This window comes from Ignavibacteria bacterium, from assembly GCA_041649015.1.
Lineage (GTDB): Bacteria > Bacteroidota > Ignavibacteria > Tepidaquicellales > Tepidaquicellaceae > CAIKZJ01.
This window is the reverse complement of the sequence record JBAZNU010000002.1, coordinates 346,029-461,371: the sequence shown is the minus strand read 5'-3', so window position 1 is coordinate 461,371 and position 115,343 is coordinate 346,029. Positions and strand designations below refer to the sequence as shown.

Here is a 115,343-nt window from a genome sequence, read left to right as displayed (position 1 = left end):
TCTTAAAGAGAATAAAATGGAGTTTCAAAAGCAGGAGATTGCAACCGACGCCGTTGCATTTATCGTCAATCAGAGTAATCCCGTACTCAGAGTTACCTCAGATGACCTAAAAAATATATTTACAGGAAAATATGAACTATGGTCACAGATAAAAGCACCTGATGATGAACAAAATAAAGAGGTCTTGGCAAATTTGAAGGGTAATGATAACAAAATAAAGGTTTTTATTCAAAGACCAAATTCAGCTATTTATTCCTACATTAAAGATACTCTCCTTGCAGGAATGGAATACATTAAGACTGCGGTTATATGTTCAACCAGTGTTCAGATGCTTGATATGATTAGAAGCACTAAGAATAGTATTGGTATCTCAAACCTTGCTTGGCTATCGATGGGTAATCAGGATTCTCTGGATACTTCTGTTAAAACACTCAGGGTATCGAGAATATACCCGAGCGGAAGACAGGATGACTATGCACAACTTCACCAGGGACTTGTATTCACTAAAAAATATCCATACACTCGAAAGATTTGGGCTTATACTACAGTTCTTGATATACAGCTTTCGACTGGTTGGATTACGTTCCTAAGGAACAAAGACGGACAAAAAGTGTTTCTAGAGAGAGGACTGGTTCCGGTTTCACAACCGGTTAAGGTTATACAATTAGATTAATAGATTAAATTTAAAGTATAAAAGACATGATTAAGATTAAAGTTTCAATTCTATCGATTTGCTTATTAGTGCTGTTTGCATTGACTGCACAGGCACAGAATGATTTACAAAAAGGCAGAGATGCGATTAACAGAGGTGATTACCTTAAAGCTGTTGATATTCTCAGCAAAGTAGTTGTCAATGATAAAGATTACGATGCTTATTATCTTTATGGTCTCGCTCTCTACAGAACAGGTTCTTTGGTTAAAGCCGAAGAGAATCTTAAAAAAGCATTGAGTGAGGATGATGAGGGTATAGGTGCTATGATAACTCTTGGAAATCTGTATAGTTCCCAGAAGAAATATTCAGAAGCTAATAACTTATTCAAGAGGGGATTGAAAATCGAACCGGATAATATCGACCTTATGATTGCACAGTCTGATAATTTTTCCGCACAGGAAAAAATCGATGACGCAATAAAGGTATTGACTCTTGCTACTACAATCAGCAAAGAGAATCCTAAAGTTTACGTAGGTCTTGGCGATGCTTACAGAATAAGAGGTTCTTTCAAGCTTGCCGCTGATTATTACAAGAAGGCTATTGCATTGAAAAAAATTCCTGAGGCTTATACAGGTCTCGGTGAGTCATTTGCAAGACAAAGAAAGTACAATGAAGCTATTGTCGAATTTAATAATGCTATTAGCGTTGACCCCAATTATGCACCAGCTTATTTTGGAAAAGGTAGAATCCTTTATTTTGGTGGTCAGTTCGGCGATGCTCTCGAAGCCTTTAAGAAGTACAGTGAATTAATGCCAGGTTCTCAGGAAGGAAACTCATACTACGCAAAAGTTCTATATGCTCAGGGTGTTTATTATTCAGACAGAAATCAGAACGAACCGGCAAACGAAAAATTCAATGAAGCCCTAAAGATTCTTGATGGGGTTTTGAAGACTGACCCGAAATCCTCAACCGGTAATCTTTACACTGCTTATATCTACGCTGAAAAAGCTGAGATAGATGATGTAAATAAAACGGACTTTCTGAATAAAGCTGTTGAATACTTCTCTAAAGTGGAAATTAAATACTATGACGAAGAAGACCTGCAGGTTCTTGCTAAGGTAAATTCGAACCTTCAGAAATTCGATGAAGCAGAGAAATACTTCAAGATGGCTCTTCAAAAGGACAGCTTAGATTATGATACTTATTATGAATGGGGTAAATCGCTATACAAAGAGGAAAAGTATGAGGCAGCTATTGAAAAGTTTCAGAAAAGTATTGATCTGGGAAATCCAAACCCATTCTCAACACTTTATAAGGGATTCTGCTATTACTCTATGAAACAATATCTTGATGCAGTACCTTTTTTCCAGAAAGTTATTGAATCAGACCCTAAATTTGTCCTTGCACTTGAGTTTCTTGCACGGTCATACAGGTTTGGAAACAAAGATATGGAATCAATCGAAACCTACGAGAAAATCCTTCAACTTGAACCTGAGAATAAAGAAGCGATTGAAATGATTAAAGCTCTTAAAGCTAAACTTGGAAAACAATAACATTTATTTTTATTAAACTTTTAATTATACTATGCGGTTAGTATCTTTATTAACCGCATAATTTTTGGTATATGGAGAAAATAATAAAATACATTGAATCGAATAAAGATAGGTATCTTGAAGAATTAAAAGATTTCTTAAGCATTCCTTCAATTAGCAATGAGGAAGAACATAAAGATGACGTCAAGAAAGCATGTTCCTGGCTCGAAAATCATCTGAAGGGTATCGGACTTGATAATGTGACAGTATATCAGACTGATGGGCATCCCATTGTTTATGCAGATTGTTTAAATGCAGGAAAAAACAAGCCTACTGTTCTTGTTTATGGTCATTATGATGTTCAACCCGTTGACCCGATTGATCTTTGGACAAATCATCCTTTCAAACCGACTGTAAAAGGAAGTAAGATATATGCAAGAGGCTCAGCAGACGATAAAGGACAAATCTTAATACATATAAAGAGTATTGAAGCTCATCTTAAGAATAATGGTAAGCTGCCTATAAACCTGAAAGTTATTTTTGAAGGTGAAGAAGAAATCGGGAGCACAAATCTATATAAGTTTCTCGCAAAGCAAAAGGAACTTCTCAAAGCTGACTATGTAGTTATTTCTGATACTTCAATGTATAAGGACAATATGCCGTCAATTTGTTACGGTCTCAGAGGACTATGTTTTATGCAGATTGATATAACAGGCCCAAACAGAGACCTTCATTCAGGTACGTTCGGAGGCGGTGTTCACAATCCTATAAATGCACTTGCTGAGACAATAACTAAACTAAAAGATGATAAGAATAGAATATTAATAGATGGATTTTATGACGATGTAGTCGCTCTTTCGCAAAAAGAAAGAGATGAGTTTAACAGACTTCCTTTTGATGAGAAAAAATACAAAATGGACCTGGAGGTTGAAGAACTGTGTGGAGAAGACGGGTACACCACAATTGAAAGAGTTTCTGCAAGACCTACGCTGGATTGTAACGGTATCTGGGGCGGTTATCAGGGGCATGGTGCAAAAACAGTGCTGCCTTCGGTTGCAGGTGCAAAAGTTTCAATGAGGCTTGTCCCTAATCAAGATCCGGAAAAAGTAGCTAAACTTTTTGAAAAGTATGTAATGAAGATTGTACCAAAATCTGTAAAGGTGAAGGTTACTTATCTTCATGGAGGTAAACCTTCTGTCACTGCTATAGATACTCCTGCAATAAAGGCTGCTGTAAAAGCTCTGAAAGATGCCTTTGGAGTTGACCCGGTTTTCTTTAAAGAAGGAGGTTCAATTCCCATCGTTAATTCTTTTAATGAAGTACTCGGAGCGGATGCTATTCTTCTTGGATTTGGTCTACCGGATGATAATATACATTCACCAAATGAGAAATTTGACCTTAACAATTTTTATAAAGGAATAAGCACTGTTGCTTATTATTACGATGAACTTTCTAAAATATAATTGATATGGCAAAAGTTGTAAAATCGAAAAAATCAAAACAAGCTGATACATTTCACTTGTCACTCACAAACAGGAATTATGCAATAATCGGAACCGGAATACTTCTGATTATTCTTGGCTATATTTTCATGTCAGAGAATTCAGTTGACGGTTTTCTGCCGACTGTAATTGCTCCGATCCTTCTGGTGTTAGGATACATTGTGATAGTTCCTTTCGGTATTTTATTCAAGGATAAATCTTCCAAAATAGAAGACGTGAAAACATCCGGCGGTGGAACAAGTAATATAAAAACGAAGTAATAGAATTATAGGGAATGCAACGGCTTCGACGGAATGCACAGATGGTTGAAACAGCAATCAGTGTTCCCGGCAGACACTTTAAACGGCTGGAAAAAAATAAACGCAGAAAATAACTACGCTTTAGCCGCTTAATTGCAGCTAAACATCATCATCTCCCGCTTCCTGTCCGGGAATGAATGATGCCGACTGATGGGATGGACATGAATAATGCCTGATAGTTTGTGTCGAGATTAATCGGGATAGGGATGAGTGGTTTGTTTGTTTAGACATGATTCCTGAAAACTAAAAACAAACTAAGTTTGTAGATGTTTCAATGGTCTGCTTTTCGGACCCGGGTTCGACTCCCGGCATTTCCACAAAAACTAAAAAGGGGATTTACATCCCCTTTTTTTATTGAATTTATTATCTCTTCCTTCGTTTGTTCATTTCCTTTTGCTGCTGCTGCATTCTTTCCATGAATCTTGCCATCATACCTGGTTTTACAGGCTTCTTTATTTCTTCTTCTTTTGGAGGACGTATTTTAGTCGTGTAATACTGTTGACCGATTGAAAGCAGGTTAAACATGAAATAATACAGGTTTAATCCTGATGGGAAACTAAAGAATAAAAGGGTCATCATTATTGGCATAATATAAACCAGACTTTTCTGTTTAGGATCAGTAACTGTCATTTTCTGTTGTATGAACATCGTTATGCCCATGAGGGTTGCAAGTCCCGATACTTGATCTATACCAAACAAGGGTATCTTGAAAGGTAAGTGGAATAGAACATCCGGAGCCGAAAGGTCTGTAATCCACCAAATAAATGAAGCTTGTCTTAATTCAATCGTAGATTGAAACACTCCGAATAATGCGTAAAGAATAGGCAACTGGAGAAGCATAGGCAGACAACCACCCATCGGATTTATTCCTTCTTCCTTATAGAGTTTCATTATCATAGAGTTCATCTTCTGAGGGTCATCTTTATACTTTTCACGTATTTCAGTCATCTTTGGATTTAGAGTTGACATTTTTCTCATTGATGACATCTGCTTCTTTGTAAGCGGATTAAGAACAATTTTAAGAACTATAGCAAAAACTATTATGACAACACCCCAATTAGGAATGAATAAATGCAGGAAGTTAAAGAAGGGGATAATTGCATACTGCGCAATCGGCCTGACAAGCCAATCAAGAGAGAAACGCATGGTTTTCTCAAGTTCCATATTATATGACTTAAGAATCTTATAATCGACAGGTGATAGAAGAATCTTGAAAGCTGATTTTTCATAAGAATCGTTCTTGATATCCATTTTTACAGCGATAGAAAATAGATTCTTTTGTCCTTCATCCGGCAGATGCATCTTGTTAGCCGTAAGATAAGCACCGTCACCTTTTCTCGAAATCGGAATTATGAAAACCCCGAAATACTTATTCCTTGTTGCAACATAGTCGGTATTGCCGTTTGCATCAAATTTTTCTTCTTTGTTAAAGTCTGATGGCATCATTTCTTCAAGCTCGCCGCCCATGTACGAGTAAGCACCTGAAAATCTTGCCTCTTCGTCGCTTCTGTATTCAGTTAGATTAAGTGATGATCCCCAAACTATTTGATATTTATTATCTGCAATAAATTTTGAGGGATTGCTGAATTCATAATCTACTGTGAATTCGTAAGAGTCTGGAATAAATGTATAGGTCTTTACTATTTTTTGCGATGAATCGTTATTGAGAATCAGACTGTATTTTAACGTAAAATCTTTAGATTCCGTAAGGTTAACATTTTGATGAGGATAATCTGACTGAATAAACAATAGATCCCTTGTGTTGATAGTTACACCCTCTTTAGAAGTGAACATCAGGTTGAGTTCTCTTTCTTTTTTCCAGTCTACAAGCTGAACTTCTTTGCCGTCCCATGTGGTAAAATTTTTCAGATAAGCTTTAAGAAGCGCCCCTCCGAAGTTTGAGAATTCAAACCGATATTTATCATTCTCAACCGTAAATATTTTTTCTGATGCTGATAAAGAATCCTTTGAATATTGTATAGAGCTTCGTGTGAATGTGTTTCCAAAATTAGTGGAATACTCATTAACAACCGTAGTATCCTTCTTTATGATTTTGACAGAATCGGTGCTTACCTTTGATTTGCCCGAATCCTGAACAGTCGTAACATTTTGATTTGGCGGAGTTTGAGGCTTTTGGTTTTTCGAAGTCCACATCATCCATGCGATAAGTATGATACCAATTACAACAAAACCGATTATAGATTTTTTATCCATTAATTATTTTACTTATTATATTTATCTAATTTAAAAATATTGCTGCCTTTCTCAGGGACATTATCTATTCCTCCTTCAAACAAAGGGTTGCATTTTACAATTCGCTTTATTCCCAGAAAGTTACCTTTAAAAAATCCGTGCAGCTTTAAAGCCTCAATGTAATAATTTGAACAGGTTGGATAAAATCTGCAGGACGGCGGAAACAAGGGAGAAATAATGTACTGATAAAGCTTTATTATTCCTATCATAATGTATTTCATGATCGAGCGTATGTTATGTTGATAGTCTCAAACAAACTTCTCATGTTTTCCGTGAAAAGAATGAAACCGGATTTGTAAAGCAGATTAATCGAATTGCTGCCTGAATCACTTAAAGTAAATATAATCCTTATATTTTGTTTCATCAATAATCTGTGTTTTTCATTTCTGTATGCTTCTTTTAAAAGCCTTTTGATCCTATTCCTTACGAATGCTTTCCTGACTTTCCTTTTTGAAACAGTAAAGCCCACTTTAAGAGATTGTGGGCTTGTTAAATCATTATCAAACTGTAAATAGCATTTCAAATATCCGTTTACTAAAACTTTTGAACTCGCGAAGACTTTCTTAAACGATTCGTAACCTCTTATAATTTCATTTTTTCCTAAACTACGATCAATTTCTTTGTCGTAAGACATTCAATAAATCTAAAATACTATCTGGTGTACTCGTCGCTGACAGTAAGTTTCTTTCTGCCTTTAGCTCTTCTGCTGGCGAGTACTTTTCTCCCGTTTTTAGTCGCCATTCTCTCACGAAAACCGTGTTTATTCTTTCTCTTTGTGTTGCTTGGTTGATAAGTTCTCTTCATTATATTTAAATGTATTTATTAAAAATTCAAAAGTTGTAAAATAGACTTATTTTTTAGTATATTCAAGGTAATATTCATACAGAATTCCGCTTGATAAACGCAATCAGTTTCTTTGCAAACCTTTACAGCCCGAATCATCTTTGCATGACGCAAATACTTGAATTGAGTGATCAAAAAGCACCATATTTCTTGAATTGCACAATTTTGTAAGCGTTTTTTCGATTGAACTGTTTTCAAATTCAATTATTTTATTACACTTAAGGCATATAATATGGTAATGATTCTTTCTGCCATATTTTTTCTCGTATCGTGCTCTATCACCTTTGAAATTATGTTTAGTCAGAATCTTGCATTTATTCATAAGTTCGAGTGTATTGTAAACAGTAGCTCTCGAAACTTTTATGTATTCAAGCTTCATTTTATTGTACAATTCATCGGCATCAAAATGTTTCTCCATAGAAAGTGCTGAATCAAGAATAAGAAATCTCTCGTTAGTGATTCTGTGATTGTTTTTCTTTAAATATTCTATGAAACTATTTTTAATTCTGTCGTTCAATGTATTCCTGATGCAATAAGGTTCGAAATCGATTTATAAAGTTAATTAAGTATTGCTAATAACTTTATCAAGAATTACGAATGCTTCATCAATATGCTCTTTTGTAATCGTAACAGGAGGTCTGAATCTTATACTGCGGACGCCGCATCCAAGAATCATAAGACCATTCTTTAACGATTCCGCTGTTATCTTATTCCTTAAATCAGTACTGGCAATATCAAATGCAGCAAACAAACCAAGTCCTCGCGGAGCACTAATTTTATCCGGATACTTATTGCAAAGTGATTCCATTTTAGTCTTTAAATAATCTCCGTTGATTTTGCAATTCTCGACAAGGTTTTCTTCATCTATAACTTCAAGAATTTTCTTAAACCTGTACATGTCAACAATATTTCCGCCCCATGTAGAGTTTATTCTGCTTGATTTACGAAATACATTTTCTTCCACTTCATCCATTCTGTCTGTTGCGAGAACACCGCATACTTGCGTCTTCTTTCCAAAAGAAATCAAGTCCGGTTTTACAAAATGTTGATGTGCCCACCATTTTCCTGTAAGGGCAATTCCTGTTTGGACTTCATCAAATATAAGAAGTATTTCGTTCTCATTGCATATCTGTCTTAACTGCATGAAGAATTCTCTCCTGAAATGATTATCACCGCCTTCTCCCTGAATAGGCTCTAATATGATTGCAGCGATATCGTCTTTGTTTTCCGCTATGGCTTTATTTATTTCTGCGATAGATTGCTTTTCAGCTTCAATAACTTTAGCAAGATTTTCATCGTTAAGAGGGAACAATACTTTTGGATTTGATATTCTGGGCCATTTGAATTTCGGGAAATAAGCGATTTTCACCGGGTCAGTGTTAGTCAAAGATAGCGTGTATCCAGAGCGGCCGTGAAATGCTTCCTTGAAGTGGATTATCTGCTGACCTTTTTCTTCTTTGTAACCCTTAGCAAAATTCTTCTGAACTTTCCAGTCTATAGCAGCTTTTATCGCATTTTCAACTGCAAGCGTACCTCCTTCTATATAGAATGAATATTTAAAATATGAAGGTACAGCAATGTTGAAAAAAGTTTCAACAAACTCTGCTTGTTCCTGAGCGTAAACATCCGATAGAGAGGGTTTATTAAGTGCAAGTTTTCCGATTTTGTTAATAAACTCGGGATTGTTGAGCTTCGGATGGTTCATACCAAGCGGATTTGAAGCAACAAACGTGAAAAAATCGAGAAAATATTTTTTACTCTTTGAGTCGTATAGATACCCGTGATTTGACTTATCAAGGTCAAGCGTCATGTCAAAACCATCGACCAGCATGTGTTTTCTTAATGAATCCTGAACTTTTTCGGGCTGAATAGAAACGACTTTTTGCATATTACTCCTAATTTAAAATATGAATGAATTATTATAATTTAATGAATGCTTCCGATGATGAAGCACTTCTCTTTTTTGCTATTCCAGAAATCGCAGTATTTATCCGCAATGCTTGAGGGAAGAATTGCAATTAGACCTATACCAAGATTGAGTGTTTCTCGCATAATGTTTTCAGAAACGCAGCCTTTCCTCTGAATCAGATTAAAAATTGGGGGACGCTCCCACGAAGACCAATCTACCTCCAGTTTCAGGCTCTTGGGTATAACTCTTTTTGTATTACCTTCAATTCCGCCGCCTGTAATATGGGAAAATGAGTTTACTTCGAATTTCTTTAATGAGATCTGTATAATATCCAAATAAGATTTATGAACTTTAAGAAGCTCTTTCCCAAGTGTATTTTTTAATTCCGGAAAATATTTTTTATAATCATTAGTGCTGAAAATCTTTCTAACGAGTGAATATCCGTTAGTATGAAGTCCCGTTGATTTAAAACCAACAAGAACATCTCCTTTCCTTACATTCCCGGAACTGACAATCTTCTTTTTATCAACAACTCCTACTATTGTTCCCGCAAGGTCAAAATCGTTTTCAGAATACACTCCGGGCATTTCGGCAGTCTCACCGCCAATTAAGGACATTGAATTACGCAAGCATCCTCTTACAAGTCCTTTAACAACATCCACTGAATTGTTAACGTTCAGCTTACCCATCGCATAGTAATCGAGAAAATAAAGGGGAATTGCACCGCATACGGCAATATCGTTTACACAATGATTAATTAAATCCTCTCCGATATTATCATATTTGTTAAGCATAGCTGCAATCTTAACCTTGGTACCGACTCCGTCAGTACTCGAAACGAATACAGGTTTTGTATAGTTTTTCATGTTTAGCTCATAGAAAGCACCAAAATTTCCTATACCCGATAATACATTTTTGCTAAAAGTTTGCTTAACGAGCGGTTTTATCCGTTCTACAAATTTTTCTGCTTTATGAATATTTACTCCTGAGGATTTATAAGAAGTCATGCTACAAATTAGCGATTATAAACCCCTTTTTCAATTCATTTTGATAGTATTTTGGCGAGGAATTGTACTATTTGAAGTATTGTTTTTTGGGTTCTTTAAGAATAAGTAACGTATGCATATGGGATGCTAATCGGATGTTTATGCGATGTTGAAATAATGAAATGTTATTATATAAGTTAAGCGTAAATTATTTTTTTAAAAGCAATTTATTAACGAACAATAGCTGATTATGTAATTATAAAATAATAATTAAGTATGTTAAATATTATGTAATAAGTAAAGAAAAAATTAAAATAGGAATTTAAGAGGGATTCTGTTTTACAGGTATATGTTTTGGAAGTTTATCTAGTACGACAATAAACTCAGCTTTCGGTTTACTTTCACCAAAGTATGCAGAAAGTTGTGATTTAATGTCACATGGTTTTCCCCGTAAATGCTTTTCTTCTTTTGTTGAGAGGTTTAATGCAAGAAATATATTCCTGTCGGGAAAGATAGCTAAGAGGTCATTAATGAGATTAGACATCCTGTAGGGCGTATCCATTAAAATAACGGGATGGGGGAGTGATGAAATGTTCTTTAGTTCTTTAATCCTTATTTCATTTTTTGGTGACAAGAATCCGTAGAAATAGAAACGGCTTATATCAAAGCCGGAAATTGTAATTGCGGATATAACCGAATTTGCTCCGTGTACAAAGTCAATCTTAATATCATTTTGAATACATTCATTAACGAGTTTAAGTCCCGGGTCTGCAAATGCGGGTGTACCGCAATCAGAAATTAAAGTCACATTTACACCGCTTAGAAGTAATTTTAGTATTTCGGGAACAACCACAGATTCGTTATGTTCATTAAGAAGGTTCAAATCCTTTTTAATGCCGAATGCCCTTAAGAGTTTTGAGGACTCTTTTGTATCTTCGCACAAGAGATATTCTGAATCTTTGATTGAATACAAGGCACGATAAGTTATATCATGAAAATCACCGATGGGGGTTGTAACGAGTATCAGTCTTCCTTTAACAGAATCAGAGGATTTATTGTTAATATCAGAATTTAAAAGTTTATCAATATTGAAAAGTTGAATTTCTTTGAATGTTTTGTTAAATATTTTGCTCTTTGACTTTTTATTTCCCTGTGCTGCCATAACCTCCTGTACCTCTATCGGTCTTTGAAATATTATTATCGAATTCCAGAATTGCTTTTTCATGTTTTGCAATTACTAACTGAGCAATTCTATCTCCGAAATTTATTTCAAAATCATCATCTCCATGATTTATAAGAAGAACTTTTACTTCGCCTCTGTAATCTGCATCAACTGTACCTGGAGAATTAAGAACAGTTATACCATGTTTGAGAGCAAGACCGCTGCGAGGTCTTACCTGTCCTTCGTAACCGGATGGAATTTCGACTATAAGGTTTGTTGGAATGAGACAGTACTTACCGCGTTTAATAATAATTGGCTCTAATGATGAAGAAGAGAGATCCATACCTGCGGAGTCTGTTGTGGCATATTTTGGTAATTCACAATCTATGGCTTGATTAAATTTTGATATTTTAATTTTCATAAATAAAAAGGCTGTCAATTTTCTAACTGACAGCCATATTTAAAAATAGTTTAACTTTCCATCAATGCTGCAAATCCACCAAGCATCAATATGATTAATATTACTATTAAAGCGATAATAGCTACTATAACCTGAATTATTCCAAGCCACATACCGATTTGTGCCATGGTCTTACCGGCAGAATCAGACTGACCAGCTTTTATAGCCGCAATTTCCTTTTTTCCAATTATCCAGGCAGGAATAGCTGCAAATATACCACAAGCTACCCATGATAATATGCCAAGTATAAGAGCCCAGATTGCACTGCTGCTTGCTTTTCCCGTTGAATAATTACCACTTCCGCCCATAGTCGGTTGCGGTGGTGGAGGTGGTGGCGGAGGAGGCGGTGGTGTAAATGTCGAACCGCTGTCCTGAAAGTGTAAGTTATTGTCCATGATACTATAATTTTAGTTAAGTAATGTTCAACAAATATATATGTTTTTGTTAAGTTAATCAAGATTTATTATTTAGCACATATTTTATGAGATGTTTATGAATATGTAGTTGTTAAATTTATATAAACATATGAATACAAAAGAACTACATGAGGAATTAAGGAATTCTAAATTATCAGAAAGAATGCCCGTTGTTTTTGTGGGACATGGTAATCCAATGAATGCTATCACCGACAATGAATACAGGATAACTTGGTGTGAATTAGGAAGCAGATTAGTTCGTCCGTCAGCAGTACTATGCATTTCTGCCCATTGGTTGACTAAGGGCACTTTTGTTTCTGTTACTGATAAACCGCAAACCATACATGATTTTTATGGTTTTCCTGACGAACTATTTAAGGTGAATTATCCAGTTTCGGGAGCGAGAAATTATGCCGAGGAAACAATTTCTAAAGTGACATGGCTAAAATATTGAAGGATTCAGATTACGGTCTCGATCACGGAGCATGGTCAGTTTTAATGAACATGTATCCCAATGCTAATATCCCGGTATATCAAATGAGTGTTGATATTACAAAATCTGCTGATTATCATTTTAATCTTGCGAAAGAACTTTCATTTCTCAGAAATAGGGGAGTAATTGTGATTGGAAGCGGGAATGTGGTTCACAATTTAAGAAAGGTTAAATTGAGAGGCGAACAGCAGCCTTACGACTGGGCTCTGGAGTTTGACGAAATAGTAAAGAAAAGTATTGAGAATGATACACCTTCGACTTTAACTGAATACGAAAAACTTGGAGAGATTGGATATTCAGCACATCCGACTAATGACCACTTCTTACCGTTATTTTATACATTGGGACTGAGAGAAAAGTCTGACAAATATGAATTCTTCAATGATAAGATTGATATGGGGTCGATAAGTATGCGGAGTGTAATATTTTATTGAAATGCTTTTTTGAACAATCTGCGTGTATTTGCTTCAAGATTGTCCTCGAGAATATTTAAATCAATATTTCTTATTTCAGCAATCTTTTTGATAGTATTTAAAATAAAAGCAGGTTGATTTTTCTTACCTCGGTGAGGAACAGGAGTAAGAAAAGGAGAATCAGTTTCCGCAAGAAGTATATCAAGCGGTGCATCATGTACGGCATCGAGTGAATTAAAATTCTTGTAGGTTATGTTTCCGCAGAAAGATAAGAAATAGGTTTTGAAGTTTAAAATATTCTTAAGGTCTTCTTTATCCCCAGGGAAGCAATGGAACTGACCGCTGCATTCGTGTTTCGATTCTTCTATAATCTTTATTGCATCTTTTATGGAATCACGGGTGTGGATTACAATCGGTAGATCGTATTTTTCAGACAACTCAAGATGACGTTTAAAGAAATCTTTCTGCTTATCCTTATATGTTTTGTCCCAGTAATAATCAAGTCCGGTTTCACCAATTCCAACAACTTTTTTCTCAGTCAGATAATTTTCGAGAGACTGAAAATCTTTTTCATTTAATTTTTGTATATCGCAGGGATGGAATCCGATTACGGCATAGATAATTTCATGAGTTGCCGAAAGGTTCAGTATTTTATCCGTGGTTTCTAAATCAATTGCGGGAACAATAATCTTCTCGACACCGGCTCTAAGTGCTTTATCAATTATTTCATTTATATTGTCAGATAATTCCGGATAATACAAATGGGCATGAGTATCAATAATCATTAATAATAACTTTTAAGAAATTTGAAAAAACCTTGTATGCTTTATTACCGGCTGAAACTACTTCATCGTGGGTTATTGTATTATTAACCCCGAAATACAACTTGTTCGTTATGCAGGAAATTCCAAGTGTCTTAATCCCGAGTTCATTTGCTTTTATAATATCAGGAATTGTTGACATACCAACACAATCAGCACCTGCGTTTCTTATGAAATTTATTTCAGACTGCGTTTCATAAACAGGACCGAATGACGCATAGTAATTACCCTCATGAATGCGGATTTTATTCGATTCGGCTTTTTCTTTTGCCCAGTTAAACAGTTCGTTATCGAAATACAGGTTTTGCTTATCAACAAGCGGGATATTAAAAAAGTTAATATATGACTTAATCAGCATAAGGTCAGATACTTTAAAATTAGGATTTAACCCGCCGGCAGCATTAGTTACTACCATGAAATCAACATTCATGTCTTTAGCAATCAAAATATTTCTGAAAACTTTTTCTCTTGAATGTGTCTCATAAAAATGATTTCTGCCTGTAAATAAAACAATATTTTTGTCTCCAATCTTTCCCTCAATAACCTGCTTTTCATGAATCCCGCCGAGTTCGGAATACACTACATTCGCCGACGAAATTTCGTTTTTAAACTTCGCAAGACCTGAACCTAATATTACAGCAATTTTTGACATTTAAGAAATATATATATTTTATTTTTGAAAGTTAATTCATATATTTTTATTTTCGATAAAAATGAGGGAATTATTGTAAAGAGGATAATTAGAATTAATTGGAAAACCGGTAATTATTTTTAATTATTTTTAGCTTGCTATTTATCTTTATTAAACACATATTGTGCCAAGTATAAATAGTTATTTGTAATAAGTTTGTTTAACCGCTACGAAGAAATCTTCTTAGTTCTGCAGGTCTACTCTTTAATAGATACCCCTCAGATAGATGGAAATAAACACAATCACACATAGTATTTATATGAAAATGTAAATTCCGGATTATCCGGAAGTAAAAAATTAATAATTTCTTGAAAGGAAACACAATGGAAAAAGGTACTGTAAAATGGTTCAACTCCTCAAAAGGTTTTGGATTTATCACCGTAGCCGGTAAAAAAGATGTATTCGTACATTTTAATGCAATTTTAGGCGAAGGCTATAAAACTCTTAACGAAGGCGACACAGTCGAATTCGAAATTGAAGACGGACCAAAGGGACCTCAAGCAGCAAATGTTACAAAACTTTAAAACTAAACTAATTTAGAACATATAGTAATTGTTACAATTTGTATGGAAGGGTTGCTGGAAACGGCAACCCTTTTTTATTTATCTAAATTTGTATCTGCTTTCAAAAAAGCACTTTTAAGCCAAAAATAGAGGTTATTGAATTTTTAAAGAACGAAACTTTTGGTATATTTGTTGAGTTGGATATATTAATAAATACTGATTAAATGGATGCAAAATATTTAATTGAAATATCTAAGGACTTTTTTGAAAAAGCTTATAAGCTTCAGATGTCAGGTGATACCGAGCAAGCTATTGAGCATTACAAGAAATCTCTTGATTATTATCCTACAGCTGAAGCATATACTTTTTTAGGTTGGGCTTTAAGTTCACAGGGAGACCTTGAAAATGCAATTGAGGAATGCAAGAATGCTATTGAATTAGATCCTGATTTCGGTAATCCCTATAATGATATTGGCGCATACCTGATAAGACTCGGGAGGTATGAAGAAGCTATTGCATGGCTGGAGCTCGCTATAAAAGCAGAGAAATACGAAAACAGGGAATTTGCTCATTACAATCTTGGTGTCGTTTATGAAAAGCTTGGATTATGGTTTGAATCAATATCAAAATACAAGAAAGCATTTTCTATTAATCCCGGTTATAAAGTAGCAGAAAAAAATTATTACAGATTATTATCTCGAACTAATTAAATATAAAATGAAAAAATTATTACACCTTTTGTTGTTATTATTTGTAATAACAAGTTTCACCAAATCTCAGACATTTACTTTCCAAAGGTTTACTCCTGCAATTGTATACGGCGATACATCGTTTATGGTCGCTACTAAAACGAAAGCAGTTTTCAAGAATACAGGAAGTATTAACCTTGATTTTTCCTTTTTCAGAATTCTTAACGACCTTCCTGCACCGGACTGGACAACCAGTATGTGCCTTAGGGGGTTCTGTTATGCTCCTTTCCTTGATTCCGTTCCTCCAAGTTCAAGCCCTTTGACCATATTACCCGGGCAGCAAGACACTTTAGATATCTATTTCAACGGTATCACAGTAGGCATGGGTACAGTTATTATCAAAGCATGGGTGAATAATAATCCAAGTAATTTTTTAACTGATACTTTTAAGGTTCACTTAGGTCCTGTTGGGATAAGACAAATCTCAAGTGTTGTCGATGGATACAAATTGGAACAGAATTATCCTAATCCGTTTAATCCGACAACTAAGATTAATTTTTCTCTTGGGAAAAGGGAGAATGTATCACTCAAAGTATTCGACATTTTGGGTAATGAAGTAGCAAACCTGATAAACAATGAAACAATAGCAGCAGGTAAATATACTTTCGATTTTAATGCTTCAAAATATAATCTTACCTCTGGAGTATATTATTATTCGTTGAAATCAGAATCGTTTTCTTCAGTGAAGAAAATGCTTTTGATAAAATAAATTTGAAATGTCTTAACAACCGGTGTTCTTAATCAAACTATGATTAAAATTTGATATAATACATGAAATATATAAAGAATAAAGATTTAACATTTTTTGATAAAACTTATTTGCCGCAGATAGCGAAGGGAATGGCTTTGACATTCAAGCAGATGTTCAAGCCTAAATTCACAAGACAATATCCTGAACAAAAATGGAGTACGCCTTCGAGTTTCAGGGGAAGACCGGTTTTAGTACTCGAAAAAAATGGAGTTGAAAGATGCGTTGCTTGCGGATTGTGTTCAAGAGTATGCCCGGCTCTCGCAATAGAAGTACAGGCAAATGAGACTGACCTTGATAAAGAAAGATATCCGGAAAAATTCGAAATAAACATGGTACGTTGTATATTTTGCGGATTCTGTGAGGAGGTTTGTCCGGAGGAAGCAATTATTATGAGCGATGAATATGAGTTAGTTTTCAAATCACAGGAGGAGGCAATTTTCGGTAAAGGTAAACTATTAATTCCGAGAGAAAAACTTGAAAAACGCCTGAAATTCCTGAAGGAAAACAGATAGGACATCTAATAAGTTTGAAATCAATATTGTTCGACATATTCTTGGTTGCAGTACTTGTGATGATAAACGGACTGTTTGTTGCACTGGAATATGCGATTATTAAAGTAAGAAAATCGGAGATAGAAACAGACTCCAATGAAAAGGATTCTCTTCGTAAAAGATATCTTAGAAATGTAAAGGACAATTTAGATAAATACATTTCTGCTGCACAAGTCGGAATTACTCTTGTTAATGTGTTACTCGGATGGATTGGTGAAGATTCTTTTGGTAGATTATTCGGAAGTTTATTCAGTCTGATTGGTCTGGGAAACGTTATACCGGGTTCAGTATCTTCAATTGTAGGTATTTTACTTATTACTTTCATAACAGTTGCTTTCGGAGAGCTTGCACCTAAAATGATTGCAATTCAATATCCGCTTCAGATATCAATGTGGTTATCATTCCCTTTGAAGATTATCTACACAATCTTTAAACCCATGATAATTGTACTTAATATCTCTGCAAACGGATTTATCAGGTTAATAGGTTTGAAACCAATAACAAAAGAGGATATTCATCATTCGGAAAGGGAAATTAGGTATCTTATTTCTGAGGGCAGGAAAACAGGTGTAATTGATTCAACGGAGCATCAGTTGATCGAAAAGATATTTGATTTCAACGATAAGCTGGCTCGTGATATTATGGTTTCAAGAAATAATATCGTTGCAATAAATATCGACGACACCAGGGATGCAATAATTCAAAAGGTAATTGACGAAGGATATTCAAGAGTACCTGTATTCAAGGACTCAATAGATAATATTATAGGGATTATATATTCAAAAGACCTTATCAGTGCCGCGGAATTCAGAGATCTGATTGTTCTGACAGATATTTTACGTCCGGTATATTTTGTCCCGGAAACAAAGCAGATAGGGGAGATTCTTAAAGATTTTCAGAAGAAAAGAATTCATCTGGGAATCGTGGTTAATGAGCATGGAAACGTTGAAGGTCTGATTACTCTTGAGGATATCATCGAAGAGATTGTCGGAGAGATAGAGGACGAATATGATATTGATACGCGTAATGTACAAAAAGATAAACTTGGGATATTTCTTGTCAATCCGATAATCAGTATTGAAGAATTTAATCAGAAGTTCAAATCAGATATTCCTATTGACAACGATGATTATCATACGCTCAGCGGTTTTCTTCAAAAGGTAACCGGTCATGTTCCTGAAATTTATGAAAGAGTGGATTACAAAGAGTTTGTTTTTACGATTATGAAGAAATCAGGAAACAGGCTTCTTCAGGTAAAAGTACAAAGAATGATAAATAAATAAACATAATAATTGATTGAATTAATTTATAGAAAAGTTTTTACTTTCTTCAAGGACGTTGAAGGCTATTTTACACTTCAGTCTCAGGTTGTAAAGTATTTGCCAAGAGTATTTATCGACAGAAAATTAATTCTTGACCAAATGGTTCATATTGGTGTTAATTCTCTTATCCTTGTATCTATTATCGGTTTATTTACTGGTGCAGTTTCTGCCTGGCAGGCAGCGTATCAAATGAGGGGAATGGTACCTTTGAGCATACTTGGGTCTGCTACTCCGAAAGCAATCATAATTGAACTTGGTCCTGTCTTGTCGGCTATTGTGCTCGCGGGCAGAGTCGGAGCATCAATAAGTGCTGAGATAGGAACGATGAAGGTGACTGAGCAAATAGATGCTCTGGAAGCTATGGCGATAAATCCTATTAGATATCTCGCAACACCGAGAATAGTTGCCACAACAATAATGCTGCCAGTTCTGATTATTTACTCGAGTGCAATTGCAATTCTTGGTTCATATATAGTTTCCACAACTTTTCTGGATGTATCAGGAGGAGTATTTATTTCGGGATTCAGAAAATCATTTGAAATAGGTGATGTGAATGCTGCTTTTATAAAAGGAACAGTATTTGGTCTCGCGATATCATCAATTGGTTGTTATGTTGGTTTTCAAACGTCAGGTGGTGCGGAAGGTGTTGGACTTTCGACAATCAAATCATTTGTAATATGTGCTGCAATGATACTTATACTTGATGCGATTTTATGGAATTTTCTTATTGGCTAATAGTTTGTAAATTAAAAGAATATAGGGCAATTGGCACAGCTGGTTAGCGCGCTTCCTTCACACGGAAGAGGTCACTGGTTCGAATCCAGTATTGCCCACTCAAAATAAATATTTTTGAACATTCTTTTTAAAAATATCAGCATAATATCTCCTTCAGATAATTTAAAAGGTAAATTTGATTTATCTATAAGAAATGGTATTATTGAAAACATTGTTATTCCGGGAAATAATTCTGTAACTGACTACGATGAAATAATTTGCGATGAAAACTTAACGGTTGTTCCGGGATTTTATGATATGCATGTTCATTTTAGAGATCCGGGTCAGACGGAGAAGGAAGATATAGAATCAGGGGTCAAATCGGCGGCTAACGGCGGTTTTACTGGTGTCCTTTGTATGCCGAATACAAAACCCCCGATAGACAGCAGAGAAATCATTTCCTTCATTCTTCAAAAAGCTCGAGGTATGATTGTTGATGTAAATGTTTCTGCGTGTGCTTCTAAGAATAGAAAAGGAAATGAATTATCGGATTTAAATGAATTACGGAAGGCTGGAGCATTAGCGTTTACTGATGACGGCAGTCCTTTGCTCAATAGAAACGTGTTAATTGAGACTTTTAAATACACTTCTGAATATTCAATACCATTTTTACAGCATGCTGAGAATTATAAGTTAAGTGGTAAGGGCGTAGTTCATAAAGGTAAAGTATCAGAGGAATTGAAAGTCGAAGGGATTCCCTATGAAAGTGAAACCCTGACGGTTAAGAATGATATAGAACTGGCAAATAGTATAAGAGGCACAAAATACCATGTTCAGCATATTTCATGCGGAGAGACTGTTGATTTAATAAGAAATGCAAGAACTACTAATGAAAGTATTACTTGCGAGGCTTGTCCTCATCACTTCATACTTACTGATGAAATGGTTATTCGAGAGGGAAGTAATGCAAAAATGAATCCTCCTTTAAGGGAAATAACAGATGTAGATAGAATATTAGCTGGAATAAAGGATGATACTATTCAGGTAATTTGTACAGATCATGCTCCCCATACCAGTGAGGAAAAACATGCTGGACTGACAAAAGCGCCTTTTGGTATCGTTGGTCTTGAAAGCTGCATAGGATTAAGCTATACATATTTAGTTAGCACTGGTTTAATATCTTTAGAAAGTCTGATAATGAAAATGTCTGATAATCCAAGACGACTTCTGAATTTGCCAAGAATTACTGTGCGAGTGGGAGAAAAAGCAAATCTGACGATTCTTGATACGAATACGAATTGGGTAATAGACACGAAAAAGTTTAAATCAAAAAGTAAAAATACCCCTTTTAATGGTTTTGAGGTTAAATGTAAACCATATGGAATTTATAACAATAGCAAATTTTTAAAATCCGAATTGTAAATTGAACAGAATTTTAAATATATCAGGAAGCAATGAGAAGTTCAGAGTAAACAATATATTTTGCATTGGAAAAAACTATTTTGACCATATAAAAGAGTTTGGTGATGAAAAGGCACCGATATCTCCCGTCATATTTTTTAAACCAAGTACTTCAATAGTACAAAATAACGGTATTATAAATATTCCTGAGTTTAACGGTAAGAAAATATCGAACAATGTACACTACGAAACGGAAGTAGTTGTTGCTATTGATAATGATTGCAGAAATGTGAAGGAATCAGATGCAACGGAAAATATATTTGGATATGGTATAGGAATTGATTTAACTCTCCGTGATGTACAATCTGATGCAAAAAAATTAGGTTTACCGTGGGGGACTTCAAAAGGTTTCTTTAATTCTGCACCTGTTAGTGACCTTTTGACAAAGTTGAATATTACTGATCCAATGAATTTAGATTTTTCACTGGAAATTAATAATACTATAAAACAGTTTAGTAATACGAGTTTAATGATTATAAATATATATAAGTTAATATCATATTTATCAACAATTTTCGGACTATCAAAAGGAGATTTGATTTTTACGGGAACACCTGAAGGTGTTGGTCAGTTGAAGCAAGGTGATGAGTTACGAGCTAGTTTAAGTGGTATGTTAGAACTGAAAGTGAGATTCAATGGCTAAGATTATAAGTGTATGTATTGCTAAAGGTGGTGTCGGCAAAACAACAACGGCCGTTAATTTAGCTGCATCATTGGCATTAGCAGAAAAATCAACATTACTAATTGATATAGATCCCTATGGTTCTTCGGCAGTAGCTATGGGATTTACACCCGACCGAATAAAAGCAGGTATTTCGGAAATATTTAATTTTGCAAAAGCAATTGAGTATACTATTCACAAAACAGACCTGCCATATTTAGATTTCGTTCCTGCGAATATTAATTCGATTCAGAATGATGAAAGATTTGCTAAAATGACAGAGAACAGAGTAATTTTAAGAAATGCACTTAAAGACGTAAAAAGCAGATACGATTTTATTATTATAGACTGTCCACCAACACTGAGAGGTATTACTCTGAACGCTCTAACAGCGTCTGATTCGGTTTTAATTCCGGTTAAATGCGGACATTTTTCGCTCGATGCTGTTGATAAACTTTTTGATTACATAAGCTGGGTCAGGGAAGTTTCAAATCCATATTTAGATATAGAAGGTATATTATTAACGATGTATGAGAAAAACTCAAAGGTTACGGAAATATCTGAACGGGAACTTCGATTAAAGTATTCGGGATATATGCTCGAGACAACAATTCCTGTGACTAATCTGCTGAACGAAGCCACGTTTTATGGTAAACCTCTATGTTTGTACAGAATAAATTCAGACGGTTCATTAGCATATATAAATTTATCTTATGAATTAATAACGAAAAATCAGGAATTAATAAACAAAGACCAATAATGAAAGAAATACCTGCAAAATACGATCCCAGAAAAGTTGAAGAAAAATGGCAAAGATATTGGGAAGGAAATGAGATTTATAAATCAGAAGTCTCAGAAAAGCCTAAGTTTTCAGTTGTTATACCTCCGCCTAACGTAACAGGCATGCTGCATATTGGTCACGTTTTAAACCTTACAATACAGGACATCTATTGCCGCTGGAAAAGGATGTCAGGCTTTGAAGTATGCTGGGTCCCGGGAATGGATCATGCAGGAATAGCAACTCAGATAAAAGTCGAAGAACAGTTAAGGAAAGAAAATATAAGTAAATATGATCTGGGTAGGGATGAATTTATTAAAAAAGTGTGGGAATGGAAGGAAAAATATGGCGGTATAATTCTTCAGCAAGTAAGAAAATTGGGATATTCGGTTGACTGGTCTAAAGAAAGGTTTACACTCGATGAGGGATTGTCAAAAGCTGTAAAGGAAGTCTTTGTCGATTTGTATAAAAAGGGATATATATACAAAGGAAAAAGAATTATAAACTGGGATAGTATTACACAAACAGCATTAAGTGATGATGAAATAAGTTATAAAGAAAGCAGAGATAAGCTATATTATATAAAGTATTTTATACATAATAATAATGATTTCTTAGTTATAGCAACGACAAGACCTGAAACTATGCTGGGGGATACTGCTGTTGCAGTAAATCCGAAAGATAAGCGTTATTTGAAGTATAAAGGGAAGAGTGTAATATTACCGATTTTAAATAAATCTATACCCATTATTTTCGATGAATATGTCGACATGTCATTCGGTACAGGTGCTTTAAAAGTAACACCTGCACATGATATGAATGATTTTGAGCTAGGTAAAAGACATAACCTTGAGACTATAAACATTCTTACAAAAGACGGAAAGCTCAATGAAAATGGATATGATTTCGAAGGACAATCTGTTAATGAAGCTCGTAAAAACATACTTAAAAAGCTTCATACAGAAGGTTATTTTGTTAAAGACGAAGATTATATTCATAACGTTTCTGTTTCTGAGCGTTCTGGAGCTGTAATTGAACCATTCTTATCGGATCAATGGTTTGTGTCTATGCAAAAGCTTTCTAAACCTGCAATTCAGGTAGTTAAAGAAGGAAAAATCAAGTTTCATCCCGAAAAATGGACTAAGACTTATTTTCATTGGTTGGATAATGTGAAAGACTGGTGCATTTCGAGGCAGCTATGGTGGGGACATCAGATTCCAATTTGGTATCATAAGCAAACCGGGGAAATATATAGCGAAACAACACCCCCTGCAGATATTGAAAACTGGGAACAAGATAATGATGTACTGGACACCTGGTTTTCGTCCTGGTTATGGCCATTCAGTGTTTTTAATTGGAAAAATAACTCCGATGATAAGCAGAATAAGGAATTGAATTATTATTATCCTACAGATTTTCTTTCAACTGCTCCTGAGATTATTTTCTTATGGGTGGCAAGAATGATAATTTCCGGTCTTGAGTACATGCATGATATTCCTTTTAAAGATGTGTATTTCCATTCAACTGTCAGAGATGGTAAGGGTAGAAAAATGTCAAAATCACTTGGTAATTCACCTGATCCTCTTGTTCTAATTGACAACTATGGCGCGGATGCACTAAGGTTTACTATTGTATATCTTGCTCCGCTTGGAAGCGATGTTTTGTTTGATGAAAAGAACACTGAAATAGGTAGAAACTTCATTACAAAATTGTGGAATGCTGGCCGTTTTCTTATGATGATGCGTGACAAAGTTTACAATTCTAATGAATACGGTAATGAATTCTTGGAGAATGACATTGCAGAAAAATGGATAGAAAGCAGGTTTAATACAACAATAAAAGAAATTAATTTCTTTCTTGAAGCGTACAGGCTTAACGATTATACAAAATCTTTGTACGGATTTATATGGAATGATTTCTGTGATTGGTACATAGAACTTATTAAGAACAAGGTTAATTCCAATCCAGAATCCGGTAGATTACTTATAGATGAAGCTCTTGTGATGTATGAAAAAGTACTTGTGCTTCTACACCCTGTTATACCCTACGTAACAGAAGAAATATGGCACATACTTAAAGATGACAGAAACGGAAAAACAATCTCATTTGAGAATTTCCCGCAGATTGAGGAAGGAAAGATTAACGAAAACATAGAGGTTTCTTTCGAGTATTTGAAAGATTTAGTTACTGTGACCCGAAATGTAAGGTCTTTATATTCAGGAATAAATAATTATTCGTACGACATTTATATTAAACCTTTGAACTCAACTTCAGAATGTATATTACCTTCTATAACCGGATTATTACAACTTCTTGTTAACCACAAAAATAAAGTTGTGGAAATTAAAGATGATAAAGAGTTTAATGGAATTTCCGGTAATTATTTTGCGGTTAGATTTGAATTTCTAAACGAAATACCTCAAATAAAGGACTCAGGAAATTCAAAAAATAAAAATAAAGATCTGGAATCACTTATATCATACATAAATAGTCTCAAGAAAAAACTCGGAAACAAGAATTTTCTTGAAAAAGCGGCACCCGATATAATAGAAAAAGAACAAATGAAGCTGAAAGAATCTGAGGAAAAACTCAAGAAATTAAAAAATATATCCTGATTAATACAAAAAGGCTGATAAGTTATTATCAGCCTTTTTTAATAGATTACGCTTGTTTTATCTATTTCTTTTTAAACATCTTCTTTAAAATATCTGTAATATCTGGTTTCCCGATTTCCTGTAAATCATATGATACCCTGGCACATGGTTTCTTAATTTTGACTATTCGTCTTAAATCTATTGGGGTTCCTATTATTACTGAATCGCAAGGTACTTTATTAATTGTGGATTCCAGATCTTTTACCTGCTTATCTCCATAACCCATAGCCGGCAGTAATACTCCGATATTAGGATATTTCTTGTAAGTTTCGCTTATACTTTTAACAGCGTACTTTCTTGGATCTACCAGAGATTTTGCACCGAATTTCTGAGAAGCAATTGTTCCTGCTCCGAACTTCATTTCACCATGCGTAAGTGTTGGTCCGTCTTCCACTACAAGAACTTTTTTACCGTCTATATTTTTTATCTCATCTATTTTTTCAAGAGATACTGGAGAAGCTGCTTCGATTATAACAGCCTTTGGATTAATCTTTAACACATTGTCTCTGACTTCATTAACTTTTTCAGGTGTTGCTGAATCAATTTTATTAATAACCACTACGTCTGAAATCAACAGATTTGTTACACTCGGGAAATAAGTAAGTTCATGACCGGGTCTGTGAGGATCAACTACGGTAATAACAAGGTCGGCTTTGTAAAATGGATTATCGTTGTTACCTCCGTCCCAGAGAATTACGTCGGCTTCCTTTTCTGCCTCTCTTAAAATGGCTTCGTAGTCAACTCCTGAATAAATTACATTACCTCTGGCAACGTGTGGTTCATATTCTTCCATTTCCTCAATTGTGCATTTATGCTTTTTAAGGTCTGCTATAGTTGCAAATCTTTGTACTTTTTGTTTTACAAGATCGCCGTAAGGCATCGGATGTCTGACAGCAACAACTTTCTTACCCATTGCCATTAATACTTCGATCACTTTTCTCGATGTCTGGCTTTTTCCTGCTCCCGTTCTCGCTGCGACAACCGCTATAACAGGTTTTTTAGATTTAATGGATGTCGCATCATAACTAAGCATTTTGAATGAAGCACCTACGCTGTTTACAATAGCTGCTTTTGTCATAACATAATTGAATGTAACATCAGAATATGCAAAGACCACTTCATCGACTTTATACTTTTTGATGAGGTTTACTAATTCTGATTCCGGATAGATCGGTATTCCTTTAGGATACAATTTTCCGCATAAAGCAGCAGGATATTTCCTGTCGTCAATGTAGGGGATTTGAGTTGCAGTAAAAGCTACAACTTCATATCTCGGATTATCACGATAAACTGTATTAAAATTGTGAAAATCTCTGCCTGCGGCACCCATAATAAGAACTTTAATCTTGTCCATAAAAATTAAGTTTGTTTGTGAAAAATATTTAGAAATTTGATATAGAATTGTAAATATACTAATTTTATTCTTATTTTTTAAGTGATTTAGTAGTATCTTTATGCAATTTTTAAATAAAAACGAAAATACAAATTTGAAAAAAGAAGATATATTGCTGTTCAAACATAAAGTCCAGGTGCGTGTTAGAACTTGGGAAGTGGATTGGCAGGGGATAGTCCACAATTCTTATTATCTTAGATATATGGAAATCGGGAGACTCGAATACAGAAGAGCTTTCGGGTATAACCTCAGTCCTGACGGTACTTTCACTGACGGACTAAAAGTGTTTGTTGTGCACAATTCCGTAGACTATCATAACGTTGCTAAATTGGATGATGTTCTTGATGTATTTACAAGGGTTTCATGGATAAAGAACTCAAGCTTTTGCTTTGAACACGTTATTGTCAATCATAAGGAAAATATAATACTATCTACCGGTAAAGGAATTCTTGTGAATGTTGATTTTGTATCAAACCGCCCGGTTCCTTTTCCGGAAACTTTTGTAGATGAAATTAAACAATACGAAATTGAATGTAACATAATGAGAGAATAAAAAAAGGCATCTAATCGATGCCCTATTTTATTGATTTATACAGAAATTATTTAGCAAGAATCATTTTGCGAACCTCAGTCCTGGAGTCAGTCTTAATTCTGTAAAAATAAATACCACTTGGAAGTCCTGATGCATTAAATTCAGTCGTGTGTGTACCTGCATTTCTGTTCTCATCTATTAGCGTTTTTACTTCTCTCCCTAACCTGTCATAAACTGTAAGTTTAACATAAGAACTTTCCTGAAGTGTAAAACTAATCGTTGTTGTTGGATTAAACGGATTCGGATAGTTTTTAGCATTAAAATAAGATTCCTTGTCATTAATAGAAGTGTTTGATTCTTTTTCATTCTGCGTAAAGCTGTCCTTATTCTGAATTTCTGATATGAGTGCGATACCGGTTACAAATTTCGAATCTTTAAAGTTTTTTCCTGTTTCATATTCAAACTGAATACCAATGGCTTCTTCTTCAGTAACAGTAAAATCATCGTTAAACTTTGATACAATGCTGAAATTATCTTCATCAAGTTTTATCTTTACTTCTTTCCAACCTCTGAAATTCAGAGAGACTGGTTTCGATTGAAGTATTATATCTTTATCTTCATTGTACTTTCCGTTATTATCTATGTCGTATAATATTTGTATTTTAACCGTTGCTTCATCGTTAACACCCTGAAGCATAAAATTCAAATAATTGCCCGCAGAAAGAAGCATGGGAAAGTATTTTGTAACCTTACCTACGTAAGAACTTGATTTCATTATTTGTGTCGAAAATATTTCGACAAAACCGTTTTCTCTATTATCTTCTTCATGAGAATACTTCATTTCAATTCCGCCCCATATCCACGCGCTTAGGTCTTTTTTAGAAAAATCATCGTACGTTTTAACCTGTGAATATAAAGTAGAAGTGAATATGATTAAAGAAATTAAGAATAGAACAATTTTCTTCATTTGTAAAATCCTATTTAATTAATAAAAATTATTTAATAACAGTCATTCTCTTAACGGAAGTGAATCCGTTAATTTGAAGCTTGTAAAGATAAACACCTGAAGTTAAATCAGTAGCATTAAATTCTACTTCATAGTTACCAGGGGATTGTTTTTCGTAAACAAGCATCGCGACTTCCTGTCCGACCAGGTTAAAGACCGTAAGAGAAACCGTTCCTTCTTTCTTAATCTTGTAACTTATTTTGGTCGTAGGATTAAACGGGTTTGGAAAATTCTGATAAAGTTTATAGTCATCCGACTGCAAGGAAGTATATTTTCCAGCACTTATTGGATCAGAGTTGTAGTGTTCGTTATTATCGGCATAAATTTTTGTGCCGGTAAGAAAGATCACTAACAAAAGTAATATGTTTAATCCTCTTTTCATACTTTCCAATTTATATATTCCGAACTTAAAATTCAATATATTAACAAATTTTATTTTACTGTTAATTATTTTACACCTGATATCATGAATTGTTTCAAAAAATATATATTTATTAAGAAAAAGGCTCATTTCTGAGCCTTTTTTCAATTATTCTAATCATTGAATTTCAATCGCTACTAACCTGATATCTTTCATCTGGGTTGCAACCTTAAATACTACCACATCTCCCTTACTTTTTCCGCTGAGTACATCTTCAAGATCAGATATACTTCTAACCGGCTTTTTGTCTGCTTCTACTATTACATAACCTGAACGTAAACCTCTGTTAAATGCTTCTGAAAAATGGGCAACATCCTTAACTAAGACACCATATTCAACTTCATTCAATTTTCTCGCAGCTTCAGTCAGGTCTGTTACAATTAATCCCAGGCTTTCAAATTTTTTAATTGTACTTGCAGTTTCTTCTTTGTTCTCATTCTGAGGATTATTATTCACGGACAAATCATCAGTACGGGGCTTTAATTTCACGGAGAAATCCATTGTCTTTCCGTCTCTGTACACAACGAGTAAAGCTGTTTCTCCCGGTCTCTTTGAACCAATTATCGTCTGAAGTTCATTCGCTGCATTAACATCTTTCCCGTCTACGCTAAACACAATGTCTCCGGTTTTTAACCCAGCATCATCGCCCGCACCACCTTTAATAACATTCTGAATCAACACGCCTCTTGCTTTCTCAAGTCCTAATCCTTTTGCTTCTTTTGAATCAACGTCCTTTATTGATACTCCAATGTATCCTCTTTCAATTTTTCCGTTTTTGATAAGCTCAGAAGCTACATTCTTTGCTATGTTAATCGGAATTGCAAAACCATATCCCTGATAGTATCCTGTTGTTGTTTTAATAGCTGCATTAATTCCAACGACTAATCCGTTTATATCCACAAGTGCACCGCCGCTGTTTCCGGGATTAATAACAGCATCCGTTTGTATGAAATTATTAATTGCGTAACTGTTACCGTCAATATTGATATTCCTGCCCAATGCAGATACAATACCTGCTGTAACTGTATTGTTAAGTCCCATAGGATTACCTATGGCAAGAACCCATTGCCCTACCTGAACATTATCAGAATTACCAACAGAGCTTACGGTAAGATTGTCTGCATCAATTTTGATAACTGCTATGTCCGTATTCGGGTCTGTACCTACTAATTTAGCAGTATATTCTCTTTTGTCGCTTAGTATTACTTTTATTCCACTCTCGTCAGCTTTCGATACAACATGGTTATTCGTTATTATGTAACCATCTTTGCTGATTATAACACCTGAGCCGGAACCATGCTGGGGCATGTTATCAGGCATTTGCATATCGGGTCCGAAAAAGAACTGGAAGTTCTTATCCATCTCCTCGTTGTTCTGCTTTGCTTTTCCAGTTACATCAATAAAGACAACAGAAGGCGTCACAATTTTTGAAATTTCCACGAATGCATCGTTAAGCCCCTTAAGGTCAGTGCTTGTCTGTACCGGGGGAGATGTCTGAAAATCAATCTGTGAATTTGCTACAAGTGATTTAACGTTGCTGAAATTAACAACCATAGCTGCGCCGAATGCGAGTGCAAATACAAATAAAAACGCACTCACAAATATTGCTTTTTTTGACATGATTTTTTCTCTCCTTTACTTTATAATTTTAATTTCAAATAAAAAGTAAATTATTTACATATTTAATGTTTTTTTGATAATTCTTCTATTATTTGCCTGTTTCTGCTTAAACCATATTTTCCTGTATTAATCATAAAATGGAAATCATATGCATTCTGTAGTCTGTCCAGTAATTTCCCGTCCATTTTAACTCTTTCGTATTCAAAAGGTTCCGTCCTATTCAGTTCATTTATGGCATCATTTATTTCCTTGCTATCGAATAAATTTTTACTTGAAAAAGAATCCTTATCTCTTAAAACAAATTTATTGTCCAGAAAATTTCTTGTTTCTTCTGTCCTTCCCGGATTTATACCTTGAATAAAAGAAAACTTAACTTGATATAATACAAATAGCAGATTAAAGTTTCTTCCTGATAATTCAAGTGTTTCAAGAACATCCCGCAGCAGTGTAAATACTTCCTTGCTTACATCATAATCAAACATCATGCTCGAAGTCAGCTCCGAAATTTTGTAAGCTGTCATTAGTTTCTCGAAATTCTCTTTAACATTTGGATATGCGGATATACAATCAGCGTTCGATATCATCTGAAGGTCTCTGTTGTCTTTCTTGTTAAAAATAACGCTAACGTGATTCAGTGTTTCAAAGATACCGCTCAATTTCGATTTAGAATTTCGTACACCTTTCACGATTGCAGAAAATTTACCTGCATCTGCGGAGAATAGAGTAATAATCTTACTCGAGTCTCCGTATTTAAATCCTTTGAGAATTATTGCTTCTGTTTTTATATTACTCATACGGATAACCGGTTCATAATGTTACATCTAAAGCGATACAGTTTCGAAATGAGTAAGGTCTCTGAATTCCGTAAACCTCTTCATTATTCTTTCCTTTGTGAGATGTCTTATGCCGTCGAGTGAAAACTGTTCTACCGCAAGAGATGCCATAACACTGCCGTAAACTATAGCCAGCTTTAAATTGGCAGGGGAGACGTCTTTTGTCTTTGTAAGCCATCCCATAAATCCGCCCGCAAATGTGTCACCTGCTCCCGTTGGGTCAAAAACTTGTTCCAGTAGAAAAGCAGGAACGCTGAATAAAAAGTTCTTTGTTATCAGTAGTGCGCCGTGTTCACCTTTTTTAATAATCATCATCTTTGGACCCATAGAGAAAATTTTCTTTGCCGCGAGCAGAAGATTATTTTCTTCAGCAAGCATCTTTACTTCAGAGTCGTTTATAACCATCATGTCAACGAGTTTCATAGTTTCTTTCAATGCATCAAGCTTACCCTCAATCCAGAAGTTCATAGTATCTATCATTATGAATTTCGGATTTATTAACTGCCTAATTACTTTTTTCTGAATTTCAGGATTTACATTTCCGAGACATACAAACTCACTGTCTTTGAAGCTTTCCGGAATTGTCGGATTAAAATCTTCAAATGCGTTTAGCTCTGTCGTAATTGAATCTCTGTTATTCATGTCAGTATGGTATCTGCCGTGCCAGTGAAATGTCTTCTTGGTTTTGGAAATCTCAAGACCGGATGTATTTATACCCTTCGATTTCAGAAATTCAATCTCTTCAGCAGGGAAGTCAGTTCCAACTATTCCTACAAGTCTAACTCCGTCAACAAAGTAGCTCGCTGTTGTAGAAATGAATGTCGCTGAACCACCAAGCGTGTATTCAGCTTTTCCAAAAGGTGTTTCAATTGTATCTAAGGCCAGTGATCCGATTACGAGTAAGCTCATTATGTATGTTTTGATGTTATTAAATTTGTCCAAAATTAATTCTTAATTTCGTAAAGCGAAATGAAATTATAAATTTATTTTTGATTTATTTATAGTTAAATTGTTAAAAAACAAAAATATCATATGGATGACGTAAAACAGCAAGGCCAAATAAATATTGAACTAGGAGAAAAGGAAGCAGAAGGAAATTACTCTAATTTAGCGATTATTTCACATTCCGGAGCTGAATTCATAATCGATTTTACAAGAATTCTTCCGGGAGTTCCCAAAGCAAAAGTTCACTCTCGGATTATTATGACCCCTCAGCATTGTAAAATGTTCTTAAACGCATTACGGGACAATATTGAGAGATTTGAAGCACAATACGGTGATATAAAATTAGTCGGTATGTCAAATGATAACGCATTTGGATTTCAACTGCCTGTTAAACCCTCAAATGAAAAGGTAAATTAGTAACGATTTAGTCTGTAAAAATTAAAGAGAGATACAGCAAGAAAAGTTATATTTGCTGACCATGCTGTCAATATGGGGTTAACATCTCCATTATAACCAAAGACTTGAGATATTTTTACAAAACCAAGATATAAGAAACTTACTATTAGGCTTATTCCGAAATGTAGAGCCGCACCTCCTTTTCGTCTGTTTGAAGTAATGGATACTCCGAATATTATTGTTATGAGATTCGCAAAAGGGAATGAGATTGTTGAATAATAATCAACCTTTTCTTTTGCTGCATCCTGACCATTGGCTTCGAGATTTTCAATAAATTTTTTGAATTCTGTCAAATCTAGCTCTTCGGGTCGTAATCTTTGTTTCTCAATCAAGTCAGGTTCAAGATTTATTTTTCCGAAGCTTTGAAGTTCCGAAAGTAGTGTATCCTTTATTATTTCAAGTGTCTCATTATCTGGCTTACTGAATGAACGTATATATCCTTCATTTATGAACCAGTCTTTTCTTTGTGAATCCCACTTCATACTCACTATATCAAGTCGTTGTTCAGTAATGTAAAGTGTATCTTTATTAAACACTTTAATTAAAGTATTACCGCATGTCTGCTCGGTTTTATTATAATAATTTATGATAATTATGCGGTTTATATTATCCTGAATATATATATTTTCCGTCACATCAGATATTAGATTTCTTCCAAGAATCTTCCTTTCGAAATCGTATTTCAACCGGTTTGCACCTGGTACTAACCATCCGTTAAAGTATATTAAGAACAGTGTTATAACTGATCCAAATATCATAATAGGTAATAAATACCTGTAAATCGAAATTCCGGCAGACTTCATTGCCGTTAACTCAGAGTAATTTACAAACCGGCTTATAGTAAATAAAGACGCCAATAACATACCGATAGGTGTTATTAACTTCAGTATATCAGGTATAAAATACATGTAATACAGGGTAAGCATTCCTATAGATAGGTTCTTATCTATAAATCTATCTAGATTCTCAAATAAGTCAACTAAAATGAAAATAATTACAAAACAGAATATTCCAAACAATAAATTCTGTATGAAGCTGCGTAAAATGTATTTGTCAAGAAGTCTCATCAATAAAACAAAAATAATCTTAAAAATAATAACATACAATTTAATAAATATTGTAATGGAATTGAAATAGGGAAGTCAAATAGCAATATATTTTTTCAGCTATTGTATGGTTATTAACAAAATACATAATTATGACTTTACATAATACATATTATAATACAATATTATTAACATTTAGTTATTGTAATTTGATGTCAAACAACATTTTTATAGTCGATTTCTTATTGCATTAAGTCTTATAAACGTATTGAGAGATTCACTTAAATATCGTTCAAGAAATTCAATACAAATTATTTTCCCTGGTCTATTATTTTGATTTTATACTTTTTAAAAATTAATTTTAGAATTTGTTAAACCTGCCGATTTAAATTTATTTTCACCTAATAAATGCCTAAATTTGCAAAATTAATTAATCAAAATTGGAATTAAATTTAAACTTATTCCTTGTCTTAAGTGCTGTGCTTTTCAGCATAGGTGTTGTTGGCGTTCTGGTTCGCAGAAATGCAATAGTAATTTTTATGTGTATAGAGTTAATGCTAAACTCTATAAACCTTTCTCTTGTGTCGTTTTCGAGCTTTCTTGGTAATGACAGCGGACAGGTCTTTGTTTTCTTTGTTCTTACTGTAGCGGCTGCTGAAGCAGCTGTCGGACTTGCTATTGTTATTTCACTGTACAGAAACAAGGAAACTCTTGATATCAATAAAATTAACATCTTAAAATGGTAGGTTGATGCAGAATTACTTTATTTTAATCGTTGTTTTACCCCTACTCGGTTTTTTAGTAAATTCACTTCTTGGTAAAAAACTAAATTCTGAGAAATTATCAGGCTGGCTGTCTTCAATTCTGGTTTTTATACCATTCTTAATTGGAGTTTATTACTTAATTGAATTACTTAAACTTCCTCCTGAATCTCGGACTATTGTCTATAAATATTTCTCGTGGATAAGCGCTGGTAGTTTTAATCTTGACTATTCTTTTCTCATTGACCCATTGTCACTCGTTATGATACTCGTGGTTACCGGTATCGGATTTCTTATCCATGTGTATTCAATCGGGTATATGCACGGAGATAAAGGCTATCCGAGCTTCTTCGCTAACCTGAATCTCTTTATTTTTGCCATGCTTCACCTTATTCTTGCTGATAATTTTCTCTTAGTATTCCTTGGATGGGAAGGTGTTGGACTTTGTTCGTATCTTCTGATTGGATTCTGGTATGAAAAGAAGTTTACAGGAGATGCTGCCAAAAAAGCTTTCGTTGTAAACAGAATAGGTGACTTTGGATTCATGATAGCGATGTTCTTAATTTTTGAATATTTTGGTACTCTAAATATTTCAACATTCTCTGGAAGTATCGCAGGTTTTCCTGTCAATAGTCCCCTGCTCGTTGCAATAGCTTTGCTTTTCTTTCTCGGTGCTACAGGTAAATCTGCTCAGATTCCTTTGTTTGTCTGGCTACCGGACGCTATGGCAGGTCCTACTCCTGTTTCTGCCCTAATTCATGCCGCAACAATGGTCACTGCGGGTGTTTATCTTATTGCACGTACGTCTTTGCTTTATGCACTGGCACCAATAGCAAGCAATGTTATTCTTATTATCGGTATCGCAACCGCAATATTGTCTGCTACAATAGCTCTTAAACAAAATGATATAAAAAAGATTCTTGCATATTCAACCGTATCTCAGCTTGGATTCATGTTTATCGCGCTAGGAACACAGTCTTATGTTGCCGCAGTATTCCATCTCGTAACACATGCTTTTTTCAAAGCTCTTATGTTTCTCGGAAGCGGTTCCGTCATACATGGAATGCATGAGGAACAAGATATACGGAAAATGGGAGGCCTGAAAAGCAAGATGAAAATTACATACATTACATTTTTAATGGGTGCAATCGCAATTTCAGGCATTCCCCCGTTCTCAGGATTTTTCAGTAAGGATGAAATTCTTTATAAAACATTTATTAATGCGGGAATACTCCCCTATCTTCTCGTTCTTATTACTGCTGCGTTTACAGCTTTCTATATGTTCAGGCTGGTAGGACTAACATTCTTCGGAAAATCGCGTTATGATTCTAATGTTCATCCTCACGAATCACCTTCAACTATGACTATACCGCTTATTATTCTTGCTGTGTTGTCAGTTTTTGGAGGATTTATCGGTCTGCCGCATATTTTTGGATATAACGTTCTTGAACACTGGCTTGAACCGGTTTTTGCAAATTCATATTCAGTAATACAAACATGGCGTCCTGATTCAATTCATGCTGTTTCTACAGAAATAATTTTAATTATTGTTTCAGTCATCGTTGCAGCTGCGTCAATTTTAATTTCGTTCAGAAAGTATTCTAAACAAGAATCTTTCGAAGAAGAAAGAGGTCTTGGCAAAGTTTTGGAGAATAAGTACTACCTTGATGAAGTATACGATAAGACGGTTGTAGAACCTATCTTTAAAACATCGGATCGTCTTCTCTGGAAAATTTTTGACGTTAAAATTATTGACGGAATTGTTAATGGTGCTGCGAATTTTGCATCACGTACAAGTCTTGACTGGAAGAAATTACAAACTGGAGTTATTCAAGACTACGGGACATTTGCTGTAGCAGGAGTTATAATAATAATTCTTTATTTCCTGTTCGTTTAAACTTGATTTTAAAAAACAAAACCCGTTTGGTCTTTTCAAACGGGTTTTTCTTATATCAATTTTGTCCTGTATTAAGTTTCATTTAAAACTCATACTTCTATTTCTTCTGATTCTTCATTATGTATTCCGCAATATCAGCAACATCTTGATCAGTAAGCTTTTCATACGAATAGAACGGCATAAACTTAGCTCCGAATCTTACATGATAAACTATGCTCTTTAAATTTCCCTCAAAATCTTCATCAAATAGGGATGGTACACGTTTTACTGTTTTTCCGCCGTGGCAGAATCCGCATGTTTCTTTAAATAACTTTTCGCCATGCTGAATATCAGGCGTAAGACCCGCAATCTTTATCTGGTCTGCTTTTAACTTTGCTTTGTCCGGCTTTGGCAGCGCAATCGTAGTGTACTTGCTTTCTTTTACTTCACCTTTTAGAGATTCATAATATGCATTTAAGGAATTGATTTCTTCTTCAGTAATCGGTCTTCCCATCTTTGAAAAAGTTTCCCAGCAAAACGTAGCTCCGCCACCATTCTTTTTAACATTCTCACCTATAATCGTTCCGGCAAAAACAGATTCCCTTTTGTTTGCCTGAATTACGTCAGAAAAATACTTCGTGTTTGTTTGGTCTGTGTTTGTGCCGTCGCTGTGACAGTCCGCACATTTTAGTCCGGTCAAGTTTGATGCTTGATAAAATATCGTTTTTCCTTTTGCGGATAAATCATTAGAAGTACTTTCTGTATTATCTTTTTTCTTTTCGCTGTTTACTGATTGCTCTTCCTTCTTTCCGCAGGAAGAAATAAATATGCTTAATATTATTACAGCTAATAATATTTTTCTCATTTATCTATATTATAAATTTACTTTTTTGTAGTTCCGGTTCCTGTAATATTGGGATAGAAGTTAACACCTATGTAAAATGTTGCCCAGTTAATTGCCTTTTGCTGGGATTTTATATTATCCCGTACAGGTGTTCCGGGCGGGTCGTAAATATTCGCCGAGTATGTTCCTTCAGCATCGTTGATTGATGCATTGGTTCTGCCCCATTCAATCCTTCCCGACCTGTCTGTATTCTGCAGCAGAAGATTTGCAAAATCGTACTTTGCACCAACAAGTATTCCCCATTGAGGTGTAACCTTAAACTCTACACCTGCTCCTAATGATACTCCCATACGAAAATCACTAAACTCTATCTTTGTCGAGTCACTCGGTCCTGTTGTCTTACTTAGTTTTGCAGACATAAAGTTAAAGTTAAACTGCCCGTTCACGAACGGTGATATTAACTTTGTAAAAGAAAGTGGAGCAACTTCAATTCCAAGTCCAAGGCCGAAATTAGTAAAACTGTAATCATAGCTTATTGGTGTCTGTTGTATGTATGTCTGAGTGAAAACGGGTATGTATCCTGACTTTGAACCCTCAAATGTATTGAAAGTACTTAAGTTTAAAGAACCGATAAGGCGTGCTGTTTCATACTTGTCTATGTTAATTTTTGCAGTGCCTGCGAAGAATAATCCTGTTTTCGCTCCGTAGTTCTGACTTATTAAACTCTGATCTACGCTTGCAATTTCCCACGGAAATACAAACGTCGTATCAATATTTAAAGGTTGGCTTACGTACCTGTAACTGTTTGAGTAACTTATGTAGCTGCTTCCTCCCCGTAGTCCCATATCGGGATTCGTTAATCCCATTGAAAATTGCAGTACAAGCTTGTCAAACTGCGCGAATGATGTTCCTGTTATCATTACGCTTATTAAAATTACAAATAGAATTTTTGTTTTCATAATTAATCCTTTTATAGGTTTTTTAAATTTTCAAACACACTTATAATTGCAGCGGTCTCAGCTCTCAGTTTTCTTTCACCGAGACTTCGGACCTGCCAGTTGTTTTCTATTAGTTGTTGTATTTCGCTTTTGTCGAATCCTCCCTCTGGTCCCGTAAAGATACAAATATTTTCCTCATTATCCAATTTCGTAATTATTCCCTTTTTGTTTTCTGCATATTCGTAATAAACGTATTTATTCTTGTATACTTCGGCGCTTATAATCATTTCTTTCAAAGACATCGTATTATGAAGAACGGGTAAATAACATCTTTGCGACTGACCCATAGCACTTATCATAATTTTATGCAGTCTTTCCATTTTTGCCTTTGAAAAAGATGTTTGCAGTATCGAGTGTTTAGAAATAACAGGCTGTATCTCATACACACCCAGTTCCACTGCTTTCTCTACAAGAAATTCAAACCTGTCGCTTTTCCTTAATGGTGATAAGAATAGTCTTAGATTAATTTTCGGTTCATTTAAGTTATACTTCGTTTCGGTTATTTCACATTGTATCGAATCCTTTTGAATATTTACTATTTTGGTTACGTAAATGTTCCTAAGTCCGTCTGTAATACTTATAATATCATCCTTTTTCTTTCGTAATACTTTAACGAGGTGCTTGTACTCATAACCTTTAATTAAAAGAAGTTTGCTTTCTTTGTCAATATTTTCTGGTTCTGTGTAATAATATTCCATAATTAAAATGATGCGTCTAATGCTATTATTAATTGTCCCTTATAATCTGTCTTATATGGGATTTTTCTAAATCCAAGGTCAAGCCTTGCAACAAAATCGAACGGCAGTAAAAAGTTTATTCCCGCTCCGAATCCGTTCTTAAACTGTACGTCATATATGGATTCTTTTCTCGTCCAGACACCTCCTATATCGAAAAAAAGCGTAGCATACGCACCGTATCTGTATGAAAAACTATTTGCTATCGGAAGTTTGCTGATTATAAAATGGTCTGAACCCTTTACGTAAAATGGTTTCACAAGCGGTATCCTGAGCTCTAATGATGAAAATAACTTATCCTCTCCTTGTAATACAAAGTTATCCCATCCTCTTATTAAATTGTCATATCCCATAGATTCCTGCAGATAAACCGGTATCTCACCGCCTCCGAATGATAGCACTGAGTTAAACCTTCCGGCAAGAACGAGTGCATAGTCTTTTGTGATTTTTATCGGAATAAAACGTCTCAGGTCAGTTTGAAATTTGTTTACATCAATTACCCCTGTAAACATGCCGCTCCTCGACAACCTTGTAAAATAAAAACTCCCGTAAGTTGCAAACTTCTTGTAATCTCGTGTATCAAACGTGAAATCTATTCCCATCGTCGGGAAAAAATCATTGCCGTCTTTTGATACAGTTCTTCCGGGCTCATATTGAGATGTCCAGATTTTGTTTACTTGAATGTCTGCTGAAATTGAAGAATTCTGACCTATGTATTTGCCAACTTTTAAATCTGCTCTGAAATCATCCTGAGTGTAGGTTGGTACTTCGTTCTTATCAAATATAACTCCTATAGAATCTGATTTACCAACACTGCGTGGATAATTCCTCGAATATCTGATGCCGGTCTTGAAAAAGTAATGACTTTTTCCAAATATCCAAGGATTCAAATAGGAAGCAGAAATAAATGGTTCGTATCCAACACCGAAACTTAAATTCACTGCTTCGTTCATACCCCTGAAATTCTTCCACAAGAAATTTAATCCGCCCCATATCTTCTTAAGCGAACCTTCCTTGAACCCTCCCTGAGGTATAGGTAAAAAATAAAAGCCTTCCTCAAATTCGAAAACAAGATTAATTTTCGTTGAACTTAAAGGTGCCGGTATAACGTCAACTCGGTTAAAAAGTCCGAGATTATAAAGTCTTTTTACATCATTCTCAAGATACTCAAGATTAAACTTACTACCTTCTTTTAACATCATTTCCCTAAGTATTACTTCATCTTTAGTCTTCGTATTACCGATTAAAATAATACGCTCAACTATCATTTCTTGCATCATTTTAATATATGTCGAATCAACTTTAAGAGTATCGTTTAATTCAAATGAATATATATTAGTTACTGCAACTAATATGAATAATATTATAGGTATGTATTTTCTCAATCTATGGGTTTAATCCGCGCATTTCATTTAATCTCTTCTGCATTCCTATCGCGGTTCTATCGTTAGGTTTTATCTCTAAAGCCCTCTTTATAAGTTCTTCAGCTCTGTCAAGTTTGTTGAAATTCATCAGGAAACTTGCTCTGTTCAAAAACATAAAATAATATGCGTTCATCAAAAAAGTGTGATAGTAGTCGGTTTCAGTTGTTTTTGTGAAAACAATCTCAGGTTCTGCATAAGTTGAATCAAATTCCATTTTCGGTTCATACCGGAATAACAAACCCTCAGGTATTCTTGCATAATCTTTCATCATTCTTTCATTTTTTTCTTCTTCTATTTCAGAGGTCGTGTAAAATGCGTATTCCGGATTTCTGGTTATTATGCTGTTAAGAAGGTTCATGAATGCATTTTGTATAAGAATCAAATTCTGTTTGTCAGTTTCGTTCTTTGGTTTCGTATAATTTTCCGTAAATTTCTCAAATTTATACAACTCTTTTGCGTAAGTATAAAATTCCGCATTACTTCGTGAATACAATTCTGGATAGTGATCTTTCAAATGCTTTAAATACCACGATTTTCTCATCAGTTCCTTGTCAATCACAATAACGTCTGGTCTAATATTATGTACATATTGTTCGTAAAATGATGCTGAGACCCAGAAATCCCACTGCGTTGACATTATAATAGACTTTTCTCTTGCTGACCTAAAAACATTATTCGTGTATTCTTTAACGAAGTGGCTGTTTTTCAGATTGTTCTCATCATAATTTCCGTATATCGAAAATGCGGGTATAATCAGTGATAATGATACTGCAGCTAATCCGCTGATTTTCATTTTTGCAAACAAAAATTTCAGTCCCAACGCAAACCAAATCGATGTTACGACAAATGCCAGCAGGAAATACGTATCTATATCGTGTATGTCATAGTTAATCGCATATAGTATGTTAAACACAAATAGCAGTAATGTGAAATAGAAGAATCTCTTCTGTTTGAGAAATGTTTCAATGATACCGAATATTGCTATTATAACTGGAATGTAGAAAAACTCTTTCGGAAAAATATCTACGAAATGCGAGAATTGTTTCGATGCTGACCCGGTCGAAGTGAACATCCATACGCTGAATTGTTTTCCTGATACGTGCCTCATAAAATTATCCCATGTAACGGGATTTCCCCATGCAATAACAGTATTGTCTCCGCGAACGAAGAAATATACATAAACGGATAGTGCTAACACGAACGGAATTATCATATATAATATCTTCTTGAACGACATTTTACTGAATCCGTTAACCGCAAAATACAGGTATAGAAAACCTACACTGAGAAATATCGTTGATAGATGGTTTGTAAAACTTAATCCAAGCACAAAAGCAAATAAGAGCCAGTACTTGAGGTCGTAATCCCCTTTCACATATGAATTTCCTGCTTTAAGGTATAGAAACATCACCGTTACTACTAAAAGAACATGCAGTGAATATACTTCAAGAGAATTGGATGTATTCCAGAAAGTGCTTGAAAATGCAAGTACCATTGCACCGGAAAAAGAAATTAGAATTGCTGTTAGTGTATTCTTTTCATCCGTATAAAATCTTGTACTTTTATCCTGCTCTTTGTTAAGGTTAAGTTCTGTAAGTATAAAATACATCATGTTGAAGAACACGAGTGCAGTTATCGATGAAAGTACCGCACACATTATATTAAGCCTGTATATATAATCTCCTATAGGAAGCTTTGCAAATATACTTCCCAGTATTGTAAATAAAGGATAACCGGTTGGATGTGCAATCCCAAGCTTTACGCATACTGCCGCTAATTCACCCGTGTCAATAAAATACAAACCGGGAGCAAGTGTCGTGACATAAACTATAAACGGTATAAAAAAGGAAGCGATTGAAAAATATAGTTTTGTCTTCAATTCATCTACCTATTTAATTTATGCTCTATATAAAGGCATTTGTTTTCAACGTATATAAACCCGTTTTCTTCAGCCTTTTTCTTCGCTTCTTCGTTTATTACCCCAAGCTGTGTCCAGATTACATCAGGTCTATTCTTAAGTTTCATAGTTTCTTCAACAATACCTGGTACAGCAATTGGAAGTCTGAATATATCCACAATGTCAATCTTCTCAGGTATCTCGCTTAAATGTGCATAGCATTTTATTCCATCTACAACCCTGCCGTCAAGTTTTGGATTCACCCCGACAACGTTATAACCGTTATTCATCATGTAAATAGCAATTTTGTTGCTGTCTCTTTCCGGATTGTCTGAGAACCCAACCACGGCGATATTCTTGTACTTTTGCAGTATCTCTTTAGTATTCATTATAATGATTATTTATAATTAACAAATAATTTATCAAAACTAATCCAACAATTAAAGCTATTTTGTAATGCTTTTCACCATTAATAATAATTAAATCTCTGCGACCCTTGCCTCAAAATATTAATTCAACTTCTCTTAGATATAAATCATTTTCTTCACTTCGAACTCTGCGAACTTTGCGGTTAGATATTATTTTCATGCACTTAGCAATAGAATGTATTCTACTCTGTGACCCTTGCCTTATAAAAATAATTCTCCTTCTCTTAGAAATGAAAATAATTTTCTTCTATGCATACTTTGCCTTCATTGTGGTAAAATCATTCATCATTCCGTTAAAATATCTTCATATCTTTAATCTGAGATAATCCTTTCTTCAGTGCAAATCTGCGTTCAAAATTCTTTATGTCAGAAGAGGATTATCTAATCCCCATCACTTTATGTACTGAAAACTCTCAGCGCATTTCTGTATCTGTTTCTCATCATTAACCGGATTTGTATCGTTCACTATCCCTTGAATTATATACAGCATCTCGTTCCTTATTAAATAATAATGTATAACAAAATATCCGTTCGTTTTATCCGTGTTTTTTTGAAGCCATCTGTACTTTACCATTAATGCAGGCGTTCCGTTAATCTCTTCATTTCTCTTAATGATAATCGTTATGTCAGTAAACTTTTTCTTAAACGCATCGAGAAGTACCTCTGTATCAAGGTCCTGAGCTGTGATATCCTTAAAATCTGAGCTCTTTATCACTTCAATAAATACACTCGACCCTTTTGAATTATTCGCTTGTACGGGAAATGTACTATTGTCAAACACCCATGCCGTCGGAAAATTTATCATAAAATTGTACTCATCATTCTTGTAAAATCCTGTGTTCGAACTTTCAATGAACTGGAAGCTGTAAATGTATCCCGATATTTCAGACATGAATTTATCATAGTTATCCTTTGAAGCAACCTGTCTTATGATATATATCTTTTCCCCCCTCAAAAGCAGGAACTGCGATACTATCCCGTCTTCTTTTTCATTGTTAAAGTCAACCTTCATATACATAGCCGGGTTTCCTGAAATATCTGTGTAGTCATTCTCTGCAAGTTTTATGTTCTTATACCTTACCTTAAAATCAGGCATAAACGACCTGTACGAAAGCTGACTACTCGTTACCCCTTTATATATCTTGTCTGAATATACAACTATTTCTAACCTTGAACCTTCCTCACCCTCGGCAATCAATGTATCGCAATCCTCTGGCGATTGTTTTTCTGTCAATACCATCGACTTCGGAAGATTTATGCTGTAATTATGCTTGAGGTTCTTATAAGATACCGCAAACTGAGAAAATACTCTTGCTGGAATTACCAAGAATATAATTGAGAATATTGCTATTCCAAATATTATTTGCTTTCTGAAGTTCAAAGATTTTAGTATTATAATTAATTCTATATTGTGCGAATTAAAATATAATATTTATACTATAAAATCTATGATTATAAAATTTGATTGCTGCCAAAATGATATGATGTTTTTCAAAGAAAATCATCTGAATTTAAGCTGGAGATAATATTGAATGGTGTATATTCACTCTCACCTAACTATCAACATCTTTTTTGTTTCGGTGAAGTCACGTGCTATTAACTTATAAAAATAAACTCCACTGGAATTTTTTGCCGCATTCCATTCTACACTATACGTCCCCGCTTGAAAATAATCGTTTACAAGCGTTTTTAATACCCTCCCTGAAACATCAAAGACAGAAATCTTTACCGACGAAGAAATTGGCACGTCAAACTTTATTGTCGTTATCGGATTAAACGGATTTGGATAGTTTTGATATAACTTGAATTTATCTGGAGTAATTATTGGAGGAGGATTATACTTCTCTCCTCCTGTCGTAGTTCTGTATATTAACCCTTTCCATCCGGCTACAAAACCTGTATCGGGATTCAGAAAAAAAAGCGCATTAAAACGAGTCGTTGAATCTGCTACTGAATTAAACCAGTTATACCCGCCATTCGTTGTTTTAAACACTCCTGCGTAGTAATTTATGTAACCTGTCTTGCTATTAAGAAAAATTATATCGTTATAATATTGCGTATAATTGGTTGAAACTGTACCAATTTGAGTCCAGTTGTTTCCGGAATTATTTGACTTAAATACTTTCTTATTGAAGGAATATGAATATGCAATAGTGTCAGTTAGGAAGTCTATTGCAGCACATTTCTTGCCTATGCTGTCAAAATTCATATGAGTCCAATTTACACCTCTGTTTGTTGTTTTATTTATTCCTACGACATTATCTAATACAATCCATACATCCTTATCAAAACACAATATCTTTGTCGGTTCATGCCAATTACCATTGTACTGAATACTCCAATTATAACCCCCATCTGTTGTGAAATGATACGTATTGTACTTGGAAGCAATCATTCCGATATTTTCATCATAAAATTTAATCTTAAAGAAACTTGTAGGAATTGAATCTGTACAGAACCAGTTAATTCCTGCATTCGTGGTTTTGTATATGTAATTATTATTACCTCCAGTCCAACCCGTAAAGTAACCTGTGTAGTCATTTATGAAATTCAAATCCGTAATTTGAAACTGATTGAATTTTGTTGTCTGCCAGTTATACCCCCCGTTCGTTGTTCTTAATATTGCACCTCGCGTAATATTTGAATATTCGCCGCATGCATAACCCGTTTGTGCTGAAGTGAACTGAATTGTTAAAAGATCCAATCCGGCTTCTATTTCAGTAACTCTCGTCCAGTATGACTGGGAATATACAGAGATATTCGCTAAAACCAGAAATAATAACCCAATGAACTTTTTAACAGTCATAATATTGTTTGATTAGTAACTTCCTTTTGTTATGAGTTATCCAAAAACTTATGCAATTATTTGATAATATACAATACCTCCTGATATACACAAAAATCAAACTATTAAAGATTTATCTTGAATCTAAATTAACCGATGCAATTAGCTTTGAATAAAGAAAATACACTTAGCAAAATCCTTTATACTCTTTTTTTCATTAAACCAGTGTAATTTTATGCAAATACTTGTTCTAATACTTCATTTTCAATTTTTGAACGGATTAAATTCTTTTGCAATAAATGTAATATTTTCTTGACATTATGAAATTTTATAAGTATATTATTTGTTATGTTTATGTCAGACGATTTTAATCTATTTGTTAAATTGTCGCACTTTCAAATAAACCGCAAAAATAACCCACTTCTACACTTTAATCACACTGTACTAACACTGTCTTTACACTTGAATTACACAGTCCTTATATATACCTTTAATGGAAGCTATATGCGCCTTATATGGAAAGATTTTTACGCATTGAAAAATTGATGATAAAAATACCCAATATTTCATTAAATTAGCGTTACAATAATGGCAAGAATCAGAAGCGGTGTACTCGGTACACCAACCGGCAAAATTGGAAAAACTGTTTACAGACGGTTGAATAAAAAGACTGTTGCTTCTGGGTTGTCCGAAAACAGAAAGAAATCAAATTCTGAGGCTGTCATCCAGAATGAAAATCTTTTCGCTCAGGTGACTAAATTATGTAATTTTGTTAATAAATCTACTATAATTAAGAATGTCTGGAAGTTTTCTAAACTTCCCGGAACCTATACTAATCTTAAATTATTTAAACATAATTACAATTCTATCAGGTCTTGGGATGTTAGCTCTGATTTCCATATTCTTCCTGATAATTTACAATATTTCAATGAAGATATTTTGCTTTGTAAAGATAAACTTGAAATTCGGTTTTACGTTGATTATGCTGTAACAGTTTATAAAAAGCAGACAGGAGACTTCCTGCCGCCTTATGCTTTCCTTTCTCTAATTTATGCTAAAGACCCTGTAAGCCCAAAGTCAAAAATTAAAAAAGTCAGCCAGTTTCTTTCAGAAATCCAAACAGGTTTTCAAATTATTCCAAAGCAGAAATCAAGTTTCACATTTGCAAGTCAGGATGATTCTTTCTCATACATAGACGATTTTAATACCGTGATTGTTTTCCCTGCTATTGTAAGCCTTAATGAAACTAAAAAAACTTATGAGTGGGCTGAAAACGGAGGTTTCTATGTCAAGGGCTCAAAACCCGAAATAAGCTTGTACAACCCTCCCCCTGTTCCACCGGCATCTAATAAAGAGTCTTTTATTAAATTTGATTAAGTAAAACTATTAAAATAAAATATAATTAAAATGAAAAAACTATCATTGCTGCTATTTCTTTTGCTTCTTTCTTCAGTGTCTTTTTCGCAAAACAAAAACACTTTTAATGAATCCGAGTGGCTCGGGAACTGGACAGGTAAACTCCTAATCATAACCGCAGGCAAGTCAAGCGAAGTTAACATGTATCTCTCAATCTCAAAAACAGATACGCCCAATAAATATTCATGGAAAACTGCATACGGCGAGGGTGCTTCAAAATTGGAAAAGAATTATTTCATGATTGCAGAAGACATTGAAAATGGAAAGTGGATCCTCGATGAAGACAATACTATACTTATCGATTTCTTCTTTGGCGATAATCAATTCAATTCTTACTTCGAAACACAAAATATTCTCCTTAGTTCAAGATATGAATTAAAAAATAGTAAAATTTATTCTGAAGTTCTTTCTGCTCAGAAAAGTAAATCAAACATTACGGGATCTGGCGAGAACGAAGTTATATCTTATCCGGTATATGTTATTCAGAAAGCTGAGTTGACAAGAGAGTAAGAGAATTAAAAAATCACCACTCAGACGACACAATGTCTGAGTGGTGATAGTTAGTTTAACTTATTTAAGAACAACCATACGTTTAATACTATTGAAACTGCCCGCATTCATTCTGTAGAAATAAACACCTGAGCTTAACGAAGAAGCGTTGAAGTTTATGTCATAATTTCCTGCCGGCTTGTTTTCATTCATTAATGTTGCTACTTCTTTGCCGAGTATATCATACACCTTTATCGAAACAAATTCATCTTTTGGCAACGAGAACTTAATACTCGTTCTCGGATTGAACGGATTCGGATAGTTCTGCGATAAATCATAATTCGATGGAACTTCTCCCGCTAATCCGCTTATACCCACAGGTATATTCTGTCCGCCGCTGAAACACATTAGTTTTCCATTCCTGCATCCGGCAATGAATTCTGAAGTCGAGTTGCCGTCAATGCTGTTCAAAGCCGATACTCTGTCGGCCCTGAACGTAACCGTTGAACCGAATGAATATGTAAATAGCACTCCACCGGTTGCTCCGCTCAATACTAATACGTCTCCCGGTGTCTGCATGCCGACAATTACGTCCTTCTTTCCGTCTCCGTTTACATCGCTCAGCATATCAACTCCGCGAATGTATGATGCTCCAGGTGAGTATGTCCATAATGTACTTTGTGTTTTTGTATCAATCCTGAAAACAGTCTGTGGTCCCGAAAGAGTGAAATCAGGTGAACCGTTTGAATCGAGGTCATCCAGTACTTTAATAAATCCTGCGTTTGCTGACCCAAGTGTTACTGTCCACATTTCTGCACCGGTTTCCGCTTCTATTGAAAATACTTTTCCAGAAAAACCGTAAAAACCAAGTATTTCTTTAGACGTGTCTGCATCCGTTGTCGGTATTACTCTCATGCTCCATGTTTTTCCATTCACGTTTGAAAATGCCCATGTACCGTTTCCAAGGTTATCTGTTCCATGAACTGAATATGCACCCGCATTGCTGCCCCAGCCAATAGCCGCGCCGTACTGCGTTGATACTATATCACCAGTAAATTCTGAATTCTGAGTTACGTAAAATATCACATTACCGTTCAGTCCGTTAACGCATATTATTGCATGTCTTCCGCCTGTACCGGAACTACCCGTTCCGCTTGCGGAGATTAATACATCATTAACTCCGTCACCATTAAAATCTTTGTCAGCTCTTACGCCTTCAATATCGCCGTCTGAATATGATATTGAATCACCATACGCCCAGATTTGCCTTCCTGTCCTGCCCGATATTGTATACACCATTTCATTACCGCCTCCGCATCCGATTACTACATCCTGTATTCCGTCACCGTCAACGTCATCGCGTATCTGCATTGCGTCTTCCCATGCAACAGAACCCGTGTTGTTATTATCATACCCTGTGTTAAAAGACCATAGTATATCTCCGTTAACTGAAGCATTACCGTTCCAGCAAGTTGTTAAATAGTTGCCGGATGATACAATTAAATCGTTTACTCCGTCTCCGTTCACATCGCTAATCTGTTTCATGCTCGTTGGTTGAGGATCGTCCGATGATGTAAAAGGATTATCCGGTGTGTTTGCTGCCCATAATGATGTTCCAAGCAAAGTCGGATTTGCATTACCCGTACCCGTCAATGAAATCTTTGCAACAGGTAAGTTCGTTGCATTTGAGTTTATCTTTAAAGTATCGTTAAATGTCGCACCTGAATTTGGATTAAACCAAATCCTGAATACTTTTGATGCTTCCGGTAAAATGGTATAAGGGAATTGTATTCCTACCGTATCAATTCTGTATCGTGCTGTATTGAACTGCATCGATGAAATGTCTAAGTTCGCATTTCCCTGATTTGTTACCGTAAACAGGTAACCGCAAAGTGAATTTACACGTCTTTGCTGATAATCAAAACTGTTTGCCGATAGTGCAATAGTAGCACCGGTAAACACACCCTTTCCTTTAAGATTAACTAACTTTATCGGTGTTATCAAATCATTGCTCGCAAGCTGAAGCTGTGCTGATAATGTATCGTAAGCAAGCGGATTGAAAGTAACAGTGTAATCTTTATTCTGACCCGGATTAATCGTATCCGGTACTACTGATGGAGTTATTCCGAACCTCGGATTCGTTATGTTCTTTCCGGAAATTATAAGCTTAGCGACTCCGTTGTTCGAGATGTTAAGAGTCTGGTTTGATGTTGTACCAACAGGTACATTCCCGAAATCAATAAGATTCGTCGATGTCGTTATCACAGGATTACCCGAACCTCCAATCTGATATTTATACAAAGTTCTGTAAGCAGATGCAGTTCCTCCCGGTCTGAATGCCATAAGCCATAGATTTGTTCCGTCATAAAAAAGTCCTTTAGGATCGCAGTCACCGTCTGAGTCAGGCGAAGGAAACGAGAACAATGTATCTCCTGTTGTCTGGCTGTATGCATAAATCCGCTCAGGTTCCGATTGGAAATTATCGTTCACATAAAATATCGTATCGCCTTTTACGGCAATCCCCTGAACTTGTCTTCCTCGTAACGGTATTGTGTCTACTGCCAGCTTTGTCGCCAGATTAATCTTGTATGCGAATGCATTTGGATATGTAGCGAAGTCAGGCGAATAAATAGCTACCCATAAATGATTACCGTCCAGTGCTATGCCGCCTATTCCAGCAAGTGTTGAGTTCGTGTAAATACTGTCAACTTTTGCACCGAGTGAATTAATCTTGTATATTCTTCCCCCTGACGATCTGTAATCTTCTGCAATCCAGAATCCTGTCCCATCCCATGCAAGGCCGTGGTTGAATGTAAAAGGTGTTACCAGACTGTCAACCATAACACCCTGCTTTGTGACTTTGTACATCATTGATGTAGGATAACCTGTTCCGTTAAAGTCGGAACCTATCCAGAGAGTATCGTTGCGCTGAGTTATTCCCCATAGATAATTGTATGAATTAAAATAAGGGAAAGGGTAAGCGCCCGTTATTGTTTGTGAATTTGCCTGTATAAATGAGGCAAATATAACAAGCAAGATAATTAAGTTTTTCATAATTTTTGTTTAAATTATTCAATAATGTATAAAATTTCCTGAAACAATTAAATGAAAATATTTTGTCACATACTTTTGAATAAGTAATTGTAATTTCAGTCTCTAAATTTAAATATTGCTTTTTGTTGTAAGAGTGTTTAATTTTAGCTTTCTAAACTAAACGAGGGAGTGTAAAATGAAATTGCTCTTTAAATCCGTACTGTCTGTTTCAATTTTGTTTGCAGTTGCATTATTTCTTTCAGGATGTGTTAATGTCGATCAAAAGACAAAACTCAGTTCTGATGGTTCAGGGTCTATGAGTGTAAAATATTGGACAAAGTCATCCAATGTCTCTGGGGATGAGCTTTCAGGTTTTGGTTTTACCGAAGCTAAAGTTAAATCTAATTATACTTCATCTAATACTGAACCGAGTGATATTAAGATTGAAAAGAATGCTACTAATGATTCAATGTCAGTCGTTACACTTAATGTTAAATTTAAAGACATCAACAAACTTTCCGATGCCTCTGCCTTCAAGAAAATTAAAGCAAGCTGGGTAGACGGGAAGGAAGGCAAGGATTTCAAATACGTCCTTCTTCAGGATACTTCTAGTGCAAAGAACATGGGTATGGAAGAGTACAAACTTACTTACGAGTTTGAATTCCCCGGTGAAGTACTTGCTACAAATGGAGTTAAAGATGGTCAGAAAGTAAAATGGGAAAAGACAGTTGCCGATTTGAAAACTGACGTTGAAATGACTGCTACAGTTAAAGCCGGTAAGAAATGCGGTCTGTTCGGTATGGAACTACCGATAATATTCCTGCTTGGGATGGGATTCATTTATCTCAGAAGGAGAAAATAATCTAAGTCTTGTTTATGTAAAGGGCTGATTTTTCTCAGCCCTTTCTTTTTCCGGCATTAAATTAATTTATTTCCCAGTTTTGATGATCTCCATCAAATCTGTTTGTTATCCTTTATTTTTCCTAATTGTGTCCATTTCATTTATATATAGGACTTTCTTTTTAAATTGAAGTAAGACTTCATTTTAGATATATTTACTTTATATGAAGAGATATTTCCTAATATTCCTTTTCGCGGTATTTTATTCTAATGGGATTGCTTATGACTTCACTGAAGTTGATAATCTGATTCTTAAAGGCATCGTAAATAAATTTTTTCCGGGCGCTGCTTTATTAGTTGGAAATGAGAACCATATAGTTTATGAGAAGTACTATGGCGGACTTACTTATGATGAAAGTGAGGAAGGTGTCACGGAAATTTCAATGTACGATTTAGCTTCGCTCACGAAAGTAATCGCAACTACTTCCGCGGTAATGAAGCTTTTCGATAAAGGTCAAATTGACCTCGATGCAAAAGTTTCTTCGTATCTTCCTGAATTTGCAGCAAACGGAAAGGAGAATGTAACAGTGCGGAATCTTCTTCTTCATAATTCGGGATTAAAAGCGTGGATGCCGTTTAACCAGTTTTGTTCTTCACGGAAAGAAGTCGTCGAAACAATTATGAATTCCCTTCTCGAGTATGAAACAGGAAAAGGTTATGTTTACAGTGACCTGAATTTTATAACTCTCGGACTGGTGATTGAAAAAATTACTGGTGTTTCTTTATCCGAATATTGTAGTGCGGAAATCTTCGAGCCTCTTAACATGGAGAATACAATGTTTACCCCGTCCGATGTAAATCACATCGCTCCAACTGAATACGACAAATCATGGCGGAAAAGACTTCTCAAAGGAGAAGTGCACGACGAAGCAGCGTCAATGATGGAAGGTGTATCTGGCAATGCAGGTTTGTTCTCGAATCCGAGAGACATTTACAAATTAGTTCGCACTCTATTAAACGAAGGTAGGTACTACAATCCTTTTACAAGAGATCTTAGAAAAGAAATATTATTCAAACCGGAAACTGTTGACCTGTTTACTAATAAGTATATTACTGACGTTTACCAGAATACTCGTGCTCTGGGCTGGGATACTAAACAGGAACCAATTGGTAAATACCGCTCAGCTTGCGGTGAACTGATTTCTGAAAATTGTTTTGGTCATACGGGATATACAGGTACGAGCGTTTGGTGCGATAAAGAAAGAAAAATTATAATTATTTTTCTTACAAACAGAGTTTATCCGTCAAGAGGAAATGACGGTATTAGAGAAATAAGACCGGATCTGCACAATTTAATAATAAAAACATTAACTAATTAAAAATTATATAATATGGCAATCGCAAAATTTAAGAATGAACCGTTTACTGATTTTACGGAAAAGAAAAATAGAAAAGCTTTTGAAAAAGCTCTTGAAGATGTCAGAAAAAGATTTAGCGTGGAATACCCTCTTATAATCGGAGGTGAGAAACTTTATGCAGATGAAAAGATTGTGTCACGCAATCCTTCGAATCCTGAAGAGATTGTCGGTACTTTTCAGAAAGCATCAGTAGAGCAGGCACTTCATGCTGTTGAAACTGCATACGCAAAATTTGAAGAGTGGAAACATGTTAGCCCTGCAAAACGTGCTGAATATCTGTTTAAAGCAGCAAAACTAATGAGAAAAAGAAAGCATTATTTCTCCGCAATGATGGTGTATGAAGTCGGTAAGAATTGGGCTGAAGCAGACGGTGATACAGCTGAGGCAATTGATTTTATAGAATTCTATGCAAGGGAAATGATTAGATATAGCAAAAATCAACCTCTTACAAAAATAAAAGGTGAGAAGAATAAACTCGAATATTTACCTCTTGGAGTTGGTTTTGTTATCCCGCCGTGGAATTTCCCTCTGGCAATTTTAGTGGGTATGACTACAGCTTCAATAGTTTCAGGTAATACAGTAGTTCTTAAACCTTCAAGCGACTCTCCGGCTATTGCACAAATGTTTGTAGAATTAATGGAAGAAGTTAAACTTCCAAAAGGTGTGCTTAATTTCGTTACAGGAGGTGGGAGTTCAATCGGTGACGTTCTTGTTCAGCATCATCTTGTTAGATACATTTCATTCACGGGTTCTATGGAAGTTGGATTAAGAATAAATGAACTCGCAGCAAAGAAACAACCTCAGCAAATTTGGATTAAGAGAGTCGTAGCTGAAATGGGCGGTAAAGATTCAATAGTAATCGATAAAGAACTACATAGTTTTGATGATGCTGTTCTGGGTACCATTCAATCCGCATTCGGATTCCAGGGACAAAAATGTTCGGCATGTTCTCGAGTGATTGTTGACGAGAACATTTATGATAAATTCTGTGATGCACTCGTTACAAAAGCGAAAACATTAAAAGTAGCACAGGCTAAAGATAATCCAAACATGGGTCCTGTTATTAATGAAGGTTCTAAGAGTAAGATTATGAACTACATTAATACTGCAGTAAATGAGGGTGGTATTATAATTCACGGAGGAAAAGAAATTGAAGGCGGTTATTTTGTCGAACCAACCATTATTAAGGATGTAAAACCAATGGATACCATAGCTCAGGAAGAGATTTTCGGACCGGTTCTTGCAGTCATTAAATCATCGAACTTCGATGAATCCCTGAAAATTGCAAACAACACAATGTTCGGTCTTACCGGTGCAGCTTATTCAAGTAATAAGAAGAATTTGCAAAAAGCCGACAGTGAATTCTTTGTCGGTAATCTTTATCTTAACAGAAAATGCACAGGTGCTCTCGTGGGCGTTCATCCGTTCGGTGGATTCAACTTGAGTGGAACAGATTCAAAAGCTGGCGGTAGAGATTATTTATCTCTTTTTACTCAAGCAAAATTAACAAGCAAGAAAATAATCAAATAAAATGAATCTGATAAGATTTATTGCTGCTGTCTTCGTTCTTGTTGTTATCCTGAGCTGTGACAGGATTTCAGAAAGAGTAGAACAAAAGGTAAATGAAAAAATTGACCAGACAATTGATAAGGGTCTGGAAAAGGTAGATTCGGCTTTCAACAAGAAATATTTAGATTCATTAACAAAGTCTCTTGAAAAAGTTGATTCTATTAAAAAGGATATAGAAAACAAATTTAAAGATAAAAAATAAAACCTAATAAAGATGAAAATACACGAGTATCAGGCTAAATCACTTCTTAAAAAATACGGCGTTGCCATTCAGGATGGAATTGCAATTAGATGGATGGAAGAATTCGACAACGCAATTAACACACTCCGCGAAAGAGGAGTCCAGCAGTTTGTCGTTAAATCACAGATACACGCAGGTGGAAGAGGTAAAGGTACAGTCTACAATAAATCCAACCGTGAAGAAGTGGTCGTTCAAGGCGGAGTAAAGTTCTTTGGAGGTAATGTTGATGCTGCTAGAGAGTACGCCTCAAAAATTCTCGGTAATATACTTGTAACCCATCAGTCAGGTGCTGAGGGCAAAGAAATTCAGACGATATTTATTGCAGAGGGTCTCGATTATAAGAAAGAACTGTACTTAAGCATACTTCTCGACAGAATGAATTCGAAAGATGTTATTATGGCATCTACAGAAGGCGGAGTTGAAATTGAGAAAGTTGCCGCAGAAACTCCGGAGAAAATTATTAAAGTATGGATTGAACCTGGACTTGGTATTCAGAACTTTCAGGCAAGAGAACTTGCTTTTGGATTAGGACTTGAAGGTAATGCCTTTAAAGATTTCACGAAGTTTATTATCTCACTATACAAAGCTTATATCGATCTTGATGCATCAATGCTGGAAGTTAACCCTTTAATCATTACAAATGACGACAGGATACTTGCTCTCGATGCCAAGATTAATCTTGATGACAATGCGATTTTCAGACATAAAGAGTACGAAGCATTGCGTGATCTGAATGAAGAAGACCCGCTCGAAATAGAAGCGTCAAAGTCCAACCTGAACTACATTAAACTCGACGGTAATGTGGGGTGTATGGTAAACGGTGCCGGACTTGCAATGGGTACTATGGACTTGATTAAAATTGCCGGCGGTGAACCCGCTAACTTCCTCGATGTCGGAGGATCTGCTTCGGCTGAAACAGTCGAAAATGGTTTCAAGATTATACTTACAGACCCTAATGTGAAAGCAATTCTTATTAACATATTCGGAGGTATCGTTCGATGCGATAGAGTTGCTAACGGTGTTATTCAGGCTTCAAGAAACCTGAATCTGAGTATTCCTGTTGTGGTAAGACTGCAGGGCACAAACGCGGAAGAAGCAAGACGTATTCTAAACGAATCTGGATTAAATCTTATACCTGCTGATACATTGCAGGATGCAGCTGATAAAGTAACACAAGCATTAGCTTTAGTGAGTTAATTGTTTGTACTAAAAGTGATTATTTAGGAAAGCTTAAGATTACTTCTTTTGCTTTCCTTTTTAAATTTTAACAAGTAAATCTTTAACAACTATGTCGTACAAAAATATATTATTTGAAGATTCATTGACTTATGACGATGTATCTTTACTTCCTAACCAGATTTCTGCAGTTGAGCACAGAGCAGACTGCGACACATCAATAGAATTTTGCGGTCTAAAACTAAAGGTTCCTATTATAGCATCTCCTATGAATACTGTCTGCGGAGGAAAAATGGCAAAAGCATTAGCTGACCACGGTGCTCTTGGAATTATTCATAGATTTAATACTGCCGACGAGCAAATCTCCGAATTCAAAGAAAGTAATCTTAACGGCTCAGATTTCAAGTCTGCAGCTGTTGGTATTAATGCGAATACTGAAATTGAAAGGCTAAAGAAACTTGCTGACTATGGAGTTAGGATATTCTGTGTTGATATTGCTAACGGCGGTTCAAGAATGATAGAGAAATTTCTCTCCTCGATTAATTCTACTGTAAAGGAATATAAACTAAAAATTATTGCCGGTAATGTTGCAAGTTATGAAACAACGAAATTTCTTATAAACTTAGGTGTTGATGCGATTAGAGTTGGTATAGGTAATGGTGCTATGTGCTCAACATCCATAAAATCCGGTATTGGTATTGGACAGGTCGATGCAATAGTAAGAGCATTAAGTGCAAAAGACGATTTAAGAAGCAACGTTAAAATAATCGCAGACGGCGGTATCAGCACTCCCGGAGCGATGTGCAAGGCGATAGCTCTTGGTTGTGATGCCGTTATGTTTGGACGCGTTCTTGCAGGAACCGACGAGGCTCCGGGTGAAGTTCTTAAATATAGCAATCAAAGATGGAAGAAATACTGCGGCTCTGCTTCTTTTGCTGTTAAGCAGGATAACAAGAATTACATAGAAGGAGAAGAATCTCTGGTTCCATATAAAGGTAGTGTTTCGAAATTAATAAAAGAATACCGCGAGGGGCTTCAATCATCAATGAGTTACCTGAATTCAAAAGATATTAATGAATACCAGAAGAAAGCAACTTTTGTAAAACTTACTTCACATTCATTTCTCGAGAGAAAACCACAGGTAGATAATGCCTGAAATGCCGGATAAGCATGAAATTCTTAAAGTTTACTGGTTTAGAAAGGACCTCAGACTTAAAGATAATAGAGCATTGACAAGGTTTATTGATGATGTAAATCACGGGGACAAGTATATATTCATATACATTAAGAACAAGGATAGTTATAATTTCTACGGTGAAATGCGATTAGCATTCTTGAAAAATTCATTAGAAGAACTATCTTCAGTTCTTAAGAAAATGCAATTATCTTTATCTGTTCTTAAAGGTAATAGCATAGATGTTTTTAAAATGCTTTTAAAGAAATACAATCGTCTTACCGTTTTTGCAAATAGTCAAATCGAACCATATTCTATCTCACGTGATAATCTTGTATCGGAATTCCTTAACAGTTCAGGAAGTGAACTTAAGTTATATTATGACAATATGTTGTTTGAACCAAAAGAAGTTGTTAAAAATGACGGAATGCCTTATAGTGTTTTTACACCCTTCAGCAAAAAATGTTATACTTTGATAAATGAAAACCACTACGCCTGTTTAAATCCTGATTTTGATAAATTAAATCCTCATAATTGCATTTCCATAGATTCAGAAAGACTGGATAAGTACAACCAATCCCCTGTTTTCAAAGGAGGTAGAAATGAAGGTCTGATGTTTCTGAAAGATTTTTACAAAAATGGTCTAAATAAATATAAAATACAAAGAGACTTCCCTTCTATAAAAGGAACAAGTCTGCTTTCTCCGCATCTTCATTTTGGTACTGTAAGTATTCGTGAATGCTGGAGATGTGCTCTTGATAAGATTAAGAAAACTGTTGATTCTCCCAATATTAAATCCTGGATGAATGAGCTTCTTTGGAGAGAGTTCTACTATCATATAACCTTCCATTTTCCACATATAATTAAAGGTGCTTTTAAACAGACTTTCGATATGATTGAATGGAATTATGATAAAACATTATTTGAAAAATGGTGTAACGGTACGACAGGATTCCCTATAGTAGATGCAGGTATGCGGCAGTTAAACAAAAATGGCTGGGTACATAACAGAGTCAGAATGATTGTCGCTATGTTTCTAACGAAGGATTTGTTCATAGATTGGAAATGGGGCGAGAAGTATTTTGCTCAAAAACTGGTGGACCTTGATTTTGCCTCAAACAATGGAGGTTGGCAATGGAGTGCTTCTACAGGATGCGATGCTCAACCGTACTTTCGTATCTTTAATCCTTATCTGCAAAGTGTCAGGTTTGATGCAAATGGATCATACATAAGAAAGTATGTTGAAGAATTGAGAAATGTGCCTGATAAGTATATTCATAAACCTGACGATATGTCTGAAGAGCAATGCATAAAATATGGTGCTTCTGAATATCCTAAACCGTTAATAGACCATCATGCAGCAAAAGAATACACAATAACACGTTTTAAAAAGCTATACGAAAATTAAATAGAATAAATTTATAAAATTATGAGAAAAAAATTAATAGCAGGCAACTGGAAAATGAATAAGTGTTATTCAGACGCAAGAATACTTATGAAGGACATTAAATCTGCAGTCACAAAAGAAATTGCTGATATCGTTGACGTTGTTATTTGTCCGCCGTTTATTTCCGTTCCGGCAGCATCGGAAATATTCAAAGGTACAGGAATTAACTTCGGTGGTCAAAACATCCATTATAAGGATGAAGGAGCTTTCACAGGCGAAGTTTCAGCTTCAATGCTCAAGGAAATTGGCTGCAAGTATGTTATTCTCGGTCATAGTGAAAGACGTCAGTATTTTCATGAGACGAATCATATTATAAATTTTAAAGTAATCAAAGGTCTTGAAAAAGGATTAATACCCATCTTATGCGTTGGCGAGACTCTTGAACAAAGAGAGCAAGGTCTTGAAGTTAAGGTTGTTGACGAACAGGTCACAATGTGTCTTAAGGATATTAATGCTTCTCAATTGGCTAACGTCGTTATTGCTTACGAACCGGTTTGGGCAATAGGTACAGGAAAAACGGCATCACCCGAGCAGGCTGATGAGATGCATAAAGAAATCCGTAAATCACTCGAGAATCTTTACAATGCAACTGTTGCCGGAACTACAAGAATACTATACGGCGGAAGCATGAACGATAAAAACGCAACAGAACTTCTCTCAAAACCTAACATAGACGGAGGTCTTATTGGCGGAGCTGCTTTAAAGGCAGAGAGTTTTCTAAAAATTATCGAAGCCGCTATTCAGTAGAAATATTGTTTTTGTTGTTATTAAAGGAATATTTTTAATAAATATTTTGTTTTAAATTTATTCCTTTGCAATAGAATTTTGATAAATTTAAATATTATTTGAATGAAAGAAGTTGTAATCGTTTCAGCTGTAAGAACCCCAATTGGTAGTTTTCAGGGTGTTCTGGCGGCTCTGACTGCACCTCAGCTCGGTGCAATTGTCATTAAAGAAGCTGTTATGCGGGCGGGAATTAAACCCGAGGATGTCTCAGAAGTTATTATGGGAAATGTCCTTCCGGCAGGTGTTGGTCAGGCTCCGACAAGGCAGGCATCAATTTACGCAGGTATTCCAAAATCCGTCCCTTGTATGACAATTAACAAAGTTTGCGGCTCAGGTCTGAAATCAGTTATGCTTGCAGCTCAGGCAATTATTGCCGGCGATTCTGATGTTGTCGTTGCAGGAGGAATGGAATCAATGAGCAATGTCCCCTATTATCTTCCTAAAGCAAGGAGCGGTTACAGAATGGGAAATGGCACTATAATAGACGGTATGGTTAACGATGGATTATGGGATTGCTACAATAACTTCCATATGGGCAATGCCGGTGAGTTATGCTCAAAAGAACTTAATATACCTCGAAAAGAGCAGGACGACTTTTCAGTTGAAAGCTACAAACGTTCACTGAATGCGATTGAAAAAGGACTTTTCAAGAATGAAATAGTTCCCGTTGAAATTAAGGATAGAAAAGGTGTTGTTACGGTTACTGAAGATGAAGAACCTAAGAAAACAAACTTTGAAAAGGGCCTTGCACTAAAACCTGCTTTTCAGAAAGACGGTACTATAACTGCTTTTAATGCCTCAAAAATTAACGATGGTGCATCAGCATTAGTGGTTATGTCAAAAGAAAAAGCAGAGGCAAAGGGAATTAAACCTCTTGCTAAGATAATCGCACAAACTTCATACGCTCAGGAACCTGAATGGTTTACTACGGCACCTACTTATGCGATACAAAATGTTGTGAAGAAAGCAAATATGAATATTGATGATATAGATATATTCGAAATCAACGAAGCTTTTGCGGTGCAGGCACTTTCCGTTATTAAAATGGCAAAACTCGACGCTAAAAAAGTTAATCTTAACGGCGGAGCTGTTGCTCTCGGACATCCAATCGGTGCTAGTGGAGCGAGAATACTTACTACACTGATTAATGTTCTTCAGCAGCAAAACAAAAAGAACGGTTTAGCTACCTTGTGCATCGGCGGAGGTGAAGCAAGCGCTTTAATTATTGAAAGAATATAATAAATATTTATTAAAATGACGAACATAAAGAATATTGCAGTTATTGGCGCAGGAACGATGGGTAATGGTATAGCTCACGTTTTCGCTCAAAACGGATTTAAAGTAAATCTGATAGACTTAAAAGAAGAATTTCTTGATAAAGCTTTGATAACAATTTCAGGCAACCTTGATAGGCAGGTAAAGAAAGGTACTATTATTGAAGATGTAAAGAAGCGGACTCTCTCAAATATCACCATGTCAATTAATCTTTCAGATGCTAAAAACTCTGAGCTTGTAGTCGAAGCAGCTACCGAAAATCCGGATATAAAGAAGAAGATATTCATTACTCTTGATGAAGCATGCAAACCCGATGCTATCCTTGCGACTAATACATCATCAATATCTATCACCGAAATTGGTGCTGTGACAAAAAGAGCAGATAAAGTAATCGGTATGCATTTTATGAATCCGGTACCTATGATGAAACTCGTTGAAATAATAAGGGGACTTGCAACTTCTCAGGATGTTTACAACGCCATAGAATCTCTTACTGAGAAAATTGAAAAAGTACCGGTCGAAGTTCAAGACTATCCGGGTTTTGTTTCAAACAGGATATTGATGCCAATGATAAACGAAGCAATTTACTGTGTAATGGAAGGAGTTGCAGAACCCGAGGCAATTGATTCCGTTATGAAACTTGGTATGAATCATCCGATGGGACCTTTGACTCTCGCTGATTTTATTGGGCTGGATGTATGTTTGTTTATTATGGAAGTGCTTCACAATGGGCTTGGTGACACAAAATACAGACCTTGTCCCCTGCTCAAGAAAATGGTAGCAGCCGGATATTTAGGAAGAAAAAGCGGTAAAGGATTTTACGAGTACAACAAATAAACTTTAATATATATAGTTATGAATTTTAATTTAACAGAAGAACAAACTCAGATAAGAGATGCGGCAAGAGATTTTGCGGTAAACGAAATTGCACCGTCTTCAATAGATCGGGATATTAATGCTGAATTTCCAACTGACATAATTAAGCAGCTTGGTGAGATGGGATTTATGGGCATGATGGTTTCTCCTGAATGGGGAGGAGCAGGATTAGATACTGTAAGTTATGTACTTGCAATGGAGGAAATATCTAAGGTGGATGCATCGGTAGGTGTAATTATGTCAGTTAATAATTCACTTGTATGTTTTGGTATTGAAAAATGGGGTACAAGCGAACAGAAAGAAAAGTATCTGAGACCTCTTGCGACTGGTCAGAAACTCGGAGCATTCTGTCTTTCAGAACCTGAAGCCGGCAGCGACGCTACAAATCAGAAAACAGAAGCTGTTAAAGACGGTGATTTTTACGTTTTGAATGGGATGAAGAACTGGATAACAAATGGTACAAAAGCTGATTATTATTTGATTCAGGCACAGACTGATAAAGAAAAAGGCTATAAGGGAATAACTACATTTATTGTTGAACAAGCATGGGAAGGTCTTGAAGTCGGGAAGAAAGAAGATAAACTCGGGATTAGAAGTTCTGATACTTGTACAATCGGATTAAACAACTGCAGAGTTCCGAAAGAAAACATTCTTGGTGAAGAGGGGCTTGGTTTCAAGATCGCCATGGAAACCCTGAACGGCGGTAGAATAGGTATAGCTGCCCAAGCACTCGGTATTGCCGCTGCTTCGCTCGATGCTTCTATTAAATATTCAAAGGAAAGAAAAGCATTCGATGAACCTATTTGCAACCTTCAAGCGATTCAATTCAAGCTTGCTGATATGGCTGTTAATCTTGAAACGGCAAGATTGCTCGTCTTGCAGGCTGCCCTGAAGAAAGACAACAAAGAAAAGTTTGCAAAGGAAGCAGCTCAGGGTAAACTTCTGGCAAGCAAAGTAGCAGTCCAGAATGCACTTGAAGCAATTCAAATTCACGGCGGTTATGGTTACGTCAGAGAGTATCTCGTTGAACGCTATCTTCGTGACGCAAAGATTACAGAAATTTACGAAGGTACGAGTGAGATTCAAAAGATAGTCATTGCCAGAGAGCTTTTAAGAGATTAAATTTTTGTTTCCGTATAAACGAAACCAAAATCTTTATTAAACACAAAACCCTGTCAACGGCAGGGTTTTCTATTTCTACAATCAAAATATGTTTTTAAATATATTTTGTTATACTCTGATGTTTTTACAGTGTACATCAGTTCTTATGTTAAATCCAAAATCTGTAAATAAGTATATTTTGTCATACCATGATACTTTTACAGGGTATCTTCGTTCTTATAATAAATCGAAAATAATCTCTATCCCGTTCATGAGTTTAATAAGTTTAAATCATAACAAATCAGCTCTTCGTTGTAACATCTCTTCTATCAACTAACAACCCTGGACTTTCAATTAAAGTAAATCGTCAGGTACATTCCATACAAGATTTCCTTCATGCGTTATCAATTCAATCTTTTTTGGTATGTAATTTTTCTTTTCATCCTTTATACCGAACCTCTGATAGTTCTCAACTTCACTGCTGAAAATGAATATGAAAGTATCGCGTGATTTCAGTATTGACCTTGTCAAAGGAATCGCCACATCTCCGGTCTTATCCTTTAGCCCTTCAAAAGTATGCTCGTGCTTATCATCAAACCTTAGTGAACATCTTATAAAATCGCTGTCCGAATTGTTAGTTATCCTTAAAGCAAAAGCCCCCTGGTCTTCTGATTTTGATTTTTCCCTTGTGATTTCAAGGTCGATTCGTAGTCCTTTTTCATTCGATACGGGTTTTAGTTCTTTCCATCCCGCCCCGCATGATGAAACGATTAACGATAATGCTAACCAGAGAAATACATTTAATAATATTTTGTTCATTTGAAAATGATTAATTGTTTATATATGCTTAACTACTTTCTGCAATTTATTAACCGCATATTTCAATTGTCCGTCAGTCAAATATGGAGCAGGACCTAACCTCAGAAAATCACCCCTGTAATCTGTTAATATATTAAATTCCCGCAGCTTCCTTGAGATTATTCCTGCATACGATGTTTCGAATGTCATAAACCCGCCTCTGTTTTTCACATCTTTCAATTTAATTATCGAAGGATTTAAATCATACTTTGTAAATTCGCTTTCTATTAAATCCTTTTGATGATTATTGATTGTTTGCAGAAGTTCAGGAGTTAGTTTTTGAGAATTAAAGAATTCAAATACTTTTAATGCTCTGTAATGAGATATAGGGTCATAAGTCGAGCCCTCAAAAGCCCGGCGTTTGTCACCGTAATGAACTTCTCCGGGTATCTTCTTCGTAGATAATGTAGCGAATTCCGCAAACCATCCTGTAATTACCGGTCTGAATACTTCATTCGGAGGAATTCTCATGAAGCAATTCCCTTCCCCCAGTTGTAAGTATTTATAACCCCCGCCGACGAGAAAAGAATTTTCGAGTTTCTCAACTTTAATTGAAAACGGAATTGCGTTTAATACATGATATACATCAACAAGAAGTTTAGCGCCCTGTTTAATGCATACCGATTCAACTTCTGAAAGTCCAGATACGATTGAGGCATCCTGAAACATAACTTTTGACACCATCACAGCAGCAGTTTTATTATCTACTTCATCAACCAGCCTTTCCGGGAGAGTCTCAACGGGATCTCTTTTTACTTTAATAACTTCAATGATATCCTGATTTAATCTATCCAGCTGTCTCCTAATAGTGTGAAATTCTCCGTCTGTAGTAATTATCTTTGTTCTGTTTTTCAAATCAAGAGCCGAAAGAAACCTGAGAATTAAATCATGTGTATTCTGTGCGAGAACGATGTTATCTTTTTCATCATCCAGAAGTTCTGCTAAATGAATCCGGAATTTATCTGCTGCCGCAAATACTTTTTCCCATTTATCGTCGGCAAATTCAGAAGCATCATTCCAGCACTGGATAATCCCCTCTTTGGCGCAATCAGGCTGAGCCTGATGTGAATGCCCTGTTAGCAGAATTCTTTCCGAAACCTTAAAATCTTTATAATATTTCGAAAGCGGATTTACATCATTCGATAAATCTTCAACTCTAATCATTCTTGAACTCCGACCTAATCAGCCATAAATCTTCAAAGATTGGTTTGAATAAAGTGCTCTTTAAATATTGCACACCCTCCGAACCTCCCGTACCTGTTCTTGCTCCGATAGTCCTTTCAACCATCTTAACATGTCTGTACCTCCATTCCTGTAAACCTTCGTCAAAGTCAACGAGAATCTCGCAGAACTGAGCAATAATCGGAAAGTTCTTGTATATATCGAGAAGAACTTCCTGTACTTTCCTGTTAGGCAGAATTTCGGACGTAATATCTCTGTCCGTGATTTCTTCAGGAATGTTAAAATTGTTCTTGAATAAATAGTCCATGAAAACATCCCATACTGTCTTTTCATTGTAACGTTTTCCAAGTTTCTTGAAAGCAATACTCCCTTTCTCAAACCTGTCAAGAGCTTTAATATTCTTTTTCCCAAACATGAATTCAAGTTCACGGAATTGATAAGACTGAAAACCGCTTGCAGACTGTAGATAGTCCCTGAACGAAAGGAATTCCAGCGGTGTCATAGTTTCAAGTATATCAATCTGATGTACAATCACCTTTAGAATGGTGTTCACTCTTTTGAGAGTTTTTATTGCCGTGTTGATATCTCCCTCTCCCAGTTTTTTGTTAAGGTAATCGAGTTCATGAATTATCTGTTTAAACCAGAGTTCATAAGCCTGATGAATAATGATAAAAAGCATCTCATCATGCTCTTCCCTCTCAGAGTGCAGTTTCTGAAGGCTGATTAGCTCATCAATTTTCAGGTATGAAGAATAAGTCAGTTCCATAATATTTATATTTTTGAATCAATTTCCGTAATTTTAGAATAAAAATCTATAGCAAACATTACGTTTTAGTAGAATATTTCTTCTACTCTGCGGTAAAATTCTCTTGCTCTTTTTGTGCTTTGGTGGTGAAATATCTATAGCTCTTAGCAATAAATACTTCTCTGCGTTCTTTGCGGCCTCAGCGGTAAAATTCTCTTGTTCTTTTTGTGCTTTGGTTTTGAAATATCCTTAGCTCTTAGAAATAAATACTTCTCTGCTTTCTTTGCGGCATCAACGGTAAAATTCTCTTGCTTTTTTAGTGTTTTGGTGGTGAATTTTCTTAATCTCTTAGCAATAAATCAATTTCTTCTCTTTATTATTTACAGTTCGCAGTTCTTATGTTATTTCAATTTTTCCAGCTATTCACAATTCACAACTCACTGCTTACTGTTCTTAATCTCTTGCTCTTACCATCTATTCCAAATAAATTGCAGACATGAAGTTTAAAATATATCTCGAATACAACGGCACGAACTACGCAGGCTGGCAGCAGCAAAAAAATGCAAAAACCGTTCAGGGTACTCTGATTGATGCAGTGAAAACCATTTTTAAAAAGTCTAAGGGCGAAAGCAGGTTCATTGACTTGCAGGGCTCGGGAAGAACTGACAGAGGGGTTCATGCACGTGAACAGGTCGCACACCTTGAATGCGAAACGATGCTTGGTCCTGAGATAATCAAGATGAAACTGAACGATATACTTCCATCGGATATAAATATACTTGAAGTCGAGAAAACGCATAATAGGTTTCATGCGCGTCATTCGGCTGAAGCAAGACAGTACATTTATGTAATATCAAAAAGGCGGACAGCATTTGAAAAGCGTTTTGTCTGGTGGGTGAAGGACAAGCTGAACGTGAAAAAGATGTCAGAAGCTGGCAAGCTCTTTGAAGGAATGCACGACTTCGGGTCGTTTTGCGAAAAGAGTGAAGAGGATAAATCAACTAAAGTAAATGTTGAATTCGTGAACATAACTGAAGATACGGATAAGATTTATATAAGAATTAAATCATCTCACTTCCTATGGAAAATGGTAAGACGCCTTGTGGGAGTTTTGGTGGAGGTCGGCAGAGGGAATATGAACGAAAATGATATAAAAGGATTTCTAAAAAACTATACCGATGGGCTTGCGATTTACACTGCTCCCCCATCAGGTCTTTTTCTTGAAAAGATATTTTATTGAAGATTATTTTCACCACTAAAACACAAAAGTCACTAAGAAAAACATTTTAATTTTCTATGTTCTCTCTGCGTTCATTGCTCTTCTCTGCGGACTCTGCGTTAAAAATCTCTATCCTTTATTACTCTATTTTGTTTTTATCCAAAGTCTGCGCCGAGTACTAAGTGTTTCAATATTTAATCCCTTACTTCTACATTCTCTAATTTATAGGTGTTTCATTCTTTTATTGATATTACTATTTTGTTATCAATTATAAATTTTATAATTAACATATGAAAAAACTTTCTGTACTGCTTTTAATTATCACATTTCTTGCAACAAACATAGAAATTGCAAACTCCACATTCTCAATCTGTGCTGTTGACCCCGTCACGGGAGAGGTCGGAAGCGCCGGTGCGTCCTGCATAGCGAACTGCCTTATACTAAGCTATGTGCGTCCCAACTGGGGTGTTGCTCACGTTCAGGCATCATGGACTCAAACGAATTATAACAATGCAAAAAGATTAATGCTGCTCGGATATTCGCCTCAGCAAATCAGAGACTCTGTCGTGCTGCAGGATGGAAACCCAACTGTAAGGCAATACGGATTCGTTGACCTCGTAGGCGGAGGAAGAGTTGCGAATTATACAGGCGTTAACTGCACTAATTATAAAAATCACATAACAGGTCCGACATATTCAATTCAGGGAAATATTCTTCTCGGAAAGCATATACTCGATTCGATGGAAGCACGATTTCTTCGTCAGACAGGAACGCTTGCGGATAAGCTGATGGCAGCACTTCAGGGTGCGAAGGTTGTGGGAGCCGATACAAGATGCACCGGCTCGAACAAATCTTCGATATCATCCTTTTTAAGAATCAGAAAGCAGGGAGATACCGTCGGTACGCAATATCTTGAGCTCGTTGTGGGAAACACCACAGGCAGCAAAGACCCGATTGATTCACTTCAGGTTTTATACAATCAATGGCTTTTAACAAATGTCGGCTCGGCAGGAGAAGAAATGGCTTTAAGTCCCGAACTGTACCAGAACTATCCAAATCCGTTTAATCCGTTGACTAAGATAAAATTCAGCATACCGAATGCATCCTTTGTTTCTTTAAAGATTTATGACATCAACGGCCGAAACGTATCAAACCTTTTAAATGAAAACATGAACCCTGGCGTTTACTACTCCCCTTTCAACGGCGAGAACCTCAGCAGCGGTGTGTATTTCTACACTCTCGAAACTAAAGACTTAGGAACAGGCAAGGTTTTCAAAGAAGCAAGGAAGATGTTAATAGTGAAGTGATTAAAAATAAATTTAGGTTAAACAAAAAGCCCTGATATGTATCAGGGCTTTGTTTTTTATACAAAAAATCTCTTTATATTATTTTCTTAATACAGCTATCTCTTTTACGGCATTAACAGCTGTATCGATATGTTCTTCAGTACTAAAAGGACCGATACTTAAACGGACAGTTCCATGAATTTTATCAGTTCCTAAAACTTTATGAACATTCGGCGCACAATGTAAACCTGTACGGCAGGCAATATTATAGTCAACATCAAGTATTGTACCTACGTCTGCTGCTTCAAAACCCTTTACATTAAAACAAAGTACCGGATTACGATTTTCATTACTATCGGCACAGTATGTTATAACATTTTCAGTATTTTGTATCCCATCCCTGAGTTTTTTCCACAAAATCATTTCTTTGTTATGCACAGATTCTATACCGTTAGAAAGAATCCAATTTACTCCTGCATTCAATCCTGCTACACCAAGAAGATTTAGTGTACCGCACTCAAGACGGTATGGAAATTCTTCAAGATGTGTCTTCTGTGCGGAACGGACACCCGTACCTCCAAATCGTGTACATTTCACAGGTACATTTTCCATTACGTATGAACCACCTATCCCCGTAGGACCCATAAGACATTTATGCCCTGTAAAAACTACAACGTCGATTCCCATGGCTTGCATGTCGATTGGTATAGCACCCGCACTTTGAGTCGTATCTACTATCAGTAATACACCGGCTTCTTTGCATATCTTGCCAATTTCAGCAATCGGCTGAATTGTTCCGATAACATTCGAGCAGTGATTTACCACCACCATCTTCGTGTTTTTAAGTATTGCTTTCTTAATATCGTCAGGATTAATATATCCTTGTTCATCGAACGTGATGTGAGTAACCTTAATGAGTCCGTCAATTTCCAGATGATGTAAAGGACGCAGGACAGAATTATGTTCAAGCATTGTAGTTATAACGTGGTCTCCCTGCATTGCTAATCCCTGAATTATCATATTAAGAGAATCACTTGCGTTATAACTGAAAGTTAACCTGTTTACATCGCTTCCGGCATTGAAGAAATCAGTCAATAGTTTACGTGTGCCCATTACCATCTCTTCGGCTTTAATGGCATCGTCAAATCCTGACCTTCCGGGGCTGACTCCATTTTCCCTGTAAAAACTATCCATGAATTTATACACACTGTCAGGTTTAGGATATGTTGTTGCGGAATTATCGAGATATATTATTTTATTCATAATAGTAATTTAGCTTTTATATGATTTACGTTTTAATTTTTATTTTTCAAGAACAATTGCGTCTGCAACAATTTCAGAAAGGGTTTTTACCTGCACCCCAAGCTTAAACTTATTTTCAATCTGCATCAGCTGGTCAACACAATTATGACAGGGCGTTACTACAACTGATGCCCCCGTTTTACGTATCTGCTCTGCTTTTATCTCTGCAATTTTCATTCGCCGCTCATTATATTCACTCATTGCAAGCTGGCCTCCCCCTCCTCCGCAGCAAAAATTTTCTGTGCCGCTCGGAGTCATTTCAATAAACCTGCTGGCTGCATGTTTCAGAATGTATCGCTGCTGTTCGATAATGCCGCCTTCCCTCACTAAATTACACGGATCGTGAAGCGTTATTATCTCCTTATTCATTTCTTTGTCAAGTTTTATCTTCCCATTTTGTATATATTCTGCAATTAACTCAACTGAAGTGAGTACATCAAAAGGATATGACTTTTGAATATAATTTGGTCCTTCCCAGCGGAACGCTCTTGAACCGTGACCGCATTCAGCAAGCACACAACGATTTGCATTTAATTTCAGCACTTCGTCATATAATCTTTGGGAAATTGTTTTTGCCTCATCAGGGTTGGACGTAAAATAAGCGTAGTTTGTAACGTCATACATTGCAGTTGACAGCGTCCAGCTTTCTTTTGCCGCATAGAATATCTTTGCCATCGCTGTAATTGAAAGCGGGAAAAATTTCGGCTCGCGCGGATTTAGTGTATAAAGTACATTAACATCAGGTACATTAAGCGGTATTGAAGCCTGTGGGTCGTCCACCTCGGCTTTAAGTTCATCTTCTAACCACGATAATGTATCAGTGAATTCTTCTGTCGGAATAGACATATTATTACCCGAGTTAATCGCAGCATTAACCGTCGATTGCAGTGACGCGGGAACAAGGTCCATCGCTGAAAGCATTCCTCTTCCCTGTCTTACGAGGTAGGCAATATCAATGCCTATAGAACAATGCTTAGTGCATCGTCCGCATAATGTACACGAACCGAACAACTGGTCTGTCATTTCTTCGGTCATTGCTTCATCTAACTCCCTCGCACCCGTAAGCCCGGGAAAGTGTTTTCCCGTAAATGTACAATAACGCCTGTAAAGGGAAGAGATTAGTTCTACCTTGTGAGCGGGAATGTATTTCTCTTCTTTTGTCGCGAGATAATATAAACAACTCTCCGCACACAGCCCGCAATGAACGCAGCTGTTAAGGTATGAAATAAGTTTACTGTCTTGTTTTTCTGAAAAAACCTTAAGAGCTTCATCTCTTTTTTCATTTATATTTTTCATCCGATATGCCCCCTGCTTTTTAATGGCCAGATTCCCCGCCATCCATAGAAAAATCCAAGATGATAACGCGCAGCAAAAAAATACAATGAATGCTTAAGCTTTCCAAGAGGCAGATATAGAAACAATAAACTGATGCATATAAAATAGTAAGGTGAAAAAGATTCTTCCACAAGCACAATCAGAGTCAATATCTGAAAACCCGTAACTATCAAATTTGATACGTAGTCGTCAGGATTAGAAAGATTTCTTAGTTTTCCTAATACAATTCGTTTCACAAATATACCCAAACCGCTCAGACTTGATGCAGCTAAAAAACATACTAAAATCCATTGTATTGTATTTGTAAAACCGATATCAAAAAGTAACAATAAGTAAAGAGCAAAACATACAAAAGTACCCGTATGATACAGAAGACCTGCTGTATATGTCGGTAAATGTAAAAATGCAGACTCTTTTTTTAACGGGTTCATTGCTCCCGTAAAAGAATAACCTATTGCAGCATTAAGGTTGCCTCTTTTAGCAGAATAATCTTTCGGTGAGCCAAGTCTGATTAGCCTTAAAAAATGATAGCTCAATACTATAAGACAAATCAGAAATGCTGAAAGTGAAATTGCTTTATATAAAGTCATATTAATTCAATTTTTCTAAACACATCCATCAGGTTTTGGTAAACCTGCAACCCGGCATGCACCGCGAGCAGGACCAAGGGGAAACAACTCATATATTTCTTTCAACCTGACGCCTGTTACCTGACAAATAGACCGAATCATTGGTGCCATACCTTTTTCTTCCCAATTTTTGCGTATAAAATTTACAATTGCCCAGTGTTTTTCGGTCAGCTCTCCGATTCCGTCATACTTAGCAAATAATTTTGCCACTTCTTCATTCCAGATAAGGGGGTCTGATAAAAATCCGTCACCATCCACCTGAAATACTTTTCCATCTATTTCCATATTGTAATTGATTTGAGGGTAATAAATTTTAAATGAGATATCTAATAATAATCATTTAACATAGTAATAATATATTAAATATTAAATTCACAAATTAATAATTTCGCAGGCATCTATGTCACCTACTCACTTATTCACCTACTCACTGCTCTTAACTCACCTACTCACTGCTCTTAACTCACCTACTCACCTATTCACCTACTCACTGCTCTTAACTCACCTACTCACTCCTCTTTAAAGCTGTCATCCCCGAGTGATCTTATCGGGGATCTTATCCTATTCCTGTCCTCACTCCGTCACGCGTCACGCTGTCACGGCTCTTTCATCACAGTTTACTGCCATTTCTCCTTTCACGGATGTTGCATTTCATAGCAAATAATACGAATAAAATAATTATTTTTATCTTGCAATAGAAAATTTAAAGGTGGAGGAATATGGAATTACAGATTTTTATGCATAGAAATGAGATGATAATTCTGGGAACTTATTTTAGATTATTATGACATAGTCGTTGAAATATAAATTGTTTTCAATATTGCTATTAACGCTATGAAACGGAAAAATGCCTTTTATTCTGTTTTATAAACCAAGGATAGCGTAAATCCTGTAAACCTTGAGAAAAGAATAAGGAAGGACAGTAATGGAAAGGCTAATTATGCAGAAGAGTTATGAAAAATGATAACAAAAATGAAAGGATAAATATATTATAAAGAGTATGGTTTTTGTTAAATGAGGTTGGATAATCTTTTTGAATTAATTGCAGAATTCAATAAAGTTGATATTAGTTTTTATGACGTCTTGCAAATAATTTTGCTTTAATATCTATAATTTTCCTAATATCATCGCCACTGATTTTAGGAATTGCAGATTTTAAAATAAAATAATTATATTTATTACAGATATCTAAAATTGAAGACTTATTGGAAAATTCTCTTGTGTAGTTCTTGAATTCATTTCTCGAAATTGTTGCATAAGGGATTGGAAGTTGTTTAAATTCATTTGGTGTTAATTCTAAAACACCGCCCCCGTAGAATCTTCCATTTAACTCACTGAATAAAAGGGTTAATGAATTGTAAAAGGAAAATACTAAATCTTGAATGTTGTAGCCATTTCTCATTGTAACTAAATAAGCACTATCGGTTGCATAAACTTTAGCTTTGTTTATAATTAATTTTGGGTATTCGTGGCAACGCTTAAAAAATAAACCATCGGAAGGAGTTTGAATATTCGGTATTGAATACCAGTTTTTACGAATTGAAGTTTTATACCTGTTCTGTATTCCCAACTTTACTCCAATTTTTAAATACTCCCCAATTTGATTATTTTTATCTATGACATTTAAATCAATTAAATATATAGGCTTACTTTCTTTTCTTAAATCATTAAAATCTTTTTTCCTGAACAAAACACTACCATTAACAAAGAATCCTTTTTGAATAATTGGTTTAACATAATTATATAATGAATAACGATTAACTGTCTCTTCGTCAACTATGAAATAATCATTTGCTGCAGTAACAATTCCCGCTTTTGAAGAACAATAATGATTTACAGTTTTAAATTTATCCTTTAATCTTTGAATTAACTCAATTTCGTCGTTTTCTAAATGATGATAAGTCCATTTTGATTCTTTAATGTCTATTCTTTTAGAAAGAGCAAAGTTCTTTTTCTCTAGGTCTTCAACTTTGTTAATGTTGGCAAAGAACAATCCTTTATTAATTGATTTTCTTTCACATATTAAAAGTAAAGTGTCCTGGCCTTTGCATTCTTTAAAAAGTAATTCATTGAATGTGAAAATTTCGACTCGTTCAAATTCTTTTAATATTAATGCTCTTAATTCGGTTGAAAACTTAACCTGCATAAATTCAGAAGGTAGTATTAAAGCTAATATACCGATATCATCTACAAATTTAATACATCGTACAAGAAAAGCTGTCCAAATATTATTTATCTTATGATTTGACAATAACGAATCATTATGAATTTCTTCACATAGCCGAATTTGTTTTTGGGTAAGAAACTTTTTCTTTATATAAGGTGGATTACCAACAACCAAAGAAAAGGTTTTTTTGCTATCTTTCTGAAACTTTAAAAAATCTTCATTTATAAGTTTTAGTCGTTTGCTTATAATTTCTTTACCAAGTTTATCTAATTCTTTTCTATTGATTTCAACAGCAAATAATGATTTAATTCTGTTATATAAGTCATGATGTTTAAATATAGATTTTACAAAAACACCGTCACCTGCACTTGGTTCTAAAATTGACAAATATTTAGTTTTAAGAATTAAGGATACGTGATTAATCAAGAAATCAGTAATTAATTTTGGTGTGTAGTATGAGCCAGTTTTCTTTTGATTCAACTTCTTTTCACTTGAGATTCTGTATAAGGGATATAATTTGAATTCATATCTGCTAATAAATCAAAATACATCTTTGCCATGTCCCTAAATAAATTACAAAGATCAGAATCAGTTATTTTAGAATTGCAAATGTTGTCTATTAAGTTGTTAATATTAGTTAGTTCCACAAAAATAATGTTAATTATTGTATATTCTTTTCGTTCTAGCAACAGCTGTGGTCTATTTAAAAATAACTTTTCAATTATATAATTTGCTGATATATTTTTCCCTTCTAATTTATAATTAGTTTTTTCAGACCATTCTAATATTGTTGAATAGTCAATTTGGCTGGGATCCGGGTAACATTTTTGAGACCATGTATTATCAGGTTCATTTGGCCAATCATTACTTTTGAAACAATTACAAATAGAACAAGAAAAGAACAAATTTGACCATTCATTTTCCAAGGCGGGAAAAAGACTTTTTGGTCTATAATGTTCAACATGAAAATTTCTTATTCCACCAAATTTTTTCTCAATAATTGTGCAATATACACATTGATTTTTACATTCCACGGATATTGGATGCTTCCAATCTGAATAATCACCTGTTTTGGGTTTATTTTTAATCTCTTTTTTTATCTGATAATACTTCATTGATTTTGCTTCTTTATATAATCCTCAATTTTGCTCTTAAAATCTTTGATTTCATTTAAATTCTTTTCAAGTTTCCTTATATACTCTTCATGCGAAATTGCATCAGAAGCAAAATGAGGAATTTGCAAATCTAATTGTAATCCCTTTGCTTCGGTCTTATCTCTATCCGTAGCATTGCCCAAAGCAATGATTTCTGCTAACTCCGATAGTCTTTCTAATTTGTCCCTATTAAGTTTATAAAAATTCTCTCCAGATTTCACGAACATTCGAACATATGTTTCAATATTTGAAGTAAATTTTGGTCTTTCAATAATGTCATAAGTAATAGCTTTCACATCATTCATTGCTTCAACAGAATAATTAGTTAACCCAAAAATTGGTAGATCCTTAAAATTTCCCCAAATATTATTAATTATTTGATTTCCAAGGAAAGGTGAGAAATATTTTTCTTTAACTTTATTTTCATTCAATTTCTGATCAATTACAATTACTCCCAAATCATTTTCAATAATCCATGATCTGTATTCATCTAACTTCTCGAATGGTTGCGTCGCAATTAAAGACCAATCCTGAAATTCATCGGTTAAGACACTCCTGATAGCATTTGATGTTGTTTCAAGGACATCTGTTCTGTCATCTATTATTCCAATTGATTTCATATATTATAAATTATAAATTATTATTTTGGTAACCAAATATTAAATTTTGCCCCTTTTAATTCTTCATCTTTATTAAGAGTAATTTCGCCTTCCATCTCATCTACAATTGATCTGACAATAGTCAAACCTAATCCTGTCCCGCTTCTTTGATCTGATTTGCCGATTTTTGTTGTAAATAGAGGATCCCATATACTATTAATGAATTCTTTTGCAACGCCCGGTCCACTATCTGAAACAGTCAAGGAGAATCCTTTTTTATCATTAATATATTCATTCTTTAATGTTACTTTAATTACTCTATTTCTTTTACTATTTGGAACAGCACTATATGCGTTTGTCAAGAGATTAAGGATAATAGATTCAATATCCATTGGGTATGTTTTTGCAACAACATTTTCTATCTCTTTTATTAGTTCAACTCCAATTCCGTCAAGACTGGGTTTTATTTGATCTAAAACTTTATTAATTATCGGTTTAATCCTTCTCTCACGCTTTACCCTCTTTTCTTTTTCAACTCTTGATAAAGCAAATGTGCCCCAACCAGAGATTATTTTAGAATGTTGAATTGCCTTATCAAGTTCAATTAATGCAATTTCAATATCTGGGTTTTTTTTGGAAAGATAACTTCTTGAAGTTTTTGCTGCTAATTTAAATTCATTAATTGAACTTTCTGTCTCATGACCAAATACTGCAGATGCAATACCAAGAGTAGCCAAAGCACTTAATACTCTTTTTTCTTCTAGTAGTTCTTCAATTGTTCTTTCTGTCTCCTCAATAGCTTCATTAACTCTTATAACAGTGTTTGAAATAGAGCTTCCTTTATAGTCTTTATGCTTACTGAGATATTGTTTTACACTTTCTAAATCATTAACAACGGAATTCAATTTTTCGGTAATATAATGAATGCTATCATGAGCTGGTTTCTTTTCTGGTTTTTTAGAAGTCTCTTTTATTATTTCATATCTATAAGTTTCAAGTAACCTAATCGTTGATAAGATTAAAGCTCTTAAATCCTCAAAAGCTTCATTTTCAACTAATCCTTCTCTCGATGCACTATCATTAATTTTAGGGTTTTCATCTCGTGATACATTTACAAAACCTACCAATTGATTTGGTGTAATTTTATAACTTGGTCTGCTTATTCCAGCAGGATCTTCTGCTTTTCTAGCACCGAGCCCCATCCAATCAAAACCAAATTCACTATTTACAAATCCGTAAGGTTTAACAGCAATATTATCTCGATAGATTTTAACCCCAGCATTGATATTTAGGAAAGTTCTTAAATCGCTTAATTTAAAAGAAGTACCTTCTAACAAAGCGGCTTTTCTTGGAAAAAATAAAAGTTTAATATCAACAGGTCCTGTATTAAGAGAACCTGCATACTCTGATTGCATAAATTGATCTCTGTTAATGATTCTTATTTTATTTCTTCTTGCATCTATCTTATTTTTGTATTCATAAATTAATTCTTCTTTCCCATCATAATGCAAGGTTACTTCGATTTCTGCGACTTCATAAATTGCAGTTTTGACTTCTTTAGGAATTGATGGGTCAATGTCATTAATTAATCTAATCTGAAATTCACTGTCATCATGCGATAGAGGGGTAAAAAAAGATAGCTCTCTATACAAATCATTAATGTTTTCTTTTGTCCACTCTTGTCTAAGGTTCTTAATAATTATTTCAGTGCCCGTTTCAGATAATTCATCTTCTTTTTGTGGAATTTTAATAGTAGGATTTTCTAATTCTATTAATTCAATATCAGTCACTACTTTCTTGTCAACATCAAATTCATCCCATTTAACTTCTATTCCAATAACTTTCTCATTTTTTGATTTAGTTATCATATTAAGGTTTGAACCTAATCTGTCCGCAGCTATTCTTCCTATTCCTTTTTCTCCAGTTTTTCTTCTTCCTAAAGTGCTATTTTTGTTTTTCTTCTTCTCGGAAAAACCAATCCTTAACCAATTGTCTTCTAATTCAGTATCGGTCATACCAAAACCATTATCTGCTACCCTAATAATATCTTTTGTTTCTCTGGAATATATCTCAACTTCAACTATTTTAGCATCTGCATCATAACTATTTTTAATCAATTCAATTAATGCCGTAGTATGGTCCTTAATACTATCTCGACCCAATTGAAGTATTACCCGCGCATCTATAGAAAACTTTTTACTCATTATTTTATTAAGTAATTTTAACTAGTTTATTTATCAATTTATCCAGTGAAATATTATTTTTTGACAAAGTTTATTTTCTCATTAAAATTGTTTAAAAATAAATTAAACTTAATTCTTATACAATTCAGAACAGACTTATATACATGAATTCTATTTTCATTTATCAGATAATTTTGTTTTATGTAATTTTACAATTAAGATACATTTATAAACTGTCTTTCATTACACTATTTATTCTTCTTTACTATAAGAATTGGTTCGGTGTATTTCTTATATAATTCGAAGAGGAATTCGAGGCGTGAGAGTTCGTTTGGGAAGGGCTGGGGACGATAGCAGAGGTCGACGGCTTTGTCGAGTTTGTTATGAGCGTCAACGAGTTTCTTTGGCATAGAGAGCGGGTCGTAGAGGTTGGCGAGTGATTCGTTTTTGAATTCATCACGGACGGATAAGAGATTACCGACTGCTTCTTCAACTCTTTTTGTCTTTTCTTCTGATGGATTATCCGGCCAAGGATAATTATTATATACTAAATTATTTGAATATCTATAGTCACTTTTCATTCTTCCGCAAATTTGTCTAACCCAAGCCATATGCATAGTAGATGTTATAACTCCAAAATGATAATAATTTGCATTTGGAATTACACTACAAGTGTTGTTTACAATATTATCTTTGCTTAAAAACGCTATCGGTATAAATTTTCTATTTTCAGAGGATGTTAATGGTATCAGAATAAAATCTGATTTAGGTTGTCTTATTTCACCAAAAAGGTACGGATATGATGATAATTTTCTTGTCGCCTCACGATTACTTTTCAACCTATAAGTTTTTACTTTTTGAATTCTCTTTTCAACTTCGGGTAATTCCTTTATTTCGGATGGTTTTATATCTTCCAACCATAAACACCAACGTTTTTCATTATGTAAGAATTCACGACCGCTTATCAATGGTTTAATGAATTTAATTGCATTGGGTTCGTCTTTTAGAAATTGATTTTTTTCTTCATCTGTAAACAGAAAATTACCATCGTCGTTAGGCATACTTCCGAATGTTATATCTGGAACATCACAAAGAGAATTATTGCGAGATAGAAATAATAAATTATCACTATCAACTAAATACGGATTAATCCTATTTGTTTTAATTTCGACAGGGTCTGCTTTTATGTCTTCGTAATCGAATAATCTTTTGTTCTTTGTGTCATAATTTGCAAAACCGATAATAATCACGTGAACAGCGGCTTTTCCTTTTGCTTCGTTATCCCATTTAAAAGTGCGATGTGCAAAATCTATATGAATATTCTGGCTTAATAAATATGACCATAGAATCCCGACTTGTTCTCCCTGAGAAATAGAATTAGTAGAAACGAATGCAACTTTGATATTTACATTTTTAATATACTCAGTTGCCTTTATATACCATGCACAAACATAATCAAGAACACCATAATTTTTAATTCCATTGAATATTAAATCCATATCTTTATTCTGTTCCTCATCTCGTCTTTTCTTACCTATAAACGGCGGATTTCCGAGTATGTAACTGCATTGTTCTTTGAGGATTATGCTGTTCCAATCGAATCGGAGTGCGTTTCCATTGACTATATGAGGGGATTTTTTTAAAGGGATACGTGCAAAGTATTCGCCGAACTCAATCGAGAGTTTTGTGTTCATCTGGTGGTCTATGAGCCACATTGCGACTTCGGCAATGCGTGAGGGGAATTCTTCGATTTCGATACCGTACATACAGTCAACGTCTATTTTGCTTATTTCTTTAGCCTCAAAACGCATTTGAATGTTTGATTCTATTATCTCGCCTTGTTTTCCATCAGACAATATTTCTTTGCGGGAGAAAGTAAATAAGTGTTTTAATATTTCTAATTCGAGCAATCTTAATTCGCGATATGCAATTATGAGAAAGTTTCCACAGCCGCATGCAGGATCGAGAAATTTTAATGATGCAATTTTATCGTGAAAAAGACGGAGTTTGTTTTCGTTTGATTTGCATTTTTCAAATTCTTCTTTTAATTCATCGAGAAATAGACCGTTTATAACTTTCAGTATATTCTTTTCGGATGTATAGTGAGCGCCGAGGTCGCGACGTTTTTGTTTATCCATGACAGATTGAAATAAAGAGCCGAATATAGCAGGAGAAATTTTGCTCCAATCGAAAGAACAACATTCGAGAAGAATATTTCTCATGTCCGAATCGCATGAAGGAATTTCGAGGTACTCTTTATACAAATCGCCGTTGACGTAAGGGAAGGCATTAATATCCTCGTCGAGATTTACCTGTCTTTTATCTTCATGAGTGTTTAGAATCTGGAAAATATGAGAAAGCTGGCTGCCGAGGTCGGAGCCATCTGTTTTAGTTTTATTGCGAATATAATAATCAAAATGTCCGCGGGGGAAAATACCTGTATCATCGGCAAAAAGACAGAACAGGATTCTAACGAGCAGGACTTCAAGTTTGTGTCCTTCGTAGTTATTGCTTTTCAGAGCGTCGTGCAGTTTGCCCATAAGATTAGCGGCAAGAATATTTACAGGGTCTTCATCTTTATAAGTCTGTTTTTTTACGCCGAGTATGAAATCGAAATGATGAATGTTTTTGTGAAGATCATCCAGAGTGAAATCATGCTCTGTGTTTTCTTCGAGATTGTACAAACGGAAACGATTGAAATCTGAAACGAGAACATATTTGGGAAGCTCTTCTTCTTTAATACCCGGGAAATAATCGAGTGCCTGAGTGTATGCACGGTCGAGGTTTTTGCCTTTAGATTTGTGCTCGATTAAAAGAACACCTTTCCAGAATAAATCTATGTAGCCCTGCTTATCTCCGAGTTTTTTAACGGGTTCTTCGAAAGAGGCAACACGCTTGCGTGAGATACCAAAAATGGAAAAGAATTCATCCCAGAAGGTTTTCGCTTCTGCTTTTTCGCTGATTTGATTTTCCCACTCTTTAGAAAATTCAAGCGCACGTTTTTTAACTTCGTTCCAACTAAGAGGCATATGCTGTTATTGGTTTATTTAAAATAGTAATTTTATTTTTTAGAAGTTATGGAATAGAGTTTTTTATCTTTATAAATTTATAATCTGTCTGCATGGTGCTTTGTTGCAATTTGAATGAAATTTGTCAATATTCAAGTTTAATTTTCTATGTCAAATCTACATCTTTTATCAATAAATGTATCTCAAAAAAATACGTTGAAATAATTGAATCTTTTTGATAAGTTATCAAATAAATAAAAGATATATTTTAATTTAGTTATTTATTTCTTTGAACAATTATTTTAAATAATTGAATGATAAAATTGTATTATGATTACCAATCCTAACATTCCTGTATTTTTTGAAATAAATGAAATAGAAGATTATCTTAAATCATTACCATCTAACAAACTTAAATTAGACTATCTGAAAGAACTTTATTCCGAATTCATTTTTGTATGTTATAGAGTACAAGACAAAAATCTTGGTAATTATATAAAATCTAAAAACCTGGGACACAAATTCTTTCCGATACCATATATTCCCAGTACAGATAAATACCAGACACACATTTCAATGTCAGAATATATAAAGTTTTTAAGATTAATAGATGGAAAACTCCTGCCATTCGTTCGAAAGGAAATCAAAAAACTTGATAAATCATTTAAGGAAAACCATAGTCTGATAATAAAAGACTATCCCGTATTTAATTTTAATAAGGAAAAGATACTACAATACATTGATACGTTGACTATAGATAAATTAGGCTATATCTATTTTATGATTCGTAATAGAACAGAATATTTTCATGGGTTGCATTCAAAAAAGATGACACCTCAAGAAATAGATATATTACTTAATGAGGATGATTTATATAGTGAGTTGAAAAGATTACAATACACATTGGAAAGATTCCCGGAACGTATGAATGAGAAAAACATTCTCAATACAAATACTGAAAAAGATGAACCTGAATTATTTAAAATTGACAAATCATTATGCAGATTTGATATCATCGGAATAAAAGAAATTGCTAAAAATAAAGGAAACTCACAGGATGCAATAATTTATTTGATGCATGTAAAAAAGGAAGCATTGCAGAATGAAAATTTAATCCCGAATGGTGCTATACAATCATTATTGAGATATCTTGCAATTGAAATTGATTTCTACAAAGAGAAGCAAAAAATGGAAAATGAATCATTTGCTAAACAATCGTCTGTTGCAGCCGCTCCTCTTGAACCTAAAAAAGACACTATCCGTCTTCATTGGCAAGGCGACGATGTTCTTCTTCCGTATTTAATGAAACAATTGTTTGATGAAGGATTTATTAACAGCAGTGATTATGAATTAAGAAGAGATTTTATTGAACAATCGTTTTACAAGAAAAACAAAGCTATTTATTCTGCAAAAGAAGCCGGTACTGCTGAGTCAAACTATAAATTAAACAAAAATAATAAGCCGAGTAAATCCCATAAAGTTGAGAGAGTTATTGACTCACTTAAATCAAAAAGAGATGAATTAAGCGAAAAGAAGACTCCCCTCTCTAAAAAGAAGTAATACATAATATCACTCTAATCCCAATGTTGATAAGCCTTACTGCTTATTCATCTGTAAAATAAAATCATTGTCAATCCTTGGCAATCATGTTTTCCACGATGTACAATGGTATCCCCAAATCTTTCATGGTAATTTTGTATAACAATAAAATAAAATTGTACATGCAAAATGAAAATGAAAGCATTGAAAGAAAACAAAGGAATAGAAAGGATAAGAGAAAATAAAGGAGATACATCAAAAAAGATGTTCTTGGAAAATGACACACTGCATTCTCTGGTTACTATAGTTTTTCATTTCCCTGCTTGCATATTTAGCAGTTTCTCTAATTTAAGCGGTGATGTTTTCATATTGACTTCATATAGACTTTATATGGATTCCATATACACGGCATATAGCTCTTATATAGCTTTCATATACCTCTCATATAGAAACATATTGAAATATGCATTTTCAATGTCTATTAATTCAATCAATTCTTTAAAATGGGGAGGTAATCCCCGATACACCGGAAAAAGTCCGCCCATGTTGGAAGCTATAACAGCACAAAAGTATATTAAGATATTTTTTAAAAACATTAAATATTAAACAAAATGAATACGAGTAATTTCTTATCAGTAATACAAATATTTAGCTTAAAACTTAAACAGAAAGGAGCTCTACAATGGCTAAGTTGAATGATCAACACCTCGGAACCCTGAGGGGGGCTTTAGGTCCTCAGGTATTTAAAATGCTTTTCGGTGAGGCATACGTTTCAAGATTACCCCATCGTACTTTGAATGAACCATCTGCAGAAACGATTGAAAGAAGAAATAGATTCAAGATGTGTATGAAATTTTCGAAGGCACTCTATGATTTATCGATGCTTAGAAAATTCTGGAACGACTTTACTCCGGAAGGGGTGACAAAAAGAATCCCGACTATAGCCAAGATTGCAAAGGTCTCTTACAAGACCATTTCAACGACGGCGGTTCTCGACGAAACTTTTCTTGCACCGGATTTCGGTTTCAGTATTGTCCCAACAGATGTTGCCATTGACGGAACGGAAATAAGCGTCACGCTCGACCCAATCGGTCTAAACGAAGGTCTGGATTTAGCAGTTGAGAAGTTTATTCGTCTCGGCTGTGTGATGCATTTATACGACCCTGTGAACGGAACTCAGGTTTCTAACAGGTTCATGACTTTTCTTTCGCCAAACGTAGTTCTTAATCTGGCAAATCCGTTGAGCTTCACTATACCGATAATCTCAACGAAACAAACTATTTACAACGCATACGATACGCATAAAACGTTTCTGATATTGGTAACGTCGGATGAGAATGGCAAATCGGTGCATTTTTCTAACACATTTATTTCTTAAGTTCAAAAGCGATGAAAACAAAAGGTGCACATTCAGATTTCAAAGCAGATGAACTTAACCAAGAGTATTGCCCCTTTTTAAGGGGGCAATACCCCTTTTTTGCAAACATACGTTTGCTTTTCGAGACAATTTAATTTAATTAATTTTTTAAAACTTAAAAACATAATAAAATGGCAAGAATAAAATATTTTTCAACAGGCAGAATTTCCGGTAAGGTCGGAACGTTGGTTTACTTTACTAAAAATGGTAAATCATTCGTGCGGTCAGCGGGAATAAGAAAAGATAATCCTTCATACAATGATATTGTTAGAAGGCAGAAATTTGGTATGAGCACGAAACTTGCAAAGTGCATTAACAGTGTTCCTGAACTGAAAGCACTATGGGAGACGCACAAAAGTGCTATTGGAAGTACTTTCAACGCAATTCAAAAAGCGAATTACGAAAAGGTTAATGGAAAAGATGTATTGGATACTCCTGCTGTAATCCCCGGTTTATACGATTCAATTCAGACGGATAAAGCGGTAAAGTTTAAAGGTCAGGAGCTTAGGTTTGCTTTGAGCGAAGATGAAACACATGATATTTATGCATGCTCTCTCAGAGAAAACGCGATTATCGCCGGTGTACTCTTTCTGAATTATCATGATTATAACAGCAATGAACCTTACAGGTTTATAGGCTTAAAAGGAAATATTGTAAAAACTAAGAAAGGCGATACTGCTGTGATAAAAATTGGAGAACGCATTTCATCAATAATGAAAGAATACTCCGTAATAAATTTTTATTTCGGTATTGTCAGCGGTGATAAAGGCTTCGGAAATTATATGAGAAAAATTTCACTGCAAATAACAAAGACTTTATCTTAGATTTTGTAGTTTGGAGACAGCATCACTGTGAGGTACGGATAATTGAAATAATAGTCAGAATATCGTTAACGATTTGATATAATTCTTGAATTAACTTATTCTGTTGTTTAAGATATTCAATAAACGCCGGAGGTTATCTTTTTGCGCACAAAGTTCTGATGGAGAAATAACCGCGCGTTTTATTTCGAATATCCGCGGGATTGTGAATCTGCCTTTTGAGTAGGAGTACATCAAAGTCAGGTCAATGAAATTGAGAATGAAATTAAAATGGTAATGTAATAGCGGCTTTTGCAGCGTGAATCCGAGTCTTTTTGCCGTGCTATCGCTGAAGAAGTATGACGTGCCTTCAATAAATAATGTGGATTTTATTTTTCCGTTTTCTATTTCCTGAATTATTTTTAAAAGTCCTTCCAAAAAGTATGATAGTAACTTGTTCCGGGCTTTTATGCCTTTGTCTTTTAATTTCATGTATAAGATGTAATCGAAAGAGGTTCCGTTGTGCAGGTCAAGTTTCTTTTTAGATTTAATTCCAAGAAGCATAGGCGAGTAGTAAATGTAATATCCCGAAACTCTCATTAGCGGCGTTATTGTGCAGACGGCTAAAGGTAAAGTAACGGGAAAAAGAAGGAGGTAAAGAAAACTAAATTTAAAACTGAACATCATGGTAATACCGAGCGGCATACCGCCGATAAAAGCAAGCGTTATAGATACTATCCAGAGAACTATTTTCGGTAATGCATAGAATTTATTCATCGGAAACGGAGAAATTATTTCCTCAGGTGTAGGTATCCGCCTCTGTGAGGTATGGACGAATGCATCGTGATGAATGCTTTGGGGTCAATTTCTATTATTAATTGCATTACTTCTTTTTGTCTTTTGCGTGGTATTAAAACAAGAAGAACCGTGACTCCCCCGCTGGCACCTTCGCCCGGGATGAGCGTTACTCCGAATTTGTTTTGGCGAAGCACATCTGTTATATCATCGGCGAAGTTCATGGATATTATATTTAGCCATACAAAACCTGAACCGAGTTTTTGTTCGAGAGTGATGCCGAGGATAGTGCCGGTTGCGAATCCTGATGAGTAAGCAACTACGTTAATCCAGTTATCGAGCTGTGACATTACGCTGCTGATTGCGACGACCCAGATTGTTACTTCTACAAAGCCGATTGCACCTGCTATGTACTTTTTTCCCTGTACGGTGATAATCATTCGGATAGTTCCGAGCGATACATCGATAATGCGGAGTAACATTATCATTAGTGCGAAAAGTATGGTTCCTGTCATCGGGTTTTCATTATTTCGTACTTCTCATTCAGTTCCTTTACAAACTTTGCGATATCTTCGTCGGTGAAGTCTTTCATTTTTGCGATTTGCTCTATTGACCCCCACCTTACAGTACCGGCCTGCATTACCCTGATCTTATACTTTGCAAAATAGCTGGATGCTGCGGGCAGGACGCGGATTAACTCTTCCATATCTGTATCTTTTGTAAAACGCATCAGACAATTTTGCTGAATTCTTTTATGAATGCTTCGTTTTCTTTCATAAGCCCCATTGTGACCCTTATGCAGTTCGATAACCCAAAAGCTGTGAGCGGACGGATAATAACTCCTTTCTGCAATAGCTTCATATTTGTATCTGTTACACGCCCGGCAGAAAATAAATCGAGCATAACAAAGTTTGCATAGGAAGGAGTTATCTTAATCTTGCCCTTTTCTTCCAGAGGTCTTAATTCATTAAGAAAATAATTGTAACCTTCCTGATTAAGAGTAATAGATTTGTTTATAAAATCATCGTCATCCAAAGCACCAATCGCCGCTGCCTGTGCCAAAGTATTAGGTTCGAATGGGAGCTTTGTTTTCATTAACGTTTCAACTGCAAATTCATGAGCGAATCCGTAACCGATTCGTAAACCCGCAATACCGTAAATCTTTGAGAATGTTCGAAGTGTTATAACATTGTCATACCTGTAATCGAGTGAATTAGGATATGCAGGATAATTTATCGCATACTCGAAATAAGCTTCGTCGAAAAGTATAAGCACATCTTTCGGTACTTTTGAATAGAAGTCATCGAATTCATCTTTAGTAATTATAGTGCCCGTGGGATTGTTTGGATTGCAGAGGTATATTATTTTTGTGTTTTTGTTTATTCTTTCGAGAATACCGTTTAAATCGAACTTATACGTCTCCCTTGACATCGGAACGTAATGCGTTTTATTGCTGCGTCCCATAGCGAGTACCTGAAAGCCTATAAATGTGGCTTCGGAGGTTATAATTTCATCATCGTCGCATAAGAAGCAGCGCAGAATATTTGCCATAATGCTTTCGGAACCGCTGCCTACCGCTATATTTTTCGCAGGAATATTAAATTTAGCCGAAAGTTTTTCTCTCAGCAGGACAGAGCCGACATCGGGATACCTGTGAATTTCCTCCACGAGTTTCTTCTTAGCTTCAATTGCTTTTGGAGAAGGACCGAGAGGATTTTCGTTCGATGCAATCTTATGAATTTCCTTTAGTCCGAATTCGCGCTGTAACTCTTCTATTGACTTACCCGGGATGTAGGGTTTTAAGTTCTTAATAAAATCAGGAGTTTTAAACATAATCAGATTATTTCTACAAAATTAATGTTTATTAAGCATTTAAAAAATGTAAAATTTAAGTTATTAATTAATTGTAATATTTGATTTAAATATTTAATTTCTTTCAATTCTAAACTCAATCAAACAATGACAGACGATTACAAAGACATTAAAACATTCGACCAGAAAGATTGGATTAAGGAAAACCTATCTTACAAGAAAGACAGCGGAAACTGGGCATGGATATACCATAGAATATCGGGTATAGCATTGATAGCATACCTTTTCCTCCATGTTTATTCATTAAGCACACTGACCGATGGCAAAGCAGCGTTTGAGACAAAAATGAGCACGTTTTCTTCCGGTCCTTTTCTCGTTTTGGAATGGGTGCTCTTTATCTTCGTATTATTTCATTCACTGAACGGAGTGAGAATAGTTCTCGTTGACCTTGCCGACGGTTCTAAGTACCACAAAACACTTTATAGAGTCTCCTGGATAGCCGGCATTTTGCTCTTCCTTGGAATGGGATACATTATGCTTTCACACTTATTTTTGAAATAAAATTTAATTTTAATATAATATGTATAAATATCAATCATCAAAAAGCTCGGGTTCAAAAAGCTGGATGCTGCAGAGAATCACGGGTATTGCACTGGTTGTTTTTGCTATCGGCCATTACATTCTAATGCACTATAACCTCGATTCGGGACATACATATCAGGCAGTCTTGAACAGAATGCAGTTTTCATGGTACAGGATTATAGACCTGGTTTTCCTTACGCTCGGTATGTACCACGGTTTAAACGGACTCTGGGGAATCTTCAGAGACTACAAGATGGAGCCATGGCTCAAAATAACTCTGGTAAGTGCCATTGTAATACTCGGTCTGGCGTTCACTGCCTGGGGTTATATCATAATTTTCTCGATTCCTTATCCGAATGCTATAACATTAAATTGAATTATTTTTAAATCTTAATTTTACTATATTATTTTAAACTTAAACTAAGGAGATGTAATGGAGAAATTTACTAAATTACAGGAAACACTCGACGGAATGAAAGTCGATATCGAGAAATTCTATGAAAAGAATCAAAATGCTGCCGGAACAAGACTGAGAAAAGAACTTAACAATCTCAGAAAGATGGCTGCAGAAATAAGAAAAGAGATACAGGATATTAGAATTACAAGAAAAACAAAAGCTGAATAAGGGACGGAAAGAGTTTTATAGCTTACTGATTAGAAGTGGGTATATGTTTTTTAGCCCACTTTTTTAATAATTCATCCCGATACGAATAAAAAAGTGCTGAAATCAAATATAAGAAATTTTTGCATAATTGCGCATATTGACCACGGCAAATCAACTTTAGCCGACAGATTGCTTGAACTAACAGGCACGGTTGCGAGCAGAAACATGTCAAGACAGGTGCTTGACGACATGGACCTTGAACAGGAAAGAGGTATTACGATAAAGCTTCATGCCATTCAGATGAACTATAAAGCAAAAGACGGTGAAGAGTATGTTTTAAACCTTATCGACACGCCCGGACACGTTGATTTTTCTTACGAAGTATCCCGTTCACTCGCAGCGTGTGAGGGGGCTTTGCTGATAGTTGACTGTACACAGGGTATTGAGGCTCAAACAATAAGCAACTTGTATCTTGCAATTGATAACGGACTCGAGATTATACCCGTTATAAACAAAATTGACCTGCAGAGCGCAATGATTGAAGAGACGAAAGATCAGATTATTGAGCTCATAGGAGGAAAACGGGAGGATATACTTTCAGTTAGTGCAAAAGTCGGTACAGGAACGGAAGAAGTACTCGAACAGATTGTTGCAAAAATACCTCCTGCAAAGATTATACATGATGAACCTTTAAGAGCGTTAATTTTCGACTCAATATTCGATACTTACAGAGGGGTAATTGTATATTTAAGAGTTTTTGAGGGCGACCTTAAAGAAGGTGATAAGATTGAATTTTTTGCATCAGGAAAACAATTTGAAGCTGAGGAAGTTGGAATTCTCAAGATGGAGAGAAAAAGAACGGGCATTTTGAAAGCAGGCGATGTAGGATATTTGATAGCGAATATAAAGGACGTTAATGATTCAAGAGTCGGTGATACGATAATTGATGTCAATAACAGAGCAAAAGAGCCGATTCCGGGTTTCAAAGAAGTTAAGCCGATGGTGTTCAGCGGAATTTATCCTGTTGCCTCGAATGATTTCGAAAATCTCCGGGACGCACTTTCAAAGCTTAAATTAAATGACGCAGCACTTTCTTACGAACCGGAAACATCAGTAGCACTCGGCTTTGGTTTCAGATGCGGATTTCTTGGTTTACTGCATCTTGAAATAGTACAGGAAAGGCTTGAAAGAGAATACGATTTAAACATAATAACAACAGTTCCAAACGTAGAATATCAGGTGTTTAAATCAAACGGTGATATGATACTTGTTGATAATCCTTCGTTGATGCCCGATGCAACGGTTATAGACCACGTGAAAGAACCTTATATTTCATCGCAAATTATAGTGCCTGTTGAATTCATAGGCAATATAATGAAGCTTGCTAATGACAGAAGAGGAGTTTTTAAAAATCAGCATTACATCGATGCAAAACGCGTTGACCTTTATTTTGAATTTCCTCTTGCGGAAATAATTTTTGATTTTTATGACAGGCTGAAATCATTGACAAAAGGTTATGCATCGTTCGATTACGAATTAATAGATTACAGAAGCGGAGACCTCGTTAAACTGGATATTCTTCTGAACGGGGAATCAGTTGACGCTTTATCTACAATAATTCACAGAGAAAATGCATATTACTGGGGCAGAAAACTTTGCGAAAAACTCAGAAAGCTGATACCAAGGCACATGTTTGAAGTAGCTATCCAGGCTGCTATCGGATCGAAAGTAATAGCAAGAGAATCAATAAGTGCTCTCAGGAAAAATGTAATTGCAAAATGTTACGGCGGAGATATTTCCAGAAAACGTAAACTTCTCGAGAAACAAAAAGAGGGAAAAAGACGTATGAAACAAGTAGGGTCTGTTGAAATACCTCAGGAAGCTTTTTTAGCAGTACTTTCAATTGAAAAATAGAATATAAACTAATAAGAATGGCATTAAAAGAAAACGTTCCTTCAAAAGTACCAAAAGAAATATTAGATAAAAAGAAGAAGAAATCAAAACCTAAAGAATATTTTGACGCTCTTGTTTGGGCGGCAGTTGTGGCATTTCTGATAAAAGTATTCTTGTTTGAAGCATACAGAATACCCACTGGTTCGATGGAAAATACACTGCTTGTCGGTGATTTTTTACTCGTGACGAAATTTACGTACGGAGCGACTACACCGCGGAATATACCTTTCACGGATATTCGTATCCCCTACGTTAAGCTCCCGGGGTTTAAAGATCCAAAACCCGGTGATGTTGTTGTATTCGATTTTCCGGGTGAGAGAGATGAATTGAAATCGCATGAAGTACTGAATTATATTAAAAGATGTGTAGGGGTCCCGGGAGATGAAATAAAAGTTGTAAATAAAGTACTTTACAGGAACGGACAAATATTTCCGAATCCTCCGCAATCGAAATTTATTGCTCCGCTGCAGCCGCCAAATCTTGCTAATAACAGGATATTTCCTAAAAACTCGGGGTGGAATGAGGATAACTACGGTCCGATAAGAATTCCAAAAGTAGGTGATAAGATTAAAATTGACAATACTAATTTTGAATGGTACAAGATGTTTATTATGAAAGAAGGATACAGTAACGTTATACTTAATCCGGATGGTTCTCTTACTGCTGACGACATGAAGTTTAACGATGGGATGTATGAAGTGAAGAGGGATTATTTATGGATGATGGGAGATAACAGAAATAACTCACTTGACAGCAGATTCTGGGGATTTATGCCTATGGAAAATGTTGTTGGAGAAGCATTTATTATTTACTGGTCGTGGGATGCAAATATTTCCTTCGCAAATTTCTTCGATTTATTAGGTTCCATAAGATGGAACAGGATAGGTTCACTGATTAAATAAATAAGAATTTCATTTATTATGTAAAGGCAGATAATGAAATATCTGCCTTTTTTAATTTACCTTTAATGAGTGTAATAGAATACGTAAATTGCATGACTTCTTACAACCAATTTAACAATCGAATAATTTTTAATATAATTTTATGAAAAGTCCTAAAAGAAAATTAATACTAAATATCAGAGACTACGTTGGCATTGTCTTTGGAGCGATTATTTTTGGTATATCGTACTCCTGGTTTCTGATACCTTTTAAAGTATCACCCGGTGGAGTCGGTGGTATTGCACAGATTATTTACAACTTTCTTGGAATACCGGCGGGTACATCAATGCTTATACTGAACATTCCCCTGTTTATATTAGGATGGATTTTCCTTGGCAGGCAATTTGGATTAAAATCTTTTTTAGGAATGTTTTTAGGTTCTGTCTTTGCAGACTTGCTGAATCCTGAATTGCTGTATAAGAATTTCCCTATCATGAGGGATTACATAAACACCCAGTACTGGGCTTTTACTGACAGCATACTGCTCGCATCGCTTGCAGGTTCGGTTTTACTCGGTTTTAGTCTTGGGATAATATTCAAGTTCAGAGGTTCTACGGGAGGAACGGATATTCCTGTTGCAATATTGAAGAAATATTTCGGATTATCAATAGGAACAGGTTACTGGATTATAGAGACACTGATAATATTTTCAATAGGTATTGCTTTTACAGACCTTAATCTGATAATCTGGGGTTACCTGAATCTGTACATTACAACACAAATAGTGGATATTACCGCCGAAGGAATACCTTATACAAAGGGTGCATACATAATTACAAATCAGGAAAATGAGATTAAAGAAAGAATAATAACCGAGCTTGACAGAGGTATTACAATTTTTCTAAGTGAAGGGGGATATAGCGGGAAAAGGCAAAACGTTTTATTTGTTGTAGTTAATCGGAGACAAATTAGCAGTTTAAGGAGATTAGTTAAAGATGAAGACCCAAAAGCGTTTATGGTACTCGTTGATGTTCATGATGTTATGGGTGACGGATTTAAAACCCGGATTCTTGATTTTCAGCAGACTTAGACGCTTAATTTCATTGAAAAATGATAAAAATTTCGTTAAATTTAGTGTTTGTTTAAAAATATTTAATGTTTGAGGATTTAACAAATAAATTCGATTCCGTTCTTAAGAAAATAAGAGGACAAGGGAAAATCACGGAAAAAAACGTTGACGAATCGTTGCGTGAAGTTCGCCGTGTTCTTTTTGATGCAGACGTTAATTATAAAGTAGTTACAAACTTTATAAAAAACGTTAAAGAAAAATCGTTAGGACAGAATGTAATAAACAGCATAACTCCCGGACAGTTAATCGTCAAGATTATAAATGATGAGTTAATTGAACTGATGGGAAGCGGAAAAAGCGATATAATACATTCTAATAAAATTCCCTCAATCATTATGCTTGCCGGACTACAAGGTTCCGGTAAAACGACTTTAGCAGCGAAACTCGCTAAATATTTAAAATCAAAAGGGCGTAATCCCCTGCTTGCAGCTTGTGATATTTACAGGCCTGCAGCCATTGAACAGCTAAAAGTTCTGGGCAAAGAAATTGATGTTCCTGTTTTTTCACTCGATGGTGAGAAAGATGTAGTAAAGATTACAAAACAAGCAGAAGATTTTGCACGCAAGAATGCAAGAGACACAATGATTATCGACACCGCAGGAAGACTTGCCATCGACGAACAAATGATGAATGAAGTTGCTAATATTAAGAAGGCAATGGTACCGGATGAAATACTTTTTGTGGTTGATTCGATGACCGGTCAGGATGCGGTTAACACTGCAAAAGCATTCCATGACAAGCTCGATTACAGCGGTATAGTACTTACAAAGCTTGACGGCGATACTAAAGGCGGCGCAGCTCTATCAATAAGAGCCGTTGTTACTAAACCAATAAAGTTTGTCAGTGTCGGAGAGAAACTTGATGCACTCGAGCAGTTTCATCCTGACAGAATGGCTTCACGAATTCTTGGTATGGGCGATATAGTGTCTTTTGTTGAGAAAGCACATCAGGAGATTGATATATCTGAATCTGCAAAACTTGAAGAAAAACTCAGAAGAAACAAGTTTGATTTTAATGACTTCTTATCCCAGATAAAACAGGTAAAGAAGATGGGTTCAATAGGCGGTCTAATTTCAATGATACCGGGAGCAAGCAAAGCCTTAAAGGATAAAGAGATTGATGAAAAGGTTTTTCACAGAATTGAAGCGATAATTCTTTCAATGACTTTAAAAGAAAGAGAGAATCCTCAAATACTAAACGGTATGAGAAGAAGAAGAATCGCAAACGGAAGCGGATCATCAATACAGGAAGTTAACCGACTGATAAAGCAATTTGAGGACATGAAGAAAATGATGAGGAATTTTTCAGGCGGAAAGATGAAGAATTTGCTTAAAGGAATGAAATTACCACCTGATATGATGAACAAGCTTAACATAAATTAAATTTTTAAAATAATTAATATATAAACGTACTCGAAAGGAGACATTTTTCTTGGTCAAGTTAAGACTTAAAAGAATGGGAAAGAAGAACATCCCGCTTTACAAAATCGTAGCTGCAGATTCACGTTCACCGCGCGACGGCAAATTTATTGAATCAGTTGGTCATTACAATCCGCATCTCGAACCAATGCAGATTACACTTAAAGAAGACAGAGTAATCCACTGGTTAAAAAAAGGAGCAAAACCAACGGATACAGTAAGAAGCCTGCTTAAAAAAGAAGGTGTAATGATGAAATTCCGTCTTATGAATTCAAAGATTAGTCCGGAGAAAATTGAAGAAAAGATGAACCTTTTCTTTGAGGATAAACCTGCAAAACAGCAGAGGACTAAAGCGAGAAAATTGAGACAGAAAGAAGCGAAAGCAAAAAAAACAGAAGAGAAAACAGAGGAAGCTAAAGCATAATAGTATTTAACCGTTACAACGGTTATATGAATTAGTTTGTGTGTTTGAAGTAATGAATATGCTTGGATGATGTGATATTTGTTTTAAAATAAAACACAGTGGACGATTTAAATCAACTTATTTTCATAGGCAAAATAACGAAGCCGGTAGGCGTAAAAGGTCTGTTAAAGGTGATACCATTAACTGACTTCCCCGAAAGGTTTTTGAAACTGAAGGAAGTTTATATTTTTAATGAAAGCCTGAATAAATTGGTTATAAACTCCAAGACAGAGAAAAAATTATTCAAGATTAAGGAAGTTTCGCTATTCAGTAATTATATAAAGCTGAAACTTGACGGGTATGACGATATAAATGAAATCAGCAGTTACATAAATATGCTGATTTGCATAGATGAGAAGAAAAAAGTGAAACTACCGAAGGGATTATATTATTATTATGAAATGTTAGGATGTATTGTGTATGAAGGAAAAAATATGCTTGGGGAGGTGATTCGTATAGATAATTTTGGAAGTTCGGATATTTTATTCGTTAAAACTTCAAAAGGAAATGAAGTGATGATTCCGCTTCTTAAAGAGATTGTGACAAAGATTGACGTAATAAAGAAGAGAATTGATGTAGCACTTATTGAAGGATTGATAGATTATGATGCGGTTTGACATTATATCAGCCAATCCAAAGATTCTTGAAAGTTCTTTGACAAATGGTTTGATTTCGAGAGCGAGAAAAAAGGGACTCGTATCTGTCCATCTGCATAATCTAAGGGATTATGCCGAAGGAAAGTATAAACAAATAGATGATTTACCCTATGGAGGAGGAGCAGGTATGATATTGAAACCCGAACCTTTTTTCAAATGTGTAGACAGACTTATGGAAAAATATGATTATGATGAGATAGTCTATTTTTCACCGCAAGGAAAAAGATTGAACCAGAAGTTTGTAAACTATTATTCTCTAAAGAATAATATATTGTTGATTTGCGGACATTACAAAGGAATCGATGAACGTGTCATTAAAAGATACGTTACAGCAGAGATATCAATAGGTGATTATGTTCTTTCATGCGGGGATGTGGCAGCTCTCGTTTTTATTGATTCAATCTCGAGATTATTGCCGGGAGCACTCGGAGACGGGGAATCAGCTTTGACTGACACATTTCAAATTGAATCGGGATTTGACTATCCGCAATACACAAGACCGGAAAAGTATGATGGATTAAAAGTACCTGAGGTTTTATTATCAGGTAATCATAGTAAAATAAATGAATGGCGCAGCAAAAAAGCTTTAGCAAAATACAGAAAAATTAAAAAATTAAATAAACAATAATTACAGGAGCAATTAATTAAATGAACAAAATTAAATTAGTCGAAGCAGCACAGTTAAGAAATGATTTACCCGACTTTCGTGTTGGCGATACAATAACTGTTTTCGTCAAGGTTATTGAGGGTGACAAAGAAAGAGTACAGCAGTACAAGGGTATAGTTATGGGAATTAAAGGCAGCGGATTAAGCAAGACTTTCAGGGTAAGAAAAATATCCAATGGCGTCGGTGTTGAAAGGATATTCCCTATCAATTCACCAAAGATATTAAAAGTAGTAATCGAAAAGCATGGCGGTATCCGCAGAGCGAAACTATACTATTTAAGAGGTCTTACGGGTAAGGCTGCAACAAAGATAAAAGAAAAGAGAAGAAAAATTCTTGAATCGGTGATTGAAGAATCGCCTGCTCCTGCGATACAAGTAAAAGCAGAAGATACACAAGCTGAAGAAACAAAAGAGTAATCTTTCTTAATCAGGTCAGTTAACATAATACTGACCCTTTTTATTTGAAGTGTCCAATAACAAGATATTTATATCGGTTGCAGGTAATATCGGTTCAGGGAAATCTTCACTAACGGAATTACTTGCTGAAAAATTTAAATGGCTGCCATATTATGAGTCAGTTGCTGATAATCCATATCTCAGCGACTTTTACGCAGATATGTCCCGCTGGTCGTTTAACCTTCAAATTTATTTTCTCGCACATCGTTTTAATACACATAAAGAGCTGACAGAAAGGCCAGGCTCAGTAATACAAGACAGAAGCATATACGAAGATGTAGAAATCTTTGCAAAAAACCTTCACAAACTCGGTAAGATGTCTGACAGAGATTTTGAAACTTATTCAAGTTTGTTCTTTGATATGACTAATTTTTTAAAACCGCCAGATGTACTTGTATACCTTCAGGCAAGTATACCTACCCTGCTTAATCAGATTAAAATACGAGGACGGGAATTCGAAAAATCAATCGATGTAAATTATCTTGAAGAATTAAATGATAGTTATGAAGAATGGATTAAGAATTATAAATTGGGCAAAGTTATTATTGTGAATAAAGATAATCTTGATTTCGTTCATTCCCACAATGATTTCCATTACATCATCGACAAGATAGAAAAAGAACTTCTTTTAGACTTGAAACTCTTTACCTAGTTTTTGTCGGAGTCGGAATATTGTATTTTGTCATTAGCTTATACATATGACTTCTTTGTATTTTCAATCCTTCAGCAGTCTGACTGATGTTGTTCCTATAATCTTTCAAAACCTTTAACAAAAATATTTTTTCTGATTCATTTTGAAACTCATTCAAAGAAAGATTTCTGTTCAGTAAATCGTTCAGTTCTTTAGTATGTTTCGTTTCAGGTATATCAATGTCCTCTTCTTCAATAACTGTACTTTCGACAGTGAATATTATTCTCTCGATAAAGTTTTTTAGCTCACGAACATTACCAGTCCATCTGAATGAAGTTAGTTTTTTAAGAGCACCTGTTGAGAATTTTCTCGAACTGATATTGTATGCCTTACATACCTGATTAATAAAATATTCAGTAAGTACTTTAATATCATCTGTCCTCTCACGTAATGGGGTAATATTAATATTCATGACATTTATCCTATGGTAAAAATCATCTCTGAATCGACCTTCTGATATTTCGAAAGGAAGGTCCTTGTTCGTTGTAAATAGAAATCTAACATTTGTTTTCCGTACTTTGGAATCCCCTACTCTTGTGTATTTTGACTCGTCAATTACTTTTAAAAGCTTTGATTGTATTTCAGTGTTAATATTCGAAATTTCATCGAACAAAATCGACCCGCCTTCAGCTTCCTCGAGTTTGCCTCTAATTTTCGGATTTCCGTCCTTTACTAAACCAAATAATTCTTCATCAACATTTTCACCTTTAAGTGAAGCACAATTAATAATAACAAATGGCTGATCTGCTCTTTTGGAATCGAAATGCAGCATGTTTGCGACAAGGAGTTTACCGGTTCCGCTTTCCCCGGTTATGAGTATATTCAGATCAAGGTCTTTGTATTTTTCAATCAGATCTCTGACGGACTGAACATCCTTACTCACTCCTATAATTTTATTCGCACTTATAAGTTCATTTTTGTATTTAGAAAGTTCATCCTTACTCTGCTTTAGTTCTAGTGCATTCTTTATTATAATCAGTAGTTCAGAAACATCGGGAAGAGGTTTTTCTAAAAAATAATATGCACCTTTTTTAGTTGCTTCAACGGCAGTTTCTATATTGCCATGTCCCGATATCATTATTACAAGCTGCTCACGGTTTATACTCATTATGTTTTCCAAAACTTCCATGCCGTCCATTTTCGGCATTTTGATATCGAGCAAAATAAGATCATAGCTTCTTTCATTAAACATCTTTAATGCAGATACTCCATCGTAACAAAAATCAACAGAATAATTTGCATGACGCAGTATCAGCGATAAGCTTTCTACAATGGAAGCTTCATCATCAACTATAAGAATTCTTTTTAGCATAACTATTTTTTAATTTCAACGATTGTTACACCCGAATCACCTTCATTCCAGTGACCGAGCCTGAAATTGCTTACAAACTTATTTGACTTTAATACATTGTGCACGGCTTTTCTGAGATTTCCTGTACCTTTTCCATGAACTATTGTGAGTTTCTCAACAGAGTTAATATGCCCTTCGTAAATGAATTTTTCAAGTAAATCCGTAATCTCATTCGAGTATTTCCCCCTTATATCGAGATTTGTATCAAATGCCTTTTTAAGGATTAATTTGTAATCACTGTACTTATTTATGTATCCCGCGGTTATTAACTCCAGTTTGCTAAGTGGTGATTTCAGAGTTATACCATTTGCGTTTATAACAGCCAGCTCTTTTACAATCTCAGTTATTTCTCCCTTCGTAGAAGTGTTTTTAATTTTAACTACATCTCCAACTTTTAGTATCACATGAGCAGTTTCCTGCGTAGTACTTTCTTCTGGAAGGAGTACCTTTGACTTCTCTGTGAATTCCTTCTTTATTTCAGAAACATTCTTTTCCTTTTCTTTTATTTCTTTTACTGCTCTTTCTATCAATCCTCTTCCTTCTTCAAGAATATTAGCCGCTTCCTCACGTGCATCATTTAATATCTCTTTCTCCTTCTGCTTTATAGCTGATAATTTTGAGTTATATTCATTTGCCATTTCATCAACATCCTTTTTCTTAAGTAGAGTTTCGTGTATGAGTTTTTCATATTCAATCCTTGATGTGTTGAGTTCACTAAGCATATCTTCTATTTTATACTGATCATCAACAACCATAGATGATGCGAATTCTATAATTTTTGAAGGAATTTTAAATTTCTCAGCAAGCTCGAATGTATAACTTTGACCGGGAATTCCAATCCTGAAATTAAACGACGGTGATAGTTTCTCAAAATTAAAGTCGAGAGAAGCGTTAATAAATCTTTCGTTATTATGAGCGAATACTTTAAGGTCTCCTATATGTGTCGTTACAATTGTAAAACAGTTTTTATCTGAAAGATATTTAATCATTGAAGCTGATAGTGCACTCCCGAACTTAGGGTCAGTCCCGCTGCATATTTCATCAATCAGAACGAGTGAATTTGAATCTGAATTTTCTATTACGTCTTTAAGTTCTTTCAGATGTGAACTAAAAGAACTTAGGCTGTTTTCTATAGATTGTTCATCACCAATTACGACAAAATACCTCGAAAATATTCTAAAACACGACCCTTCTTCAACGCTAACCATCAAACCATACTGATACATCAATTGAAGAAGACCAACGGTTTTCAATGCAACCGTTTTTCCCCCTGCATTAGGACCTGTTATCACAATCGTATTTAAATCCTCTATGAGCTCAAGATTAAAGGGAATTACATTATTCTTTCCAAGTTTTTGAATTAAAATCGGGTGGTAACAGTTTTTGAGTAAATACTTATCCTTATGAAGTTCGGGTTCTACACACCCATATTCAATAGCAAAAAGTGCTTTAGCCCTAATGAAATCAATCTCTCCAAGTATTTCAATATTCACTTTAAGCTCGTTGATGTATCTGGCAATCGATTCTGATAAATTGCGAAGGATTCTTTCTACCTCGCGCTTTTCTTCAAAGGTTAGTTCTGTTATTTCATTATTTAAATCTATTGTTTCGGCAGGTTCGATAAATACAGTGTACCCTGTCGCTGATGAGCTGTGTATGATTCCCGGAACCTTGCGTTTATTCTCAACTTTTACAGGAATTACAGACCGACCGTCTCGAAGAGTTATTAAATCATCCTGCGTGTATTCATCTTCCGAAACTCTTTTGAGCAGCTTACTTAAAAGCTTTCTAAGATTGTCTCTTTTATCAATCAGCTCATCTCTGATACGTTTCAAATTTTTTGAGGCTGAGTCTCTTACTTCCCCTGTTTCGTTAATAGTAGATTCTATTGAATGCTCCAGCACCTTATCCGAGTAAAGACCATCAGCAAGTTTCTTTATGTTGTCATTTTCATCTTTCTCAGAGATATTTTTAATCTGAGATTTGATTATTCTGCTTATTCTCAAGAAAGATTTTATCCAGTTATACTTTTCAGTCTGGATAAAATTACCTGGTATCCTTAAACGCTCGATATCCTCCCTTACATCTCTGAGACCATCGAGTTCAAGATCATTACCTGCCTCAATAAACTTCTTTAATGAAGTGAGCTTATTAAACTCAATTTTGAGCAGGATAGCTGACGTGTATAGTTCAATCCGGTCAATCTTATCCATACCATACTGCGATACACAGTATTTTTTCAGTTTATCACATATTTTATCGAATTCAAGTTTCTTTTGAACTTCCGTTATATTCATCTATTGTGTTTTGACTTTTACGGAATCACTATCACCGTAATTAATAATATCATAGAAATCTTTTTTACTAAATGGCAGAATATCCTTGATTATATTATATGTTGCGGGTGCTGCTTTAACTGTATAAGAAAATGTGTGTGAAGAAGATTTTTGATTATTCGGAATAAAAGAAAAACTATCAAAAATTATTAGAAGAATACTCGTAAAGAGAAGTCCTTTCAATCCGCCAAAAATAAAACCGCCTGTCTTATCGAAGGTTTCTGATAAAACATTCATCTTTGATATTTTACTGCCTATTAAAATTGCAATAAGGTAAATCGAAAGTATGATCCCTACGAAAATAACAACCTGAACAAGTTTTGGGTCTTTAATGATAGGTCTTAACACTAATACAAAACCGGAATTAAACTTTAATGCAAGGATAATTCCGGCTATAATGCTTACGTACGATAATATACTTTTTATTAACCCTTTCTTCAGCCCAAAAAATGCCGGAAGCAATACAAGGATTAATATTATTATGTCAAGTGCATTCAATCACTCATCCAAGACGACTTTTTACGATCTCCTGTATAACTTTTCCGTCAATCTTACCTTTTAACACTTTCATAACAGGTCCCATAATTTTCCCAATATCTTTAGATGTTACTGGACTTGAACTCTCAATAATTTTATCAATAATAGCTTCTGCTTCTTCTCTTGTTAGTTGTTTTGGAAGGTACTCGTTGATTATTTCAAGCTGCCTTGACTCTTTTTCTACAAGATCTTCCCTGCCTGCATTCTTAAACATTTCGATAGATTCTTTTCGCATTTTTGCCTGCTTGTTCAGAAGCTGCAACTCCTCTTCTTCATTCATTTCCCTGCCTAATCCTGACTTATCCATTTTCAGGATTTCAGCTCTGATACTTCTTATAGTTTCAGTTCTGACAGTATCTTTTGCCTTCATGGCATTTTTCAGATCCTCGTTAATTTTTTCTTTCAGATTCATTTTCCTTAAACTAAGATTGTTCCCCGGATTCATACCTTGCAAGCATACTAAGATATTTAGATTTTGGATATTCTGTCTTGAAATATTTTATTGACTTGTTCAGATTGTCTACATCTTTTGCATTAAAATAACACCTGACGGCATAGTACATATATTCATCATTCACAGGAACAGATTTCGAAACCTTCGAAGCATTTTCATAATACTTAGCTGCATTGCTCCAGTCGCCTTTAATCTCGTAAACAGAAGCAATTCCTACAAGTGAGGCTGCTTTAAACAAATCGTTATTACCTGAATAATCTCTGAAATAAAAATCTGCTTTATCAAATTCTCTTAAATTGTAATAACTGTTTGCAAGCATTATTTTTGCCGTCTGGCCGCTTTCAGTTGAGCCGTAATTATCAACTATATAAATTAATCCTTTAGATATGCCGAGTGAATCTCCGTTTATCGCCGTAGGGAACATGTCCATTGCATAATACTGTTTGACTTTGGAAAGTTCTAGCGATGCAGTTTCATTCTTCTGGCTTTGATTTCTAAAATATATAAAAATAACCGCTATAATTACAACAAGAATTGTAAGTACTGTATATACACGGTTTTTATTTTCCTGAAAATACTGAGTTCCTTTATAATAATATTCCAGCATTTTATCTTCAGTGCTGTGCTTTTGAGCTTTACTTAATGATTTTCCTAATTTTGCCATTTATAATTTTATTTAATGTAATTTTATTTAACTTTTAAAATACCAAAATAATAGTGGTTTTTAAAGTGTAAAAGTAGCGAAAATATGTTTATTAATAGGTTACAATTAACTTAGAAAATATAGAAAAAGTACAATATTAGAATCAGTCTGTTTTTTACAAACATTTTGAAATCCTATCTAAAATAATTTAAACTATTGATATTACATTTTTCAGTATTAAGTTTCTATTGTTAATTACATAGTTTAAGAATATAAAGAATTATATATTATTTATTATTTTCATGTTACAAAACATTTTTCAGGGTCTATCATAAAGAGTGAAAGAAATTATTATTCAAATCTTACTGGAGTTTTTAAATGAAGGTTAGCAAAAGACCACAGATTCAGAAGAAACGATATTTTGTATTGTTTGCATTAATCGTAACTTCACTCGTTGTATGGGGTGGTATCGCATTTTACATGAATTACGAAAGGATAATTAAGACAGAAAAAGAGAAAGAACTTCGTGCTATCAGTAATCTTAAATCCGAACAAATTTCAGAATGGATTCGTGAAAGAGGACACGACATTAAATATTTTTCACAATCAAGCATCATTTTGACAGATTTCGAAAAGTGGATTAAAAACAGAGAAGATATTAAATTAAGTAAGACTATTGAAGAAAGATTGAGGCTTATAAAAGACGGTCGCTCGTATTTAGATGTTCAGATACTGACTGCTGAAGGAGAAATACTTTTTTCTTTTATCGGCGAGAAAAAACTCGACGATTATATGATTCAGTTCCACAGACAGTGTGTAAACGAAAAGAGAATTGTGTTTTCAGACTTAAACTTATGCAATGAACACAAAACAATTCATTATGATATATTATCACCTTTAATTAACGATGGAAAAGAAGTATTCGGGGTAATTCTAATACGTATAAATCCTCAAGATTACCTGTATCCATTAATTAAGAAATGGCCTACTTCAAGCAACACGGCTGAAACAATTATATTGAGAAAAGAAGGTGATTCCGCATTGTATCTGAATGACCTTAGGCATTATGACGGTTCTGCTTTAAAATTAAAACTCCCTCTTACTGATACACAATTATCATCTGTACAGGGAGCTCTTGGATATGAGGGTATTTTTGAAGGACATGATTACAGAGGTGTTGAAGTCTTTTCTTTTATAAGAAAAATACCAAATACTGACTGGATTATGGTAACTAAAGTAGACAAAGAGGAAATGTTTAAAGAGCTAAAACTTCTTTCCTTTTCTACGAATATCTTCACATTTGCTTTTATACTGTTCATTTTTGCGGGTTTTACAGTACTTTATAATATTAGGCAAAAAAATATTTTCAAGGAATTATACAAAACCGAAAAATCATTATCTAACACATTAGATGAGTTCAGGACTACACTTTACAGTATTGGTGAAGCGGTCATTACTTCTGATTTGTACGGAAATGTAAGAAGTATAAACCTTATTGCTGAAAATCTAACGGGATGGAAGGAACAAGATGCTGTTGGAAAACCTTTAAATGAAGTGTTTAATATAATTGATGAAATTACCGGAGAGAAAATTGACATTCCATTTGATGCAGCATTAAAGGATGGAAAAGTGATTAATCTTCAGAGGAATGCACTCCTGATTTCAAAAAAAGGTGTTAAAATTCCAATTTCCGATAACAGATCACTAATAAAGAATGAAAATAATGAAATAACTGGTATTGTCCTCGTTTTCCGTGACCAGTCTGAAGAACGTGTGAAACTTAAAGCAATTGAAGAAAGTGAGGCTAAATACAGATATTTATTCAAGAGCAATCCGCAGCCCATGTGGGTTTATGACGTCGACACTCTAAAGTTTTTAGAAATAAATAATACAGCAATCATAAAATACGGTTATTCGAGGGATGAATTCCTGAGCATGACAATCAAAGATATTCATCCTCAAAGGGATATTCCATCACTTTTTGATAACTTAGAATTGACATCTAATGAGTTTAATAATGCAGGTGAATCGCGACATGTAAAAAAGAACGGTGATATTTTAAACGTTGAAATTAATTCTCACAAAATAAATTTTGAAGGTAAGAATGCAAGAATAGTTATTGTTTATGATATAACTGAAAGAAAGAAAGCAGAAGAGGACAGATTAAAATATGAAAAAAGATTTGCAACAGCCTTCAGTTTGAATCCTTCAGCTATGTCTATTACTGGGGTCGACAAGGGCGTTATTATGGACATTAATAACAGTTTCACTAATTTATTTGGATACAGTTATGATGAAATAATTGGCAAAAACGTTTATGAAATTAACTTATATGAAAACAATACAATCAGGCAAGCTGTTATTTCGGATTTAAAATCTAATGGTACTATTAAAAACAAAGAAATTAATTTCAAAACAAAATCGGGCGGGATAATTACTGCAGCTCTTTCAATGGAGATACTTGAACTTGGTGAAGAGGAATGTATTCTTTCAACGTTCAGCGATATTACTGAAAGAAAACAGGTTGAGAGGATTAAAGAAATACAGTACAACCTGGCAAACACAGTCGTAAACTCGAAGAATCTTTATGAACTTTTTGAAAGCACAAGGAATGAACTGAATAAGATAATTGATGCATCTAACTTTTTTGTTGCACTGTACGATTCCAAAACAAATATGCTTTACTCCCCTTTTGAAGAAGGAGAAGACGAAAAAATCGAGAAATGGTCGGCTGAAAATTCCCTTACAGGAATGATTGTTAAAGAAAAGAGATCTTTATTGTTGAGTAAAGAGAGTATTAGAAAACTTGCCGACCAGAAAAAGATACAGCTGTTTGGCAGCAGAGCCGAATCTTGGCTCGGTGTGCCCTTGAAAATCGGTCAAAATGTAATTGGTGCGATAGTTGTTCAAAACTTTGAAAAGAAAAATGCTTATGATGCTAAAAGCCAGGTATTAATGGAGCTTATTGCGAGAGAATTAAGCATTTATATTGATCATAAAAAATCTGAGGAACTTTTACACCGGTTATCTATCGGTATAGAACAAAGCCCTGTCTGTATAATAGTTACGGATTATGATGGTAACATAGATTATGTAAATCCAAAATTCAGTGAGATTACTGGATATTCTTTTGATGAAGTTCATGGAAAAAATCCAAACATACTGAAATCTGGCGAGCAAAAGAATGAGTTTTATAAAGAGATGTGGGATACGATAAAATCCGGCAAAGACTGGCATGGAGAACTTCACAATAAAAAGAAAAATAGTGAATTATACTGGGAATCTGCAATAATTTCCCCCATTCATAATGATGAAGGAAAAATCACACATTTTATCGGAATAAAAGAAGATATAACTGATAAAAAGAATTTGATAACTGATTTAGTAAAAGCTAAAGAAAACGCTGAAGAAATGAATAGGCTCAAATCAAGTTTTCTGGCAAATATGAGCCACGAACTTAGAACTCCACTTAACGGAATCCTCGGTTTTGCTGAAATATTGAATGAAGAACTTAAGAACGAAGAAACCGGGAAAATGTCAAAAATAATCTTTGATAGTGGAAAAAGATTGCACAACACACTTAATCAAATTCTGAATTTATCATCACTTCAAGCGGAAGTAGTCAAATTAAAAAAGGATAATATCGTGTTGAATGATATTGTCGAAGAATCATTTACACTTTATTTGGCAGAAGCTAAGAAGAAAAATCTTGATATCAAACTGAAAAATTCAGAAAAAACAATAACGATTTATTCGGATAAAGAAATTATTCTAAATGCTCTTAACAATGTAGTTGATAATGCTATTAAATACACTATAAATGGAGGTGTGACAATAAGTCTTCTTGAAGACGAAAAGGATGTTGTAATCGAAGTAGCGGATACAGGTATAGGAATTAAAGAAGAGAATATCGATATAATCTTTGATGAATTTAGGCAGGCAAGTGAAGGATTCAGTAGAAGTTTCGAAGGTACTGGACTTGGACTTTCGATCTGTAAAAAGTACATGAAACTACTTGGAGGCAGCATAAAAGTGGAAAGTGTTTACTCCGAAGGATCTACATTCAGGATTGAATTACCAAAGTCTTTCAATAAAGTGATTGAAGACACAAACAATGATTTGGAAAACAAAAATGAAAAATCTGATATTATTAAAATTCCCGAATCATTAGAATCAAACAGTAAAATACTATATGTGGAAAATGATGTATTCAGTCAGGCTTTGGTTAAAGCAGTTTTAAACAAATATGCAATTATAGATATGGCTAATGATGCCAAGGAAGCTATTAGAAAAACTAAGGAAAATGATTACGCTTTAATTTTAATGGATATAAACCTTGGTTCCGGAATGGACGGTAAAGAAGTAACGAAAATTATTAAAAGTGATTCCAGATATGAGTCTGTTCCGATTGTTGCAATTACTGCATTTGCTATGGAGGGTGATAGCGAAGAATTCTTAGCTTGCGGATGTACTCATTATTTATCGAAGCCTTTTAACAATGAAAAATTACAGAATTTAGTTCTTACAATTCTGGGAAAGAAAAACTAAATTTTACTTTGTTTTATTATTTCAGTCTGTTATTTTTTAAATGTAAACTGCAATTTTATTTCAATCTGCATTTAATATTGTTTTGATTTTGGGTAAATTATTGATTACTTATGAAAAATTTCGAAGAGTATATTTCGGTTTTTAAGCTTAAAGGAAAAGATACTGAAGACTTTTTACAGAGAATAACAACAAATGACTTAAGAAATCTTGGTTCTAAAGACTATAAAAGATCAATATTTTTAAACGAAAAAGGTAAAATTGTTGATTTTGTAACCATTTTAAAGTTAGATACCGATTTTACTTTGATTACAACGTCTGGAAATGAGAAGAATTTGATGGAGCATTTAAAGAAATACATTATCATGGAGGATATCAGTATTAACGTAGAAAGTGTTAAAAAGCAAACTCTTATTTCAGATGATTATTGTGATTTTAATGAAATTAAAGACTTTGAAATAATTGAGGGAAATTATTATTTCTTCGATAAATATGCATTCAGAAAAATAATAGCATTAATATATAACAATGATTCGATTTTTTTGAAATCTTTGTATGCGAAATGCGATGAATTAAACAAAGATTCATTTTTAAATTTTGCAATTGATAAAGCTTATGTTTTTTCTGATAATGAATTGAATGAAAATATTAATCCTCTTGAATGTAATTTAAAAGAATTCATTTCGTTTAATAAAGGTTGTTATATCGGACAGGAAGTTATTGCAAGACTCGATTCGCAGGATAAAGTACCAAAAGTGTTAGTTAAAATTATTACAGATTTTGAGATTTCAAAAGGCGATAAAATATATTCCAATATTTCCGGGTCTGAAACGGAATGTGGTTTTATATCGTCTGCAGCAAAAAGTGATGTCAACTTCAAAGGATTCGGTTTCGTTCGAGATATTAATTTTAATAATAACTTTGACTATTATATAAATAAGAATAATAACAATATTATTTCAATAAATAAATTAACTTAACTTATATGACATTAAAAATTAAAGATATCATCGGTAAAGAAAATGAGTCGCTTCTTACTCATAAATGTACAACTATTCCAAAAGAGTCACTTCATTTACCCGGTTCTGATTTTGTTGATAGAGTTTGGAAGGATTCAGACAGAACTCCTAATGTACTCCGCAACATGCAGCAAATTTTTAATTCCGGTAGATTAAGCGGTACTGGTTATGTTTCAATACTTCCTGTCGATCAGGGTATTGAACATTCAGCGGGAGCATCATTTGCACCGGAACCACTTTATTTTGATCCGGAAAATATCGTTAAACTTGCTATCGAAGGTGGTTGTAATGCAGTAGCTTCAACATTAGGCGTACTTGGTACTGTTTCGAGAAAATATGCACATAAAATTCCTCTTATTCTCAAGATAAATCATAATGAGTTTCTTTCGTATCCCAACAAATACGACCAGATAATGTTCGCCAATATCGATCAGGCTTTTGATATGGGTGCTGTTGCTGTTGGTGCAACAATTTATTTCGGATCGGATGAATCTTCAAGACAGATCCAGGAAGTAACAGATGCTTTCGCATACGCACACGAACTTGGGATGGTCACTATACTCTGGTGTTACCTGAGAAATTCTGCATTTAACGTAAAAGGTGATAAAGATTATCATGTCTCAGCAGACTTAACCGGCCAGGCAAATCATCTAGGCGTTACTATTGAAGCCGACATTATCAAACAAAAACTTCCCGAAAATAATGGTGGTTACAACGCACTTAAATTTGGAAAAACGCATAAAGCAGTATACGAAAAACTAACTTCAGATAATCCCATTGACTTGACAAGATATCAAGTCGCTAATTGCTATATGGGCAGAGCCGGACTTATTAATTCAGGTGGTGCTTCTACAGGTAAAGGAGATTCTGATTTACAGGAAGCTCTAAAAACTGCAATCATTAACAAACGAGCAGGAGGTATGGGATTAATTTCAGGAAGAAAAGCATTCCAGAAACCAATGAAAGACGGTGTGACCCTTCTGAATGCAATTCAGGACGTTTATCTTGATAAAAATATTACAATAGCTTAATACAAACCTAAAATAAATAATATGTTCAAACCAAAGAAAGTTGCTTTAAAAAAGCATAGAAAAACTAAAATGAAAGCTCAGGCAAAGAAAAAAGCTATGCTTGCTAACAAAAAGTCAAAATAGTACTTTATCATCCATAGATAGGGGATATAATTATCCCCTGTTTCTATGTATGTTTACAAATGAAAAAAATCATAATATTCTTAATTTTAATTCTTTCATCTTCATTTACACCCATAGCTGCAAAATTCATAGTATCTGAAGTATCACCGTTAAGTCTCGCATTTTTGCGTTTCGGCATTGCTGCGGTTCTTTTCAATTTGCTCTTCCTTTTAAAAAGGCAAAATTATAAAATAGATCGGAAGGATTTTAATAAGTTTATTTGGTTAGGCGCCCTTGTGATACCTATTAATCAGTTCTTCTTTCTTAATGGCGTTAATATGTCTTTTGCCTCTCATTCGGGTATTACTTATGCATGTACTCCCCTCTTTGCATATTTGATATCGATATGGCTTAAACATGAAAATTTTTCTTTTAAGAAGCTAATTCCAATACTTCTAACCATAGCTGGTATTTTCTTTGTCTTTTACGATAGTATTATGAAATCGAAATCCACAGGATCGGACATACTTCTCGGCGACATCTTCCTGGTTTTTGCTGTTTTATCATGGGCATCGTATATAACTTTTAGTCGTGATATTATTGCAAAATATGGCGCATTAAAAACCTCGACAATGTCTTTTAATTTCGGAATAATTATGTATATACCAATTTTTTTGTATGACGTACCAAACCTGACATTCGACAATGTTACACTACCGGGACTTCTGGGATTCCTTCATCTTTCTCTCGTAGTTGCTTTTGCTGGTTATTTTGTTTTTACATACGCTTTGAAGATAATTAACGTGACTGAATTGACTACTTCCACAAATATCTCACCCGTAGTCACTATCGTGTTTTCATGGCTTTTACTTAAAGAACAAATATCGTACTATTTTATTATTGGCGCAATTATTACATTTATCGGTGTATTTCTTGCTCAGGTGAAAGGAGAAGAAAAGACAGGAGAATTGATAAATTAATTTTTATGGATATTCAGGAAGAAATAAATAGTAAAAAGAAAATCAAAGTTGCTAATATTTCATTGCTTGGAGCAGTTTTTATAGTTACTATTAAATCTCTTGCAAGCTATTTTAGTGGAAGCATAGGTGTTTTATCTGAACTGTTTCATTCGTCAACTGACCTGATAGCAACATTTGCAACTATCTTATCTATTAGATATGCCGCAAAACCCCCTGACAAAAACCATCACTATGGACATGAAAAGATTGAAAGTTTCTCTGCTTTATTCCAGGTTTTTATACTTGTATTGATGTGTGCTTATCTAATTTACGAATCTATAGATAGAATTATCTCTCCGGTTTCTATAAAACTTAACATTTTTGTTTTCCTCGCAATTCTTATCTGCATTTTCATAGATATCCAGCGTTCAAGGGCATTAATGAGAATTGCTAAGGAGACTCATTCTCAGGCATTGGAAGCAGATTCAATTCATTTTTCGTCCGATATTTTAAGCTCTGTCGTAGTTTTGATAGGAATGATATTTAGCTATTTCGAATGGTCTTCTCTTGCTGACCCGATAAGTGCTTTGGTTGTTTCTGTAATAATCATTATTACGACACTCGGACTCTCGAAAAGGGCTATTGGCTCTCTACTTGACAGAGTTCCTGACGGTATTGAAGAAAGTATTACGGAACATATTTCATCAATTAAAGGAATAGAAGGAATTAAAAATATTAGGATAAGAGGAAGCGGCTCAAGAATTTTCGTAGATGCTGTTATTATGATTGGAAGGACTAAATCGTTTTCTATGACACATGAGCTGATGGACCTTGCTGAGAAATCTGTAAAGAAGGCATTCCCTAATGCTGATGTTGTTATTCATTCGGAACCTGTGGAAACTGAAAATGAGACCCTTAATGAAAAAATAAGAATCATTGTAACGGATTCAGGATTTAAGTGCCATGATATATTCTCACACAGGATTGACGGAGATATTTTTAGTGAATTGCACGTTGAAATTGAAAATACAAATGACTTAATAAAAGCTCATGAAATAATATCAAACCTTGAAAATTCTATACTTGAAAAAATTCCGGTTATTAAAAAAATTAAAATCCATCTTGATGAACCGAGTGAAATATTTTTTGACACTATAGACATTACGGCAACATCTAATGACCTTATAGATAATGTTAGAAGAATTCTTGACGATGAGGAAAAGATAACCGATTATGGCGATATAAAAGTTATGAACTCTGCTGGTAAGGTAAGAATTTCTCTTAGTTGTTCCTTTATAAGTAAATACTCGTTCGAGGAAGTCCATGAGGTTGTTACAATCCTCGAAAGCAAAATATTTTTGTATATTAAAGAATTGTACCCTAATCTCAGTAATGTTATTATTCACTCTGAACCATCTAAAAATAATGTATGAAAGAAATAAAAGTTGGAATAGTTGGCTGCGGACATCTTGGTAAACTGCACATAAAAAACATAAAAGATATTGAATCCGAAAACCATAATGTAAAGGTCATTGGACTTTATGATATTAATAAAACCGAATCAGATTCACTGGCTGTACAACATAAAGTTAAATCATTTTCTACTTTGAATGAATTGCTTGAATATATTGATGCTGTATTTATCGTTACACCAACATCCACGCATTTTGAAATTGCAAAGGAATGTATTAAAAGAAATATTCATACTTTCATTGAAAAACCTGTAACAGAAACTTTAGATGAAGCTGAAGAGCTTGAATCACTTTTAACGGATAATACGATTGTTCAGGTTGGTCACATTGAAAGGTTTAATCCCGCAATTTTAGCCGTTGAAAAGTACAATATTTTACCCCTGTTCGTTGAATGCCACAGGCTGTCTCAATTCAATCCAAGGGGTACTGATGTTTCGGTTGTGAAAGACCTGATGATCCACGATATTGATATAATTCTTAATTTAGTGAAATCAAAGGTTAAAACTATCGATGCTAATGGAGTTGGGGTTCTGACCGATACCGTTGATATTGCGAATACCAGAATTGAATTTGAGAACGGTTGTGTTGCTAATATAACATCCTCTCGTATATCGCTTAAGAAAATGAGAAAAATGAGAATCTTTCAACGAAACGCCTACATTTCAATAGATTTCCTGAATAACACATCTGAAGTATTCAGACTTTCAGAAAATTCTGAAACAAATGTATTTTCTATGCCTGTGAATATGAACGGAAAGGAATATAAAATAACTTATGATAAACCCACAGTTAATATTTCAAATGCTATGAAGTATGAAGAATTACTTTTTTTCAGAAGCATAATTGATAAAAAAGATCCCGTTGTGTCTTTAACTGACGGAAAGGAAGCTATCAGAATAGCAAATGAAATACTAATGAAAATAGAAACAAACAGGAGCTTGTATAAATTTGATTAATCTATTTCAAGGATCTGAGTTTAATACTGGAATTATTAGGGAACTATCAGACTTTACCATAAATTCAAAGTCGGAAGCATACATAGTTGGAGGTTATGTCAGAGATTATCTTCTGAACATGAACAAGGATGGTCTTGATATCGATGTAATGGTTATTGGCGATGCCGTAAAATTTGCAGAAAAGTTCGCAAAGTCGAAGAAGAGTAAATTGATCGCAGTATACAAAAATTTTGGTACTGCATTGCTTCAGCTGAATGATATTAAAATAGAGTTTGCTTCATCAAGAATTGAAAGCTATGATAGGAGTTCACGAAAGCCCAGTGTTGAGTTTGGTACTCTTGAGGAAGACCTTTCAAGAAGAGATTTCACGATTAATGCACTCGCAGTAGATTTACGCAACCCTGTTGAAATTATAGACAACTATAGCGGAATCGATGATCTTAAAAGTAAAATGATACGCACCCCTCTCGAACCCGATAAAACTTTCTTCGATGATCCGCTGAGAATTATGAGGGCTTTCAGGTTCGCCTCAAAATTAAACTTTGCTATTGACCATGTTACATTAAGTTCGATATCGGTAAACTGCCAGAGACTCAAAGAAGATGAGGTAGTATCGCAGGAAAGAATATCAAACGAGTTTTTATGTATTCTGAAGTCGCCGAAACCTTCAATAGGTTTGAACCTGATGTACCTTACAGGTACAATGGATGTCATATTCCCTGAAATCTCTAAAATGGCAGGAATAGACCAAAGAAAAGACTATCATCACAAAGATGTCTTTTATCATACACTTGAAGTGGTTGACAATATTGCAGAATTGACCGATGATGTATGGTTAAGAATTGCAGCTCTCGTTCATGATATAGCAAAACCCAAAACAAAGAAATTTATCGATGGCATTGGTTGGACTTTTCATGGTCATGAGGAATTGGGAGCAAGAATGATGAAAAAGATTTTCGATCGTATGCGTTTCCCAAACGAAAGACTTCAATATGTTGAGAAACTAATTCGTTTACATTTAAGACCTGCTGCACTTGCAAATCAGGATGCTACAGATTCAGCAATCAGAAGGCTTGCTGCGGAGGCTGGAAATGAGCTAATTGATTTGTTTAAGCTCTGCAGAGCGGATATAACTTCAAAGAACCTGCAGAAAGTAAAAAGATATGCAAGTAATTTTAATTTTGTTGAAAAAAGAATAATTGAGGTCCAGGAAAAAGATAATTTGCGAAATTTCCAGTCCCCGGTTCGGGGTGAAGAAATAATGTCCATCTGCGAATTAGAGCCCTCAAAACTTGTAGGAATGTTAAAGAAAAAAATAGAAGACGCTATTCTTGACGGGGTAATTCCGAACGAATATAATGCTGCCCTCGAATACCTTTATCTCATTAAAGATGAAATAATTTTTAATTATACAAGGAAAATTAAATAAAAACTAACTGAAACTTAAACTTCTTTGTTCAGTGTTTTGCAGTTTTCTACATTATCTTTTTAAACAATCCAAGTATGCCTTGTTTCCATGCGATTCTGTGTGTAACTCCGGTTCCTTGCTGTATTTTATGCTTGTTGTCAAGATACCACTGATACGAACGTATTAAAGCTTCTGAGTTTGAATATTTCGGATTCCAACCAAGTACTTTTTGTGCTTTCTCTATCGATACAAATGAATCAGTATCTGCCGTCCCGTAAATCCATTTGTATAACGGTGAAAGATTTAATATTTCAAAGAATCTTAATACCGGCTTTATAAGCCAGGCAGGAGTACCCATAACTCTCGACCCGGATTTTGCATATTCGCACATAGCCCCTACATCTTCTTTTACTGTCTTAAATTCTTTAGCACCAACATTAAACGTATCGTTGATTGTTGCCTTGGGAAGTGTTGCGGTAAGATTAATCGCATCAACAAGGTCGTCAACTTCGAACAACTGGTATCTGTTACTGCCGTTTCCAATAATCGGAATCTTTACACCCGATTCAACCCAGTCGTACAGTATCTGGAATACTCCCAGTCTTGCCGTTCCTATAAAACTCTTTGGTCGTAATACACAGACTGTAAGTCCTTTCTTTCTATATTCTTCACAAATCTCTTCTGCCATAATCTTGCTCTTTCCGTACGGTCCTACACCTACTCTTGGATGCGTTTCATACAGAGGATGTTCTTTTGGTACTCCGTAAACCGAGGTCGACGAAATAAATATAAGTCTCTCTACATTATTTTTTAAACACGCCTCGCATACAATTCTCATACCCTCAACATTTGTCTCAAAAATATCTTTCTTCTTCCAGAGTGGCAGTGCTGCGGCACAATGAATCACTACCTTGGCATCTTTCATCATCTCATCCATCTGAGATTGCACTCTAACATCGCCGTATACAAGATTTATTTCTGGATTATAGTCTTCTTTTGGAAAATCTGCTATATCAAAAAAAACAGATTCGCTGTAATTGGTAATTTCGTTTATCTTTGTTCCTATGTGGTAGCCAAGAAATCCCGCTCCACCCGTAACAACTACTTTCATATTTTACTTTTTATTTTAATTTATTGATTTCCTATTTTAATTATTGTTGCTTTATCATTTATCGTGAGATCAAAGATAACCTCCGCTATTGCTTCGGGTTTTACCCATGTTTTAATCTCTTCTTCGCTTCCCCACTCTCTGTTAGCCGGTGTATCAATAGTTGTCGGTATTATAGCATTACACTTGATATCTGATTCACTATTTTCGATATTTATTGTTTCCATCAAATCTAATATCGCAGACTTTGATATGGAATAAGAAAGCCTCCCCGGCATAGGATTCCTCGCGGCAAGAGATGATATTGAAACGATTCTTCCGTATTTTTTCTCTTTCATAACTTTCAGTACTTCTCTTGAGAAATAAAAAGTAGATTTAAAATTCAGATTAAACCATTTGTCAAATTCAGCCGTTTCAAACATTGTTATATCTATAAATTCGTGAAATCCTCCTACGGTATTAACAAGCATATCAATCCTTCCCCTTTCAAGCGCAGAGACTTTTTCTACAAATTCTTTTACTGAGTTCTCGTTAGTCGCATCACATTCAAACGCATAAATCTTTCGTAATGCAAAATCAGAATTATTGTCTTTTGAGCTGTCAAACAAATCAGTAAATTTTCTTAATGACGTTACTGGTACATATACTTTCCAGCCCTCAGATGCAAATTTATCCGTAACAAATCGGCCAAGCGCTCCTGTACCGCCTGTAATTATTACTACTTTATCTATCATTAATATTATTAATTTATGCTAAGCAAATTTTCCCTAAAACTACATTCTTCTTCGCACCGGTTACAGATTTTAAATTTGTGCAATTCATATTCAGAGTTTCATGTGCCAGCAATGCAAAAAGAATCGCTTCCTTGTTTGATGCTGTAATTCCCGCATTTGAGACTCTTTTTACCGCCGCATCCTTATTATATTTTCTTAATCCATTCATTATAATTGAATTATTTGCACCGCCTCCGCTTACATATAGATCGAAATTTTTCTTTACTTTTAAATACTTCTTTATGCTCACTGAGACTGATAATGCGGTATATTCTGTAAAAGTTCGCAATATGTCTTCATGTCTTACATTCTTACTCTTCTTAAGTATATCTTCTATAAATCTGTAATTGTAATATTCTCTGCCGGTAGATTTTGGAGGCTTCATTTTAAAGTAAGCGTCTGCGTTAAGAATATCGTTAAGAACTTTTTCATTAACTATGCCCCGCATGGAAATATTACAATCTTTATCGTATTCTATCCCGTAAAATCTCTTTGTTAAATAATCAATCATCATGTTTCCGGGTCCTGTATCGAATGCTGTCACATTGTCGAATTCACATCTCACGGGTAAATACGTCAGATTTGAAATTCCTCCTATATTTAATATAATCCTGTCTTTTGTATTGCTTCTGAACAAAACGAAGTCAAGATATGGTACGAGCGGTGCACCGCTGCCCATCACCCCGGCGTCTGCAGTCCTGAAATCCCCGATAGTTGTTATTCCGGTATCATTTGCTATTACGGAAGGATCTCCAACTTGTAAAGTTGATTTATATCTTATATTTCCGAATTTTTCTGTTAAAGGTAAATGATGAATAGTTTGTCCGTGCGAACCTATAACATCAATTTCGTCATAATTAATTTTGTTATTCTTTATAAACCTATTTATGCATCTTGCATAAAACTTTCCTAGCAAGAAGTTCAATCTGCAAACATCGTCAACGTATCCGGATTCTTTCGAACTTACCATTAAAACATATTTTCTGATTTCAGCGGGTATTCTGTACTCGTTATAATTTAAAACATCTATCTTTACATTTACACCCCTGCCTCTGAATCTCGCTAGAACTACATCTACAGCATCAACAGATGTGCCCGAAAGTGTACCAATTATTAATCTATCAGATTTTTTAAGTATCTTCTGGAATTTTTTCATAAACAGTGCAAATATACTCTTTATATAAACTATTTTCTATGAGTATCGTTTTCCTTTTCTCCTGAAATACCGCCATAAATCTGATGAACCGTCAACTATCATTTCTGCTGCTGTAGCGTACTACTCATACTTTTAATCTAATTCTCTCATATTGTAATTTATTATTCTCTTATCTCTTCAACCAAATGAATTTCACTTTTATTATATTAGAGATATATTGTATAAAAAATTTTATAATAATACGATGAATATTACTTTTGGCAGATTCTCCGATGCATTTAAACCGAAAGCGCAGATAAACCTGTGGAATGACTGTGAGAAATTATACAATGAAAAGAAGTATTTCGAATCCTACAAACTATTCTTCGATTACTTAAAAAATTCTGATTCTGAAAACGTCTTCTATTCAATCGATAACGGATTCTTTAAGTTTCAACTTATTCAGGGTTCAAAAGAAATTCGCGGTTATTTCGACGGAGTGAAAATATCCGCAATTTCTGTAATTGCCGGATTTGATAATCCGAATGTTGCCGTGTTTCGTAGGTTGA

Annotated in this window: 110 protein-coding genes, 1 tRNA gene, 1 other RNA gene and 1 pseudogene (2 of these 113 cut by a window edge); 61 read left to right on the top strand and 52 right to left on the bottom strand. The window is 34.8% G+C overall.

What is annotated here, in order from left to right; translation table 11 throughout:
* From WC644_05190 to ssrA, 5 genes are all read left to right on the top strand, one after another.
* On the top strand, window positions 1-673 hold the 3' portion of the coding sequence (locus tag WC644_05190) for a substrate-binding domain-containing protein (GenBank protein MFA5011330.1). The gene continues 299 nt to the left of window position 1, outside the view; only the last 673 of its 972 coding nucleotides appear in the window; its start codon lies off the left edge, out of view; it ends in the stop codon at window positions 671-673.
* A 26-nt stretch (window positions 674-699) separates the two neighbouring features.
* On the top strand, window positions 700-2,205 hold the full coding sequence (locus tag WC644_05185) for a tetratricopeptide repeat protein (GenBank protein MFA5011329.1): 1,506 nt from the start codon (window positions 700-702) through the stop codon (window positions 2,203-2,205).
* A gap of 71 nt (window positions 2,206-2,276) precedes the next feature.
* Window positions 2,277-3,647 (top strand): dipeptidase, encoded by a 1,371-nt coding sequence (locus WC644_05180; protein ID MFA5011328.1) that lies wholly within the window; start codon window positions 2,277-2,279, stop codon window positions 3,645-3,647.
* A gap of 5 nt (window positions 3,648-3,652) precedes the next feature.
* On the top strand, window positions 3,653-3,946 hold the full coding sequence (locus WC644_05175) for a hypothetical protein (GenBank protein MFA5011327.1): 294 nt from the start codon (window positions 3,653-3,655) through the stop codon (window positions 3,944-3,946).
* Window positions 3,947-3,956: 10 nt separating this feature from the next.
* Window positions 3,957-4,305, top strand: a transfer-messenger RNA (tmRNA) gene (ssrA, locus tag WC644_05170).
* A 43-nt stretch (window positions 4,306-4,348) separates the two neighbouring features.
* On the opposite strand, the gene yidC is transcribed toward ssrA, so the two are convergent.
* The 10 genes from yidC to WC644_05120 form a co-directional block, all read right to left on the bottom strand.
* On the bottom strand, window positions 4,349-6,199 hold the full coding sequence (gene yidC, locus WC644_05165) for a membrane protein insertase YidC (protein MFA5011326.1): 1,851 nt from the start codon (window positions 6,197-6,199) through the stop codon (window positions 4,349-4,351).
* 8 nt (window positions 6,200-6,207) lie between these two features.
* A complete protein-coding gene (gene yidD / locus WC644_05160; protein MFA5011325.1) occupies window positions 6,208-6,459 on the bottom strand; it encodes a membrane protein insertion efficiency factor YidD in 252 nt (83 codons plus the stop codon).
* Window positions 6,456-6,872 carry a ribonuclease P protein component gene (rnpA, locus tag WC644_05155; protein ID MFA5011324.1) on the bottom strand — a complete coding sequence of 139 codons (417 nt, stop codon included), beginning with the start codon at window positions 6,870-6,872 and terminating at the stop codon, window positions 6,456-6,458. Before rnpA ends, yidD begins: the two co-directional genes overlap by 4 nt.
* Before the next feature lie 17 nt (window positions 6,873-6,889).
* Complete coding sequence (rpmH, locus tag WC644_05150; protein MFA5011323.1) at window positions 6,890-7,042, bottom strand: 50S ribosomal protein L34; 153 nt, start codon at window positions 7,040-7,042, stop codon at window positions 6,890-6,892.
* Window positions 7,043-7,145: 103 nt separating this feature from the next.
* Window positions 7,146-7,598, bottom strand: a complete 453-nt coding sequence (locus tag WC644_05145; protein ID MFA5011322.1) for a transcriptional repressor — start codon at window positions 7,596-7,598, stop codon at window positions 7,146-7,148.
* A gap of 45 nt (window positions 7,599-7,643) precedes the next feature.
* Entirely contained in the window at window positions 7,644-8,969 is a 1,326-nt protein-coding gene (lat, locus tag WC644_05140; GenBank protein ID MFA5011321.1) for an L-lysine 6-transaminase, read from the bottom strand.
* A 38-nt stretch (window positions 8,970-9,007) separates the two neighbouring features.
* Window positions 9,008-9,997, bottom strand: a complete 990-nt coding sequence (gene purM, locus WC644_05135; protein MFA5011320.1) for a phosphoribosylformylglycinamidine cyclo-ligase — start codon at window positions 9,995-9,997, stop codon at window positions 9,008-9,010.
* A 301-nt stretch (window positions 9,998-10,298) separates the two neighbouring features.
* A complete protein-coding gene (locus tag WC644_05130) occupies window positions 10,299-11,201 on the bottom strand; it encodes an SAM-dependent methyltransferase (protein ID MFA5011319.1) in 903 nt (300 codons plus the stop codon).
* A complete protein-coding gene (gene dut, locus WC644_05125) occupies window positions 11,119-11,559 on the bottom strand; it encodes a dUTP diphosphatase (GenBank protein MFA5011318.1) in 441 nt (146 codons plus the stop codon). Before dut ends, WC644_05130 begins: the two co-directional genes overlap by 83 nt.
* A gap of 50 nt (window positions 11,560-11,609) precedes the next feature.
* Window positions 11,610-11,993 (bottom strand): DUF4190 domain-containing protein, encoded by a 384-nt coding sequence (locus WC644_05120; GenBank protein ID MFA5011317.1) that lies wholly within the window; start codon window positions 11,991-11,993, stop codon window positions 11,610-11,612.
* 130 nt (window positions 11,994-12,123) lie between these two features.
* On the opposite strand from WC644_05120, the gene WC644_05115 reads away from it, so the two are divergent.
* Together WC644_05115 and WC644_05110 are read left to right on the top strand one after the other, a co-directional pair.
* Complete coding sequence (locus WC644_05115; GenBank protein MFA5011316.1) at window positions 12,124-12,468, top strand: class III extradiol ring-cleavage dioxygenase; 345 nt, start codon at window positions 12,124-12,126, stop codon at window positions 12,466-12,468.
* Window positions 12,453-12,941, top strand: coding sequence for a class III extradiol ring-cleavage dioxygenase (locus tag WC644_05110; GenBank protein ID MFA5011315.1), 489 nt, complete (start codon window positions 12,453-12,455; stop codon window positions 12,939-12,941). The genes WC644_05115 and WC644_05110 overlap by 16 nt, the downstream gene beginning before the upstream one ends.
* Here the strand turns inward: WC644_05110 and WC644_05105 are convergent.
* Window positions 12,935-13,705, bottom strand: coding sequence for a TatD family hydrolase (locus WC644_05105; GenBank protein ID MFA5011314.1), 771 nt, complete (start codon window positions 13,703-13,705; stop codon window positions 12,935-12,937). The genes WC644_05110 and WC644_05105 overlap by 7 nt on opposite strands.
* Entirely contained in the window at window positions 13,695-14,393 is a 699-nt protein-coding gene (locus WC644_05100; protein ID MFA5011313.1) for a purine-nucleoside phosphorylase, read from the bottom strand. Before WC644_05100 ends, WC644_05105 begins: the two co-directional genes overlap by 11 nt.
* A 362-nt stretch (window positions 14,394-14,755) precedes the next feature.
* Between WC644_05100 and WC644_05095 the strand changes: the two genes are divergently transcribed.
* The 11 genes from WC644_05095 (at window position 14,756) to WC644_05045 (ending at window position 24,537) form a co-directional block, all read left to right on the top strand.
* Window positions 14,756-14,956 carry a cold-shock protein gene (locus WC644_05095; protein MFA5011312.1) on the top strand — a complete coding sequence of 67 codons (201 nt, stop codon included), beginning with the start codon at window positions 14,756-14,758 and terminating at the stop codon, window positions 14,954-14,956.
* 203 nt (window positions 14,957-15,159) lie between these two features.
* Window positions 15,160-15,645, top strand: a complete 486-nt coding sequence (locus WC644_05090; protein MFA5011311.1) for a tetratricopeptide repeat protein — start codon at window positions 15,160-15,162, stop codon at window positions 15,643-15,645.
* Window positions 15,646-15,652: 7 nt separating this feature from the next.
* Complete coding sequence (locus tag WC644_05085) at window positions 15,653-16,393, top strand: T9SS type A sorting domain-containing protein (GenBank protein MFA5011310.1); 741 nt, start codon at window positions 15,653-15,655, stop codon at window positions 16,391-16,393.
* A gap of 62 nt (window positions 16,394-16,455) precedes the next feature.
* On the top strand, window positions 16,456-16,947 hold the full coding sequence (gene nuoI, locus WC644_05080; GenBank protein ID MFA5011309.1) for an NADH-quinone oxidoreductase subunit NuoI: 492 nt from the start codon (window positions 16,456-16,458) through the stop codon (window positions 16,945-16,947).
* 14 nt (window positions 16,948-16,961) lie between these two features.
* On the top strand, window positions 16,962-18,269 hold the full coding sequence (locus WC644_05075) for a hemolysin family protein (GenBank protein MFA5011308.1): 1,308 nt from the start codon (window positions 16,962-16,964) through the stop codon (window positions 18,267-18,269).
* A 9-nt stretch (window positions 18,270-18,278) separates the two neighbouring features.
* Window positions 18,279-19,043: an ABC transporter permease gene (locus tag WC644_05070; GenBank protein MFA5011307.1), complete on the top strand. Its 765-nt coding sequence runs from the start codon at window positions 18,279-18,281 to the stop codon at window positions 19,041-19,043.
* 24 nt (window positions 19,044-19,067) lie between these two features.
* Window positions 19,068-19,141 (top strand) — tRNA-Val (locus WC644_05065).
* 16 nt (window positions 19,142-19,157) lie between these two features.
* Window positions 19,158-20,444 carry a dihydroorotase gene (locus WC644_05060; GenBank protein ID MFA5011306.1) on the top strand — a complete coding sequence of 429 codons (1,287 nt, stop codon included), beginning with the start codon at window positions 19,158-19,160 and terminating at the stop codon, window positions 20,442-20,444.
* 1 nt (window position 20,445) lies between these two features.
* Window positions 20,446-21,126, top strand: a complete 681-nt coding sequence (locus WC644_05055) for a fumarylacetoacetate hydrolase family protein (protein ID MFA5011305.1) — start codon at window positions 20,446-20,448, stop codon at window positions 21,124-21,126.
* Complete coding sequence (locus tag WC644_05050; GenBank protein ID MFA5011304.1) at window positions 21,119-21,904, top strand: ParA family protein; 786 nt, start codon at window positions 21,119-21,121, stop codon at window positions 21,902-21,904. The genes WC644_05055 and WC644_05050 overlap by 8 nt, the downstream gene beginning before the upstream one ends.
* Window positions 21,904-24,537: a valine--tRNA ligase gene (locus WC644_05045; protein ID MFA5011303.1), complete on the top strand. Its 2,634-nt coding sequence runs from the start codon at window positions 21,904-21,906 to the stop codon at window positions 24,535-24,537. Before WC644_05050 ends, WC644_05045 begins: the two co-directional genes overlap by 1 nt.
* Window positions 24,538-24,598: 61 nt before the next feature.
* Here the strand turns inward: WC644_05045 and WC644_05040 are convergent, their stop codons facing one another.
* Window positions 24,599-25,930 carry a cyclic 2,3-diphosphoglycerate synthase gene (locus WC644_05040; GenBank protein MFA5011302.1) on the bottom strand — a complete coding sequence of 444 codons (1,332 nt, stop codon included), beginning with the start codon at window positions 25,928-25,930 and terminating at the stop codon, window positions 24,599-24,601.
* Window positions 25,931-26,063: 133 nt separating this feature from the next.
* Here WC644_05040 and WC644_05035 point away from each other — a divergent pair, with 133 nt between their 5' ends.
* Window positions 26,064-26,522 carry a thioesterase family protein gene (locus tag WC644_05035; GenBank protein MFA5011301.1) on the top strand — a complete coding sequence of 153 codons (459 nt, stop codon included), beginning with the start codon at window positions 26,064-26,066 and terminating at the stop codon, window positions 26,520-26,522.
* A 46-nt stretch (window positions 26,523-26,568) separates the two neighbouring features.
* On the opposite strand, the gene WC644_05030 is transcribed toward WC644_05035, so the two are convergent.
* From WC644_05030 to WC644_05010, 5 genes are all read right to left on the bottom strand, one after another.
* Complete coding sequence (locus WC644_05030; GenBank protein ID MFA5011300.1) at window positions 26,569-27,468, bottom strand: T9SS type A sorting domain-containing protein; 900 nt, start codon at window positions 27,466-27,468, stop codon at window positions 26,569-26,571.
* A 28-nt stretch (window positions 27,469-27,496) separates the two neighbouring features.
* Entirely contained in the window at window positions 27,497-27,889 is a 393-nt protein-coding gene (locus WC644_05025; GenBank protein MFA5011299.1) for a T9SS type A sorting domain-containing protein, read from the bottom strand.
* Window positions 27,890-28,045: 156 nt separating this feature from the next.
* Window positions 28,046-29,548 (bottom strand): Do family serine endopeptidase, encoded by a 1,503-nt coding sequence (locus tag WC644_05020; GenBank protein ID MFA5011298.1) that lies wholly within the window; start codon window positions 29,546-29,548, stop codon window positions 28,046-28,048.
* 62 nt (window positions 29,549-29,610) lie between these two features.
* Entirely contained in the window at window positions 29,611-30,342 is a 732-nt protein-coding gene (recO, locus tag WC644_05015) for a DNA repair protein RecO (protein MFA5011297.1), read from the bottom strand.
* Window positions 30,343-30,369: 27 nt separating this feature from the next.
* Window positions 30,370-31,323: a PfkB family carbohydrate kinase gene (locus WC644_05010; protein ID MFA5011296.1), complete on the bottom strand. Its 954-nt coding sequence runs from the start codon at window positions 31,321-31,323 to the stop codon at window positions 30,370-30,372.
* Between the two features lie 90 nt (window positions 31,324-31,413).
* Here WC644_05010 and WC644_05005 point away from each other — a divergent pair, with 90 nt between their 5' ends.
* On the top strand, window positions 31,414-31,743 hold the full coding sequence (locus tag WC644_05005; protein MFA5011295.1) for a DUF3467 domain-containing protein: 330 nt from the start codon (window positions 31,414-31,416) through the stop codon (window positions 31,741-31,743).
* Here WC644_05005 and WC644_05000 read toward each other — a convergent pair.
* Complete coding sequence (locus WC644_05000) at window positions 31,740-32,849, bottom strand: LptF/LptG family permease (GenBank protein ID MFA5011294.1); 1,110 nt, start codon at window positions 32,847-32,849, stop codon at window positions 31,740-31,742. The two genes, WC644_05005 and WC644_05000, sit on opposite strands and share 4 nt — an antisense overlap.
* A gap of 419 nt (window positions 32,850-33,268) precedes the next feature.
* Here WC644_05000 and nuoK point away from each other — a divergent pair, with 419 nt between their 5' ends.
* Complete coding sequence (nuoK, locus tag WC644_04995) at window positions 33,269-33,574, top strand: NADH-quinone oxidoreductase subunit NuoK (GenBank protein MFA5011293.1); 306 nt, start codon at window positions 33,269-33,271, stop codon at window positions 33,572-33,574.
* Between the two features lie 4 nt (window positions 33,575-33,578).
* Entirely contained in the window at window positions 33,579-35,486 is a 1,908-nt protein-coding gene (gene nuoL, locus WC644_04990) for an NADH-quinone oxidoreductase subunit L (protein ID MFA5011292.1), read from the top strand.
* Between the two features lie 97 nt (window positions 35,487-35,583).
* Here nuoL and WC644_04985 read toward each other — a convergent pair whose 3' ends face one another.
* The 8 genes from WC644_04985 to WC644_04950 form a co-directional block, all read right to left on the bottom strand.
* The gene (locus tag WC644_04985) at window positions 35,584-36,330 is read right to left on the bottom strand and encodes a c-type cytochrome (GenBank protein MFA5011291.1); all 747 of its coding nucleotides are present in this window, start codon (window positions 36,328-36,330) and stop codon (window positions 35,584-35,586) included.
* Between the two features lie 17 nt (window positions 36,331-36,347).
* Window positions 36,348-37,268: a hypothetical protein gene (locus tag WC644_04980; GenBank protein ID MFA5011290.1), complete on the bottom strand. Its 921-nt coding sequence runs from the start codon at window positions 37,266-37,268 to the stop codon at window positions 36,348-36,350.
* A gap of 11 nt (window positions 37,269-37,279) precedes the next feature.
* Window positions 37,280-38,005 carry an RsmE family RNA methyltransferase gene (locus WC644_04975; GenBank protein ID MFA5011289.1) on the bottom strand — a complete coding sequence of 242 codons (726 nt, stop codon included), beginning with the start codon at window positions 38,003-38,005 and terminating at the stop codon, window positions 37,280-37,282.
* Between the two features lie 2 nt (window positions 38,006-38,007).
* Window positions 38,008-39,426: a BamA/TamA family outer membrane protein gene (locus WC644_04970; GenBank protein MFA5011288.1), complete on the bottom strand. Its 1,419-nt coding sequence runs from the start codon at window positions 39,424-39,426 to the stop codon at window positions 38,008-38,010.
* A gap of 1 nt (window position 39,427) precedes the next feature.
* Complete coding sequence (locus WC644_04965) at window positions 39,428-41,344, bottom strand: DUF2723 domain-containing protein (GenBank protein ID MFA5011287.1); 1,917 nt, start codon at window positions 41,342-41,344, stop codon at window positions 39,428-39,430.
* 5 nt (window positions 41,345-41,349) lie between these two features.
* Window positions 41,350-41,751 (bottom strand): CoA-binding protein, encoded by a 402-nt coding sequence (locus WC644_04960; GenBank protein ID MFA5011286.1) that lies wholly within the window; start codon window positions 41,749-41,751, stop codon window positions 41,350-41,352.
* Window positions 41,752-42,181: 430 nt separating this feature from the next.
* On the bottom strand, window positions 42,182-43,171 hold the full coding sequence (locus WC644_04955; GenBank protein ID MFA5011285.1) for a hypothetical protein: 990 nt from the start codon (window positions 43,169-43,171) through the stop codon (window positions 42,182-42,184).
* 168 nt (window positions 43,172-43,339) lie between these two features.
* The gene (locus tag WC644_04950) at window positions 43,340-44,596 is read right to left on the bottom strand and encodes a T9SS type A sorting domain-containing protein (GenBank protein MFA5011284.1); all 1,257 of its coding nucleotides are present in this window, start codon (window positions 44,594-44,596) and stop codon (window positions 43,340-43,342) included.
* 567 nt (window positions 44,597-45,163) lie between these two features.
* On the opposite strand from WC644_04950, the gene WC644_04945 reads away from it, so the two are divergent.
* Both WC644_04945 and WC644_04940 read left to right on the top strand, forming a co-directional pair.
* Window positions 45,164-45,952: a hypothetical protein gene (locus tag WC644_04945; GenBank protein MFA5011283.1), complete on the top strand. Its 789-nt coding sequence runs from the start codon at window positions 45,164-45,166 to the stop codon at window positions 45,950-45,952.
* Between the two features lie 30 nt (window positions 45,953-45,982).
* Window positions 45,983-46,501, top strand: a complete 519-nt coding sequence (locus WC644_04940; GenBank protein MFA5011282.1) for a hypothetical protein — start codon at window positions 45,983-45,985, stop codon at window positions 46,499-46,501.
* A gap of 60 nt (window positions 46,502-46,561) precedes the next feature.
* Here the strand turns inward: WC644_04940 and WC644_04935 are convergent, their stop codons facing one another.
* Window positions 46,562-49,534 carry a choice-of-anchor D domain-containing protein gene (locus WC644_04935; protein MFA5011281.1) on the bottom strand — a complete coding sequence of 991 codons (2,973 nt, stop codon included), beginning with the start codon at window positions 49,532-49,534 and terminating at the stop codon, window positions 46,562-46,564.
* Window positions 49,535-49,709: 175 nt separating this feature from the next.
* On the opposite strand from WC644_04935, the gene WC644_04930 reads away from it, so the two are divergent.
* The 11 genes from WC644_04930 (at window position 49,710) to WC644_04880 (ending at window position 61,437) form a co-directional block, all read left to right on the top strand.
* Window positions 49,710-50,375, top strand: coding sequence for a hypothetical protein (locus WC644_04930; protein ID MFA5011280.1), 666 nt, complete (start codon window positions 49,710-49,712; stop codon window positions 50,373-50,375).
* A gap of 202 nt (window positions 50,376-50,577) precedes the next feature.
* A complete protein-coding gene (locus WC644_04925) occupies window positions 50,578-51,732 on the top strand; it encodes a serine hydrolase (protein ID MFA5011279.1) in 1,155 nt (384 codons plus the stop codon).
* Window positions 51,733-51,744: 12 nt separating this feature from the next.
* Window positions 51,745-53,301: an L-glutamate gamma-semialdehyde dehydrogenase gene (pruA, locus tag WC644_04920; GenBank protein ID MFA5011278.1), complete on the top strand. Its 1,557-nt coding sequence runs from the start codon at window positions 51,745-51,747 to the stop codon at window positions 53,299-53,301.
* Between the two features lies 1 nt (window position 53,302).
* The gene (locus tag WC644_04915) at window positions 53,303-53,542 is read left to right on the top strand and encodes a hypothetical protein (protein MFA5011277.1); all 240 of its coding nucleotides are present in this window, start codon (window positions 53,303-53,305) and stop codon (window positions 53,540-53,542) included.
* Window positions 53,543-53,554: 12 nt separating this feature from the next.
* On the top strand, window positions 53,555-54,778 hold the full coding sequence (sucC, locus tag WC644_04910) for an ADP-forming succinate--CoA ligase subunit beta (GenBank protein MFA5011276.1): 1,224 nt from the start codon (window positions 53,555-53,557) through the stop codon (window positions 54,776-54,778).
* 91 nt (window positions 54,779-54,869) lie between these two features.
* Window positions 54,870-55,913, top strand: a complete 1,044-nt coding sequence (locus WC644_04905) for a guanosine monophosphate reductase (GenBank protein MFA5011275.1) — start codon at window positions 54,870-54,872, stop codon at window positions 55,911-55,913.
* Window positions 55,906-57,339, top strand: coding sequence for a deoxyribodipyrimidine photo-lyase (locus WC644_04900; protein ID MFA5011274.1), 1,434 nt, complete (start codon window positions 55,906-55,908; stop codon window positions 57,337-57,339). Before WC644_04905 ends, WC644_04900 begins: the two co-directional genes overlap by 8 nt.
* Window positions 57,340-57,360: 21 nt before the next feature.
* Entirely contained in the window at window positions 57,361-58,125 is a 765-nt protein-coding gene (gene tpiA, locus WC644_04895) for a triose-phosphate isomerase (GenBank protein MFA5011273.1), read from the top strand.
* Between the two features lie 102 nt (window positions 58,126-58,227).
* A complete protein-coding gene (locus WC644_04890; GenBank protein MFA5011272.1) occupies window positions 58,228-59,403 on the top strand; it encodes a thiolase family protein in 1,176 nt (391 codons plus the stop codon).
* A 15-nt stretch (window positions 59,404-59,418) separates the two neighbouring features.
* Entirely contained in the window at window positions 59,419-60,276 is an 858-nt protein-coding gene (locus WC644_04885) for a 3-hydroxybutyryl-CoA dehydrogenase (GenBank protein MFA5011271.1), read from the top strand.
* An 18-nt stretch (window positions 60,277-60,294) separates the two neighbouring features.
* On the top strand, window positions 60,295-61,437 hold the full coding sequence (locus tag WC644_04880; GenBank protein ID MFA5011270.1) for an acyl-CoA dehydrogenase: 1,143 nt from the start codon (window positions 60,295-60,297) through the stop codon (window positions 61,435-61,437).
* A 333-nt stretch (window positions 61,438-61,770) separates the two neighbouring features.
* Here WC644_04880 and WC644_04875 read toward each other — a convergent pair whose 3' ends face one another.
* From WC644_04875 to WC644_04865, 3 genes are read right to left on the bottom strand one after another with little or no spacing between them, the layout of a single operon-like run.
* Window positions 61,771-62,235 (bottom strand): hypothetical protein, encoded by a 465-nt coding sequence (locus tag WC644_04875; GenBank protein ID MFA5011269.1) that lies wholly within the window; start codon window positions 62,233-62,235, stop codon window positions 61,771-61,773.
* 18 nt (window positions 62,236-62,253) lie between these two features.
* On the bottom strand, window positions 62,254-63,438 hold the full coding sequence (locus WC644_04870) for a kynureninase (protein ID MFA5011268.1): 1,185 nt from the start codon (window positions 63,436-63,438) through the stop codon (window positions 62,254-62,256).
* Entirely contained in the window at window positions 63,431-64,222 is a 792-nt protein-coding gene (locus WC644_04865; protein MFA5011267.1) for a tryptophan 2,3-dioxygenase family protein, read from the bottom strand. The genes WC644_04870 and WC644_04865 overlap by 8 nt, the downstream gene beginning before the upstream one ends.
* A 475-nt stretch (window positions 64,223-64,697) precedes the next feature.
* Here WC644_04865 and truA point away from each other — a divergent pair, with 475 nt between their 5' ends.
* Both truA and WC644_04855 read left to right on the top strand, forming a co-directional pair.
* On the top strand, window positions 64,698-65,441 hold the full coding sequence (gene truA, locus WC644_04860; GenBank protein ID MFA5011266.1) for a tRNA pseudouridine(38-40) synthase TruA: 744 nt from the start codon (window positions 64,698-64,700) through the stop codon (window positions 65,439-65,441).
* Window positions 65,442-65,710: 269 nt separating this feature from the next.
* The gene (locus WC644_04855; GenBank protein ID MFA5011265.1) at window positions 65,711-66,727 is read left to right on the top strand and encodes a DUF1028 domain-containing protein; all 1,017 of its coding nucleotides are present in this window, start codon (window positions 65,711-65,713) and stop codon (window positions 66,725-66,727) included.
* Window positions 66,728-66,805: 78 nt separating this feature from the next.
* Here the strand turns inward: WC644_04855 and WC644_04850 are convergent, their stop codons facing one another.
* From WC644_04850 to WC644_04810, 9 genes are all read right to left on the bottom strand, one after another.
* Entirely contained in the window at window positions 66,806-67,969 is a 1,164-nt protein-coding gene (locus WC644_04850) for an aminotransferase class V-fold PLP-dependent enzyme (protein MFA5011264.1), read from the bottom strand.
* A gap of 39 nt (window positions 67,970-68,008) precedes the next feature.
* On the bottom strand, window positions 68,009-69,304 hold the full coding sequence (locus WC644_04845; protein MFA5011263.1) for a (Fe-S)-binding protein: 1,296 nt from the start codon (window positions 69,302-69,304) through the stop codon (window positions 68,009-68,011).
* On the bottom strand, window positions 69,301-69,933 hold the full coding sequence (locus WC644_04840; protein ID MFA5011262.1) for a hypothetical protein: 633 nt from the start codon (window positions 69,931-69,933) through the stop codon (window positions 69,301-69,303). Before WC644_04840 ends, WC644_04845 begins: the two co-directional genes overlap by 4 nt.
* A gap of 15 nt (window positions 69,934-69,948) precedes the next feature.
* Window positions 69,949-70,257: a TusE/DsrC/DsvC family sulfur relay protein gene (locus WC644_04835; protein MFA5011261.1), complete on the bottom strand. Its 309-nt coding sequence runs from the start codon at window positions 70,255-70,257 to the stop codon at window positions 69,949-69,951.
* Window positions 70,258-71,038: 781 nt separating this feature from the next.
* Window positions 71,039-72,619 (bottom strand): N-6 DNA methylase, encoded by a 1,581-nt coding sequence (locus WC644_04830; GenBank protein MFA5011260.1) that lies wholly within the window; start codon window positions 72,617-72,619, stop codon window positions 71,039-71,041.
* On the bottom strand, window positions 72,616-73,254 hold the full coding sequence (locus WC644_04825) for an HNH endonuclease (protein ID MFA5011259.1): 639 nt from the start codon (window positions 73,252-73,254) through the stop codon (window positions 72,616-72,618). The genes WC644_04830 and WC644_04825 overlap by 4 nt, the downstream gene beginning before the upstream one ends.
* Window positions 73,251-73,913, bottom strand: coding sequence for a hypothetical protein (locus tag WC644_04820; protein MFA5011258.1), 663 nt, complete (start codon window positions 73,911-73,913; stop codon window positions 73,251-73,253). Before WC644_04820 ends, WC644_04825 begins: the two co-directional genes overlap by 4 nt.
* 20 nt (window positions 73,914-73,933) lie before the next feature.
* Window positions 73,934-76,096, bottom strand: coding sequence for a sensor histidine kinase (locus WC644_04815; protein MFA5011257.1), 2,163 nt, complete (start codon window positions 76,094-76,096; stop codon window positions 73,934-73,936).
* 227 nt (window positions 76,097-76,323) lie between these two features.
* Entirely contained in the window at window positions 76,324-79,104 is a 2,781-nt protein-coding gene (locus tag WC644_04810; GenBank protein ID MFA5011256.1) for a DNA methyltransferase, read from the bottom strand.
* 309 nt (window positions 79,105-79,413) lie between these two features.
* On the opposite strand from WC644_04810, the gene WC644_04805 reads away from it, so the two are divergent.
* The 4 genes from WC644_04805 (at window position 79,414) to WC644_04790 (ending at window position 82,863) form a co-directional block, all read left to right on the top strand.
* The gene (locus tag WC644_04805) at window positions 79,414-80,643 is read left to right on the top strand and encodes a hypothetical protein (protein ID MFA5011255.1); all 1,230 of its coding nucleotides are present in this window, start codon (window positions 79,414-79,416) and stop codon (window positions 80,641-80,643) included.
* A gap of 168 nt (window positions 80,644-80,811) precedes the next feature.
* Window positions 80,812-81,228 carry a hypothetical protein gene (locus tag WC644_04800; GenBank protein MFA5011254.1) on the top strand — a complete coding sequence of 139 codons (417 nt, stop codon included), beginning with the start codon at window positions 80,812-80,814 and terminating at the stop codon, window positions 81,226-81,228.
* Between the two features lie 76 nt (window positions 81,229-81,304).
* Window positions 81,305-82,000 (top strand): hypothetical protein, encoded by a 696-nt coding sequence (locus tag WC644_04795; GenBank protein ID MFA5011253.1) that lies wholly within the window; start codon window positions 81,305-81,307, stop codon window positions 81,998-82,000.
* A gap of 170 nt (window positions 82,001-82,170) precedes the next feature.
* A complete protein-coding gene (locus WC644_04790) occupies window positions 82,171-82,863 on the top strand; it encodes a hypothetical protein (protein MFA5011252.1) in 693 nt (230 codons plus the stop codon).
* A 90-nt stretch (window positions 82,864-82,953) separates the two neighbouring features.
* On the opposite strand, the gene WC644_04785 is transcribed toward WC644_04790, so the two are convergent.
* The 4 genes from WC644_04785 to hisC are packed head-to-tail and all read right to left on the bottom strand — an operon-like array spanning window position 82,954 to window position 85,467.
* Window positions 82,954-83,616 carry a hypothetical protein gene (locus tag WC644_04785; GenBank protein ID MFA5011251.1) on the bottom strand — a complete coding sequence of 221 codons (663 nt, stop codon included), beginning with the start codon at window positions 83,614-83,616 and terminating at the stop codon, window positions 82,954-82,956.
* Between the two features lie 14 nt (window positions 83,617-83,630).
* The gene (locus tag WC644_04780) at window positions 83,631-84,149 is read right to left on the bottom strand and encodes a DUF2179 domain-containing protein (protein ID MFA5011250.1); all 519 of its coding nucleotides are present in this window, start codon (window positions 84,147-84,149) and stop codon (window positions 83,631-83,633) included.
* Window positions 84,146-84,364 carry a DUF1858 domain-containing protein gene (locus WC644_04775; protein ID MFA5011249.1) on the bottom strand — a complete coding sequence of 73 codons (219 nt, stop codon included), beginning with the start codon at window positions 84,362-84,364 and terminating at the stop codon, window positions 84,146-84,148. Before WC644_04775 ends, WC644_04780 begins: the two co-directional genes overlap by 4 nt.
* On the bottom strand, window positions 84,364-85,467 hold the full coding sequence (hisC, locus tag WC644_04770) for a histidinol-phosphate transaminase (protein ID MFA5011248.1): 1,104 nt from the start codon (window positions 85,465-85,467) through the stop codon (window positions 84,364-84,366). The genes WC644_04775 and hisC overlap by 1 nt, the downstream gene beginning before the upstream one ends.
* A 126-nt stretch (window positions 85,468-85,593) precedes the next feature.
* Between hisC and sdhC the strand changes: the two genes are divergently transcribed.
* The 12 genes and pseudogenes from sdhC to WC644_04710 all read left to right on the top strand — a co-directional run bounded on the left by sdhC (window position 85,594) and on the right by WC644_04710 (window position 94,906).
* The gene (gene sdhC / locus WC644_04765) at window positions 85,594-86,007 is read left to right on the top strand and encodes a succinate dehydrogenase, cytochrome b556 subunit (GenBank protein ID MFA5011247.1); all 414 of its coding nucleotides are present in this window, start codon (window positions 85,594-85,596) and stop codon (window positions 86,005-86,007) included.
* 19 nt (window positions 86,008-86,026) lie between these two features.
* Window positions 86,027-86,404: a succinate dehydrogenase, hydrophobic membrane anchor protein gene (gene sdhD / locus WC644_04760; protein ID MFA5011246.1), complete on the top strand. Its 378-nt coding sequence runs from the start codon at window positions 86,027-86,029 to the stop codon at window positions 86,402-86,404.
* A gap of 57 nt (window positions 86,405-86,461) precedes the next feature.
* Window positions 86,462-86,653: a histone H1 gene (locus WC644_04755; GenBank protein ID MFA5011245.1), complete on the top strand. Its 192-nt coding sequence runs from the start codon at window positions 86,462-86,464 to the stop codon at window positions 86,651-86,653.
* A 93-nt stretch (window positions 86,654-86,746) separates the two neighbouring features.
* Window positions 86,747-88,546, top strand: a complete 1,800-nt coding sequence (gene lepA / locus WC644_04750; GenBank protein MFA5011244.1) for a translation elongation factor 4 — start codon at window positions 86,747-86,749, stop codon at window positions 88,544-88,546.
* 17 nt (window positions 88,547-88,563) lie between these two features.
* A complete protein-coding gene (gene lepB, locus WC644_04745; protein ID MFA5011243.1) occupies window positions 88,564-89,487 on the top strand; it encodes a signal peptidase I in 924 nt (307 codons plus the stop codon).
* Window positions 89,488-89,629: 142 nt separating this feature from the next.
* On the top strand, window positions 89,630-90,556 hold the full coding sequence (locus tag WC644_04740) for a YitT family protein (GenBank protein ID MFA5011242.1): 927 nt from the start codon (window positions 89,630-89,632) through the stop codon (window positions 90,554-90,556).
* Window positions 90,557-90,621: 65 nt separating this feature from the next.
* Window positions 90,622-91,977, top strand: coding sequence for a signal recognition particle protein (gene ffh, locus WC644_04735; protein MFA5011241.1), 1,356 nt, complete (start codon window positions 90,622-90,624; stop codon window positions 91,975-91,977).
* Between the two features lie 49 nt (window positions 91,978-92,026).
* Window positions 92,027-92,437 (top strand): 30S ribosomal protein S16, encoded by a 411-nt coding sequence (gene rpsP, locus WC644_04730; protein ID MFA5011240.1) that lies wholly within the window; start codon window positions 92,027-92,029, stop codon window positions 92,435-92,437.
* 98 nt (window positions 92,438-92,535) lie between these two features.
* Window positions 92,536-93,093 (top strand): ribosome maturation factor RimM, encoded by a 558-nt coding sequence (gene rimM, locus WC644_04725; GenBank protein MFA5011239.1) that lies wholly within the window; start codon window positions 92,536-92,538, stop codon window positions 93,091-93,093.
* Window positions 93,080-93,760: a tRNA (guanosine(37)-N1)-methyltransferase TrmD gene (gene trmD / locus WC644_04720; protein MFA5011238.1), complete on the top strand. Its 681-nt coding sequence runs from the start codon at window positions 93,080-93,082 to the stop codon at window positions 93,758-93,760. Before rimM ends, trmD begins: the two co-directional genes overlap by 14 nt.
* Window positions 93,761-93,780: 20 nt before the next feature.
* A pseudogene (rplS, locus tag WC644_04715) lies at window positions 93,781-94,125 on the top strand (50S ribosomal protein L19).
* A gap of 139 nt (window positions 94,126-94,264) precedes the next feature.
* Window positions 94,265-94,906 (top strand): deoxynucleoside kinase, encoded by a 642-nt coding sequence (locus tag WC644_04710; protein ID MFA5011237.1) that lies wholly within the window; start codon window positions 94,265-94,267, stop codon window positions 94,904-94,906.
* Here WC644_04710 and WC644_04705 read toward each other — a convergent pair.
* From WC644_04705 to WC644_04685, 5 genes are read right to left on the bottom strand one after another with little or no spacing between them, the layout of a single operon-like run.
* Entirely contained in the window at window positions 94,899-96,257 is a 1,359-nt protein-coding gene (locus WC644_04705; protein MFA5011236.1) for a sigma-54 dependent transcriptional regulator, read from the bottom strand. The genes WC644_04710 and WC644_04705 overlap by 8 nt on opposite strands.
* A 2-nt stretch (window positions 96,258-96,259) precedes the next feature.
* Window positions 96,260-98,593: an endonuclease MutS2 gene (locus WC644_04700; GenBank protein MFA5011235.1), complete on the bottom strand. Its 2,334-nt coding sequence runs from the start codon at window positions 98,591-98,593 to the stop codon at window positions 96,260-96,262.
* Complete coding sequence (locus WC644_04695) at window positions 98,594-99,130, bottom strand: CvpA family protein (GenBank protein ID MFA5011234.1); 537 nt, start codon at window positions 99,128-99,130, stop codon at window positions 98,594-98,596.
* A 4-nt stretch (window positions 99,131-99,134) separates the two neighbouring features.
* Window positions 99,135-99,614 carry a GatB/YqeY domain-containing protein gene (locus WC644_04690; GenBank protein ID MFA5011233.1) on the bottom strand — a complete coding sequence of 160 codons (480 nt, stop codon included), beginning with the start codon at window positions 99,612-99,614 and terminating at the stop codon, window positions 99,135-99,137.
* Window positions 99,592-100,287 carry a tetratricopeptide repeat protein gene (locus WC644_04685; protein MFA5011232.1) on the bottom strand — a complete coding sequence of 232 codons (696 nt, stop codon included), beginning with the start codon at window positions 100,285-100,287 and terminating at the stop codon, window positions 99,592-99,594. Before WC644_04685 ends, WC644_04690 begins: the two co-directional genes overlap by 23 nt.
* A gap of 357 nt (window positions 100,288-100,644) precedes the next feature.
* Between WC644_04685 and WC644_04680 the strand changes: the two genes are divergently transcribed.
* The 7 genes from WC644_04680 (at window position 100,645) to WC644_04650 (ending at window position 111,779) form a co-directional block, all read left to right on the top strand.
* The gene (locus WC644_04680; protein MFA5011231.1) at window positions 100,645-104,814 is read left to right on the top strand and encodes a PAS domain S-box protein; all 4,170 of its coding nucleotides are present in this window, start codon (window positions 100,645-100,647) and stop codon (window positions 104,812-104,814) included.
* A gap of 110 nt (window positions 104,815-104,924) precedes the next feature.
* Window positions 104,925-105,791, top strand: a complete 867-nt coding sequence (locus WC644_04675; GenBank protein MFA5011230.1) for a hypothetical protein — start codon at window positions 104,925-104,927, stop codon at window positions 105,789-105,791.
* 5 nt (window positions 105,792-105,796) lie between these two features.
* The gene (locus WC644_04670) at window positions 105,797-106,861 is read left to right on the top strand and encodes a class I fructose-bisphosphate aldolase (protein MFA5011229.1); all 1,065 of its coding nucleotides are present in this window, start codon (window positions 105,797-105,799) and stop codon (window positions 106,859-106,861) included.
* 182 nt (window positions 106,862-107,043) lie between these two features.
* Window positions 107,044-107,943, top strand: coding sequence for a DMT family transporter (locus tag WC644_04665; protein ID MFA5011228.1), 900 nt, complete (start codon window positions 107,044-107,046; stop codon window positions 107,941-107,943).
* A gap of 5 nt (window positions 107,944-107,948) precedes the next feature.
* Complete coding sequence (locus WC644_04660) at window positions 107,949-109,355, top strand: cation diffusion facilitator family transporter (GenBank protein ID MFA5011227.1); 1,407 nt, start codon at window positions 107,949-107,951, stop codon at window positions 109,353-109,355.
* Window positions 109,352-110,350: a Gfo/Idh/MocA family oxidoreductase gene (locus WC644_04655; protein ID MFA5011226.1), complete on the top strand. Its 999-nt coding sequence runs from the start codon at window positions 109,352-109,354 to the stop codon at window positions 110,348-110,350. The genes WC644_04660 and WC644_04655 overlap by 4 nt, the downstream gene beginning before the upstream one ends.
* Window positions 110,343-111,779 carry a CCA tRNA nucleotidyltransferase gene (locus WC644_04650; GenBank protein MFA5011225.1) on the top strand — a complete coding sequence of 479 codons (1,437 nt, stop codon included), beginning with the start codon at window positions 110,343-110,345 and terminating at the stop codon, window positions 111,777-111,779. Before WC644_04655 ends, WC644_04650 begins: the two co-directional genes overlap by 8 nt.
* A 46-nt stretch (window positions 111,780-111,825) precedes the next feature.
* On the opposite strand, the gene WC644_04645 is transcribed toward WC644_04650, so the two are convergent.
* The 3 genes from WC644_04645 to WC644_04635 are packed head-to-tail and all read right to left on the bottom strand — an operon-like array spanning window position 111,826 to window position 114,795.
* The gene (locus WC644_04645; GenBank protein ID MFA5011224.1) at window positions 111,826-112,869 is read right to left on the bottom strand and encodes an NAD-dependent epimerase/dehydratase family protein; all 1,044 of its coding nucleotides are present in this window, start codon (window positions 112,867-112,869) and stop codon (window positions 111,826-111,828) included.
* A 20-nt stretch (window positions 112,870-112,889) separates the two neighbouring features.
* Entirely contained in the window at window positions 112,890-113,600 is a 711-nt protein-coding gene (locus WC644_04640; protein MFA5011223.1) for an SDR family oxidoreductase, read from the bottom strand.
* A 13-nt stretch (window positions 113,601-113,613) separates the two neighbouring features.
* The gene (locus tag WC644_04635) at window positions 113,614-114,795 is read right to left on the bottom strand and encodes an anhydro-N-acetylmuramic acid kinase (GenBank protein MFA5011222.1); all 1,182 of its coding nucleotides are present in this window, start codon (window positions 114,793-114,795) and stop codon (window positions 113,614-113,616) included.
* 244 nt (window positions 114,796-115,039) lie between these two features.
* Between WC644_04635 and WC644_04630 the strand changes: the two genes are divergently transcribed.
* Window positions 115,040-115,343: the beginning of a hypothetical protein gene (locus WC644_04630; GenBank protein MFA5011221.1), read on the top strand. Its footprint extends 953 nt past the window's final position; the window shows 304 of its 1,257 coding nt (coding positions 1-304); its start codon is at window positions 115,040-115,042; the stop codon falls past the right edge of the window.

Excerpts from the sequence above, each read along its gene's own strand:
- WC644_05050 (MFA5011304.1), top strand. The coding sequence starts at position 21,119 with ATGGCTAAGATTATAAGTGTATGTATTGCTAAAGGTGGTGTCGGCAAA.
- WC644_05105 (MFA5011314.1), bottom strand. The coding sequence starts at position 13,705 with ATGATTATTGATACTCATGCCCATTTGTATTATCCGGAATTATCTGAC.
- tpiA (MFA5011273.1), top strand. The coding sequence starts at position 57,361 with ATGAGAAAAAAATTAATAGCAGGCAACTGGAAAATGAATAAGTGTTAT.
- WC644_05120 (MFA5011317.1), bottom strand. The coding sequence starts at position 11,993 with ATGGACAATAACTTACACTTTCAGGACAGCGGTTCGACATTTACACCA.
- lat (MFA5011321.1), bottom strand. The coding sequence starts at position 8,969 with ATGCAAAAAGTCGTTTCTATTCAGCCCGAAAAAGTTCAGGATTCATTA.
- WC644_05090 (MFA5011311.1), top strand. The coding sequence starts at position 15,160 with ATGGATGCAAAATATTTAATTGAAATATCTAAGGACTTTTTTGAAAAA.
- WC644_04800 (MFA5011254.1), top strand. The coding sequence starts at position 80,812 with ATGAAAATGAAAGCATTGAAAGAAAACAAAGGAATAGAAAGGATAAGA.
- WC644_04795 (MFA5011253.1), top strand. The coding sequence starts at position 81,305 with ATGGCTAAGTTGAATGATCAACACCTCGGAACCCTGAGGGGGGCTTTA.
- WC644_04740 (MFA5011242.1), top strand. The coding sequence starts at position 89,630 with ATGAAAAGTCCTAAAAGAAAATTAATACTAAATATCAGAGACTACGTT.
- WC644_04975 (MFA5011289.1), bottom strand. The coding sequence starts at position 38,005 with ATGGAATATTATTACACAGAACCAGAAAATATTGACAAAGAAAGCAAA.
- purM (MFA5011320.1), bottom strand. The coding sequence starts at position 9,997 with ATGACTTCTTATAAATCCTCAGGAGTAAATATTCATAAAGCAGAAAAA.
- trmD (MFA5011238.1), top strand. The coding sequence starts at position 93,080 with ATGATGCGGTTTGACATTATATCAGCCAATCCAAAGATTCTTGAAAGT.
- WC644_04805 (MFA5011255.1), top strand. The coding sequence starts at position 79,414 with ATGATTACCAATCCTAACATTCCTGTATTTTTTGAAATAAATGAAATA.
- lepB (MFA5011243.1), top strand. The coding sequence starts at position 88,564 with ATGGCATTAAAAGAAAACGTTCCTTCAAAAGTACCAAAAGAAATATTA.
- WC644_05175 (MFA5011327.1), top strand. The coding sequence starts at position 3,653 with ATGGCAAAAGTTGTAAAATCGAAAAAATCAAAACAAGCTGATACATTT.
- sucC (MFA5011276.1), top strand. The coding sequence starts at position 53,555 with ATGAAAATACACGAGTATCAGGCTAAATCACTTCTTAAAAAATACGGC.
- sdhD (MFA5011246.1), top strand. The coding sequence starts at position 86,027 with ATGTATAAATATCAATCATCAAAAAGCTCGGGTTCAAAAAGCTGGATG.
- yidD (MFA5011325.1), bottom strand. The coding sequence starts at position 6,459 with ATGAAATACATTATGATAGGAATAATAAAGCTTTATCAGTACATTATT.
- WC644_04685 (MFA5011232.1), bottom strand. The coding sequence starts at position 100,287 with ATGGCAAAATTAGGAAAATCATTAAGTAAAGCTCAAAAGCACAGCACT.
- WC644_04785 (MFA5011251.1), bottom strand. The coding sequence starts at position 83,616 with ATGAATAAATTCTATGCATTACCGAAAATAGTTCTCTGGATAGTATCT.
- WC644_05025 (MFA5011299.1), bottom strand. The coding sequence starts at position 27,889 with ATGAAAAGAGGATTAAACATATTACTTTTGTTAGTGATCTTTCTTACC.
- WC644_04900 (MFA5011274.1), top strand. The coding sequence starts at position 55,906 with ATGCCTGAAATGCCGGATAAGCATGAAATTCTTAAAGTTTACTGGTTT.
- WC644_04880 (MFA5011270.1), top strand. The coding sequence starts at position 60,295 with ATGAATTTTAATTTAACAGAAGAACAAACTCAGATAAGAGATGCGGCA.
- WC644_05115 (MFA5011316.1), top strand. The coding sequence starts at position 12,124 with ATGAATACAAAAGAACTACATGAGGAATTAAGGAATTCTAAATTATCA.
- WC644_04810 (MFA5011256.1), bottom strand. The coding sequence starts at position 79,104 with ATGCCTCTTAGTTGGAACGAAGTTAAAAAACGTGCGCTTGAATTTTCT.
- nuoI (MFA5011309.1), top strand. The coding sequence starts at position 16,456 with ATGAAATATATAAAGAATAAAGATTTAACATTTTTTGATAAAACTTAT.
- WC644_04940 (MFA5011282.1), top strand. The coding sequence starts at position 45,983 with ATGAAAAAACTATCATTGCTGCTATTTCTTTTGCTTCTTTCTTCAGTG.
- WC644_05040 (MFA5011302.1), bottom strand. The coding sequence starts at position 25,930 with ATGGACAAGATTAAAGTTCTTATTATGGGTGCCGCAGGCAGAGATTTT.
- rpmH (MFA5011323.1), bottom strand. The coding sequence starts at position 7,042 with ATGAAGAGAACTTATCAACCAAGCAACACAAAGAGAAAGAATAAACAC.
- pruA (MFA5011278.1), top strand. The coding sequence starts at position 51,745 with ATGGCAATCGCAAAATTTAAGAATGAACCGTTTACTGATTTTACGGAA.
- WC644_05030 (MFA5011300.1), bottom strand. The coding sequence starts at position 27,468 with ATGAAGAAAATTGTTCTATTCTTAATTTCTTTAATCATATTCACTTCT.
- WC644_04985 (MFA5011291.1), bottom strand. The coding sequence starts at position 36,330 with ATGAGAAAAATATTATTAGCTGTAATAATATTAAGCATATTTATTTCT.
- yidC (MFA5011326.1), bottom strand. The coding sequence starts at position 6,199 with ATGGATAAAAAATCTATAATCGGTTTTGTTGTAATTGGTATCATACTT.
- WC644_05180 (MFA5011328.1), top strand. The coding sequence starts at position 2,277 with ATGGAGAAAATAATAAAATACATTGAATCGAATAAAGATAGGTATCTT.
- WC644_04825 (MFA5011259.1), bottom strand. The coding sequence starts at position 73,254 with ATGAAGTATTATCAGATAAAAAAAGAGATTAAAAATAAACCCAAAACA.
- WC644_04705 (MFA5011236.1), bottom strand. The coding sequence starts at position 96,257 with ATGCTAAAAAGAATTCTTATAGTTGATGATGAAGCTTCCATTGTAGAA.
- WC644_04645 (MFA5011224.1), bottom strand. The coding sequence starts at position 112,869 with ATGAAAGTAGTTGTTACGGGTGGAGCGGGATTTCTTGGCTACCACATA.
- hisC (MFA5011248.1), bottom strand. The coding sequence starts at position 85,467 with ATGTTTAAAACTCCTGATTTTATTAAGAACTTAAAACCCTACATCCCG.
- WC644_05095 (MFA5011312.1), top strand. The coding sequence starts at position 14,756 with ATGGAAAAAGGTACTGTAAAATGGTTCAACTCCTCAAAAGGTTTTGGA.
- WC644_04865 (MFA5011267.1), bottom strand. The coding sequence starts at position 64,222 with ATGGAACTGACTTATTCTTCATACCTGAAAATTGATGAGCTAATCAGC.
- WC644_04790 (MFA5011252.1), top strand. The coding sequence starts at position 82,171 with ATGGCAAGAATAAAATATTTTTCAACAGGCAGAATTTCCGGTAAGGTC.
- WC644_04945 (MFA5011283.1), top strand. The coding sequence starts at position 45,164 with ATGGCAAGAATCAGAAGCGGTGTACTCGGTACACCAACCGGCAAAATT.
- nuoL (MFA5011292.1), top strand. The coding sequence starts at position 33,579 with ATGCAGAATTACTTTATTTTAATCGTTGTTTTACCCCTACTCGGTTTT.
- truA (MFA5011266.1), top strand. The coding sequence starts at position 64,698 with ATGAAGTTTAAAATATATCTCGAATACAACGGCACGAACTACGCAGGC.
- WC644_04915 (MFA5011277.1), top strand. The coding sequence starts at position 53,303 with ATGAATCTGATAAGATTTATTGCTGCTGTCTTCGTTCTTGTTGTTATC.
- WC644_05000 (MFA5011294.1), bottom strand. The coding sequence starts at position 32,849 with ATGAGACTTCTTGACAAATACATTTTACGCAGCTTCATACAGAATTTA.
- WC644_05185 (MFA5011329.1), top strand. The coding sequence starts at position 700 with ATGATTAAGATTAAAGTTTCAATTCTATCGATTTGCTTATTAGTGCTG.
- WC644_04950 (MFA5011284.1), bottom strand. The coding sequence starts at position 44,596 with ATGACTGTTAAAAAGTTCATTGGGTTATTATTTCTGGTTTTAGCGAAT.
- WC644_04980 (MFA5011290.1), bottom strand. The coding sequence starts at position 37,268 with ATGAAAACAAAAATTCTATTTGTAATTTTAATAAGCGTAATGATAACA.
- WC644_04850 (MFA5011264.1), bottom strand. The coding sequence starts at position 67,969 with ATGAATAAAATAATATATCTCGATAATTCCGCAACAACATATCCTAAA.
- WC644_04855 (MFA5011265.1), top strand. The coding sequence starts at position 65,711 with ATGAAAAAACTTTCTGTACTGCTTTTAATTATCACATTTCTTGCAACA.
- WC644_04815 (MFA5011257.1), bottom strand. The coding sequence starts at position 76,096 with ATGAGTAAAAAGTTTTCTATAGATGCGCGGGTAATACTTCAATTGGGT.
- rnpA (MFA5011324.1), bottom strand. The coding sequence starts at position 6,872 with ATGTCTTACGACAAAGAAATTGATCGTAGTTTAGGAAAAAATGAAATT.
- WC644_04775 (MFA5011249.1), bottom strand. The coding sequence starts at position 84,364 with ATGCGTTTTACAAAAGATACAGATATGGAAGAGTTAATCCGCGTCCTG.
- WC644_04905 (MFA5011275.1), top strand. The coding sequence starts at position 54,870 with ATGTCGTACAAAAATATATTATTTGAAGATTCATTGACTTATGACGAT.
- WC644_04670 (MFA5011229.1), top strand. The coding sequence starts at position 105,797 with ATGACATTAAAAATTAAAGATATCATCGGTAAAGAAAATGAGTCGCTT.
- WC644_04870 (MFA5011268.1), bottom strand. The coding sequence starts at position 63,438 with ATGATTAGAGTTGAAGATTTATCGAATGATGTAAATCCGCTTTCGAAA.
- WC644_04665 (MFA5011228.1), top strand. The coding sequence starts at position 107,044 with ATGAAAAAAATCATAATATTCTTAATTTTAATTCTTTCATCTTCATTT.
- WC644_04635 (MFA5011222.1), bottom strand. The coding sequence starts at position 114,795 with ATGAAAAAATTCCAGAAGATACTTAAAAAATCTGATAGATTAATAATT.
- WC644_04960 (MFA5011286.1), bottom strand. The coding sequence starts at position 41,751 with ATGAATACTAAAGAGATACTGCAAAAGTACAAGAATATCGCCGTGGTT.
- WC644_04890 (MFA5011272.1), top strand. The coding sequence starts at position 58,228 with ATGAAAGAAGTTGTAATCGTTTCAGCTGTAAGAACCCCAATTGGTAGT.
- WC644_04835 (MFA5011261.1), bottom strand. The coding sequence starts at position 70,257 with ATGGAAATAGATGGAAAAGTATTTCAGGTGGATGGTGACGGATTTTTA.
- WC644_05045 (MFA5011303.1), top strand. The coding sequence starts at position 21,904 with ATGAAAGAAATACCTGCAAAATACGATCCCAGAAAAGTTGAAGAAAAA.
- WC644_04840 (MFA5011262.1), bottom strand. The coding sequence starts at position 69,933 with ATGACTTTATATAAAGCAATTTCACTTTCAGCATTTCTGATTTGTCTT.
- WC644_04655 (MFA5011226.1), top strand. The coding sequence starts at position 109,352 with ATGAAAGAAATAAAAGTTGGAATAGTTGGCTGCGGACATCTTGGTAAA.
- ffh (MFA5011241.1), top strand. The coding sequence starts at position 90,622 with ATGTTTGAGGATTTAACAAATAAATTCGATTCCGTTCTTAAGAAAATA.
- WC644_05110 (MFA5011315.1), top strand. The coding sequence starts at position 12,453 with ATGGCTAAAATATTGAAGGATTCAGATTACGGTCTCGATCACGGAGCA.
- WC644_04930 (MFA5011280.1), top strand. The coding sequence starts at position 49,710 with ATGAAATTGCTCTTTAAATCCGTACTGTCTGTTTCAATTTTGTTTGCA.
- sdhC (MFA5011247.1), top strand. The coding sequence starts at position 85,594 with ATGACAGACGATTACAAAGACATTAAAACATTCGACCAGAAAGATTGG.
- WC644_04700 (MFA5011235.1), bottom strand. The coding sequence starts at position 98,593 with ATGAATATAACGGAAGTTCAAAAGAAACTTGAATTCGATAAAATATGT.
- WC644_04875 (MFA5011269.1), bottom strand. The coding sequence starts at position 62,235 with ATGAACAAAATATTATTAAATGTATTTCTCTGGTTAGCATTATCGTTA.
- WC644_04680 (MFA5011231.1), top strand. The coding sequence starts at position 100,645 with ATGAAGGTTAGCAAAAGACCACAGATTCAGAAGAAACGATATTTTGTA.
- WC644_04885 (MFA5011271.1), top strand. The coding sequence starts at position 59,419 with ATGACGAACATAAAGAATATTGCAGTTATTGGCGCAGGAACGATGGGT.
- WC644_04925 (MFA5011279.1), top strand. The coding sequence starts at position 50,578 with ATGAAGAGATATTTCCTAATATTCCTTTTCGCGGTATTTTATTCTAAT.
- WC644_04675 (MFA5011230.1), top strand. The coding sequence starts at position 104,925 with ATGAAAAATTTCGAAGAGTATATTTCGGTTTTTAAGCTTAAAGGAAAA.
- WC644_05020 (MFA5011298.1), bottom strand. The coding sequence starts at position 29,548 with ATGTCAAAAAAAGCAATATTTGTGAGTGCGTTTTTATTTGTATTTGCA.
- WC644_05005 (MFA5011295.1), top strand. The coding sequence starts at position 31,414 with ATGGATGACGTAAAACAGCAAGGCCAAATAAATATTGAACTAGGAGAA.
- WC644_04845 (MFA5011263.1), bottom strand. The coding sequence starts at position 69,304 with ATGAAAAATATAAATGAAAAAAGAGATGAAGCTCTTAAGGTTTTTTCA.
- WC644_04690 (MFA5011233.1), bottom strand. The coding sequence starts at position 99,614 with ATGAATCCGGGGAACAATCTTAGTTTAAGGAAAATGAATCTGAAAGAA.
- WC644_05130 (MFA5011319.1), bottom strand. The coding sequence starts at position 11,201 with ATGAAAAAGCAATTCTGGAATTCGATAATAATATTTCAAAGACCGATA.
- WC644_04755 (MFA5011245.1), top strand. The coding sequence starts at position 86,462 with ATGGAGAAATTTACTAAATTACAGGAAACACTCGACGGAATGAAAGTC.
- WC644_04935 (MFA5011281.1), bottom strand. The coding sequence starts at position 49,534 with ATGAAAAACTTAATTATCTTGCTTGTTATATTTGCCTCATTTATACAG.
- WC644_05085 (MFA5011310.1), top strand. The coding sequence starts at position 15,653 with ATGAAAAAATTATTACACCTTTTGTTGTTATTATTTGTAATAACAAGT.
- WC644_04640 (MFA5011223.1), bottom strand. The coding sequence starts at position 113,600 with ATGATAGATAAAGTAGTAATAATTACAGGCGGTACAGGAGCGCTTGGC.
- WC644_04660 (MFA5011227.1), top strand. The coding sequence starts at position 107,949 with ATGGATATTCAGGAAGAAATAAATAGTAAAAAGAAAATCAAAGTTGCT.
- WC644_05100 (MFA5011313.1), bottom strand. The coding sequence starts at position 14,393 with ATGTCAAAAATTGCTGTAATATTAGGTTCAGGTCTTGCGAAGTTTAAA.
- recO (MFA5011297.1), bottom strand. The coding sequence starts at position 30,342 with ATGAGTAATATAAAAACAGAAGCAATAATTCTCAAAGGATTTAAATAC.
- dut (MFA5011318.1), bottom strand. The coding sequence starts at position 11,559 with ATGAAAATTAAAATATCAAAATTTAATCAAGCCATAGATTGTGAATTA.
- WC644_04820 (MFA5011258.1), bottom strand. The coding sequence starts at position 73,913 with ATGAAATCAATTGGAATAATAGATGACAGAACAGATGTCCTTGAAACA.
- WC644_04780 (MFA5011250.1), bottom strand. The coding sequence starts at position 84,149 with ATGACAGGAACCATACTTTTCGCACTAATGATAATGTTACTCCGCATT.